Raw genomic sequence first — 112750 nt, forward strand, 5'->3', positions numbered from 1 at the left:
GCCGGGCGGGCCGGTCTCCGTGATCAAGGCCTACGACGTCAACCCGGTGCCTCGCGAGCGGGTCGCGGACGGGGGCGTGCTCCGGTGGGGGATCAACGAGTATCCGTCCAACTGGAACCTCAACCACATCGACGGCAACCTGGCGACGGTCAAGAGGGTCATGGACGCCCTCATGCCCGCCCCCTTCCGCTCCGACGCCAAGGGGACGATCTCCCCGAACACCGACTACCTGTCCGAGGGCAGGGTCACCGCGCACGAGCCGGAGCAGGTCGTCACGCTGACCCTCAACCCGCGTGCCAGGTGGTCCGACGGCACCCCGATCACCTGGGAGGACTACCGTGCCCAGTGGCAGGCTTTGAGCGGCCGCGACGCCGGCTACCGGGTGGCGAGCACCACCGGTTACCGAAATATCGAGAAGGTCGACAGGGGCAGGGACGACCACCAGGTCGTGGTGACCTTCGCCAAACCCTTCGGCGACTGGCAGTCGCTGTTCGCGCCGCTGTATCCCCGGAGCACGAACGCCACCCCCGAGGCGTTCAACACCGCATGGCTGAACCGCGTCCCGGTGACCGCGGGCCCGTTCGAATTCGTGGCGTTCGACCCGACCGCCAAGACCGTCACGATCGCGCGGGACGAGCGCTGGTGGGGTGATCGGGCCAAGCTCGACCGGATCATCTACCGATCCCTGGAGAGCGACGCGCTGGTCGGGGCCTTCAGCAACGGCGAGCTCGACACCTTCGACGTCGGCCCGTCCGCGCCCGACTACGCGCGGGCCAGGAGCACCCCGGACGCGATCGTGCGGCAGGCGGCGGGCCCCGACTTCCGGCACATCACGATGAACGGCGAGAGCGCCCTGCTGTCCGACCAGAAGGTCCGCAGGGCCGTCGCGATGGGCATCGACCGTCAGGTCATCGCCCAGTCGGACCTCCAGGGCCTCGACTGGCCGATCGTGCTGCTCAACAACCACTTCTTCATGAACACCCAGGAGGGATACCAGGACAACGCCGGTGAGATCGGCACGTACGACCCGGTCAGGGCGGGGAGGGAGCTGGACGCCGCGGGCTGGAAACTGGAGGGCCGGACCCGCAGGAAGGCGGGGAGGGAGCTGAACCTGCGGTTCGTCCTGCCGTCGGGCCTGCAGCTCACCAAATCCGAGGCCGAGCTCGTCCAGGACATGCTCGGCCGCATCGGGGTCGGGGTCACCCTCCAGTCGGTACCGACGGACGACTACTTCACCAAATACATAATTCCCGGCAATTACGACATCACCGCGTTCGCGTACGTGGGCACGCCCTTTCCCGTCTCCAGCTCCTACGGCCAGTACGCCGACGCCGTCAGGCTCCCCGACGGCACCAGGCAGTGGAACGCCAACCTCGGCCGCATCGGATCCCGGCGGATCGACGCCGCCATGAACAAGGCGACCGCCGACCTCGACCACGCGAGGGCCGTCGCCGACACCAACACCGCGGACAAGCTCATCTGGCAGGCGGTCAACGTGGTGACGCTCTACCAGCGACCGCAGATCGTCGCGGTCAAGAGCGATCTCGCCAACTTCGGGGCCCGAGGCTTCTATGACCTGAAATATCAGGACATCGGCTTTGTTCGTTGACGCTCGTTCCACCCCGAAGGCCGGTCGACGCCCGTCTCGCCCCGCAGGACGGAGACGCCCGGGTACGGCGATCGGACGACGGAGTCACGAAGGCCGGAGCGTCGGCGCTCGTTCCCGTGACCACGGGCGGGTCGCGTTCTGTCGGGGAGGACGTGTAGAAGTCGGTCATGGCTATCTCGGTGACCTGGCCCCAGGTGCTCGCCTGGCGGCTGAAGCGGCAGTTCGTCGATCCGGCGGACGGACCCGACGCGGTGTCCGTCGTGCGCAGGCTCACCGGGGTGCAGGCGCAGGTGGCCTCCTCGGCCGAGCTGGCGGTGGCCGTGCGCAGCGCGCGGCCCGATCGCGGTGAGATCGACCGCGCCCTGTGGCGAGATCGCACCCTGGTCAAGACCTGGACGGCGCGCGGCACCCTCCACCTCGTCCCCGGCGACGAGCTCGCCTCCTACGCCGCGGTCCTCGGCTCGTTCCGCAACTGGGACAAAGGCTCCTGGCAGCGCGGTCACGGCGTCACCGCCGCCGAGGTCGCCGCCATCCTCGACGCCGTCCCCAAGGCGCTCGCGGGGCGCGTCCTCACCCGCGAGGAGCTGGTCGACGGCGTGATCGAGGTCACCGGCGACGCACATCTGAGGGAGGCTCTCACCTCCGGCTGGGGCGCCCTGCTCAAGCCGCTGAGCTTCCTCGGCGAGCTCTGCCACGGTCCGCCGCGCGGGGGCCGGGTGACCTTCGCCCGCCCTCGCGACCAGGTGCCCGGCTGGCCCGACGTGCTCCCCTCCGCGGAAGAGGCCGGGGTGCGCCTGCTCCGTTCCTTCCTCGGTGCCCACGGCCCCGGCGCCCCCGAGACGTTCGACGGCTGGCTCTACCGGGGAGCCGCCCGCAAGGCGACGCTGCGCGGCTGGTTCCGCGACCTCACGCCCGAGCTGGCCGAGATCGAGGTGGAGGGCCGGCCGATGGTCGTGCTCGCCGAGCACCTCGGCGACCTGGCCACGACCCGGCCCGCGACCGGGGTTCACCTCCTGCCCGGCTTCGACCAGTACATCTTGGGAGCGCCCCGCGACCTGGAGCCCCTCCTGCCCGCCGAGGCGAAGTCGAAGGTGAGCCGGGCCGCCGGCTGGATCTCCCCGGTCGTCGTCCACCAGGGCCGGGTGGCCGGGGTCTGGGAGGCGAAGGACGGGAAGATCACCGTCGACCTCCTGGAGGAGGTCCCCGCCGCCGCCCTCGCCGCCGAGATCGAACGGGTCTCCGCTCTCCTTCGCTGACCACGGGGAGGTGGACGAACTCCTCCCGGCGAGGTCAGGCTCATCGTCTGACCGCCCCGGGGTGAGCCCTACAGGGGTTTCGCGAACTCCCAGCCCCGCTCCGGTGACACGTACGCTCGCCGCGGCCTGTGACGGCCGGATCGCCGTGGGCGGGTCAGTCGCGGCGGAATCGTACCCGGTCGCCGGGGCGGAGCTGGGCGGCCCGGGCGAGGCTCGCCGAGGTCAGGACGGCGATGACCGGGTAGCCGCCGGTCGGCGGGTGGTCGGCGAGGAACACGATCGGCTGGCCGCTGGGCGGCACCTGGACGGCCCCCGCCACCATGCCCTCACTCGGCAGTTCCCCGCTCCTGGCCCGTTCCAGATGGGCGCCGCGCATTCGCACGCCCACCCGGTTGCTGTCCTGGCTGACCTCGTACGGCCCCGCGCACAGGGTGGCGAGGGCTCCGGGGACGAACCAGTCGTCGCGAGGACCGGGAAGAACCCGCAGGACGCCCCTCCCGAGCTCCGGCGAGGGCGCCGCGTCCACGGTGATCGGCGGCAGGTCTCCGGTCGGCCCCACGGGCAGTACCGTCCCGGTGCGCAGCGGGGGAGGCCCCAGCCCGGACAGGGAGTCGGCGGACCGGCTTCCCATCGTGATGGGAACGTCGACGCCGCCCCGGACGGCGACGTAGGTGCGCAGACCGGCCCTGGGCGTCCCCAGGCGCAGTTCGCCCCCCGGGGGAACCCAGAAGGGCGCGCACATCGCCTGCGGCACCGTCACTCGCCGGATCCTCCCTTGTGGAGAGGCCTCGCCGGCGGAGATCCCGCTCGCGGGCGTCCCCGCGGGGGAGGATCGGCTCGTGGACGCCGGAGCTCCGCCCGGAGAGACCGGGCCCGTCCCGCCGGGCGCCGTCTCGTACGGTCGCACGAGGTCCAGTGGGCAGGCGGCGCCGGCGACGGCGGTCCAGGCCCCGGTGGTGAAGCGAAGCCGGGCCCCGCCGAAGGTCAGCTCGATCCCCGCGGCGTTCTGCGGGTTGCCGACCAGACGGTTGGCCAGTCGCAGGCTCGGCTCGTCCGCCGCACCCGAGCGGGGCACCCCGAGGTGGGCGTACCCCGGCCGGCCGAGGTCCTGCACGGTGGCGTAAGGGCCGGGCGCGACCACCTCGATCATGACTCGCCGACCGCGAGGAAGCGCACCCGCGTCCCCGGCGTGAGCAGGGCGGGCGGGTCGGCGGCCACGTCCCACACCGCGGTCGCCGAGCGGCCGAGCAGCCGCCAGCCACCGGGTGAGGCCGAGGGATAGACCGCCGAGTAGGGGCCGGCGACGGCCACCGCCCCGGCGGGCACCGAGGTCCGCGGGGTGTCCAGCCGGGGGACGTGCAGAGCCGGGTCCAGCCCCGTGAGGTAGGCGAAACCGGGGGCGAAGCCCAGCCAGCCCACCACCAGTTCCCGCCCGGTGTGCCGCTCGACCACCTCCTGCGGGGAGAGGCCGCTCAGCGCGGCGACCTCGTGGAGGTCGGCGCCGTCGTACACGACGGGGAGGGTCACCTCCTGCGTGCCCGCGGTCACCGCGGCGTCCGCGGTGGCCACCGCGGCGAGCAGGCGGAGGAGCTCGTCCCGCAGACGAGCGGGATCGGCCCCCGGCGCGGTGACGAGGACCGTGACGGGGCCGGGCACGATCTCGACCACCCCTCGGGGCCGGTCGGCCCGCAGCAGCGCGTCCAGCCGGTGGGAGATCTCCAGCGAGCCGGTCTCCACCAGCAGCGCGTGCTCCCCGGCCCGCCGGACGCTCACGCGAAGGACCTCAGCGTCACTCCCGCCTCCACCAGGCCGTCGCGCACGGCACGGGCCATCAGCACGGCGCCGGGGGTGTCGCCGTGCACGCAGATCGAGCGCGCCTCGACGGGCACCCGCGAACCGTCCACCGCCTCGACCACCCACTCGGTCGCCATCCGCACGGCCCGGTCCGCGACCGTGCCCGGGTCGTGCAGCACCGCGCCGGGGGAGCGGCGGGAGACCAGCGCTCCCGTGCCGGTGTACGCGCGGTCGGCGAAGGCCTCGACGACGGTGGTGACCCCCTCCCCGGCGGCGATCTCGTGAACCACGGAGCCGGGCAGGGTGAGCAGGGGCAGATCCCGGTCGTAGTCGGCGACCGCCGCCACGACGGCCCCGGCCTGCTCGGGATCGCGGCAGATCCGGTTGTACAGCGCGCCGTGCGGTTTGACGTAGGAGACCCGGCCGCCCATCGCCCTCGCGATGCCGTCCACCGCTCCCAGCTGGTAGAGCACCTCGGCGCAGAGCTCCTCGGGATCGACGTCCATCTCGCGGCGGCCGAACCCGGCCAGGTCCCGGTAGGAGACCTGGGCACCGATCGTCACTCCGCGGTCGACCGCCGCCGCGCACGTGCGCCGGATGTTCAACGGGTCGCCCGCGTGAAACCCGCAGGCGATGTTGGCGCTGGTCACGACGTCGAGGAGGGCCTCGTCGTCGCCCAGCCTCCAGATCCCGAAGCTCTCACCCAGATCGGCGTTGAGATCGATCACCATGGCTCACCTACACCGGAGGTTCGTCGGGAATGTCCGCGATGTCATCGAGGGCGATGGCCAGTTCCTCGGGGTCGTCCCCGATGCGCTCGGCGATCTCGATCAGCACGTGCAGCACGTCGTGCCGGTCGTGACCCAGGTCGAGCAGCCGCTGCGCCGCCTCCCACAGCTGCGGAGGATCGCCCTCCCAGAGCCTGGCGGCGATCTCCTCGTGCCAGGCGAGGTGCTCGTCGTAGTCGCGCCGGTCGAGCTCTCCCGCGTGGTCGATGCCCAGCAGGATCCGCCGGTCGGTGTCGTCGGCGGGGTTGAGCAGGCTGAGCTTGATCTCACCGTGCGTACCCTGCAGGAAGGGGAACGCGAACACCCGCCTGGCCAGCGCCGACAGGTCGCCGTCCGGCAACAGCCGGTCGAGCAGGTCGCGGTCGAGCCCGAAGGTCGTCGGGTCGCGGTAGGACTCCGCGAACTTGCCCGTCGCCTCCCAGATCGCGTCGAGCGTGGCCCGCAGCCCCTCGTCGGGCAGTCCGGTCCTGCCCGCGGCGAACCGCGCCCACGCGCCCAGCACGTGCGGCACCGCCTCCTGCTCGGCGGTGCTGAGCATCACCTTGCGCGGCAGCCAGTCGAGGAGGAACGTCTCGCACTTGGTCGGGCTCACCCGGAGCGGGCGGCCGAAATCCTGGTCGCAGCCGTAGTCGATGATGTGGTCGGCGCACCGGGAGGCCGCCGAGGGGTCGGACAGGTGCTCGGCCGCGTCCGAGGAGAGGAACTCGGCCGCCAGCATCGCCCGGCGGTCGCGGCTGTAGGGGGCCTCGCTGTGCAGCGGGGCCGGCCGCTTCCTGCCTGGCGGCAGAGCCTTGATCCGGGACCTGGCGAAGGCGTGGTAGGCGCTGTAGCTGTCGCTGACCGGCACGGTCGTCCTGCGCTGGCCGTACTCGGCGGTGGCCTTCATGGCCGATTCGAGCAGCGCCCTGGCCTGCTGAGGTTCGATCTCCCCGAACCTGAGCATCGGGTTGCCCTCGGCCTCGGCCCTGGCCTGCTCCAGCAGTTTGTCGACGTGCGAGGAGACCCAGGCGTCACGGGCGATGCCGCGCATGTTGTAGTCGACGATCACCACCAGCGCGTGCCGCTCCTCGACGCTGTCGGCGCCCCGGTAGCCGAAGGTGCACACCACGGTGTCCTGGTCGCCGTACGCGTCGCGGGAGACGAAGCAGCCGGTCGTCTTGACCACGCCCAGCCGGTCGGCCCAGCGCGGCCTGGCCACGTCGCGCTCCATGAGCGCCAGCGCGGCGCCCTCGGCCTTGGCGGCCTGGCGGGCCGTGCCGAGGTAGGCGAGCGCGATCAGCAGGGTGAGCGCGGCGGGCGAGCCCGCCTTGGCCGCGTAGTCGACCAGGCCCTCGCCGAGGACCTGCTCGGCGTCTCCTCGGCGCAGCCGGCGCCCCCACCAGGCTCCGATCATGTCGGAGACCATGAGCTCGGCGTCCAGCGGGCTGCGTACGGCCAGTAGCTCGCGAGCGGCGAGCAACATCTCGGCGAAGACCGCCTCGGGGGACTGGCTCTCCCTGAGGTCTCGACGATGTCGCCGGCTCAAGCAGCCTCCCCCGTCGGGCGATTCAGCCCATCACAGGCGCCGCCGCCGCGTCGATCGGCCCGCTCGCTTCCCTCGCTCACGTCCCAACCTTCTCGCATTCCCGGGCCAAACGGTGCGTAGAAGACGGCCGGGTGCTCCCGATGTTACCGGGGACCGCGGGATGGCGGCGCGGAGTTGACAAGGGCGAGCAGATGCTCGCGGGCGACGCGCTCGACGATCTCGGCCGTCGGCTCGATGCCGAGATGCTCGGCGCAGGCGCGGACCTCGGCCACGCACCTGTCGACGGTGTCGAGGGAGATCGTCGGGAACTCGGCGGCCAGGTGAGAGGTGACCGGCTCGTGGAGGGTCGCCTCGGGCACAGAGGACGCCGGGGACGCCGAGGGCGCCGAGGGCGCGGCGAGGGTCGTCACGGAAGGCCCGCCGAGGCGGGTGGCAAGAACGGGCATGGAAGTCGCATTCCTCCGGAGTTTCCCGGGGGCATCCCCCGGATGTGTCGGCGAGGACGTGCGTTTTCATTTCACAACTTATCTCGGGACTGTCAACCCTTGGCGCCGTGATATGGGAAGCTGACCCCGTGTCTTGACTGAATCCTGCAACAGTCGAGTAAGCGAGTGTTACCGAACAGGGAGCCGAATTGACGGCGAGTCAGTAGCCTGATCTCGCCTGCAAGCCCTACGGAGATGAGGTGGGCAGTTGCCGGGACGGTCCGGCCCGATCCTGCTATGGTCCTGGCCGCAAACGTTCGGAGACGCGGTGCCGCCCGGTCGGCGCCCGTGTGGAAGCCCCCTCGCATCGGCGCGAGGGTTCCGGTCGTCGGAGCGGCGGCGTTCCCAGGGTGCGCTGACCGCATCCTGGGCGGGGCTTCCGTCCACACCTGCCCATCGCCGATGATGTACTCCAGGATCCGGTCCCCCGGAGCCGCGCTACGCCAATTCGCAAGTTTGGAGATGTGCCTCGTGGGAGACCCTGGCACGCGACGGAGGTGCCGACCATGAGCGCCGAAACCTCCGTGCCCCGTCCCCGGGAGTCGGGTGTGGACATCTCAGACTCCGGCCTGCTGCAGGGCCTGCTGTCGCAGTCGCCGTTCGCCTTCGCGTTCTTCGACCCCGACGGCCGTTTCGAGCGCGTCGACGAGGTCTTCGCCGACGTGGTCGGCCTGCCCGCCGAGCGCCTGGTCGGCCGCCTCCCCGGTGATCTGCTCTCCGCCGACCTGACCGCCCTGATCCAGGGCTCGGTCCGCGGCATCGTGGCGGGGGCCGAGGTCGAGGGCGACCAGCGGATCCGGGTGCGCACCGCCGACGGCGCGACCCACCACTGGTCGCTGACCTTCTCCCCGATCCACGACGACAAGGGCACGCTCCAGGCGATCTGCCTGGTCGGCGTCGACATCACCGACAGCAGGCAGGTCGAGGAGAAGCTCAGGCGCAGCGAGGAGCGCTATCGCTCGCTGGTCGAGGCCCAGTCCCAGCTCGTGTGGATCACCGCGCCCACCGGCGTCGTGGAGGAGGACGCGCCGCAGTGGCGGGCCATCACCGGTCAGAGGATCGATGAATACCTCGCCCACGGCTGGCTGGAGGCCGTCCACCCCGACGACCGCCCGCACACCGAGGAGGCGTGGCGTGAGGCGCTGCGCGGCCGGACCATGTTCGAGTGGAGTTACCGGGTCCGCACCCGGGCCAGCGGCTACCGGCACTTCGAGGTGCGCGCCGTGCCGATCATTCGGCACAATCGGGTCGTCGAGTGGGTGGGCGCCAACACCGACGTCACCCCGCAGCGCGAGGCCGAGGAGATGCGCGGCCGCCTGACCGACCAGCTCGGCGCCGCGGCTCTGCGGACCGCGCGCCTGCAGGGCGCCACGGCGATACTCGCCGAGGCGCTCACCGTCGAGCAGGTGGTCCAGGTGATCATCGACGTGGGTCGTACGGCCCTGGCGGCCGACCGCTCGGCCGTGGCGCTGCTCGATGTCGACCGGGCCGCGCTGAAGCTGGTCAACAGCGGAGGCATCCCCGACGTCCCCGGCGCGCCCGGCGAGGAGATCCCGCTTTCGCACTCCAGCGTGATGACGATGGCGGTCAACAGCCGGCGCCCGGTCTTCGCCGAGTCGCCGGAGAGCCTGAGGGCCCAGCTGGTCGACGCGGGTGGCGACAGCGAGGAGATCACCGGGTTCATCGACCACAGCGACGAGCGGGCCTGGGTGGGGCTGCCGCTGCTGGCCGCGGGGCGGGCGCTCGGCGCGCTGAGGTTCTCCTTCACCCGCCCGCAGAAGATCTCCCAGGAGGACGGGGTGTTCCTGGAGGCGCTCGCGGGTCAGTGCGCCCTCGCCGTCGAGCGAGCCACCCTGTTCGAGCGCGAGCACCGCACCGCCGAGACGCTCCAGCGCAGCCTGCTGCCCGACCGTCTGCCGGTGGTCCGGGGCCTGGTCCTCGCCCAGCGGTTCCGCTCGGGAAGCCGCCACGTGCAGGTCGGCGGCGACTGGTACGACGCGTTCGTCCTCCAGGACGGCCGGGTCGCGGCGGTGGTCGGCGACGTCATGGGCAAGGGCGTCAAGGCCGCGGCGGGAATGGGGCGCATCCGCAACGCCATGCGGGCCCTGGCGCTGACCAACCCGCCGCCCGCCGCGGTGCTCACAGGGCTCGACAGGGTCTTCGAGGCCACCGAGGAGGAGGAGCAGGTCACGACCCTCGCCTACATGGTCGTCGAGCCGGGCACCGGGGAGGGCACGCTCGCGCTCGCCGGTCACCCGCCTCCGCTGCTGGTCTCCCCGCAGGGCGTGCCGCTGCTGTGCGACGGCGAGCCAGGCACCCCGCTGGGCTGGCCCACGAGCCGCCGGCAGTTCAGGTTCTGTGTCCCGCCGGGCCACACCGCTGTCCTGTATTCGGATGGTCTGGTGGAGAATCGCAAGCGTGGCCTCGATGCCGGGCTTGCCGATCTTTGTTCTGTTGTGAACGAAGCGCCCGCCGAAGTGGTGGGAAGCCCGCACATGTTGCTAGATTTTCTTGTCGATCGCATGCTGTCCGGATATGAGCAGGATGACGACGTCACGGTGCTCGCGATCCACGTTCCCCTCGCCACGAAGAGTGACTGAATGAAACAGTCATAACGGTTGCTTTCGGGTATCGGTGCCTCGCTTCCGTACGCACTACTCTCTTGGTCGGCCTAGGGTGGAGGGCAACCGCCAGGAGGCGGCCGTATGGATCACGGTGTCATGCCACAATGCTGGACAGGTGCGTCGCGGTTAGCGCGGCCTCGCTAATCACAACTAGAGGCATAACTGCCCCTGGTTGGGCATCTGGGTCCATTCTCGTCACGCTTTCCTTCGAGAGGTGTTCGTGTCGCCTGCAAGTTCGACTCGCTCGAAGCCATCCGAGCTGAACGAGCCCGTCATTCAGCAGCTGATGGAGCGGGGGCGCTCGCAGGGGTTCCTCGAGTCCGAGGATGTCCGCAAGGCCGTCGAGGAAGCGGACATTCCGATGGCGCAGGTCGCTGGAATCCTGCGAAGCCTTAGCAAAGAGGGCATCACAGTACGGCTGACCGCCGAGGACTCCGCGGCTCCCAAGAAGCCCCGCACTCCCGCCAAACGCCGCACCGCCCCGGCCACGCCCGCCGCCGTCAAGAAGACCAAGACCGCGGCGGCGGCCAAGGAGCAGCCGGAGACCGTCACCGCGGTCGTCAGCGGCTCCGAGCCCGCCGCGGCCGCGGCCAAGAAGCCGGCGGCCCCGGTGAAGGCGGCTTCGGCCAAGACGGCTCCGGGCAAGAAGGTCGCCCCGGCCGCCAAGAAGCCGGTTCCCGCCCCGCCGCCGAAGAAGGCCGGTCCCGCAGCCGCGGTCCCGGCTCCCGCGTCCGCGCCGAAGCCGGTCACCGGTGACGACGACGAGGTCATCGACCTCGAGGACGTCGAGATCGAGGACTTCGACCTGGAGGCCGTGGCCGAGGTCGAGGTCGAAGTCGAAGTCGAGGTGGAAGCCGAGGCCGAGACCGAGGAGGAGCCCAAGGTCGAGGTCGTCGAGGTGAACGAGGACGAGGTCCTCATCCTCACCGACGACGACGATGACGCCCCGGTGCCTCAGGTCGCCGCCGCCGGTGCCACCGCCGACCCGGTCAAGGACTATCTCAAGCAGATCGGTAAGGTCCCCCTGCTCAACGCCGAGCAGGAGGTCGAGCTCGCCAAGCGCATCGAGGCCGGTCTGTTCGCCGAGGAGCAGCTCGGCAGCGACGGCGAGAAGCTCCCGGTCGACGTCCGCGCCGAGCTGGAGTGGATCGCCGAGGACGGCCGCCGGGCCAAGAACCACCTGCTGGAGGCGAACCTCCGCCTCGTGGTCTCGCTGGCCAAGCGCTACACGGGACGCGGAATGCTCTTCCTGGACCTGATCCAGGAGGGCAACCTGGGCCTGATCCGCGCGGTCGAGAAGTTCGACTACACCAAGGGCTACAAGTTCTCCACCTACGCCACGTGGTGGATCCGGCAGGCGATCACCCGCGCCATGGCCGACCAGGCGCGGACCATCCGCATCCCGGTCCACATGGTCGAAGTGATCAACAAGCTGGCCCGTGTCCAGCGGCAGATGCTCCAGGACCTCGGGCGCGAGCCCACCCCGGAGGAGCTGGCCCGCGAGCTCGACATGACCCCCGAGAAGGTCGTCGAGGTCCAGAAGTACGGTCGCGAGCCGATCTCCCTGCACACCCCGCTGGGTGAGGAGGGAGACAGCGAGTTCGGTGACCTCATCGAGGACTCCGAGGCCATCGTTCCTGCGGACGCGGTCAGTTTCACGCTTCTGCAGGAGCAGCTCCACTCCGTTCTGGACACGCTGTCCGAGCGCGAGGCGGGCGTGGTCTCGATGCGCTTCGGCCTGACCGACGGTCAGCCGAAGACGCTGGACGAGATCGGCAAGGTCTACGGGGTGACGCGCGAGCGCATCCGGCAGATCGAGTCCAAGACGATGTCCAAGCTCCGCCACCCGTCCCGGTCCCAGGTCCTGCGCGACTACCTCGACTGAGACTTCCTGACAGGGGGGCCGTGCCATATGGTGCGGCCCCTCCTGTCGTTAACGAGGGCGTAACAGATCGGTAGCACGTCATGTGAAGCAGCCTCCTAGGCTGCCGCCTCATGGGTGTGGCCGAAGTCGACAGAGTTCGCGCACGAGGACTGCGGTTGATCGTCGATCGTCCGTGGGCGGACGCGATGCTCGATGAGGCGGTCGTCGCGGTGCGCCGGAAGATCTTCGAAGCCGGTACGGTCGCGATCGGCGCGGCCCGCGGCGATCCGGAGGGCCGTGCGCTGAGGATCGAGGCGCTGGCCAAGGCGGCCGTCGGTCACAGCCGTGCCATAGAGACGTTGGCGGCCCGTGACCGGGCCAACCCCGACCTCTGGCTCTGGCTCGGGCGCACCCGCATCGAGGAAGCCTGGACGATCAAGCCGGATGTCAAGGCGCGGGCCGTGCAGGCGCAGCGCACACAGGCGTTCCAGGGAGCGATGGAGTCGGCCAGGATGCCGCTTTTCGCCGCGGTCTCGCTCGCGCCGTCCGATCCGGTGCCCTGGGAATCGATCATGTGGCTCTATCTCGGTCTCGACCGGCCGCGTCAGGAGAAGGACGCGGTCTGGTACGAGGCCGTTCGGCGTTATCCGACGCTGTTCCCGGCCCACGTGGCCCGGCTCATGACGTTGTCCCCCGCCTGGGGCGGTAGTGCCCAGGAGATGCTGGAGTTCGCCAGGCAGGCCGTCTCGCGGGCACCCGACGGGGATCCGATGGCGTCCCTGGTGCCGCTGGCCCACTTCGAGCAGGTGGCCGCGGGGCGGTCGCCGATGTCGCGCGGCGGCTGGTTCTCCGACGGGGCGCTGCGGGAGGTCGTCTCGCATTCGGGGCGCTGGCTGGGAAATGACAGCCACCCCCGATCGATCGAGGCGCACAACCTGTTCGGGGCCGCCTTCTATCTGGCAGACCTTCGGCGGCCCGCGCGCGGGCACCTGATGCGGACGAAAGGCAGGGGGAGCACACTGCCCTGGTCCTATCTCGGAGATCCCGCCCAGCAGTTTCAGCGGGCCTGCGGGCGGCTGCACCTCGTCGCGGCGTGAACCCGGGGCCCCTCCCGCGCGGGGCTCCCGCCCGTCCACCGGCTCGATCACCGGCTGGTCGTCCCGGTGCCCTCCCGCGCGGGGCTCCCGCCCGCCACGTCCTCGTCACGGCCCGGGGAAAGGAGCCCACGGCGCGTCATGTCACGATGTCGAGTGTCCACGAACGGTTCCCCGTGGGCGGGGCGTGGAGGACGACGGAGTGGCCGAGGTGATCCAGAACCTTGACGAGCTCCTCGGGGCTCTCCGGATCGGCTCCGCTTTCCAGCAGGGAGCGGGCGATCAGGCCGCGGGTGGCCTTGGCCATGTGGCTGACCACCTTCCCGTCCCTGAGCACCCGTACCGCCACCGCCCGGCCGCCTGGCCGCCACGCGGCCGCGTACGTGCTGGAGCGCAGGTCCACGACGAGGCCGGGTTCGGCGTCGAGCAGGGGGGCGACCGATCGGCGCCAGAAGGCGCCCAGGCCGCCGAGCGGCGGCAGCCGCACCCCCATCGACAGCCGGTAGGGCGGTACGCGGTCGCCGACCCGCAGCAGGCCCCAGAGGCCGGAGAAGATCAGCAGGCTCTCCGAGGCCCGCGCCGCCGCCTGAGGGGAGAGCGAGGCCAGGCCGAGGTTGTCGTAGAGCACGCCGGTGTACAGGTCGGCCGCGGCCAGTGCCGGCGCGGTCCGCAGAATCAGATTTCCGCCGACCTCACCGGCCTGTCCCGGCGACAGGCCGAGCACATCCCGCGCGGCCGGTCCCCGGCACAGCGCGATGAGCGCTTCCAGGACGAGTTCCCTGGGCGGGCCGAGGGCGGGAAAACTCAACCGGGACAGGTCGAGGGCGGGGCCGTCGCCCCGCGCGGCCTTTCCCTCGGATGGAGGCAGCAGAATCAGCACAGTCGCCGAGCGTAGTGGGGCGATCGGGGAGTTAGGATCCTTCAGCATGATCGATGAGGCCTTTGACCGGCTGGTCGACCAGGCATGGCCGGCGCTCCAACGGGTGGAGGCCGGGTGCTGGACGCTGCGCGCCGCGAACGGGGTGACCAAGCGGGCCAACTCCGTGCTGCCGCTGGGCGAGCCCGAGGACCTGGAGGCGGCCATCGAGGGGGCCGAGAAGTTCTATGCCGACCGAGGGCTGCCCTGCGTCTTCTCCGTGGGAGGCGGGGCCACGCCGGGTCTGGACGCGTCGCTGGAGGCGCGCGGCTACGGGGTGGTGGATCCCACACTGGTCATGACGGCGCGCCTCGGGCCCGGGGGAGGGTCCGAAGAGGGGGTCGAGCTCGCTGAGATGCCCTCACAGGCGTGGTTGGACGCCTGGTGGAGCGTGGACGGGAGGTTCGGTGGCGACGGTCTGCCGACGGCCGCGCGAATCCTCACCGGCGTGCCCGCGGTATACGCCTCGCTCGGCGGAGATGCCGTCGGGCGGGGTGTGGTCCAGGGGGAGTGGTTCGGGATCTACTCCATGGCTGTGATGCCGCACGCGCGGCGCAGGGGCCATGGACGGAAGGTGTTGCGTGCCCTGCTCTCGCATGCGCGGGCGCAGGGCACACAGCGGGCATATTTAGTCGTCGTGGAGTCGAACACCGCTGCCAGGACGCTCTACGAGCGGCAGGGCTTCACGGTGGCGGCCCGATATCACTATCGGGTCCGATGATGGCTCCATTCGTCTGGTTATCGTTCGTCGTTGCCTGCCGTTGCCGGGGTGTCGCTGAGACGAGCGGACTCGTCCTGGATGATGGCGCCCTTGTCTCTCAGCACGGCCACGTGCTGCCGCCCGTGGTGGGCGCAGAACAGCAGCTCCCCGCCCACGGGCAGGGTCGCGCGGATGTAAGCCTGGGCGCCGCACCGGTCACAGCGGTCAGCAGCTGTGAGCTGCTTGGCGGGGGCGAGGGTTCCAGTCACGTATCGCCTTTCAGGTCATCCCCTGAGGTGGAGGATCTGGCGTCAGTCACTTGAGAGAACATCTAACCCGATACGAACGTTCCCAACCGACCCCCTGCTACGCCCAGAGCGGAAAGTGTCCGAAAGTAACGATGATCACACCGGATGTAACGTACGAACCCACCGGATGGCAAGCTTGTACCCGTCGCGGTGGGAAGAACGGTAAGCTGCGCACACGTGTTCGACAGAGTGGGAGTGGGCGTGACCGCAGTTAGCGCGGAGACGGGCTATACGGCCCGCCACCTGTCGGTGCTGGAGGGTCTCGAAGCCGTCCGCAAGCGTCCAGGCATGTATATCGGGTCGACCGACAGCCGCGGTCTCATGCACTGCCTCTGGGAGATCGTGGACAACGGGGTCGACGAGGCCCTGGCCGGTTACTGCGATCGCATCGAGGTCGAGCTTCACCCCGACGGCTCCATCGAGGTCCGCGACAACGGCCGGGGCATCCCGGTCGACGTCGAGCCCAAGAGCGGCCTGGCGGGCGTGGAGCTCGTCTACACCAAGCTCCACGCGGGCGGGAAGTTCGGCGGCGGCTCCTACGGCGCCTCGGGCGGTCTGCACGGCGTCGGCGCCTCCGTCGTCAACGCCCTGTCCTCGCGGCTGGACGTGGAGGTCGACCGTGAGGGCCGGATCCACGAGATCAGCTTCCGCAGGGGCGTCCCTGGTGTCTTCGACGGCGACGGCCCCAAGGCCAAGTTCAAGAAGAAGTCCGGGCTGCGCGACGGCGGCAGCGTGGCGAAGAAGGTCACCGGCACCCGCGTGCGCTTCTGGGTCGACCACCAGATCTTCCTCCCCGAGGCCGAGGTCTCCCTCGACGAGATCCACGTCCGCCTCCGCCAGACCGCGTTCCTGGTCCCCGGCCTGACCCTGGCCGTGCGCGACAGCCGCGGAGAGGAGGTCGCCGAGGAGGAGTTCCACTTCGACGGCGGCATCTCGGAGTTCACCGAGTTCCTCGCCCGCGACGAGGCCGTCTGCGACGTGCTGCGCCTGCAGGGCGCCGGTCACTTCCGCGAGACCGTCCCGGTCCTCGACGACCTGGGGCACATGACCCCGACCGAGGTCCAGCGGGAGCTCACCGTCGACGTGGCGGTGCGCTGGGGCAAGGGCTACGACAGCACCGTCCGTTCCTTCGTCAACGTGATCGCCACCCCCAAGGGCGGCACCCACGTCAACGGCTTCGAGCGCGCTCTCGTCCGCACCCTGAACGAGCAGCTGCGCGAGACCCGCCTGCTCAAGAACGGCGACGCCCCCGTGACCCGCGAGGACATCATGGAGGGGCTCACCGCCGTGGTGACCGTCCGGGTGCCCGAGCCGCAGTTCGAGGGGCAGACCAAGGAGGTCCTGGGCACCTCGGCGGCCTCCAGGATCGTCGCCCACGTCGTCTCACGAGACCTCAAGGAGCTGCTCGCCAACCCGCCGCGCAACGCCAAGGCGCAGCTCCGCGCGGTCCTGGAGAAGATCGTCGCGGCGGCCAAGGCCCGCATCGCCGCTCGGGAGCACCGCGACAACCAGCGCCGCAAGACCGCTCTGGAGAACTCGGCGCTCCCCGCCAAGCTGGTCGACTGCCGCAGTGACGAGGTCGACCGCAGCGAGCTGTTCATCGTCGAGGGCGACTCGGCGCTGGGTACCGCCCGCGCGGCCAGAAACTCGGAGTTCCAGGCGCTGCTGCCGATCCGGGGCAAGATCTTGAACGTGCAGAAGGCGTCCGTCGCCGACATGCTCAAGAACGCCGAGTGCGCAGCGATCATCCAGGTCATCGGCGCGGGTTCCGGCCGATCCTTCGACATCGAGGCCGCCCGCTACGGCAAGGTCATCCTGATGGCCGACGCCGACGTCGACGGGGCGCACATCCGCTGCCTCCTGCTGACGCTGTTCCACCGCTACATGAAGCCGATGGTCGAGGCCGGGCGCGTCTTCGCCGCCGTGCCGCCGTTGCATCGCATCGAGGTCATCAACCCCACACGCGGTCACGGCAAGTACGTCTACTGCTACTCCGACGCCGAGTTGCACCGGGTGCTGCGCGACCTGGAGCGCCGGGGCAAGCGCTGGAAGGACCCGGTCCAGCGCTACAAGGGCCTGGGCGAGATGGACGCCGACCAGCTGGCCGAGACGACGATGGAGCCCCGCCACCGCACCCTGCGCCGGGTCCGCATCGAGGACATCGAGGAGGCCGAGCGCATCTTCGCCCTCCTGATGGGCAGCGACGTGGCACCGCGCCGGGAGTTCATCGTGAGCAGCGCGGCCGAGATCGACCGCGACCACATCGACGCGTGATCATCGCCGAGGGGTGATTCCCGGGGTGAACGTCCGGGCGGGGGCCCGGATCCACACCGGTCGGGTGATCGGTCCCCCCGTCGGCAGGACGCGCCGGCGGTAGGCCGATCGTGCCCCGGGTCTTCGAGCGGCCGCGGACGGGGCGGAATCGCGAAACCGGCATCAGGCCCCGGCACGGGAACCGGCCGGGGCCTGATGTCGACGTGTCGATCCGGGCCGGCGACGGCTTCCCGCGCCGGGGCCGGATCAGGAGGGCCTGACCCCGGCCCTCAGATGTCGACCGGCATCAGCTTGCCGGTGCGCACGTCGTAGACGGCTCCGCCGACCGGCATCCCCACGGGCAGGAACGGGCTCGTCCTGATCCGTACGAGATCATGGCGGAGCGCCGCGTCCTGGTCGGGGACGGTGTGGAAGTCCAGGCTGCGGGTGTCGACGCCGCGCCGGGCGGCGATCGCGTGCACCTCGTCGTCGGTGACCTTGGTCATGCCGCAGTCGGTATGCGGCATGACCAGCACCCGCTCCACCCCCAGCAGGTTGACCGCCAGGACGAGCGTGCGCAGGACGTCGTCGGTCACTCTCGCCCCGGCGTTGCGGAGGATCTTGGCGTCCCCCGGCTTCAGGCCGAAGAGCCCCAGCGGATCGATCCGCGAGTCCATGCAGGTGACCACGGCGAGACCGCGGGCGGCCCTACCGGTCAGCTCGGTGTCGGTGAAGGCGGCGGAGAACTCCTCGTTGGCGGTCAGCAGGTCGTCAAAAGCACTCACGTACGCACCCCTCGGTTGGCGCAGTCAACGGACTAATGATGCTTCATGCCCGTTTCCTGAGCGTTGCCGGGGCCGCACCGGGTGAGGACTTCACCAAGATCCCACCACTGTCGCTCACACTCGGTCATGATGTCGTCACCCGAAGTCCGGATGTGTGGGGAGGGCGAATGAGCAGGATCGAATCCCTGGCCGACTATCTTCGTGACCAGGGCAGGCGAAAGCTGGACCGGGTCGAGGTGAGGGACGGGGGGCGCAACGCGCGCTCGGCGTTGTCCCTGCTCGACGCGGCGGTTTACACCCGATCACTGAAGGACGACGACCCGTTCGTGGCCGTCCTCGTGGAGGCGGGGTGTTTCGGCCCGGAGGGGACCGGTGAGTTCGAGCCGACGGATCGGGTGGCCAAGGTCGTCCGCTTCTGGGAATCGGGTGAACCCTGGCAGTTGCTGATGGCGATCCGGTTCGCGCTCCAGGGAGCGCTCATCTGAGGTGCCGGGTTTCGGTCCGCCTGTGGAGGAAAGACGGAGCGGGCCCGAGGTGCGGGACACCGGGCCGGTGTCCCGCACCTCGGGCCAGGTCGGCACGAAACGCACTTGAAGCCTCCGATGAGACCGCCATAAGGTCTTCGCCGGTGTCAAGATCGGGAGGAATCATGGGAATCGCGCAGCTGAGGTCGATCGTTCTCGACTGTCCAGATCCCAGGCGGCTGGCCGACTTCTACAGTGCCCTTCTGGGCTGGAAGGTCACCGGAGTCGAGGACGACTGGGTGGTGGTCACCGGGGACGGGCCGGGACGGCTCTGCTTCCAGCGGGTCCCCGACTATCGGCCACCGGAGTGGCCCACCGCCGAACGGCCCCAGCAGTTTCACATCGATGTGACGGTCGAGGACTTCGACGAGGCGGAAAAGGGGGTGCTGGCGCTCGGCGCGTCCAAACACCCCTACCAGCCGGGCGAGGACGAGGGTTTCCGGGTCTTTCTCGACCCCGCCGGGCACCCGTTCTGCCTGTGCGTCGACTGACCGTCCTGAGCGATCTCAGGGCCTCCGCGCCGATCGTGTCTCCTGCGGAAGGCCCCCGCGCCACTGCTCTCGCGTGACGCGGGGGCTTTTCGCGGGGGGAGACCTCGTCGGCCGCCTCGTGGGATCACGCGGAATCCCCGGAGCCCTCCGCCAGGCGGGGGCTCCGGGGCCTTTTCGCGGGCGGGGGTCACTCCTGCGGGGGAGTCGCCCCGGAGCCCTCCTCGCCGCCTTCGGAGCCGAGAGCGCCGCCCACGGCCGACACGGTGTGGGTGAGCCGTACGCCGGAGCCGTCACGGCGGCCCAGCTCCTCGGGGAGCGGCACGGGCTTGCCGACGGCCGAGACCGCGCGGGCCGGGCCGGGACCGGCCCAGGCGAGCAGCAGGATGTCTTCGCCCTTGAGGAAACGCTGGACGCGGACCCCGCCGGTGCCCCTGCCCTTCGGCGGGTATTCGGCGAAGTCGGAGATCTTGGCGCCGCCGATCTGGGTGCCCGGAAGCGCCGTGGAGGAACCGGCGATCGTCACGACCTGTGACTCGCGGGCGGGATCGACCGCGCCGAACCAGATCACCACGGCGTCACCGTCCAGCCGTACACCGGCCATGCCGCCCGCGGGGCGGCCCTGCGGGCGGACGACGGAGGCGGAGTAGCGCAACAGCTGGGCCTCGGAGGTGATGAAGACGAGATCGTGGTTCTCGCTCTCCAGCTCCACCGCGCCCACCACGGTGTCACCCTCCTTGAGGGTGATCACCTCGAAGTCGTCGCGATTGGCCGGGTAGTCGGGGACGACCCGCTTGACCACCCCCTGCGCCGTGCCCAGCGCCAGGCCGGGCCCCTCGGGATCGAGCGAGCCGATGCCGACGACCGTCTCGCCCGGATTGAAGGTGACGTACTCCGCGACCGGGTGGCCGCCCGACAGCGACGGCGGGTTGTTCGAACGGGGCAGCGTGGGCAGGTCGACCACCTGGACCCGGATCATCCGCCCCTGGTTGGTGACCACGCCCACCTCGCCTCTGACCGTGCTCCGCACGACGGAGACCAGCACGTCGTGGGCCGAGCGGTCGCCGTCACCGGCCAGCGGCGAGGCGTCGGACGTGCGGGCCAGCAGGCCGGTGGAGGAGAACAGCACCAGGCAGGGGTCGTCGGCCACCTCCAGGGGGGCCGAGACGTTTCTCGCGATCCCCGAGGACTCCAGCAGCACCGTGCGGCGCGGGGTGCCGAAGGTCTTGGAGACCTGGGCGAGCTCGTCGGAGACGACCTTGCGGAGCCTGTCGTCGGAGGACAGGATCGCGGTCAGCTCGGCGATCTCGTCGCGCAGGGTCTGGCTCTCGCGGTCGAGCTCCAGCTTGTCGTAGCGGGTCAGGCGGCGCAGCGGGGTGTCGAGGATGTAGTTGGCCTGGATCTCCGACAGCTCGAAGATCTCCGTCAGGCGCTCGCGGGCCTGGGCGGAGTTGTCGGAGGAGCGGATGACCTGGATGACCTCGTCGATGTTGAGCAGGGCGACGATGAGGCCCTCGACGAGGTGCAGGCGCTCCTCGCGCTTGCGCCGGCGGTGCAGCGAGCGTCGGCGGACCACGTCGATGCGGTGGTCGACGTAGACCTGGAGCAGCTCGCGTAGGCCCAGCGTGCGCGGCTCGCCGTCGACGAGGGCGACGTTGTTGATGCCGAAGGTCTCCTCCATCGGCGTGAGCCGGTAGAGCTCCTCCAGCACGGCCTCGGGAATGAAGCCGTTCTTGATCTCGATGACCAGGCTGAGGCCCTTGTGCCGGTCGCTGAGGTCCTTGAGGTCGGAGATGCCCTGGAGCTTCTTGGCGGTGACCAGCTCCCTGATCTTGGTGACCACCCGCTCGGGACCGACGTTGAAGGGCAACTCGGTGACGACGATGCCCTTGCGGCGGGGGCTGACCTGCTCGATGGCGCACTTGGCGCGCATCCGGAAGGTGCCCCTGCCCTTGGCGTACGCGTCGCGGATGCCGTCGAGACCGATGATCGTGCCGCCGGTGGGCAGGTCGGGGCCGGGGACGAACCGCATCAGGTCGTCGAGCGTCGCGTCCGGCTTCTTGATCAGGTGGCGGGCGGCGGCGACGACCTCCACGAGGTTGTGCGGAGCCATGTTGGTGGCCATGCCGACCGCGATGCCGGTGGCACCGTTGACCAGCAGGTTGGGGAAGGCCGACGGCATGACCGTGGGCTCGGTCTCCTGGCCGTCGTAGTTGGGCTTGAAATCGACCGTGTCCTCGTCGATCGACTGGACCACGGCCATCGCCGCCGAGGCGAGCCGGGCCTCGGTGTAGCGCATCGCGGCGGGCAGGTCGTCGGGGGAGCCGAAGTTGCCGTGCCCGTCGATGAGGGGCAGGCGCATCGAGAACGGCTGGGCCATGCGGACCAGCGCGTCGTAGATGGCGGTGTCGCCGTGCGGGTGCAGCTTGCCCATCACGTCGCCGACGACGCGCGAGGACTTGACGTGGCCCCGGTCGGGCCGCAGGCCCATCTCGCTCATCGAGTAGAGGATGCGGCGCTGGACCGGCTTGAGGCCGTCTCTGGCGTCCGGCAGCGCACGCTGGTAGATGACCGAGTATGCGTATTCGAGGAAGCTGGTGCGCATCTCGGTGGAAACGTCGATGTCGACGATCCGCTCCTCGAAGCCCTCGTCTGTCGGGGGTGTGGTCGTCCGTCGAGCCATCTGATTTCCTGCGCGCGCGCCCCGGCCGTCAGGCGGGGGGAGGCGCATCCTCCTTCTGTCTTCGTGGTCCAACCGTTGGCGCCGGCTCCCCGGGGAGCCTTGACCGGGATGTCCGGCGGGAGACCGGTGACGGGGGCGACCGGGTATCGTACCGGGACTCGATACGATACCCAGCCCATCCGACACTTCCGGGCCTTGCGGCCTGCCCGCGGGTGTCAGAGTTGTTCCGGCCGGTCCGCCCGTAGGTGCTGGGGCCGTCCCGGCGGGTTGCCGAGGGCGGCGGGAAGAGCGCGGGTCCGAGGACCGGCTCCCGGCCAGGGACCGGGGGTCTCGCCCTCGTGTTCGTCGCCGGGCACGTTCACCCTGGTGTCGTAGACCCTGAAACCGCGCGCCCGATAGTTCGCGAGAGCCACCGGGCTGTCAAGTGAGCAGGTGTGCAGCCACACCCGCCGGGTCGGCTCCCGCTCCGGCTGCCGGTCGGCCAGGTCCCAGGCCCTGGCCGTGCCGACCTCCAGCAGGTGACCGCCGATGCCCTGGCCGATCGCCCACGCCAGGAGGCCGAAGGAGGTGATCTCGACCGCCGCGTCGTCCTGGGGGGCGAGTTCGACGAAGCCCGCGGGGGTGCCGCGATGGTAGGCCACCCAGGTCTCCACGCCCCCGGCGAGCCAGTCGGCCCACTCGTCCCAGGTCCACGGAAGCTTGTTGGTCCAGTGCCAGTCTCCGCCGACGGCCGTGGTGAGGAACCGGCTGAACTCGGGCGAGGGCAGCTCGGCGCGGACGATGTCGACCTCGACCGACGGAGGTTTGGCGGGCAGCAGGTCCGAGCGGGAGGTCTGTTCGAGATACCAGGTGGTGACGTCCATAGTGGATGCATCAAATCACGGCGCGGAGCCCCTCAGGTCCCCAGCTCCCGACCTCGCGCGACGGCACGCGTGTGCCGTACCGGGGGAAAACAGTCGGCGAGACCTGGTACGAATGACCGGGTGAGCGAAGAGCTGATGCTGCGCGAAGAGGCCGAGGAGCGGCTGCGGGCGCTCGCCGGGGAGCACGCCCGGCTGCGCGAGGACCAGTGGGCGGCGATCAAGGCGCTGGTGATGGACCGGCGCCGGGTGCTCGTGGTGCAGCGCACCGGCTGGGGCAAGTCGGCGGTCTACTTCATCGCCACCGCGCTCCTGCGCGAGCTGGGCGAGGGGCCGACCGTCATCGTCTCACCGCTGCTGGCCCTGATGCGCAACCAGATCGCCGCCGCCGAGCGTGCCGGGATCACCGCGGTCACGGTCAACTCCGCCAACCCCGAGGAGTGGGAGCAGGTCTACAACCAGGTCGCCGAGGGGGCGGTCGACGTGCTGCTCGTCAGCCCCGAGCGGCTCAACAACCCCGACTTCCGCGACCACGTGCTGCCCGAGCTGGCCGAGAGCGCGGGCCTGATCGTGGTCGACGAGGCCCACTGCATCTCCGACTGGGGTCACGACTTCCGTCCCGACTACCGGCGGTTGCGCACGCTGTTCGAGGAGCTCACCGAGGGCGTGCCGATCCTCGCGACCACCGCCACGGCCAACGCCAGGGTCACCCGCGACGTCGCGGAGCAGATGGGCGAGGAGACGCTCGTGCTGCGCGGCGCGCTGGAGCGCGACAGCCTCCACCTGGGGGTCGTGCGCCTGCGCGGCGCCGAGCAGCGTCTGGCCTGGCTCGCCCAGACGCTGCACGAGCTCCCGGGCTCCGGCATCGTCTACACGCTCACCGTGGCCGCCGCCCAGGAGATCGCCGCCTACCTGCGTGAGCAGGGCCATGAGGTGATCGCCTATTCGGGGCAGACCGAGCAGGCCGAGCGGCTCGCCGCCGAGCAGGCGCTGCTGGACAACAAGATCAAGGCGCTGGTCGCGACCTCCGCGCTCGGCATGGGCTACGACAAGCCCGACCTCGGCTTCGTCGTGCACGTCGGCGCACCGCAGTCCCCGGTGGCCTACTACCAGCAGGTCGGCCGTGCGGGCCGAGGGGTCGAGCGCGCCGAGGTGATCCTGCTGCCCGGCGCGGAGGACCGCGACATCTGGGCGTATTTCGCCTCGCTGGCCTTTCCCCCCGAGCCCGTGGTGCGCGCCGTGCTGGCCGCGCTCGAGGAGGGCGGCGTGATGTCCACGGCCGCCCTGGAGAACCGGGTGGACCTCAGCAGGAGCCGCCTGGAGACGATGCTGAAGGTCCTCGACGTCGACGGCGCGGTGCGCCGGGTCAAGGGCGGCTGGGAGTCCACCGGCGAGCCCTGGGCGTACGACGCCCCCCGCTACGCCAGGGTCGCCGCCGAGCGGGAGGCCGAGCAGCGGGCCATGCTCGAATACCTCGACACCACCGGCTGCCGGGAGGAGTTCCTGCGCCGCCGTCTCGACGACGACACCGCCTCCCCCTGCGGACGCTGCGACAACTGCACCGGCGGCCACCGCTCGCCAGAGGTGGACGAGCGGGCCGTACGGTCGGCCGCCGACCGGCTCCAGCGGCCCGGAGTGGACATCGAGGCCCGCAGGCAGTGGCCGACCGGGCTGGCCGACCTCAAGGGCAGGATCAAGCCGGAGCTGGGTGCCGAGCCGGGCAGGGGGCTGGGCAGGCTCACCGACATCGGCTGGGGCAACCGCCTGCGCGGTCTCCTCGCCGACGGCGCCCCCGACGGGCCGATCCCCGACGACGTCTTCGCCGCCGTGATCAAGGTGCTCTCGTCCTGGGAGTGGGCACAGCGACCGGTCGGCGTCGTCGCGGTGCCCTCGGGAAGCCGTCCCCAGCTCGTCCGCAGCCTGGCCGAGCGGCTCGCCCAGGTGGGGCGCCTGTCCTACCTGGGCGACCTCGGTTATCGGTCGGGCTCGCCTGGACGGCAGTTCAACAGCGCGCAGCGCGTCCAGGCGATCCGGGGCACCCTCGCCATGCCCGCCGCCCTGGGAGCGGCCGTCGCCGGGGCCGGAGGCCCGATCCTGCTCGTCGACGACCTGGTCGACACCGGATGGACGATGACGCTGGGAGCCGCGATGCTCCGTCACGCCGGAGCCCCCGCCGTGCTGCCCCTCGCCCTCGCGGTCACCAGCTAGACGAGTGAGTCCGGTCCGGTGGACGGCCGTGTCGCGCTGTCAGCCGTGGTGGCCGCGTTCCTCGGCGAGGCGGTGCGGCACCCGCGCCAGCCGCAGGAAGGTCACCAGCCCGACACCGCCGACGAGGTTGCCCATGACGGCCCAGCCCAACGCCGCCAGCCAGTCCAGGTAACCGAACGGAGCCTGGCCGGTGATCAGGGCGGTGAACATCAGGATCGAGTCCAGCACGCTGTGGAACAGCTGACCGCCGGCCAGCAGAGCGCCGAACAACACGGCGGGCACCAACCGGACCCCGAGATCGTCGGTGGCGTGCTGCATCCGGGTCATCAACGTGATCACCATGCCGGCCAGCACCGCGAGAGAGAACGAACGCAGGTTCGTCCCCAGATCCGCGAAGTGGGTGCCGGCCTCCACGGCGGTCGGATGCAGCCCGGGAAAGGCCTGCATGATCAACCAGGCGATTCCCCACCCACCGGCCAGGTTGGCCACCAGTGACACCGCCCACAACCTGGCCAGTGCCCCCACAGATCCGTGGCGGGCCGCGACCGCAGCCACCGGTACCAGGAAGTTTTCGGTGAACAACTCGCTACGGGCCAGCAACAGCGCGACGAAACCGATGCTGAACGCCAGCCCGGCCAGAATCGCCGACCCGGTCGCCTCCTTGACCAGCAGGTACGCCAGCACCCCGGTACCGACGTCGATCCCGCCCAGCAGGCCGGTCACCACCAGTGTCGGCCACGGCCGGGCCAGCCGCGCGGAACCCTCGTTGACCAGACGGTCGAAGGCGTCCTCAAGCTCGGGCTCCGGCTCCACCGGAGGCTGCGTCAGCCCGTCGTCATGGCGATGACCGGACTCCGAAGGCTCGCTCATCGAGACGGCATGCCCCGTGCGCCAGTCGCCACTCCGACCTCGGAGAACAATGGAACAGCCAATAACGGCGGGTGGTCGTGAGCCCGGTCAAGGATCCTTCGAATCCGACGTTCCGATCCGTGATGGTGAGCGCCTGCCGCGTCGTCGCGCTTCGGCGGCGCTGTCCGATCGGTGCGGCTGACGGGCGCCTCGGGGTGGGCCGGGGCATATGCGGAACGCGGGACCGGGGCCGCCGCACGTCCGAGATCGGTGAACCCGCGCGGGACGGGTCAGAGGCGAGGGCGGGCGCCGAGGTGCGAGATGGCCCGGGAGGCGAGGTGGCAGCCGGAGGCGAGGGCCTCGGCCGGGGGCTTGCCGCCCAGCCATGCCGGGAGGAAGCCCGCGGTGAAGGCGTCACCGGCACCGGTGCCGTCGACCACGCGCTCGATGGCCTCGGCGGGGACCTGGATCGGTTCGGGGCGGTTGTTGGCGTACCAGAGCGCGCCCTCGTCGCGGAGCTTGACGACGACCTGCGGGAACCAGGCGGTGAGGACCTTGGCGGCCGCGGAGGGGTCGTCGCGGCCGGTCAGGACCTTCGCCTGGTCGGCGTTGGCGAACAGCAGCTTGGCGCTCTGCGTCCACTCCAGGAAGGGCTCGGCGCCGGTGCGCTCCAGGGGAGCGGAGGAGGAGCAGTCGACCGAGACGGACATCCCCGCACGGCGGGCCATCTCCAGGGCGGCCCTGCCCGCGTCGCGGGAGCCCTCGTTGATCAGGGTGTATCCGGACAGGTGCAGGTGCCCGCCCTGGGAGAACAGGTCGCGGGGCAGGTCCTCGGGCGACAGCGCCGCGTTCGCGCCGGGGTCGGACAGCATGGTGCGCTCGCCCTTGTGGGTGACGAGCACCACGCAGGTGCCGGTCGGGCGCTCGGGATCCATGACGAGACGGGCGTCGACGCCGTACCCCATCAGCTCCATGTCGCGGTTACGGCCCGTGATGTCGGCGCCGCGCCGCCCGATGAAGGCGACCTCGGTGCCCTCGACGGCGAGCCAGGAGGCGATGTTGGCACCCGAACCACCGCCGTGCATGGTGACGATCGCCGGTGTGTCACTGGCCCGGGCCAGCGGGTAGCGAGCCCGCGCGACCGCGTCGGTCATGAGATCGCCCACCACGACCACCCGCGTCATGATGTCACCACCTTGCTGCCTTCGATGCCGACCTGCCTCTAGACATGCTTCAAGCCATACCTCTGGCTGTGCCTGTAACCGCGAAAAACTTAACAGCTTCCGGCCAGCGTATGGGGCCTTGACCGGACACCGCACCACAGTCGATGCACAAGCGTTGCGCGAATTCGCCCGAGTGGTCTGTTATGTGAGATTCACGTCTACTCTCGGGACTGTGGAGGCTGCTCAGTATCCCGCTCACTGGGAGGCGGACGTCGTTCTGTCGGACGGTGGAACCGCCCACGTACGCCCGATTCGGCCCGCCGACGCCGACCGGTTGCGTTCCTTCTACGGTCGGTTGTCCGACGAGTCGATCTACTTCCGCTTCTTCGGCCCCCGGCCGCGGCTGTCGGAGCGGGAGATCACCTGGTTCACCAACGTCGACTACGACAGCCGGGTGGCGTTGATCGCCACGATCGGCACCGAGATGGTGGCGGTCATCCGCTACGACCGGATCGAGCCCGGTGAGGCGGAGGTCGCCTTCCTCGTCGAGGACGCCCACCAGGGCCGAGGAGTCGCCTCCGTGCTCCTGGAACACCTGGCCGCCACCGCGAGGGAGAAGGGGATCGCCCGCTTCGTCGCCGACGTGCTGCCCGCCAACCAGAAGATGATGGCCGTGCTCAAACAGGTCGGCTACACCGCGCAGAGCCGCTTCGCAGACGGCGTGGTGAGGATGACCCTCGACCTCACCCCGACCGAGACCGCCCAGGAGGTGACCGCCTCCCGCGAGCACCGTGCCGAGTCCCGTTCCATCGAGCGGTTGCTCTCACCCGGTTCGGTGGCGGTCGTGGGAGCGGGCCGGGAACCGGGCGGCGTCGGCCAGACCGTGCTGCGCAACCTGCTCGGCGCCGACTTCACCGGCCCGGTCTACCCCGTGCACCGCGAGGCGCGGGCCGTCGCGGGGGTGCGGGCCTATCCGAGCGTGACGGCCATCGACGGCGAGGTGGACCTCGCCGTGCTCGCGGTGCCCGCCGACGGGGTGATCGACGTGGTCAAGGAGTGCGCGGAGAAGAGCGTACGCGGGCTGATCGTGGTCTCCTCCGGATTCGGGGAGACCGGTCGGGAAGGCCGGGCGAGGCAGGACGAGCTGGCGCGCATCGCCCGCGCGTACGGCCTGCGGGTCGTCGGTCCCAACTGCCTCGGCATCGCCAACACCGACCCCGCGATACGGCTGAACGCCACGCTCGCCGCCACCCTCCCCGGCCTCGGGCGGGTCGGGTTCTTCAGCCAGTCGGGCGCCCTGGGCACCGCGCTGCTGCAGCGGGTGGCCCAGCGCGGCATGGGCATCTCCTCGTTCGTCTCGGCGGGCAACCGCGCCGACGTGTCGGGCAACGACCTGCTGCAGTACTGGGAGGAGGACCCGCGGACCGACGTGATCCTGCTCTACCTGGAGTCGCTGGGAAATCCTCGCAAGTTCGCCCGCCTCGCGCGGCGCATCTCGCGCCGCAAGCCGATCGTGGTCGTCAAAAGCGGTGGTACCACCCAGAACGTGCCCACCGGCCACGCGGCACCCGTGCTCGGCCTGCCGGACACCGCGCTCAGCGCGCTGTTCGAGCAGGCGGGGGTGATCAGGGTCGACGACCTGATCCAGCAGTTCGACGTGGCGCAGCTGCTCGCCTACCAGCCGCTGCCCGCCGGGCCCAGGGTGGGACTGGTCAGCAACTCCGACGCGATGGCGCTCCTCGCGGCCGACGCCTGCGTGCGGGTGGGCCTGGAGCCCCGCCCGCCGGTCAACCTCGGCGCGCGGGCCTGCGCGGAGGAGTTCGGCACGGCGCTCACCTCGGTGATCCCGGACGTGGACGCCGTGGTCGCGATCTACATGCCGCCCATCCCCGGCGACGGGGCGGAGGTCGCCGCCGAGTTGCTGCGCGCCTCCCGCGACTGCGGCAAACCGGTGCTCGCCACCTTCGAGGGCAGGATCGGCATGCTCGACGAGCTGCGGGTCGGCACCGCACCCGGCAGGGGCTCCATCCCCTCGTACGCCGCACCGGAGGAGGCGGTCCGAGCGCTCGCCCACGTCGTGCGGCACGCGCGCTGGCTGGAGCAGCCCGCGGGACTGCCCGAGGAGATCGAGGGCATCGACTCCGGCGCCGCGCGGGACCTCGTGCTCGCGACGCTCGCGGACGCCCGTGCCGAGATCGACGCGTCGGAACTGCTCGCCTGCTACGGGGTGGAGGTCTGGCCGTCGCAGACAGTGAGGTCGCCGCGGGAGGCGGTCAAGGTGGCGTCGAAGCTCGGCTGGCCGGTCGTGCTGAAGGCCGCGGGTCCCGAGGCGGCCAAGCGTGCCGGGACCGTACGCCTCGGGCTGTCCGGTCCCGACGGGGTGCGTGACGCCTACGCCGACCTGAAGCGCCAGCTCGAACCCGGTGCCGTGCTCGCGGTGCAGCGTATGGCCCCGCAGCCCGCGGTGCCGACCGTGGCCGGCGTGATGGACGACCCCGCCTTCGGCGCGGTGGTCTCCTTCGGGCTCGGCGAGATCACCGCGCGGCTGCTGCGCGACGAGGCCTACCGTCTGGCCCCGCTGACCAGGGAGGACGCCGCGGCGCTGGTGAGGTCGCCACGCGCCGCGCCCCTTCTTCTGGGCGAGTACGGCTACCCGCCGGTCGCCGTCGAGGCACTGGAGGGCCTGCTGGTCCGGCTCGGACGGCTGGCGGACGATCTTCCCGAGGTGGCGCGGCTCACCCTGGACCCGGTGCTGGTGGGAGAGTCGGAGGTGATCGTGCTGGGTGCCCGTGCCGTGCTCCGCAGTCACGAGGGCCCGCGCCCGGACGGCGGTCCCCGGCGCCTCGGCTAGCGCACCTGCCGCTTCGTCGCCGCTCGGCGGTCACATCCGATCCGGCGCGAGGGCCGGGGCACGTACGGAACGCGGGGCTAACCCGTCCGCCGGGTCGCGGGGATGATCTGGACCGTGCTGGCGACGGTGGCGGGCGCGGGACCGGTCTCCATGAGGTTGCCCGTGCCGGGATCGACCATGTCCATGCCGTCCTGGGCGGCATTGGCGGCATTGGCGGTATGGGCGGCTCTGCCGGACGCGGTGAGCGTTCCCGAGGCGTTCCGCGACACGGCCACGCCGACCGTGATCCGGGGGAGCTGGAATCCGGGTGCCACCAGGTCGCGCGTGTCGCAGTCGACGATTCCCGCCGTGATCCGGCATCTCCAGCCCGCACCCGAGGCGCGCACCGGGGTCAGGCCCGTGGGGAAGTAGTAGGTGACCCTGGTCGGCCGGGTGATCCCGGCGGAGTCGGGTCTCGCGGTGACGTCGATGGAGAAGGTGCCGCTGTCACCCGCCTCGAACGGGCCGTCGTGGACCGTGGTGAGGATCAGGTCGCCGGGGAAGCCCGCCCCGGAGAGGGACGGGCCGACGGTGGTCGCCGCCGCGGTCGTCATGACGGCCGTCACGACGGTCACCGGGACGGCCGCGACGAGGCGCGAGAGGCCGCTACGCCATGCCGGTCGGGTCAGACCCCGCGAGGTCGGCCGGCACGGCCGGGTCCGGCTCGGCGGGTCGGGCGGCGCCGGGACGGACCGTCCTGCTGAGTCCTGACCTTCTCCGGCCATGTTCTCTCGCCCCCTGTTCCGGTAGGGATTCACCGTTTCCCATTCCGGAGTGATGAAAAAATCCCAGATATATGAACAAAGTGGGAAATGTGCAGAATCGCCCATTGTTGCTGCTCAGGACGCCGCGCACCCCCGCCCGCTACCGCTCCCGGTAACCCGGAAAGGGTCGCGTCAAACCGGGCGGAGGGGAAAGTCGCGGCCGGCAACGGAGACCCGGCGGCTCCGGGATCACCCCCCGATGACGCTTTCACGGCCGGAAAAAGGTGAGGGCGAATCGCATCACGATTTGCACCGCGGGCCGAAGCTCACGTACTCCCGGTGAAAGCGCCGCCCCGGACAGGGCAGGATGGACCCATGAGGGAAACCCGACTCTCGTCCGCCGGCCTGCGCGACGCCATCGACCGCAGTGGCTACTATCCCGACCTGGTCGCCGACGCGGTCGAGTCCGCGCTCGGCAAGGAGCAGGTGGGCGCCTACGTCGTGCACCACGAGGCCACCTTCGACCCGGCCATGGAGGTGCGCAGGCACGTCACCGTGCTGGTGCTCTCGCCCACCCGGCTGCTCGTCTGCCACACCGACGAGCATCCCGCGGTGGAGGGGGTCTCGGCCTCCCACGCCTCCACGACCACCGAGGCCGTGCGCCTCAGCCGAATCCAGTCGGTCGCGGTCACCCGGGTCGTCCCCGACCCCGCCTCCTACGTGCCGGGGGTGCCGCCCACGGAGGTCACGCTCACCATCGGCTGGGGAGCCATCTCCCACGTCGATCTGGAGCCGGCCACCTGCGGCGACGAGAACTGCGAGTCCGACCACGGATACACCGGCGCCATCACGGCCGACGATCTCTCCCTGCGGGTGAGCGAGGCGGCGGACGGGCCGGAGGCCGTCTCCCACGTGCTGGCCTTCGCCAAGGCACTGTCGGAGGCCACCGCTCGCACCGCCTCGTGAACCCCCTGGTCCCCGCGTACGGGACGGCCTCGCTCGCGGACCTGTCCGCCTCGCTGCTCGCCGCGGTCGGGGTGGGCGGCGACAACCCGCTGGACCTCGCCCCCGCCGAGCGGGTCCTGCTGTTCCTCGTCGACGGGATGGGCGCCGAGCTGCTCCGCGCCCATCCCGGCGTCGCGCCGTTCCTGTCGTCCATGTCCGGCGGGGTGCTCACCGCGGGCTTCCCCGCCACCACCGTGACCAGCCTGAGCACCCTCGGCACCGGCCTGCCGCCGGGCGGGCACGGCATGCTCGGCTACCAGCTCGCCGTCCCCGGCGCCGGTTACCTGCTCAACTGCCTGCGCTGGACCGCCCCCGGCCCTCTCGTCGAGCCCGGCGCATGGCAGCCGACCCCCACCGTCTACGAGCGCGCGGCGGCGGCCGGCGTCCGGGTCAGCTATGTCGGGCCTGCCAGGTTCGAGACCACCGGTTTCAACAGGGCCATCTATCGGGGCGTACGCTTCGTCGGGGCCGACGAGGTCGACGACCGGATCGCCGGGGTTCGCCACGCTCTGGCCGAGCCCCGGGCCCACGTCTCGGTCTACTACGGCGATCTCGACTCCACCGGCCACGTCGCCGGCTGGGGCTCCCCGGCCTGGCTCGACCAGCTCGCCCGGGTCGACCGGATGGCCGAGCGGCTGGCGGAAACGCTCCCACCGGGCTCGGCGATGTACGTCACCGCCGACCACGGCATGATCAACGTCGCCGATCGCGTCGACGTCGACACCCTTCCCGCGCTGCGCGAGGGCGTCGCCATGCTCGGCGGGGAGAGCAGGGCCCGCCATCTCTACACCGACCCCGGCGCCTCGGCGGCGGTCCTCGACACCTGGCGCGAGGTCCTCGCGGGAAAGGCATGGGTGGCCTCCCGGCAGGAGGCGGTCGAGTCCGGCTGGTTCGGGCCCGACGTCCGCCGCGAATGGCTGCCCAGGATCGGTGACGTCCTCGCCGTTCCCTACACCGACTGCGCCATCGTCGCCTCGGTCGCGGAGCCGCACGAGGCGAAATTCCTCGGCTGTCACGGCTCGCTGACCCCCGCCGAGCAGTACGTTCCCCTTCTGGAGACGAGCACCCGCTGAATCCGCCCCGCGGCTGAATTCGGGGTCCGCACGCTGGAGGCATTTTCGATGAATCCGTTGATCACCACCGCCGAGCTGGCGGACCTGGCCGAGGTGAGCGTCCTCGACGTGCGCTGGAAGCTCGCCGTCTCGCCCACCGGGCCGGCCGGGATCGACTCCTACCGCGAGGGGCACATCCCCGGCGCCGTCTTCTGCGACCTGGAGACCGACCTGACGGCCCATCCCGGGCAGGAGGGTCCGGCATGGGGGGGTGGCCGTCATCCGCTGCCCTCCGCCGAGGCCTTCCAGGAGGCGATGCGCCGACTCGGCGTGTCCGGCTCCCGGACCGTCGTCGTCTACGACGGAGCCGACTCCACCGCGGCCGCCGCCCGCGCCTGGTGGCTCCTGCGCTACTTCGGCCACCCCGACGTGCGGGTCCTCGACGGCGGCCTGCGCGCCTGGATCTCCGAGGGCCTGCCGGTCTCCACCGAGGAGAGCGGTCCCGAAACCGGCGACTTCGAGGCGCGGCCGGGCGGGATGCCGCTGCTCGACGCCACGGAGGCCGGCGCACTCGCCGCCGACGGGGTGCTGCTCGACGCCCGTGCCGCCGAGCGCTACCGGGGCGAGGTCGAGCCGATCGACCCGGTCGCCGGGCACATCCCGGGCGCGGTCAGCGCCCCCACCGGTGAGAACGTCGACGCCTCCGGCCGCTTCCACCTGCCGGAATTCCTGCGCGAACGTTTCAACACCCTGGGCGCGGTCCCCGGGGTCGCGGTCGGCGCCTACTGCGGGTCCGGCGTGACGGCGGCGCACGAGGTGCTGGCCCTGGAGGTGGCCGGCGTCCCGGCCGCGCTCTACGTCGGGTCGTGGTCGGACTGGGTGACCGACCCCTCCCGGCCGGTCGCCACCGGCTGACCGTCACCGGCCTTGCGGGGCCTGTCATCACCGGGTGACCACTGCGGGCACCTTGAGGCTCTGGCATAAAGATCGTGACGTGGTCACGCTGAGCGAGATCCGGTTTCTGATCGGAGACCCAGGTGTCAACGATCAACGTCAGTTGCACACATCTCGGTCGTGTTCGCCCTCGTCGCGAACAGGTGGTCCACGCCGGTTGTCTCCACCCAGGCGCAGTGAGACGAGGGCGATGTCACTCACGCGCGGAGTCGTCGATCTGCACCGGGTATCCGGCGTTCAACGCGGCGACGGTCGAGGGCGGGGTGATGACGTCGGCCGGTCCCCGTACGGGCCGTGGGTGGCGGGTCCGGTAGCCCTCGAACGTCCATTCGACCAACCGGGGGCCGACGACAACGGCGGGGGTGGTGCCGAACCGGACGAAGGTGCCGTCGGGCAGGTAGGCCCAGGGCACCTCGTGGACACGCCTCTGGCGCGTGCCCCGGACGAGCCGCTCGTCGTGCAACCGCCGATTCATCGCCCGGCCGGACGGCACGTCGACCCCCGCACCCTCGGCCCAGGCGAAGCGGTAGGCGTTGTAGCTGTCCCTGCGGCATTCCGCGCACGGGCGATGCCCGGCCGCCAACGAGACGGCCTCGTCATGGAAATACAGAAAGGTGTAGTGATCGGGGCGCCACTGCTCCTGCCGCCGCCCCTTGAAGCTGAGCGCACAGGTGATCCACAGGTCACCCGCGTGGAAGCGGACGATGCGCTCGCCCGAATGGACGATGCCGCGGTTACCCGTCCAGGCGCCGCGCAGCGAGATCGCCACGATGTCCCCCATGGGGGTGACCCGGTTACAGGAAGGCGCCACGTGGTGTCCTTTCACCAGAGCCCGTGAGAGTCCGGCATACCGGTCGGGCCTCACCATCATGGCCGTGGTCGAGGCCGCGTGTCCTGATCGATCACGACACCGCACAACGTTTGGAGGGCTGCTGAAGATCTTGTTCCTGTGGTGGTGCTCTCGGCCGGTCGGGGAAGCGGGTCCGCGCTGCTCAGAGCGGATCTGCTCCGGGCAGATCGTGTCGACGCCGATCCTGGCGGCCCCACATGATGGGCGCATGAGTGAACAATCGAAACCCCCGCTGTTCGACGCGCGGGTGAGAGGCCAGCTTTACGAGCGGCGTGTTCTCGTTCTCGACGGGCCTCTCGACGACGACAACGGCACGTTGCTCGCCACGCAGTTGATAGCACTCGCCACGCAGGACGCGTCGACCGATATCGCACTGTGGATCCACTCCCCGGGCGGTTCGGTTCCGTCGATGCTCGCGATCCGTGACGTCATCCGGCTCATCCCCTGTGACGTGTCGACCCTCGTGCTGGGCATCGCCTACAGCGCCGGGCAGTTCCTGCTGTCCTCGGGCGCCCGAGGGAAACGCCGCGCCCTGCCGCACTCACGTGTCCTGATGCACCAGGGTTCGGCCGGGATCGGCGGCACCGCGGTCGACATCGAGCTGCAGGCAGGCGACCTGCGGCACACCCGCGACACGGTGCTCGGTCTCATCGCCGAGGACACGGGCCAGCCTGTGGAGCGCGTATTCGAGGACTCACTGCATGATCGCTGGTACACGGCGCAAGAAGCGCTGGACTACGGCTTCATAGACACGATCGTCCAGAGCTTCGAGGAAATCGCGCCGCACGATCGCCCGCGGCTCGGATTCGGCGTCACCGAAGGAGCCGCCCGGTGACCACGTACACGATCCCCAACGTCATCGCCCGGGATTCTCGCGGCGAGCGGATCATGGATGTCTACTCGCACCTGCTCACCGAGCGAATCGTCTATCTGGGAACCGCGATCGACGCGGGTGTCGCGAACGCGCTCATCGCGCAGCTCATTTTCCTGGAGTCGGACAACCCTGACGCCCCCATACAGTTCTATATCAACTGTGAGGGCGGGGATCCGAGCGCGATGCTCGCGATATACGACACCATGCGCTATATCCGCCCGCGGGTCGAGACGACATGCATTGGGCAGGCCATCGCGGTGGGCGCCGTCCTTCTCGCTGCGGGCGCCGAAGGAAAACGTGCCGCCCTCCCGCACGCACGGGTGATCTTGCATCAACCGGCAGCTCAGGGGCGCGGAACGATCCCCGATCTCATCCTGCAGGCCGACGAGGTCGTACGTGTGCGGGCGGACATCGAGCGCATACTGTCGCGGCACACGGGCCAGACCATCGAGACCCTGCGTGCCGACACCGATCATGACCGGGTGTTCACCGCGACGGCGGCCCTGGAATACGGGCTCCTCGATCAGATCATCGAGGAGAATTCACCGGGTCGTGCGTGATTCCGGAGGCCACGTCAGGCGGCCAGGGCGTACGCCGCCGAGCAGGTGGCACCTCTCGGTGTGCTGCTCTGAGCGGGCCGCAGGCTCTCGGCGACGGCAAGGGTCAGATCGAACAGGGTGACGTCCAGCGCGCCGGCGACCGCGGCGATCATTTCGCTCGACGGCTCCTTGACGCCCCGTTCCATCTCGGAGAGATACTGCGGTGAGACGCCGGCGCGATGCGCCGTCTCGCTCAACTTCTCGCGCCGCTCGTGACGAAGATCTCTGAGACGCTCGCCGAGCGCGTGCCGCCACAGCGGTTCGCGAGCCGGAGACGGCTTGGGATCGGTCCGATCGATCGCCGGAGACGGCGGCGGGACAGAGGAGGCCATGTCTCACCATAAATAGACGACGCGTTCGAGTTCTGCCGGCTTCGCGCAGAGCGGAACGGGTGAAAACCGTGACCCGTCTGGTTTTGCCGTCCTCTGCCTGCCGCTCCCCACGGGAAGACCTACAGCTCTTCGCCGGTCGCCGCGGACGGGCGATCCCTCCCGACCGGCCAAGGCGGCTCATCCCCGCGGCCGAAGCAGACGAAGCCCGCCACACCGGTCTTCCCTCCCGCGACGGCCAGCGCCCGCGCGGGCGGGTCGCCGGCGGCGAGCGCCTCGTGGAAGGCGGTCATCAGCGCGAGCGTCTCCTCGTCGCGCACCGGCACCAGGCTCGCCACCACGCACCGCGTCCCCAGCGACAGGAACGTACCCGCGAGCCCCAGGGGCGCCCCGTCCGCGGGGGCGTGCGCCATTCCCGCGTCACACGCCGACAGCACCACCAGAGCGGGCGGGGTGCGCAGCCGCAGCAGGTCGTACGCCATCAGCGGGCCGTCGTCGAGGTCGATGCTCGACAGCAGCGGGCTGCGCGGGGAGAACATCCCGTGCGCTGCCAGGTGGGCCACGTCGGCCCGCTCCAGCGCCGCCATCACCTCCGCCCGCCGCGCCGCCACCCGCTCCGTGCCTCGATGGCACTCGCCGACCATGCGGGCCTCGGCCTCCGCGTACCGCAGTCCCGGTCCGGCCACCGCCATCGGCACCGCCTCCTCCCTCCCGTCCCGTACGGACGGCACACGCCGCCCTGCCAGCCAGGCGGCGGCGCTGGCCGCCACGGTCACCGGCCGATCGGCGTTCATCGGCAGCAGCGGCCAGGGCAGGGTGTGCAGCGTCCCCGTCGGCACGACCACCAGTGGCCGGTCGGCCAGCCGATCACGCAGCGGGCCGAAGAGGAGCCGCTCCAGCTCCGTGGCCTCCGCGCCGGGCTCGGGGGCCCTCCCGTCGAGCAGGTGTGTCCTGCGCAGCCCGTACCGGAGGCGGACGGTGGCCTCGGCGACGGCGGAGAACGGGCCGAGACGGCGCAGCGTCATCCGGTCCCGGGTGACCACGACGGCGGCCAGGTCGCTCTCGTGGCGGACGAACTCCACCAGGACCGACTCCCCGAGCGCGGCCCGCAGCGCGGCCGGTCGGGGCGCGAGCGGCCGGCCGGCGCCCCCGGTGACCGCCCGCCACCGTTCGGCCCAGGCCAGGACCGTGTGGCCCCGCCCGGTCCGCATGGCGAGGGCGAGCCCGAAGCGGGCCAGCGGCTCACCCGCCCTGGCGGCGTGCGCGCGTACCACCGGATCCTCGAACGTCCTCGTCTCGGCGCCCACCTCCGCCAGACCGGCCAGCACCGCGGCGAACGCTCCCCGCCGGTCTCCCGCCAGGGCACGTAGCAGCGCCGTCGCGTGCAGGGCGACCATCCCGCGGCCCGGGCGGGAGAGCAGGGCGAGCTGGTGCTCGGCGGAGGGCCGGTCGCCCAGTCCGAGGGAGACCTCGGCGACGGTGAGCCTGAGCGCCTCCGAGGTGTCTCGGTGCCCGGCGGCGTCGAGGGCGTCGGCACACGAGAGCATCGTCGCCGCCAGTTCCGCCGTGGGCGACTCCAGCGCGAGCCGGGCCCGCAGGAGGATCTCCTCGGCGACCGGCACCAGGATCGTCCGCCCCTGCGCGGTCAGCTCGCGGGCGGCCAGGTCCGCACTCTCCCTCGCACGATGCGGATCACCGGTGCGCAACTCGACCCTGGCGAGCAGCAGGAGGGCCTCGGCCAGCGCCGTCCCGGCGCCCGCCGCGGCCAGCTCTGGAACCGCCGCCTCCAGCAGGACCCGTGCCTCGCCGGGCAGATGGGCGGAGATCAGGGCCTCGGCCAGGTCACAGCGCACCGTCGCCAGCCGCTCCGGGTAGCCGACCAGGACGCTCTCCGCGCGCCGGTAGGCGCCGAACGCGGCGGGCAGGTCGCCGCGCCGTGCGGCCAGGAACGGCAGGTTGCCCTCGGCGAGCGCGAGAACGTGTTCCAGACCCGCGCCCCTCGCCAGCTCCGCGCACCGGCTCAGGTCGGCCTCCGCCGCCCCCAGCTCTCCGAGGAACACCCGGGCGAGCCCGCGGTTCAGCATCGCCCCGGCCAGGAACCTGACATCGCCGCCGAGGACCCGCACGGCCCGGTCGCAGTGGTCGACGGCCTCGCGGTAGCGGCCGAGCCGCGCCAGGGCCACGGCCCGGTGCACGTCGAGCTTGCCCACCTCCGCCGGGGTGAGCCCGGGCTCGGCGTCGGAGGCGAGGGCGAGCGCCTGCTCCGGATGACCCAGCTCGGTACGGACGTGGACCAGTGACAGCCGCGCCTGGGCCGCCCGGTGCGGCAGCCCCGCCGAGAGCGCGATCCGCACCGCCCGGCGCAGGTGCTCCTCGGCGAACGGCAGGTCGCCCAGCTCGCGCGCCGCGACCGCCGCCGCCCTGTGCGCCACCGCCTCCGTCTCGCAGTGCCCGCACCCCGCGAGGCGCTTCGCGGGCCCGCCCTCCGGCCCCTCGTCCTGTGACGCGCCGATCTCCGGCTCTCCGCTCCTCGTCGCGCCGCCCTCCGCCGCGTCGCCGGCCGGGGTGTCCGCCCGGCAGGACGCGGCAAGCGAGGTGAGCACGCTGCGGGCGAGAGCGAGGGCGCGGGCCGGGTCGCTGCCCGAGAGGTCGAGCGCGTGCTCGGCGTCGGTGAGCGCTTCCTGGAAGGTCACCTACGGGCGGATCCGGGTCCAGGTGGTGACCACGGGGGAGCACTCGGGCCGGTGGCACACCACGCTGAACCAGCCCGGCGGCAGACCGGTGACGGCGAACTGGCCCGTCGGGGACAGCACACGCGACTCCGTGAGGTGCAGGGTACGGATCTCGACCAGCGTGCCCGCCTCGGGGCAGGGAGAGATCTGGCCCGCGAGGTCGACCAGGCCGTCCAGGGAGGTGACCTCCAGCTCCACCGTGAGTTCGGCCGCGGTGAACCTCAGCAGCCGTGTTTCCTCGGTGGACCGGACGCCTCGCGGCACGGGCGTGACCACGGGACGGGCCTGGACGGCGCCGGGCAGCCGCAGGCCGAAGGCCGCGTGGGCCGCGGCCGTCACCCGCGCGGGCACCGGGTCACTTCCCGACGCCAGGCGCAGCGCGGCTATCAGGGACTCGTCGTCGATCGCCGCCGGATGTCGCGTCACGATGTCGCCTCCCGGGCGATGAGCATGGTGCGGAGTCGGTTCAGGCAGCGGCCCCTGGTGGGGCCGTAGCTGCCGCTGGGCATGCCCAGACGCCCGGCCAGCTGGTGGACACCCGCGTCGGGGGCCGTCGCCATCAGCCGGAACAGCGACCGGCACGGCTCGTGCATCTCGTCGACGGCCTGCCACAGACGGCGGCCCTCGTCGGCGCTCAGCACGGCGAGCGCGGGATCGGCGTGGGTGGCGCCCGCCGGGGCGGACCACGCGTGTTCGCCGTCGGAGAGGTCGGCGACCAGCCGCTCGCCCCGGCGCCGGCGGCTCAGGAGGGACGCCTCACGCTTGGCCGTGGTGAACAGCCAGGAGCCGATCCTGTCGGGGTCGCGGATGGTGTGCAGGCTCTCCAGCAGCCGCAGCCAGGTGCCCTGCACCGCGTCGGCGGCGTCCGCCGGGCTGAGGTCGTAGGCGCGCACGGCCGACCACAGCAGGCCCGTGAAACGGGTGACCAGCGCGTCCCAGGCCGCCTGGTCGTCCACCGGCACGGCGTCGATCGCGCGCTGGTCGCTCACCGGCACCTCCGGAATCACGGAGAACACTTTACGTGTCCGAGCGAATGCTCTGGGTGAGACTTTAGCCGGGCGTGGGCACCGCGACTCCCAAATCGGGGATCCGCCTGGTCTTCGCCGGGTCGAGGACGTGCTTCACGGCCTCCTGCGCGGACCGGTCCGCGCACGCGGCGGCGATCGCCCCGCTCACCAGGGCGGTGGCGAAGGAGGTCCCGCTCCAGCGCGCGTAGCCGTTGAACGCCCCGTGTTCGAGGAAGGTGCTGGACAGCCACTCACCGCGGGCACACGCGTCCACCCACGCTCCGTACGCCGAGAACGGGGCCCTCGCCCCGCCGTCCGGATCCAGTGCCCCGACGGCGATCACCCCGGGTGACGCGGCGGGCCAGAAAGGGCGGTCGGAGGCGGTGTTGCCCGCGCAGGCCACCGTGACCGTACCGGTGAGTGCTTCCAGGGCGGCCTCCACGAGCGGGGAGGGGCGGTCGTCGAAGGTGTGCCCGCCGAAGGACAGGTTGAGCACCTGCGGCGGGTCGGCCCGCAGCCGCTCCAAAAGGTGCAGCAGCCCGGCCTCGTCCCCGACGCCGTGGCCGTCCAGCACCCGGATCGGCCGCAGCCGCGCCGACGGGGCCGACCGCAGGATCAGCCCGGCGATGAACGTGCCGTGCCCCGCCTGGAGGTCCAGTTCGCCGTCGCCGTCGGAGTCGGGCACCTCGTCGGCCTCCCGGCCCCGCTCCAGGAACCACGGGCTCCCCTGCCACCACGGGTGCTCGGCCAGGCCGGTGTCGGCGAGCACCACCGTCACGGCGCCCGCCGCGCGCCCGGTAGGGGCGGGGTCGGGCGCCGGGAGGGCGGCGCTGGGGAAGGGGCGGGAGGCGGGGCCCCCGAAGTAGAGCGGCTGGCCCGTCAGGATGTGGTTGGGAGAGGCGCGCACGCCCCGCGCCCGTACCGACGCCACCAGGTCGCAGACGTCCACGCCCGGAGACAGGCGCACCCGGTGGATTCCCCCGATCTCGGTGACGGCGTCGGCCCAGCGGGCGGTGGCCGCGAGGCCCGCGGCGTCGGTCAGCAGTTGACCTTTTCTGATCAGGGCGGGCGAACCGGGGATGGGTTCGACCCGTTCTATGCCGGTATTCATCTGGTCCTCCGGGGGGCGATCACCAGGTGATGGGGTTTTCTTCATTCCCGAGGATGCCCTGGCCAAGTGCCCACGGCACAACATCTCGGTATGACCCCCCTCTGGTGCGACGTCACGACCGACGGTAGTCTCTCCTTCAGTCACTTGTGATCATCCTGGTATGAGGCCGTTGGGGAAGGCGCACCTCGTACGAAACGGGAGGTCCGGTGTCTGCTCGTGGCGTGCTTTACGTCCACTCAGCTCAGCCTGCGCTGTGCCCTCATATTGAATGGGCGGTCGCAGGTGTCCTTGGCGTGCCCGTAGACCTGACCTGGACTCCGCAGCCCGCCGCGCCCGGTCACGTGCGCGCGCAGGCCGAGTGGGAGGCCCGTGTCGGTACCGCGGCGGCCATCACCTCGTCGCTGATGGGCTGGCAGCGGATCCGCTTCGAGATCACCGAGGACGCCTCACCGGGTGCCGACGGGACCCGGCACGCCTACACCCCCTCCCTCGGCGCCTTCACGGCCGTGGTCGGGGCCAACGGCGACATCCTGATCCCGGAGGACCGGCTGCGCTCCGCCATGCTGATGGCCCGTCAGGGCCGCGTGGTGCTGGAGGAGGAGCTCGATCGCCTGCTGGGCAAGCAGTGGGACGCCGAGCTCGAGTCGTTCCGCTACGCGGGTGAGGGCGCTCCGGTCCGCTGGCTGCACGCCGCCGTCTGAGCGGGCACGCCCCCACGGGGGCACGTTCACTCTCGCGCGGCGGACGACCGTCCCGGACACGGGTTTGGAACGTGCCCTGCGCCTCCTCCCTGCGCGGGGAAGGGCGCAGGGAAGACGGGCGAGCCCCCACCGGCGGGACCGGCGGGGGCTCGTCGAACGACCGTCAGAGGGGGATGTTGCCGTGGGCGCCCCTGGCGGGGGTCGCCTGGGCCAGGACCCTGGCGATGGCGCCCCTGGTCTCCTCGGGCTTGATCACCTCGTCGATCACGCCGAGCTCGATGGCCCGGTCCAGGCCGCCCGCGAGGATCTCGTGCTCCTCGGCGAGCCTGGCCTCCAGGGCGGCGCGCTCCTCCTCGGGGGCGGCGGCGAGCTCGCGGCGTTTGAGGACGCGGACCGCGGCGATCGCGCCCATGACCGCGATCTGGGTCGTCGGCCAGCCGAACACCTTGGTCGCGCCCAGCGAGCGGGAGTTCATCGCGATGTAGGCGCCGCCGTAGGCCTTCCTGGTCACCAGGGTGATCCGCGGCACGGATGCCTCGGCGAAGGCGTGCAGGAGCTTGGCGCCACGGCGGACCACGCCGTCGTGCTCCTGCCCGACGCCGGGCAGATAGCCCGGAACGTCCACCAGGACGATCAGCGGCACCCCGAAGGCATCACACATCCGGACGAACCGGGCCGCCTTCTCCGCGGAGGCGGAGTCGAGGCAGCCGCCCAGACGCATCGGGTTGTTGGCCACCACGCCCACGGTCCGGCCCCCGAGGCGGCCCAGGGTGGTGACGATGTTGGGTGCCCACTTGGCGTGCAGCTCCACGCCGGGCTCATCCAGCAGGCCCGTGACGAGCGGCTTCACGTCGTAGGCGCGGCGCACGTTGTCGGGCAGCAGGCCGGAGAAGTCGATCTCCTCGACCCCGGTGCGCACCCGGCCCTGGTGGCCGAGCAGCACCGCCAGGCGGCGGGCCCGCAGGTAGGCGTCGGTCTCGGTCTTGGTGACCACGTGGACGACACCGCTGCGCTTGCTGTGCGGCTCGGGGCCGCCCAGGGCGGCCATGTCGATCTGCTCGCCGGTGACGCTGCGGACCACGTCGGGACCGGTGACGAAGATGCGGCCCTCGTCGGCCAGGATCACGATGTCGGTCAGCGCCGGGCCGTACGCGGCGCCGCCCGCCGCGGGACCGACGACCACGGACAGCTGCGGGACCACGCCGGAGGCGCGGGTCATCGCGGCGAAGACGCGGCCGACCGCGTGCAGCGACTCCACGCCCTCGGCCAGGCGGGCGCCGCCGGAATGCCAGACGCCGATGACGGGAACCCGCTCGCGGACCGCGACGTCGTAGGCGTGCACGATGTGCTCGCACCCCTCGCTGCCCATCGCGCCGCCCTGGACGCGGGCGTCACTGACGAACACGACGACCGGCACACCCTCCACGCGGCCCGTCGCGGCGAGCACGCCGCTGCGGTCGACCGGTGAGATCAGCCGGATCGAGCCCTCGTCGAGCAGAGCGGAGAGACGCACCTGAGGGTCACGGGGATCGAGAGGCTCCAGTGTCGTGTCCTCGCTGCTCTCGCCGTCCTTGCTGTCCTCGCTCACCAGCCCTTTGTCGAGCACAGTCATCACGAGCCCCTGTCAGACGCTGGTGAAGGCCACGGCGACGTCGTGCCCGCCGAACCCGAAGGAGTTGTTGATCGCGGCGATCTGACCGTCCGGCAGGGCGCGCGGCTCTCCGCGCACGATGTCGACCTCGATGCCGTCGTCGAGGTCGTCCACGTTGATGGTTCCGGGCGCGCGCCGCTCGTGCAGCGCGAGGACGGTGAAAACGGACTCGATACCGCCGGCGCCGCCGAGCAGGTGACCGGTCATCGACTTGGTGCCGCTGACCAGCGGGTGACCGCCGATGACCTCCTTGATGGCCATCGTCTCCACCACGTCACCCGCGGGGGTGGAGGTGGCGTGCGCGTTCACGTGCTTGATGTCGGCGCCGGTGAGACCGGCGTCCTCCAGGACGCGGCGCATGGCCAGCATGACCCCGGCGCCGGTCGGCTCCGGCTGCGCGATGTGGTGGGCGTCGGCCGAGTAGCCGACCCCGGCGGCCACGGCGTAGATCGTGGCGCCGCGGGCGAGGGCGTGCTCCTCGGACTCCAGGACGAGAATGCCGGCGCCCTCGCCGAGGACGAAGCCGTCACGGCCCTTGTCCCACGGCCTGGAGGCGCGCTGCGGCTCGTCGTTGCGGGTGGACATGGCGCGCATGGCCGCGAAGGACCCGATGTTCAGCGGGTGGATGGCCGCCTCGGTGCCGCCGGCCACGACCACGTCGGCCCGGCCGGAGCGGATCATCTCGATGGCGTACCCGATCGACTCGGCGCCGGTGGCGCAGGCACTCACCGTGGCGTGGACGCCGGCGCGCGCGCCGACCTCGATGCCGATCCAGCCCGCCGAGCCGTTCGGCATCAGCATGGGAACGGTGAACGGCGAGAGCCGCGTCCAGCCCCTCTCCTTGAAGGTGTCGTAGGCGGCGAGGATCGTGGTGATGCCCCCGATGCCGCTACCCACGACGACGCCGAGCCGCTCGGGGTCGACCTTGTCGATCGCGGCGTGCGCCCACGCCTCGCGGGCCGCGACGAGTGCGAACTGCTCGGCACGGTCCAGCCGCCTCGACTCCGGCCGGGGCAGAACCTCGGTCGGGTCGACGGCGGAGAAGGCGGCGAACTTCACCGGGACGGAGTCCACCCAGTCGGCGGTGATACCGCTCACGCCCGACTGACCGGCGAGGAGCGCCGACCAGGTCGAGGCGACGTCTCCACCGAGGGGCGTGGTCGCGCCGAGCCCGGTGACGACGACACGTACCTGGTCTGTACTCACTGCTGCGCTCCTTGTGAATCGCTGGTCAATCTGGGCTGGGGGATAAGCGGGAACGTCTCAGTTCTGGATGAAGTTGATGACGTCCTTGACGGTCTTGAGGTGCTTGAGCTGGTCGTCCGGGATCTCGACGCCGAACTCGTCCTGAGCGGCGACGGCGATCTCGACCATGGACAGCGAGTCGATGTCGAGGTCGTCGACGAAGCTCTTCTCCGGGGTGACCTCGGTGGCCGGGATCCCGGTGATCTCGTTGATGATCTTGCCGATGCCGGCGAGGATCTCCTGCTCGGTCAGAGCCATGTCGCGTGTTCTCCTTGGAATCGTGGTTCTTCTGGTTTCCCGTGCGGCGGGGCCGCGCGGAAGCTCTAGGGGATCTCGATGATCTGGCCCGCGTAGGTCAGGCCCGCGCCGAAGCCGAGCAGCAGGGCGAGCCCGCCCGCCTGGACCTCGCCGCGCTCGATCATCCGGGACAGGGCGAGCGGGATCGAGGCGGCGGAGGTGTTGCCCGCCAGGACGATGTCCTTGGCGATGACGGCGTTGTCCGCGCCGAGCTTGCGGGCGATCGCCTCGATGATGCGGAGGTTGGCCTGATGGGGTACGAAGGCCGCGAGGTCGGCCGGATCCACCCCGGAACGCTCGCAGATCTCCTTGGCGACGGGGTGAAGCGCGGTGGTCGCCCAGCGGAACACGGTCTGGCCCTCCTGGTGCAGGAAGGAGTCGCGGTCCTTGATGATGATCGCGTCGAACTTGTCGCCGGCGCTGCCCCACACCACGGGGCCGATGCCCGGGGTGTCGGAGGGGCCGACGACCGCGGCGCCCGCGCCGTCGGCGAAGATCACCGCAGTGGCCCGGTCGGTCCAGTCGATCCACTGGGAGAGCTTCTCGGTGCCGACGACGAGCACGTGGGTCGCCGATCCCGCGCGGATCGCGTCGTTGGCGACCGCGAGCGCGTAACAGAAGCCCGAGCAGGCGGTGTTGACGTCAAAGGCGCCGGGGGCGTCGATGCCCAGCCGGGTGGCCACCCGGCCGGCGGCGTTGGGGATCTGCGTCTCCAGCGTGCAGGTGGCGACGATCACCAGGTCGATGTCGGAGGCCGCCAGGCCGCTCGCGGCGAGGGCCTTGCCGCCCGCCTGCACGGCCAGGTCGATCTCGGACTCGTTGTCCGGGGCGATCCGGCGCTCCTTGATGCCGACGCGGCTCTGGATCCAGGCGTCGTTGGTCTCCATGGTCGCCGACAGGTCGTCGTTGGTCACCACGTTGGAAGGCTGGTAGTGGCCGAAGGCGAGGATCTTCGCGCCGGGCGCGCCCTGTGAGGTCTTCATTCCTCGGTCACCGCTCCTTGTTCGACTCAAGGGCGGCTCGCGCGGCCTCCAGGTCGTCGGGGGTCTTCAGGGCGACGGTCGTCACCCCGTGCAGAGCACGCTTGGCCAGGCCGGTGAGCGTGCCGCCGGGGACGAGCTCGATCATCGTGGTGACGCCGAGCTCTGTCATCGTGGCCATGCAGGCGTCCCAGCGCACCGGGTTGGCGACCTGGGTGACCAGGCGCTCCATGAACTCGGCGCCGCTCGTGACCGCCGACCCGTCGCTGTTGGACAGCAGCGTGACGGCGGGATCGGCCGGTGTGACGTCCGCGGCGGCCTCGCGCAGACGGCCGACCGCGGAGGCCATGTGGACGGTGTGGAACGCGCCGGCGACCGAGAGTTCCCTCACCCTCGCCCGCGCGGGCGGCTCGGCCTTGAAGGCCGCCAGCTGCTCCAGCGTGCCGCCGACCACGATCTGCCCGGCGCCGTTGATGTTGGCGGGGGTGAGTCCCTTGTCGGCGATGGCGGCGAGGACCTCCTCCTCGACGCCGCCGAGGACGGCGGACATGCCGGTCTCGGTGATCGTCGCGGCCTTCGCCATGGCCTGGCCGCGCTCGCGGACGAGGCCGACGGCCTGCTCGGGGGTGATCACCCCGGCCAGCGCGGCGGCGGTGAACTCGCCCACGCTGTGCCCGGCGACGATGTCGGGGGAGGCCCCCAGCACCTCGGCGACGGCGAGCCCGGCGGCTACGAGGAGTGGTTGCGCGACGGCCGTGTCACGGATCTCGTCCGCGTCCGCGGTGGTCCCGTAGGCGATCAAATCGAGGCCGGCCAGCTCCGACCAAGCGGTCAGCCGATCGGCCACGCCCGGTAGTTCGAGCCATGGACCGAGAAAGCCTGGAGTCTGGGCACCCTGGCCCGGAGCGACGATGACGAGCACAAAATCCAGCCTGCCCTGTAGAAGTTCAATACATGGATGGAGATCCAGACGAACTTTGTCCCCACTTCTTTGTAGGGAACCTACAGCGGGAGTTTCGCGGAGATTAAGTAAAGGATTCTAGGTTACCGGCGTCTCCGACAGGCGCCCGAGAATCAGTCCCACCTGGAGGGTGAAGGCGGATCGCCCCTCGGTCGGCTGATAGCCGGTCAGTTCCGTGATCTTACGCAGACGGTAGCGCACCGTGTTCGGATGGACGAAAAGCAGGCGGGCCGTCGCTTCCAGGGACGTGCCCTGTTCCAGGTAGGTCGCGAGGGTGTCGAGGAGCGGTGTGCCGATCAGCGGCAGATAGACGTTCTCGATCAGCTGTGCCCTGGCGTCGCCGTCGCCGTCGATGGCCCGTTCGGCCAGCAGGTCCTCAGCGTGAACCGGCCTGGGCGCGTCCGGCCATCCCGCGGCGGCTCGCAGCCCGGCCATCGCCGCCCGCGCCGAACTCGCGGCCGAGTGCAGGTCGGCGACCTCGGGCCCGATCACGATCGGACCGGCGCCGAAACGCGGCACCACGTGCCTGGCCGCCGCGGCGACGCTGTCCGCCCCACCCACGATCACGATCAACCGGTCGCCCTGCACCCCGGCCAGCATGTCCAGGCCCGACCTGCGGCCCCGGTCGCGCAGCGCGTCGATGACCGCCTGCGGGTCGTCGTCGGGGGTCTGCCCGGCCAGCACCACGACGGGGGCGGAGGTCCAGCCGAGCGCGGCGGCCCACGAGTGCAGGCCGTCGTCGACCTCGCCCCTGACCAGGGCGTCCACGATCAGCGCCTCCAGCCGTGCGTCCCAGGCCCCGCGAGCCTCGGCCTCACGCGCGTACACCTGCGCGGCGGCGAAGGCGACGTCGCGGGTGTAGCGGAGCATCGCCTGCTGGAGCTGGTGCTCCCCGCCGGGCGCCGCCAGCTCTCCGGTCTGCGCCTCGACCACCTCGACCACGACCCGCACGATGTCGACGGTCTGCTGCAGCGAGATGGACCGCTTCAGCTCCCTGGGCGCGGTGCCGAAGAACTCGATGCTGGGCGTCGGGCGGCCCTCACCGGCGTGCTGGAACCACTCCACGAACGCGGCGATCCCGGCCTGGGCGACCAGCCCGACCCAGGACCTGTCCTCCGCCGACAGGGCGCGAAACCACATCAGCCGGTCGTCCATGCGGGACATGGCGGCCGTGCCCAGCGTGCCCATGGCCCGCTCCAGCCGGCGCGTGGTGTCCTCCCGGATCCGGTCGGAGTCGGGATCCCTCCCGTCCTCCCCGGTCACGACGTCGCTGTGCCTGAACGTTCGCTCGTTCCGCTCCCTCACGCCACTAAGAGTGCCAGGTCGCGGGAGATGCGCCAGCCGCGGCTCCGGACAGCGTACGCTCCCCGATCTTGTACGTCCCGCACGACCAGGGCGCGAGCGTACGCCACGATCCCGTTCCGCGCGCCCGTGGTCACCCTCTCGGAGCCGGGCGTCGTCATCGTCTCCTGTTCCGCGCGCCCGTGTCCCGTACGCCCACCGGGATGTGAACGTACGGAGGGTGGGCGGGTCGGACGAGGGCTCAGACGACCGCGACGGCGGTGATCAGGCCGATGGCGAGGTGGGTGACCGCGAGCAGCCGGGCGCCCGGCTGAAGCTCCGGCTCGGTGACCAGCTCGCGCACCGAGATGCCCGCCACCTTGTCGAACGCGACCATCGCCACGGTCTGCACGGCGATGCCGACCAGGCCGAAGACCAGCGTCGCGAGCAGGCCCTCCTGCAGGGCGCCGCCCGAGGACCAGATGGAGGCCGCCACGATCAGCCCGACGGCCGCCAGCCCTGAGCCGGCGAGCAGGGTGGCGTTGGGATTGCGCCCCTCCTTGATGAGCTTGCCGAGCCTGCCGGGGGTGACCATGTCGATCACGTAGAAACCGACGATGAGCAGGATCACGCCGAGCGCGGCGTACGAGACGATCGCGAGCGCGCCGCGCCCGAGGACCTCGGCGAGCGAGAGCGCCTCGGCACCGGGCACGACGGGGACGGGTGGCACGGGGGTGGGACTCATGTGTGGTTTCTCTTTCCGGGACTCAGAGTTCGATGCGGTGCGGGACGAATGACGACGTGTCGTCGGTGATGAACCCCGAGGTCTCGCGGATGCCGGCACCCGCCGCCTCGTCGTGGACGACCCAGGCGCCGAGGACGGGACGCCAGCCCTCGAAGACGGGCAGCGCCTGGAACTCCTGGTAGACGTACCCCTCGGCGCCGTAGCCGCCGAGGGTCTCGACGTGCTCGCCGGGGGTGACGATCCGCATGTTGGCGCCCTCGCGGCCGAGCAGCGGCTTGACGATGTAGGAGGACATGTCGCGGGGGCCGTCGAGGTAGGCGGGCAGCAGGTTCGGGTGTCCCGGGTACAGCTCCCAGAGCACCGCGAGCAGCGCCTTGTTGGACAGCAGCATCTTCCACAGCGGTTCGATCCAGGTCGTCGAGACCTGCTGGCGCACCGCCCGCGTCCCGAACGGGTCGGCGACCGCCCACTCCCACGGGTACAGCTTGCAGAGCGAGCGGATCACCCTGCGCTCCATGTCGACGAAGCGGAGGTTGAGGTCGTCCCAGCCGATGTCCTCCATCGCGACCGCGACGGTCTTGAGCCCGGCCTGGTCGGCGGTCTCCTGCAGATAGGCGAGGGTCATCACCTCCTCGCCCGAGGTGTCCATGTTGGTCCAGGCGAAGTGCGTGGGCCCGGTGGGCAGGCCGGTCGAGATCTGCTGCCACCTGGCGATCAGCCGCTCGTGGATGGAGTTCCACTGGTCGTCGTCCGGGTAGCGGTCGCGCAGCCAGAACCACTGCACCACCGAACTCTCCAGGAGGCTGGTGGGGGTGTCGGCGTTGTACTCCAGCAGCTTGGCGGGGCCGGTCCCGTCGTAGCGCAGGTCGAAGCGGCCGAACAGGTGCGGGTCGTTACGCTCCCAGGAGGCGGCGATCTCGGGGGCCACCCACGGCGGGATCGCGAACTCGGCGTAGCGGCCCTTGGCGATGACGTGCTCCACGGCGTTCAGGCACATCCGGTGCAGGTCCTCGACCTGGTTCTCCAGGTCGAGGACCTCGTCCATGGAGAAGACGTACTGGACGGTCTCGTCCCAGTACGGACGGTCAAGGCCCTCGGGATGGGCCGAGCGGTGGTAGGCCAGGCCGTGGCCCTCGATGACGCTCTCCCAGTCGTCGCGAGGGAGGGAGGTCTCGCGTCTCATCTCCTGCTCACCTGTCGCTCACCTGTGGTTCGTCGGCTTGCTCATCGGCGCCGGATCAGCTCCCGCCACCCGATCCGCTTCGGCCACCGAAACCACCCCGCTGGATCACCGTGCCCTTGCGGCTGGTGATCTGGACGTCCGAGGGACGCACGGTGGTGCCCTGCCGGATGTGGGAGCCGGACCTGACGCCTCCGTAGTACCAGCCGTAGGCGCCCCGCGATCCGTGGTAGCGCCTGTCGTCGTCGCAGAGGTCCTCGTCCACGATCGCGTAGCTGCCGTCCGGCTGGCGGTTGTTGAGGTCGACGCACTCGGCGCCCACCTCCTCGTAGTCCGACGTGGAGCAGGAGGAGACGAGAAGCATCGAGACGACACCGATTCCGGTGATGGCGATCGCTCTGGAGGCCTTGAAGCCCGAGGGCTTGGAAGGCGTCTTGCCATGGGGACCTGGTGGTGTGGCCCGTGGGGGTTGTGGTCGCGCGGCCATCGAGCTCCAATGAGATGCGTCGCCACAGGGTATCGATGTGCTTTTGTCTGTTCAACCGATCTCTGGTTCTTTCGGGGGAATCGCCGCCCCCCGCGCGGGGGGCGAGGTGAGCCGCACCGGCCCTGACGAGACAGCCGATCATCGCCCGTCCGGGTGTGTAATGTTCTGGCAAAGCGCGGTGGACGAGGGGTGCGCGGTGCCGGAGATCAGACCGTTGCGGCCGGGGGATCCGCCGCGACTGGGCAGGTACGAGCTCAAGGGCAGACTGGGGGAGGGCGGGCAGGGGGTCGTCTATCTCGGCGAGTCCGAGGACGGTGAGCGGGTGGCCGTCAAGCTGTTGCACGTGCGCTTCACCGAGGAGGCCCACGCGCGCTCCCGTTTCGCCCGCGAGCTGGCGGCGGCCGGCCGGGTGGCCGCCTTCTGCACCGCCCGGGTGCTCGCCGCCGACCTCGACGGTGAGACGCCCTACATCGCGAGCGAGCTGATCGAGGGGCCCTCGCTGCGCCAGGTGGTCGAACGCGAGGGACCGCTGACCGGGGAGGCTCTCGAACGCCTCGCGATCGGCACCGCCACCGCGCTGACCGCGATCCACCACGCGGGCATCGCGCACCGCGACTTCAAGCCCGACAACGTCATGCTCGCCACCGACGGCCCCAGGGTCGTCGACTTCGGCATCGCGAAGATCATCGATGAGAGCGGGACGATCACCACCCGCGCGGTCGGCACCCCCGCCTACATGGCCCCCGAGCAGATCGCCGGTGAGCGGGTGGGTTTTCCCGCCGACGTGTTCGCCTGGGGCTCGACCATCGTCTTCACCGCCACCGGGAAGGCTCCCTTCGGGAGCGACACGATCGTGGCGACGCTCAACCGGGTGATCAACCACGAGGCCGACCTGAACGGCCTGCCCGACGGGCTACGCGACGTCGTCGCGGCCTGCCTGAACAAGGATCAGCGGCTCAGGCCCACCTCGGACGTGCTGCTGAAGCGCCTGCTCGGCCACCCGGTGGACGAGGCGGAGACCCCGGAGGCCTCGGAGGAGGAGCTGGCCGAGGGCGCGCAGGCCGCCACCGGGGACCTGACCCGGCCCGAAGAGCCCGCCGCGCCCACGCGGCGCCGCCCGGTGGTCCTCGGCGCGATCGCCGTCGGGGTCGCCGTCCTCGGCGTGGCGGGTGCCCTGCTGGGCCTCCCGTTCGGGAGCACGCCGCCCGGCCAGGCCGAACCCTCCCGCCCACCGGCGGCCGGCCCTGCGACGGCGACCCCGCGGGTCTCCACCGGCTCGCCCCTGCTCGACCGCATCGGGGAGACCCGCAGGCTCCGCGTGGGGTTCAGGGAGGGCCTGCCGGGCATCTCGCTGGGCAGGCCGCCCCGGGGATTCGAGGCCGACCTGGCCGCCCACATCGCGAAAGAGCTGAAGGTGCCCGACGACGGGCTCAGGTTCGTGTCGGTGGTGGGGTACGACGGTCGTGAGGAGGCGGTGGAGAAGGGCAGGGCCGACCTCGTGATCGCCAACTTCTCGATCGACAACGCCGATCGCCGCCGCGTCGCCTTCGCGGGCCCGTACTATCTCGCCCACCGCGACGCGCTGGTGCGTACCGGCGCGAGGATCGACGGTCTCAAGGACCTGCGCGGCAGGAGGATCTGCCTGTCACCTGGTCAGACCACGGGCACGATGATCCGCGACAGGGGCGTCGACTTCGTCGCGGTACGGGCGGATGACCCCGCGCAGTGCGCGTCCCAGGTGGCCGACGGCCGAGCCGACGCCATGGTCGGGGACGACCTGCTGATCGCCGGCTTCGGTGCCCGCCTGCGTGACGTCAAGGTCGAGATCGCCGGGATCAGGCTCACCTCGGAGAGGTACGGCGTCGCGCTCAGGCGTGGCGACCCGGTGGCCTGCCGGAAGATCAACGAAGTGATCGCGTCGATGTACGAGGACGGGACGATGAAGCGTCTGCTCGAAAAGCACCTGGGCCGGGTCGGTTTCCGCTTCGAGACCGCCCGGCCCCGTCCGGAGACCTGCTGAACCGTCCGCCTTCGACCGCAGTCCTCTCCCCGAGCCCCGCCGAGCCCGTTCGCCTCCGACCGCGCTCCTCACCGCCGCCCTGTCTCCCGCGAGGGCGAGCGACGTCTCCGCGAGGGCGGGCGATGTCTCCGCGAGGGCGGGCGATGTCTCCCGCGAGGGCGGGCGACGCGCGGGAAGGCGTGACCGCGCGGCCCGCCCGCGGGCCCGCCGCGTCACGAACCGTCGCAGACGGTCCCCCTGGCAGGGACCTTCCCGTCGATGAGGTAGGCGTCGGTCAGCTTCTTGACGCAGGTGTCACCGGACAGGTAGGCGCCGTGCCCCTCGCCCCTGTAGGTCACCAGCACCCCCGTCCGAAGCTCCCCCGTCAGCTTCGGAGCCCACTCGTACGGCGTGGCGGGGTCGCCGGTGCCGCCGATGACCAGGATCGGCGCCGAGCCCGTGGCGTTGATCCGCCTCGCCTCGTCGTTGCCGGGAACCGGCCACATCGAGCAGATCAGGCCCATCCCCGCGCCGCCGAACAGCGGGGAGACCTTCATCGTCTCGTCCTCCAGCGCGTTCAGCTGCTCGGGGGTGGGGCGTTCTGCGGTGTCCACGCAGCTGATCGCGGGGAAGCTGCTCATGAGCGTCGTGTAGCTCCCGTCGGGCTGACGGCCGTTGTAGCTGTCGGCCAGGGCCAGCAGGATCCGACCGTCACCCTTCATCGCCTGGCCCAGCGCCTGGTCCAGCAGCGGCCAGGTCAGCTTCGAGTACAGCGCGGCGGCGATGCCGACGCCCGCCAGCCCCTGGGTCAGGAGACGCTTGCCGACCTTGAGCGGTTTGTCGTTCAGCTCGTCCATGAGCTTCGTCACGTTCTTGTTCGCGATGGTCGCGTCGCTGCCGATCTCACACTCGCGGGGCTGCTTCACACAGTCCTTCAGGAAGGCGTCATAGGCGTGCTGGAACCCCTTCGTCTGGACCATCGTGCGCGTCGCCATGGAGACGCTCGGATCCAGCGGGGCGTCCAGCACGAACCGTCCCACGTTCTGCGGGAATTTCGTCGCGTAGACCGCGCCGAGCTGCGTCCCGTACGAGATGCCGAAGTAGTCCAGTTGCTTCTCGCCCAGGGCCGCGCGGAGACGGTCCATGTCCGCGGCGGCGTTCACCGTGCCGATGTAGGGCAGCAGCCTGCCCGAGGTCTGCTGACAGGCCGTCACGAACTCCTTGGTGATCTCCCGGCTCCTGGCGCGCTCCTCCTCGTTGGCGGGCAGGGTGTCCATCGAGGTGAACCTGTCCATCACCGCGCTGTCGCCGCACCGGACACCTGAGCTTTCGCCGACGCCTCGCGGGTCGAAGCTGACCAGGTCGAAGCGGCTGTTCAGGGTGGTGAACGCCTTGGCGGCCTGGGCCATGGTCTCGACACCCGAGGCGCCGGGGCCGCCGAAGTTGAAGACCAGCGAGCCGATCCGCCTGCCGGGGTCGGTGGCCCTGACACGGATGACGGCCATCTCGATGGAGTCGCCGTCCGGGTTGGCGTAGTCGAGCGGGACCCTGAGTTTCCCGCACTGCTGCGCGGAGTTGGGCTGGGGGGTCTCACCGCCAGGCCGCCTGAGCCCGGTGCACGGACCCCAGGTGATCGCCTCCGCGGGGGCGGAGGTGGCGGTCGGGTCGGACGTGCCCGAGACGACCTCGCCTCCGACGAGCCCGCCCGGGAGGGAACCGTCCCCGCCGGGTCCGCCACCGCAGGCGGAGAGCACGGTTGACAGGGCCGTGACCGTCGCGGCCGCCCTAAGGATTGTTGCCATGAAACGCTCTCCCCTGGAATCGTTCGCCGGGGGGAGCGTTCAACACTAACCGGGCGGGCCCTCCATGGAAAAGGAGAACCCGCCCGGGAACGATCAAACTCCCATGGACTGGGTGTCGTTGCTCTCGGCGCCCGCGGCCTCGGTCACGCCGTTCTTCAGGTGATACATGGAGATGGCGTCGCCCAGCACCTCCTGGTCGAGCTCACCCCTGTTGACCAGCTGGGTGAGCACGGCCAGGGTGATCGAGGCCGCGTCCACGTGGAAGTGGCGGCGCAGCGCCGACCGGGTGTCCGACAGGCCGAAGCCGTCGGTGCCGAGCGAGCTCCAGTCGCCGGGAACCCACTGGGCGATCTGGTCCTGGACCGCCCGCATGTAGTCGCTCACGCCCACGAACGGCCCCTGCGCCGACGACAGCGCCTGCGTGACGTACGGCACGCGCTTGTCGGAGTCGGGGTTGAGCAGGTTGTGCTCCTCGGCGGCGAGCGCGTCGCGGCGCAGCTCCGCCCAGGAGGTGGCCGACCAGACCTCGGCCGCCACGCCCCAGTCCTCGGCCAGCATCCGCTGGGCCTCCATCGCCCACGGCCCGGCCACGCCGGACGCGAGGATGTTGGCCTTCGGCCCGGACACGGCCGGAGCCGGGGCGAACCTGTACAGACCCTTGAGCAGACCCGCCACGTCCAGGTCCGAGGGCTCGGCGGGCTGGGGGTAGGGCTCGTTGTAGACGGTGAGGTAGTAGAAGACGTTCTCCGGCTCCTCGCCGTACATCCTCCGCAGGCCGTCCTTGACGATGTGGGCCACCTCGAACCCCCACGAGGGGTCGTACGAGACCGCGGCCGGGTTCGTCGAGGCGATCAGCGGGGTGTGGCCGTCCTCGTGCTGCAGGCCCTCGCCGTTCAGCGTGGTGCGGCCGGCGGTGGCGCCGAGCAGGAAGCCCCGGCCCATCTGGTCGGCGAGCTGCCACATCTGGTCGGCGGTGCGCTGCCAGCCGAACATCGAGTAGAAGATGTAGATCGGGATCATGTGCTCGCCGTGCGTGGCGTACGACGAGCCGACCGCGATCGTGGAGGCCATCGAGCCCGACTCGCTGATGCCCTCGTGCAGGATCTGACCCTCGGTCGACTCCTTGTACGACAGCAGCAGCTCGCGGTCGACCGCCTCGTACATCTGGCCGTGCGGTGAGTAGATCTTCGCTGTCGGGAAGATCGCGTCAAGACCGAAGGTGCGCGCCTCGTCCGGGATGATCGGCACGAACCTGTTGCCGATCTCCTTGTCGCGCATCAGGTCCTTGAGCAGGCGGACGAACGCCATGGTGGTGGCGACGTTCTGCTTGCCGGAACCCTTCTTCAGCTGCGCGTACGCGGCGTCGCCGGGAAGCGTGACCGGCTTGGCGCGCATCACGCGCTTGGGCAGGAAACCGCCCAGGGCCGCGCGGCGCTCCTTCATGTACTGGATCTCCGGGTCGTTCTCGCCCGGGTGGAAGTAGGGCGGGAGGTCGCCCTCGAGAGCGGAGTCGGGGATCGGCAGGTAGAGCCGGTCGCGGAACTCCTTCAGGTCGCTCTTGGACATCTTCTTCATCTGGTGCGTCGCGTTGCGCGCCTCGAAGTCCTTGCCGAGAGTCCAGCCCTTGATGGTCTGGGCGAGGATGACCGTCGGCTGGCCGACGTGCTCACGAGCCGCCTTGTAGGCCGCGTACACCTTGCGGTAGTCGTGGCCGCCGCGCGACAGCTTGCGGATGTCCTCGTCCGACAGGTGCTCGACCATCTTGCGCAGGCGCGGGTCGTCGCCGAAGAAGTTTTCCCTGATGTATCCGCCGGTCTCGACGGAGTATGTCTGGAACTGGCCGTCGGGGACGGTGTTCATCTTGTTGACCAGCACACCGTCGACGTCCGCCGCGAGCAGCGGGTCCCAGTCGCGACCCCAGACGACCTTGATGACGTTCCAGCCGGCGCCCCTGAAGTAGGACTCCAGCTCCTGGATGATCTTTCCGTTGCCGCGTACCGGGCCGTCGAGGCGCTGCAGGTTGCAGTTGATGACGAAGGTGAGGTTGTCGAGCTCCTCACGGGCCGCCACGCCGATCGCGCCGAGCGACTCGGGCTCGTCCATCTCGCCGTCGCCGAGGTAACACCAGACGTGACTCCGGCTGGTGTCCTTGATCTTCCGGTTCAGCAGGTAGCGGTTGAACCGGGCCTGGTAGATCGCCCCGATCGGGCCGAGACCCATGGAGACCGTGGGGAACTCCCAGAAGTCGGGCATCAGGCGGGGGTGAGGATAGGAGGGCAGCCCCCTGAACCCGTGCGAGAGCTCCTGGCGGAAGGCGTCGAGCTGTGCCTCGTTGAGGCGGCCCTCCAGGAAGGCGCGGGCGTAGATGCCCGGCGCGGCGTGGCCCTGGAAGAAGACCTGGTCTCCGGACTCGCCGTGGTCCTTGCCGCGGAAGAAGTGGTTGAAGCCCACCTCGTAGAGCGACGCGGCGGAGGCGTAGGTGGCGATGTGCCCGCCGACGTTGGTGCGGGCGTTGGCCCGGGTCACCATCACGGCCGCGTTCCAGCGTGTGTAGGCGCGGATCCGGCGCTCGACGTACTCGTCGCCGGGGAACCAGGGCTCGCGCTCCGGCGGGATGGTGTTGATGTAGTCGGTGCTGCGCAGGCCGGGCACCCCGACCTGGTGTTCACGGGCGCGCTCCAAGAGCCGGAGCATCAGATAGCGGGCCCGAGTGCGACCTTCCGTCTTGATGACGTTGTCGAGCGACTCGAGCCACTCCTGGGTCTCGCTGGGGTCGACATCAGGAAGCTGGCTGGGTAGGCCGTCGCTGATGATCGAGAAACGCTGGCGTCCGGAAGCCACTGGGTCTCGCCTTCCGAGGATGGACTTTTGTCTGGAGTAGGTCGTCTTCCATCCTGGTCGCTTACCCCGGAAAGTGCATCTCTACTTCCCGGTAACCAGGAGATCCCTGCTGGCAGTGATACGAAAGTGGCCTAGACCACCGATGGTAGGACGAATTGCCACCAAAGGTTACATCGGGGTTGCCCCTTTTTTACAGGTTCCCTCCCTGGGAATCTGGGACCCGCTGTCTGGCCTGCCTTCGTGCCCCTCGCCGGAGCCTTCCGAGCCCCTCCGCGGGGGCCCTTCGACGGTCTTCGGGGGATCGTCGAAGATCCCCCGAGGGTCTTGGAGGGACCCCGGAAGGGGAGGGTGCCCTCCTCGCCGCCGCGCGATGTGCCCGGGCGTCGTGATCGGGACCCTCACCGTATACAACGCATGATCCCCCCTGAAGGTGCCCTAACGGACGCCTCGCGTATCGTCTTTCGCTCTTTTTCCCACCATCTTTCGCATCGCCTCCTTCATAGAGCCCTGTCATGCGCCTCTCTCGCGGGGGAGACGGGCCGCGGCCCGTGAGGCTCCGTGCCGAAGTGGTAACGATTCGCGCGCCAACCGTGAGCGGTGCCGCGGCCGCCGTCGCTGTCCGGAAACGCCGCATCCGGCAGGCGTATCCCGAGCCGCCGCTCTCGTCCCGGCCCCCGCCCTGCCCGGCTCCTCCCGGTAGGGAACGGTCCATACGGGGACATTCCAGAAACCGGACACACCGCCCCCGTCCCCGTACCGACGAAGATCGGGCGGCGGCGAGGGCCGCACCTGGTCTTCCGGAGCGGGTGCGGTCGTCATCGCAGCTCACGATGGATCGTAGGATCGGTATGTGAGATCTCAGACGATCGAGGTGATAACGGGTTCCCGAGAGCGGGTGCACGACATCACCTCCGAGTGCGAGAGCTTCGTCCGGTCAAGTGGGGGCGACGGTCTGTTACACGTCTTCGTGCCCCACGCGACCGCGGGGGTCGCGCTGCTGGAGCTGGGCTCGGGCAGCGACGACGATCTGCTCGCGGCTCTGGAGAATCTGCTTCCGGCCGACGACAGATGGAGGCATGCGCACGGATCACGGGGGCATGGACGGTCGCATGTCATGCCTGCCCTCATTCCGCCGTACGCCACCGTCCCGGTTCTCGCCGGACGGCTCGCGCTGGGAACCTGGCAGTCCATCGCCATCGTGGATCTCAACGTCGACAATCTGGAACGCCAGGTCCGTTTGTCATTTTTGTCGGACTAATTCATACGTAGCCCAGTCGTTGCCGTGGCGACCGTTGACGACTGAGGGTCACAGCGTGTGGACTGTGCCGAAGCACTCTGAGCACCGTGTGATTGCGGGGCCATTCAAGCAGGAGGGACAAACGTGAGCGCGACCGCGGGTCAGGCGCAGGGCGAACGCGGCCTGGCCGAACGACTCGGCCTCAAGCCGGGTCAGGTGGTGCAGGAGGTCGGATGGGATGAGGACACCGACGACGATCTGCGCGACTCCATCGAGGAGCTGACCGGTAACGAGCTGGTCGATGAAGACTTCGAGGACGTCGTCGACGTCGTGCTGCTGTGGTGGCGTGACGGCGACGGTGATCTGTTCGACGCCCTGAGCAGCGTGGTGACCAACCTCACCGACGGTGGCCAGATCTGGCTGCTCACTCCCAAAGCCGGCCGGGACGGGCACGTGGAGCCGAGCGACATCGGGGAAGACGCCACCACTGCGGGTCTCTCGCAGACCAGCAGCATCAGTGCCGCCCCCGACTGGTCGGGGACGCGTCTGGCGACGCCCAAGGCGCGCCGCTAAGGGTCCGCCCTGCCGTACGGCTCGCGCGGGCCGTACGGCAGGATGATGACGCCTGCCGTCAGCCGAGGAAAGGAACCCCGATCATGGCGATCGAGGTGGGTGACCAGGCTCCCGACTTCGAGTTGAGGGACCAGCACGGCACCCCGGTCAAGCTTTCCGGACACCGGGGCAAAAAGATCGTGCTGATCTTCTACCCTCTGGCGTTCAGCGGCGTCTGCGGCAACGAGCTCGACGTCATCCGCGACGAGCTCATCGCCGACATGCCCGAGGACGTTAAAATTCTCACCGTCTCGGTTGACTCGACCTTCGCCCACCGCGCGTGGGCGGATCAGAAGGGCTACACCTTCTCGCTGCTCTCCGACTTTTGGCCACATGGGCAGGTCGCGCGGGCGTACGGTGTATTCGACAACGAGAAGGGCTGCGCGGAGCGCGGGACCTTCATCATCGACGGCGAGGGCGTGGTTCGCTGGCGCGTCGTGAACCCGATCTCACGGGCCCGCGACATCGCCGAGTACCGCAAGGCGCTCGCCGACCTTCCCTAAGCGGTGATCCGGCGGACGCCCGCTCACGAGTGCCCCGCCGGTCCGACCTCTCGGAGGCGATCATGCCCTGCTTCTCCTGCGGGGCCAGGCAGACCGACCCGATCCGTGGCTCCAGCCCGTGGACGCGCGGAGTGCGCCACGAGACGCAGGTGCTGATCTGCCCGGACTGCCGGCGCACCCACCAAGTCGACCTCGACACATGCCTCTCGTGCGGCTCCGTCGCGCTCATCTGCCGGTTGGGCGAGGTGGAGTGCCGATCCTGCGGCGCGGTACGCCTCGCGCGGGGCGACGACCGGCCGGCCGCCTCCCACGCCTGCGCGCCCGGCCTGGCCGATGAGGTAGAGGCCGCCCTGGCCAGGGTCCTGCGCCGGGTCCCCTGAGAACGCCCTGGCCGTTCCAGGGGCCATGGGACCGGGCGTTTCCCGGCCATATCGGGAGGTTCCTCCGAGCAACGCGCTTGGCCGTATGGGGGAGATCCCGCCATTCCGGCGCGCCCGGCGTGCGCTAAGGTCGGGCTCGGTCCCGCCCCTTCGACCCGCTGGATGGGTGCATGAGCTCCTTCGTTGTTGCCCTTGACGTCGGTGGAACGTCGATGAAGGGCGGCCTCGTCACCCGTTCCGGCGAGATCATCCGCACCGACCGCCGTGCCACCCCGCGCGACAGGGGCCCGGCGGCGGTCATCGCGACGATCCGGTCCTTCATCGACGACCTTGCCGCCGCGGAGGGCGGCACCCTCGAGGGGGTCGGACTCGCCGTACCGGGCCTGGTCACCGCCGAGGCGGCCCTGTACTCCGCCAACATCGGCTGGCGCGACGTCCCGGCCGGGGACCTCGTCCCGCTGGACGTCCCCGTCATGCTCGGGCACGACGTCCGCACGGGCGGTCTGGCCGAGAGCGTCCTCGGAGCCGGCCGTGAGCTCTCCGACTTCCTGTTCCTGCCCATCGGCACCGGCATCGCGGGCGCCACGATCCTGGGTGGCGAGCCGTACGGCGGGAGCGGCGGCTGGGCCGGCGAGATCGGCCACACCCCGGTCCACCCCGAGGGGGAACCGTGCGCCTGCGGCCAGATCGGCTGCCTGGAGACCTACGCCTCCGCCTCCGCCGTGGCCCGCCGCTACTCCACCCGCGCCGCCGCATCCCCGCCTTCCGCCCCCGCTTCCTCCTCTTTCGCTCCGGAGCCCTCCTCCACCCCTGCCTCGCCCCTCCTTGCCTCCTCTCCGCCGTCCACCTCATCCGCCACCGTCGTCCCACCCGCCTCGGTCAGCGCCGAGCGGGTCGCCGCCCTGACCGCCTCCGGTGATCCTCTCGCCGTGGAGATCTGGGACGACGCGATCGAGGCGCTCTCTCTCGCCCTGGCCACCTACACGCTTCTTCTCGACCCCTCCGCCATCGTCCTCGGCGGAGGCCTCGCGGAAGCGGGCCCCCTCCTGTCCGACCCCCTGGCCGAACGGCTCGGCAAACGCCTCGCCTTCCGCGACGCCCCGCCCCTGCGTCATGCCGCCCTGGGCATGTCCGCCGGCATGCTCGGCGCGGCCCTCCTCGGCTGGCGCGCCGCCGGCTTCACCGACGCGGGAACCACGTGGTCTCTCGATGTGCTGAAGTCCCCCCACGTGGCGTAAAGTGTTGTCCCGTCTGTCCGACGGGATTTCCCGGGCGCTTAGCTCAGCGGTAGAGCGCTCGCCTTACAAGCGAGATGTCACTGGTTCGAACCCAGTAGTGCCCACCAGCCAAAACGCCCCGTATCCGATCTTCGGAACGGGGCGTGAGTGACTAACCGGGTGACCAACTCCTGAAGATGTCGTCCATCGCCTCCGCTCCCTGCATGAGAGCGCCGGCCGGATCTGCTTCCGATAGACCGTCTCCGTGACCACCGTGTTCCGATGGCCGACGAGCCGGGAGATGTCCTCGATCGGGATGCCGGAGTCCGACAGCAGCGACACGGAGCTGTGCCGCATCTCGCAGGTGCCCACACGTTGCGGCTCTCGTCGAAGGCGACCACATGTGACCAGAGAAGCGCACACAACTCCTCAGTACGGGCACCGATCAGCAGCGAGAGCACCACGTACGCCCGCATGCGGAGCGCGGCCTGCTCCGCCAGGGCGACGATGAAACCAGCCTGCGCGAGCGTAAGCGTCTTACTCGGCTCGCAACGAGAGCGTCTCCGCCGGGTACACCAACTACTTCCTGTGGCTGGAACACCCAACCTCGCCAAGGTCCTCAAGTGCAAGGCCGAGCAGGGGTGCAAGATCCGCTTTCTCATTGGGGACTCGGACAGCGAGGTCACCCGCCGTCGTGAGGAGGTGGAGAACGTCCCGCTGACCGTCTCCACCCGCATCCGGATCACCCTCTCGGAGATCGAGCAGGTTCGGGACGTACCCGGCATCGAGGCGAGGTTCGGAGACGAGCACATCGCGATGAGCGTCTTCCGTTTCGATTCGGAGATGCTCGTGACCCCGCACCTGGCCAAGCTCGTCGGCCACGGCTCGCCGATGATGCACCTGCACCGCTATCAGGACGACGGCCTGTTCGACCGGTTCGGCTACCACGCCTCCGGGCTGTGGAACAACGGCCGGGACGTCTGGGCGGACGACCCGCGGGAGCGCACAGAGAACACGAATTCTCCAGCTCGGTAACCCTCTATGCGAATCAAGCGATCAAAGGGAGAGCATGTTCGTACGAGAGGAACAACGTGCGTGTCGAGGACCTGTCTGACGCCGAGCGTCGGGTGTGGGAGGCATTCCCACATGGGGAAGAGGTCGATTTTACAACCGGGAAACCGGATGAGGACAATCCGGCGGTGGGTGCGGTTTGGGGGACGGAACGGACGATTCGCGCTCGGGTGATCGCCACGCTGTTGATGAGCGAGGAGGTGCCACAGTCGCACCGAATCCCGGCTCTCCGAATCAAGGGAGCCCGAATCACCGAACGGATGAATCTAGCCTATTCCACCATCTGCCACTCGGCGCGCTTCCTCTCCTGCTTCTTTGAGCAGGAGCCGGGCCTTTATTGGGCGCGATGCCAGCAGATGAGTTTCAAAGGCTCTCACCTGCCGGGCCTGTCTGCCTCCAACGTGCACATGGACGGGCACTTGCGACTGGACGGTTGCGTAGCCACCGGCCTGCTGGAACTTCGCGGAGCCCAGCTTGCGGGAAGCCTCACGATGAACCGTGCGCGGATCTCCGCCCCCGACATGGCGATCGACTGTGATCGGCTCCAGACCGGCCGAGGCCTGTCCGCGAAAGGTCTCCAGGCTACAGGCCAGGTCCGGCTGTCCAGCGCGCGGGTAATCGGCGCGATGATTCTGGATGGGGCCCGCCTTACCGATGCAAGGGGGTTGCCGCTAGACATGGACGGGCTGGTCGCCGATGGGAGCGTCCTGTGCCGGGGAATGGCCGTCGCTGGGATGGTGAGCCTGCGCAACGCCCGCGTGACTGGACCGTTCAGCTTCACCGGAACCACAATTGACTATCCCGGCAAGATGGCTTTTCGCGGTTCCCGGATTACCGCCGAGGGTGGCCTGTACCTGAGTGACGGGTTCACCGCGACCGGCACGGTGCGGTTGGCCGACTCGCGGATCGACCGGGAGCTTAGCCTGAAAGATGCCCATCTGGCCTATTCGGGTGGTCGCGCGCTCCAGGCAGCGGAGCTCCAGGTCGAGGGAAGTATCGACGCGCGCGGGCTCATCGCCGAAGGGCGGGTGAACCTCACCCAAGCCCGCATCGCGGGATCACTGAACCTGGCCGGTGCGAGCCTGTCTGTCACGAATCCCGACGCGTCCACTAAAACCGCCCTCGACGCCGACGGGGTGAACATCGGCGGCAGGCTGTCATGCACCGAAGGTTTCCGCGCCGACGGTGCGCTTCGTCTCGCTGACGCGAGGATCGGTACGTTCGCTGATTTCAATGGCGCCCGCCTCAGCAATTCCGATGGGCGGGCACTCGACCTTTCTAGGACGAGCGTCGGCGGTGGGCTGGAATGCGGGCGCGGCTTCACCGCCGAAGGTGAGCTCACCTTGGTCGGAGCCCGTCTCGGTCGGCATCTGGACCTCACCGACGCGACCCTGTCCGCGCCCGGCGCTCAGGCATTGGTCGCCCGGCAACTGGAGGCCCGCGAGCTGTACCTGCGCCCGAAGCAGACGCTCGAAGGTGTTGTCGATCTGCGACACGCCCGAATCGGCGTCATCTACGACGACCCCGCCACCTGGTCGCCACGCCACCAGAACGGCCTCGTCTACGACGCCCTGGAACCGATGTTGTCCGTCACCCAACGCTTGACATGGCTGAAGGACGACCTCGACGGATACGTGCCGCAGCCGTATGAACAGCTCGCCACCACCTATCGGCGACTGGGTCACGACGTCGACGCCCGTACCGTCCTGCTGGTCAAGCAGCAGCGGCAGCGGCGACAGCACCCCAGGCTCCCGTGGCACGCCCGCGCCTGGGGATGGCTGCAGGACGTCACAGTCGGGTATGGCTACCGCCCCATCCGCGCCGCCCTGTGGTTCCTGATACTGCTCATTGCCGGCGCCGTCGTTTTCACTCTGAACAACCCGCCTCGTGCTGAACCTGGCAAGGGCCCTGCGTTCAACGCCTTTGTCTACGTTTTGGATCTTCTGTTCCCGCTGATCGACTTCGGGCAGGAAAAGGCATACCAACCCACTGGCGGTGGTCAGTGGGTCGCCTACGGCCTCGTCATCGCGGGCTGGGTGCTGGCCACCACCATCGCCACCGGCATCACTCGCGCTCTCTCACGTCAGTGACCCTAAGACGACCCGCCTGGTATCAGGACGACGGGCTGTTCGACCGGTTCGGCTACCACGCCTCAGAGCTGTGGAGCAACGGCCGGGATGTCTGGGCGGACGCCACGCGGGAGAGCACGAGTTCTAGGTGACGAATTAGACGGCAGTCACCCTGAGTGGCACTCGAGGTTTCCGGCGCTCTGTGCTTATCGGGGTCCATGGATAGGATTCGAGTGGATCATGAGATGCCTTGATCGATCCTGGTTGGAGTTGTAGTGACTCTGCAAGAGCAGTTCCCGAGAAGTTCGATCGGCGCACCGGGGCTGCCTCTGATCGGCTCGCTGACGGTCCTGGGCCTCTTACTCCTGTACGCGGGGAGTTTTCCTGGTACCGGCCCTCTGTGGATACTGCCCGTTCTTCTTGCGTTTTTCGTGCTTGGCGTGGTCTGGTTCGTGCGCCTCGCTGTGGAACTCTCCGCTCCGGAGCGGCGATCGGGAGTCAGGCGAAACCTGCTGCGCTGGATGGCGCCACTGATCATCGTGATCCCGCTGTTGGCGCTGGGTAGCCAGGGAGAGCCGGAGAGATCCAGGTTCGCGTTGTCCGAGGGGAGTTTCGAGAAGGTCGCACGGTCGGTGTTGGCGGGAGGCGCAGACTGGAAGATGGGGCCTGGAAGGCTAGGGCTGTTCGATGTCTCCTGGGCCGAACGGCATGGGAACACCGTGCGCTTCGCACTGGCCGGTGGGTGGGACGGCATCTATGAGCGTGGCGTCATATGGAGCCCGCAGGGGGAGCCCCGGTTACCCGAGGAGGAAGAATACGAGGCCGACGTCGAGCACTACCGAGGTTCCTGGTATCTGTGGAACGAGAACTTCTGAATCGATGAGTGACCAACTGGGTGATGACGGCCACGGATCGGCAGACCCTTTTGCTGATCGCTGCGGCCTTGGATCGGGTTGCTGAGGAAGGTCCCAGTCTGGGACGTCCCTTGGTGGACACACTTCAAGGGTCGACGATCCGTAACCTCAAGGAGCTGAGACCTGGATCCAGCGGGCGGAGCGAGGTGCGAATGCTCTTCGTCTTCGCCCCTTGGCGTCAAGCTGTGTTCCTGGTCGCCGGAGACAAGTCCGGCGACTGGAGCGGTTGGTATGACGTGGCGATCAAAGCGGCAGAGCTGCGTTTTGCCCGATACCTTGAGAAGAGGGAGTAGTGAGCGATCAGGCGGTGACATGGGAGGAACTGCGCGCTGAGCTCGTCCAGCCCGGTGATGAGCAGGAGGTTGCCCGACTCCGCGATGGGCTCGTGGCTCGTCAGCGCGCCTACCAACTCGCTGAAGCCAGACGCAAGCTTGGCCTGCGGCAGGAGGATGTCGCTCAGGCGATGGGCGTGTCACAGGCCCGCATCTCGCAGATCGAAAGTGGAGTGATCAGCGAAGTTGCCACCCTGGCCGCTCACGTAACGGCGCTCGGAGGTCAGCTCAAGATCGTGGCCGACTTTGGCGACTCAGCCATGGTGCTCGACACGCCTCGCGGTCGTCGTACCGGGTGATCGTGTCCACGATGGACGTCGTGGTTCTCGTGTTCTTCGCCCTGTGTGGACTTTCGCGTTACTGCCGCATCGTCTGGCCGCAGGTCGTACTTGAGTGACCGACTGGGTGACAACGATGTGGGGCGGAGTTGGGTCGCTTCAATGTCTCAAATCCGCTGTTATGTGCGGGTCAGCCGGTAGCCGTCCCGGTGGAACTCGTGGAGGGCGGCGAGGTTCTCCACCGATTCGGGCGAGACCAGCTGATTACCGCTCAGGTCGAGGACGGTGAGGGCGGTTAGGTCGCCCAGCCACTCGGGCAGGGCGGTCAGCGCGTTGTTGCTCAGATAGAGCGTGTTCAGGTGAGTGAGGCCGCCCAGCCACTCAGGGAGCGCGGTCAGCCGGTTGCTGTCCAGGAGGAGTTCTCGGAGGACGGTGAGGTTGCGGAGCGACTCAGGCAGCGCGGTCAGCTGGTTGTGGCTCAGGTTGAGCCAGACGAGGGCGGTGAGGTCGCCCAGCCACTCGGGCAGGACGGTCAGTCCGTTGCTGCTCAGATAGAGCTCGTTCAGGCGGGTGAGGTTGCCCAGCCACTCGGGAAGCGTCCCCAGGCGGAGATCGCTCAGGTCGAGGTAGGTGAGGTTGGTGAGATCGCCCAGGGTCTCGGGCAGAGCGGTCAGCTCGTTGCAGCGCAGCTCCAGGTAGGTGAGGTTGGTGAGGCCGCCCAGCCAGTCGGGCAGAGTGGTCAGTTCGTTGCACCCCAGGTCGAGCCAGGTGAGGGTAGTGAGGTCGCCCAGCCATTCGGGCAGGACGGTCAGCTCGATACCGCCCAGCTGGAGTGTGGTGAGGTTGGTGAGACCGCCCAGCCATTCGGGGAGGGCGGTCAGCTCGTTGCAGTTCAGGTCGAGGTCGGTCAGGTGAGTGAGGTCGCCCAGCCATTCGGGTAGCGAGGTCAGCTCGTTGCCGCTCAGATTGAGCTTGCTCAGGTGAGTGAGGTCGCCGAGCGACTCGGGAACCGTCTCCAGGTGGAGATCGCTCAGGTCGAGTCTGGGCCATCCGAACCGTAGGCAGTTGCTGATCCGCTCGGCGGCTATCGACTGGCCGTCTTCGGGCCTGACCATGTCTCTCCTCGTCGTTGCCGATGTCTTCGAGCTCGGCTCTGTCGTGCCAGATGCGAGAGCCGGTGACGAGGCTAGGGACCGGTACTGGGAAACGGCTTGTAGATCACTTCAACACGTTGAGGAGGAGGCCGGATCGGGCTGGGCCCCGGCCTTGAGTGGATATCGCGACGGTGGATGACGGCAACCCTGCCCGTGCCGGCTTGTTGACGCGTTGTCGCTCAGAGGGCGGAGCGATTGGCTGTGACCAGCGCTGTCGCACCAGACCTTGCTGCTGACGGGCAGAAGACAGATGGAAGGCCTCAAGTTCGGACGGATCTGGGCTGTCGGCCCTCCGCGCTCTCAGCCGGTGTGGAGGATCCGAAAGTGATCGGGTTCCGCCGGATCTCGATCAACGACTTGGACCGGCGGCCAGGCCCACTGCCAAACGCCGATGCCCGGCGTGCGGGAGAACCGGATCTGCCCGCGGGTGCCTTCGACCGCAACGCGCGGCCAGGATCCGGCGGTGCGCGCCCGGTCCGCGCCGTGAGAACGCAGTACCTGGGCGAGGACGGTGACCGTGTCGTAGCCCTCGAAAGCCACGAAAGACGGCGCTTCGCCCAGTCGCCGGCGGAGGGCCGTCTCGACTCGTGCGCCCAGTGGGCTGAGACGCTCGGGCAGGTAGCGCAGGAAGGGGATCTCGGCGCCGTCGCCGCCCAGCGACGCCGCCCATTCGGCGAACTCCGGTTGCCCGGCGGGAGCACCGATCATGATCCCGGCGAGACGCCGGTCGTGGCGGACAGCCTTGACGATCGACACCGCCGGTTCCGGGTGGCCGACCAGGAGAAGGAGGGCTGTCGCGCGACTGTCGAGGAGTTCGTCGCACACGGCCGTAGGGGTGAGCGTGCGCAGGTCGAGTTCGATGACGGTTCCGCCGCGGGAAGCGAGGTGGTCCCGCAGAATACGGGTGCCGGATGCCCAGTAGACACTCGACTCGGCCGCTACGGCGATCCGACTGTGGCCCGCGCCGAGGAGGAAGTCCGTATAGATCCGCCAGCCGTGGGACTGTGCCGGAGCGAGGCGTGCGACCCATTCCGTCGGCTGTTCGGTGAGTGCGTCGAGAACCGCCGACGAGCAGAGGAACGGCAGGCCGAGGGCGTCGGCCCTGGCGGCGGCGGCGCGAGCGACGACGCTGTGATATTCCCCCGCCAAGGCGGCCACGCCCAGGCGAGCCAATTCGTCCACGGCCGCCGCGGCCTTCCGCGGATCAGCCGCGGTGTCTCGGACCACCAGTTCGAGGGTTCTTCCGGTGACCCCTCCGGCCTCGTTGACCTCGTGAACGGCCAATTCGAGCCCGGCGAGCAGGTGTTGGCCCGCCTTCACCCAACCAGGCCGGGTGAGCGGAACGAGAGCACCGATCTGGACGGCTGGTCCTTCAGCTCGTTCCGCTCCGGGTGGCGATGGTGGCGTACTCATGCGTCGGCATCCCCTATGCGATGATTTGGCGCAGTTTGTGTGGATCGCAGAGTATTGCCCGCCGGTAGCGACGCTTCCGCTCGCTCCCGCTGGTCGTTCGTCAGATCACCACGCCCCCGAGGCCGCGATCATCTATCACCTTGATCCACTTTCGCACCAGACTCTAGTCGCGGTATGCGGTGGCGAGGTCCTTTCTCCGCGACCATCGTGACGCGGGCGGGGCTCCTGTCATGAAGAGATGGATCGACGACGCCGGGGGGAAGGGACGGCGGCATCTGGCCGTGATGCTCACAGCGCGCCGAACGGGTGTCAGGGGCGACTGCTGCAGGCGAGGGAGGGGGACGACGGCGTACCACCGGCCAGGAAGCCGAAGGTGGTCGTGCCGGAGGCCGGGATCGAGCCGTTGTAGGAGGCGTTCGTCACCGTTATCGCGGAGCCGTTGGCGGCCAGGGTGCCGTTCCATACCTGGCTGACCGACTGGCCGCTGCCCAGGGTCCATCTGACGGTCCAACCGCTGACCGCCGAGCCGCCCGCCGTCACCGTGACCTCGCCCTGGTAGCCGCCCGGCCACGAGTTCGTGGTGCGGTAGCTCGCGGTGCAGGCGCCCGAGGAGGGGGAGGGCGACGGGGTGGCCGAAGGTGAGGGTGACGGGGTGACCGAAGGCGAAGGGGTGACCGAGGGCGAGGGCGAGGGTGACGAGCCGCCCGGCGGCACGTACGGGCACTTGCTGCGGTACATCGAGATGCCGGTGGAGTCCATCAACGGACACAGGAACTGGGTGTACCGGGTGTCGTTGTCAACGAAGATCTTCAGCCACGGGATCAGCGTCCGCATCTCGGTCGTGTTCGCCCTCGTCGCGAACAGGTGGTCCACGCCGGTTATCTCCACCCAGGCGCTCTGTGCCGAGGCCGGGAGAGTGCTGTACAACCCGTTGAGGTAGGACTGCGTGACCACCGTGTCCCTCTGCCCGGAGATGAACATCAAGGGCACCCGGTTGTCGGCCAGGCTCAGGTTTCCCGTGGGGGAGCCGGGTGCGAGCCCGACCACGGCCTTCAGTGAGGGCCGCCGGAGCGCCGCGGTGAGGGCGCCGGCGCCACCCGCGGAGTGGCCGACGACCGACAACCGGCTGGGGTCGACGCGGTCACGCACCGAACTCCGCTGGGTGAGGTAGTCCAGCGCGGCGAGCAGTTGGGTCGCTCGGGCGTCGGCGCCGTCGGTACGGCTGTTGGTCTCGATTCCGATGACGACGAAGCCGAAGGACGCGAGCCAGGGACCCATCCAGGCCTCTTCGTCGGCGAACCGGGCGGAGTAGCCGGGCACGATCGCGACCGCGCCGAAAGTCCCCTGGCCGGTGTCCGTCGGATAGTAGATCACCCCACCGCCGAAGCCGTTCCCGGCCGGCAGACTGACCTGCGCGGTGGCGAAGGTGCCCCTGGTGGCGGCCACGCCGGCCAGGGTGGGATCGGGGCCTCGCTGATAGGGGTTGTCGGCGGCCGATGCCGGCCGAGTCACGACGATCATCGCGAGCAGCCCGAGGACGACGACCGCCGCGGCCATCGCACGCTTCCGCCACCCGCTCTGTGGCCCGGGCTCCGATCGGACACTCGGGGCGGCACAAGGCTCCGGAGTCTCACTCACACGTCGTCGCACTGTGGTGTTCCTTCTCTTCGGGTGAGCCCCTCATCGGGATCAGTACGTGACGGCCATCGCCGAGTGGCCTTCGGTGCGGCGGCTCCGCACCGTATCGGTCGCCTCCTCGTCCCGGCGCCGAAGCGCGTACGACAGGGGCATCGTGATCGGCGGCCTCTTCATCGCCGACCGGCAGCGGAGACCGCTCCGGGGACTCAGTGTGGAAACATCTGTGAAACGTGTCAAGATCCGTGTAAAGCCGTCGATGATCCGCTTTGGGGGTACACGCGCCTTATGGTGTGTCGGCATAAGACGTCGGCGAATGAAAGCACCTGAAACTTTCATCGCGATCTTGGGGTGGTCGGGGTGTGGGCCGTTGTCCGCAGAAGGCGTGCGGGGCGAGCGGAGTGCCGCGAACCAGCGGATCGTAAGGAATCCGTCTCGGGTGAAGGTCGTCGTCTGGTCGCGCACTCCTCGGCGTCGCCTCGATTGTGCAACATAAGGTTGCGGGTTGGTGGTGAGGCCGTTAGAGTTATGTGCAACCGATGGTTGCCTACTGGGGGTCTGCAATGGAGTTCGGAAAGCTGGAGCGCGAGATCCGTATCGACGCGGCACCGGAGATCGTCTTCGATGTGGTGAGCCGTCCCGAGCACATCAAGATGTGGTGGTCCGAAGACGCGTCGTTCGAGCCTGAGCCGGGCGCGGTCGGCGAACTGGTGTGGGACGAGCGCGCCGTGGTCGAACCGATCACGGTGGTCACCGTGGATCCGCCCCGTACGTTCGCGTTCCACTGGATCGCTCCCGGTGGTCGGCTGCCCGACGCGGACAACTCTCTCCTGGTCACCTTCGAGCTCGAACCCTCCGGCGACGGCACGATTCTGCGCGTGACCGAGAGCGGTTGGCGGGAGAAGGGCTGGGAGGCCGCCGTGCTTGAGGCGGCCTTCCACGACCACGAGCGCGGCTGGGACTTGTTCCTGCCCAGGCTGCGGGACTACGCCCCTTCCGTGGTGGCGCGATGACCGTCGCCGTCGACGACGAACTCTGGTCGGCGATCGGCGATCCGATCAGGCGCCGCCTGATCGACCTGCTGCTCGCGGAAGGAGTCGGTACGCCGACCAGCCTGAGCGATCGTCTCCCGATCTCACGCCAGGCGGTCACCAAGCATCTGGCCGTCCTCGATCGCGCGGGACTCGTGCACGCGACACCGATGGGCCGCGAGCGGCGCTACGAAGTCGACGAGGCGCAGCTCGCCCGCGCCGTCCGGCAGTTGAACGAGGTCGGCAGGACCTGGGATACGCGACTGAACCGCATCAAGCGCATCGCGGAACAGATCCAGCGTCAGAAAAACGACTGACCGGCAGGCCGCTGGGCGAGATCTCCGGCGACCTCCTCGACGCGGTCGAGCTCGGCCCGGCCTGAGTGGACGGCTGTCGTCCTCGCCGCAGGTCTTCGCGGCCGATGTGGGCCTCGAGGTGAGTTCCCATGCCGGTGGCATGGCGATCGGCGCCTTCACCGCCTCGTCTGCGGCGATCTCCATGTCGGACGCCTGGGCCGCAGGCTTCCTGAAGCCTGCGGTAACCGCGGCCGCGACAGAACTCGCGGCGGCGGTGTGACCATCGAGCCCGCGTAATCGTTCGAAAGAATCGATCACCCCAGGGGGACGCATATGAATGCATTGCTACTCGAAGGCAAGAACGCTGTGATCTATGGGGGCGGCGGCGCGATCGGCGGCGCGGTCGCACGGGTGTTCGCCAGGGAAGGCGCGAGGGTCTTCATCGCCGGGCGGACGCGGGCGAAGCTCGACGCCGTGGCCCGTGACATCGCCGTCACGGGCGGAAAAGTCGAGACCGCGCACGTCGACGTTCTCGATCAACAGGCGGTCGAAAAGCACGCCGACGCGGTCGCGGAGACGGCCGGTGGCATCGACATCGCCCTCAACGCCGTGAGCGTCATGCACGACCAGGGGACTTCGCTGGTGGACCTCTCGCTGGAGGAGTTCATGCGGCCGATCGACGGTTTTCTGCGGACACTGTTCATCACCAGTAAGGCCGTGGCACGGCACATGGGTCGCGAGCGCCCCGGCGTCATCCTGACCTTGTCCGAGCCGGGTTCCAAAATGGCGGTGGGCGGCATCTTGGGGCACAGCGTGAGCGCGGCCGGCAAGGAGGCGTTCTCGCGGGTCCTGGCCGCGGAGCTGGCACCCGGCAACATCCGGGTGATCGGCATCCGTCCCCACGCGGTCGCCGACGCGCCGGCGGCGGGTTCCTATACCAAGGACCTCTTCGAGCAGACCGCGGCGGCGGCCGGACAGTCGGTCCAGGAAATGCTCGAAGGTGGGGGAATGGTGCAGGGAACGCTTCTGAAAAGGCTGCCCATGCTCTCCGATGTGGCGGAGACGGCGGCGTTCCTCGCCTCGGACCGAAGTGGAGCCATGACCGGAGCGATCGTCAATCTGTCCGCCGGCGCACTTGTCGACTGAGACCGCTGTGCCCGATCAGGCCGACGAGACCAAGCTGCCTCGTTTTCTGCACATCCCGGGCCCCGCTGGTGTCGTCGAACGCCTGGGATGTGGAGCACCGAGTCGGAGGGGAAGGGCGCAATATGTTTTCGGAACCGATCTTTTCTCGCACACGTCTGATGACGTGTGCGAATCCTATATAGATTTACATGGTTGAGTGCGGCCCTGGCACTTGCCCTTCAGGTCGCGGTGACGGCTTGTTCGGCTCCAGAGTCGCCCGCGCGGCCTGAACATCTCCCGGCGTTGCCGGTTCTGGATTCTGTCAAGGATATCTGGCCGGAGGCTGTGGGTTCCGCTCCAAGAAAGCTGAAGGGCGGAGGCACCTTACTGCCGGTGGCGATGCTCGGCAAGCATGAAATGCTCATGAGGGATTGGGCGAAGCGCCCTACCTTCTTCAACGTCAACACTCGGAACGGCCGTCATCGCCAGCTGTCCACAGCGCCGAAGTGGGCGGAGTGTGGAGGGTGCTTTGAAATCGAGCACACGGCTTTGAGTGCTACACAGGTGGCGTGGCTTGTCAGCGGCTATGCGCCGGGGGCGACCTATGGCGGCCAGCGTCATGTCGAGCTGTGGGCCATGCCCTTGGTCGGTGGTTCCATGCGCATGGTGACACGCCTGCCAATAAACAAAGATCAACAAATCTTCGGTTTCCAGATCACGGAAGACACTGCGGCGTGGTGGGGCTATGAGGGTGACGTCTGGAAGGTCTCGATGTCCGGAGGCCGTCCGGAGCCGGTTCGGCCTGACAGAAAACTCAGGGTCACCAACTGGCCGTGGGCTTGGGATGTGAGCGAACGTACTGTGATCAATCTCGCCACCGGCGAGGAAAGACGTGTCACCGCTGGAAGGGATCTTCGTGAATTGACCTGCGGGCCTGTCTGGTGCGTCGGTCAAGCCGAGAGCGTGCCCTATGAAGTGCGTAAGGCTGTCATCATGCGATTGGGCGGCGCCGAGCGGACGGAGCTTCCGGGAGACGCCAACCTCAGGACGGCGCCGTTTCGTGAGAGGGTCTTTCTTCTCGGCCTCCCGACAATTCGCGGTGATGATTCCCGTGAGATCACTTGGGGTGCGGCCCAACTCGGACCTCTTGTCCAGCTCTATGATCGCTGCACGAAGCGGACCGCTGTGATTGGTTCATCTGCTCTGCGGAAACGTGGAATGCCATGGCATGAGATCAAGGTGGGGGCGACCTCGCCCGAGGGGTCAACCTTGTTCTGGGTAGGCAATCGTGAGCGCTACACCGTCCTGGACCTGGCTCGTATCGCCGAGCCGTCTTGCGTGCGATGAGTTCGACGAACCGGAACCTCGCTCAGGGCCGGCAGTCGATAGGTCGGTGAATCAACGATCTCTCGTCGGAAGTATTCGACTGCCCCGCTTGCCCCGCCGAGAGCGGCGGGGCAAGGACTTCTCCCGAGATATCGGACAGGCGGCGCGTTTCCTTGTCGTCGACGGCCCCGTGCTCCACGACAAGTCACCACACCACCGATATCCTCATCCAGAGATTTTCCGCACAAGCTCTATTTGCTGCTCACGACTCCAGGAAAGAGCATGTGCGGAGACACATTCGGGTAGCGAGCTGTTTGTCGGGCCCGGCCGGTATTGATGTCGATCGCATAGCTGCTGCGCGATCCTCCGTTGTGCAGGTAAAAAAGGGTGACCTCGGCCCTGTTCCGCCAGAGGGAGGTGTCGAGGACGCCGCCGGCCTTCGGCAGGCCGCGGATGACCACCTTCCGGATGGTCCGCCCGGTCTTGGCGTCGAGAAGGGTGAGCGAGTGCCTCTCCAGGCCTCGCTTCCCGAACTCGAAGGCGGCCACCGTCCGGCCGTCCGGGGAGAGCTCACTGAACATGATGAACACGCCGTCGAAGCGCACCGGTGCGCCTCCACCGGTGACGGGCATCAGCCACAGGTCGGTCTTGCGGTAACGGACCAGTTGGGCGACGCCGTCCTTGATGCCGATCGCCTCGTACTCGCCGGGTATCGACACCGTTTTGCCGGTGCGCATGTCGATCAACAGTCCGGGGTCCTTGCTCCCCTCACGCGGGTCGAAGACCACGTGGCGGCCGTCGTCGGAGACCACGAGCATGGAGCCCACGCCGATCCGCTCCTCCTTCACCGTGACAGAGGAGGTCACCGTGGAGCCGCTCACCAGGTCACGGACCACATGCGCCTGGGCCTGACGGCTGTAGTAGGCGAGCATGCGCCCGTCCCGGCTGATCGAGACGGGGACGCGAAACGCCTTGGCCGTTTCGGTGAGTGCCTGCGGCACCCGGTAGGTCGTGCCGGTGCGGGTGACCACCCGCCACTCGACGGCGCCGCAGTCGACGTGCCGCCTCTTCTTGTCGACCTTGCAGGGTGTCTGGTACGCGTAGCCGAGCGGTTCCACCTTGCCGTCGGGTAGCTCTGGCAGCGTGTCCGCACGCTGCGGCGTGACCGTGTAGTCGCCGTAGTCGCCGTAGTCGCCACGCGACCCCACCAGCGTCATGCCCGCGGTTCCCACGCCCAGTGCCACGACCGCTGCGACAGCGGCCAGCGTCAGGGTGGCGCGCCGCCTGCGCCGGTGACTCGCGACGGCCCGGTCGGCCAGGTCGGACAGACTCACCGGTGGAGCCTCGTCGGCGATGTCGCCCAGCGTCTTACGCAGGCTCGTCATCGGACCACCTCCGTGAGCTCGGAATCGGAGAGCAGATGGGCCAGTTCGGGGGCGACCGTGCGCAGGCGGGTCAGCGCGTGATGGGCCTGGCTCTTGACGGTGCCGACCGAGCAGCCGAGCACCTCGGCCGTCTGCGTCTCGGTGAGGTCCTCCCAGAAGCGCAGCACGATCACGGCGCGCTGCTTGGGCGTCAACTTGGCCAGCGCCTGCCGGAGCACGATCCGGTCGAGCGCGGCCCCGTCGTAGGAGGCACCGCGTTCAGGCGGGTCGGCGCTCGGTAACTCAAGATGTGGCCGACGACGCCAGGAGATGTACTGGTTGACCAGCGCCTTGCGCGTATACGCCTCGGGATTACCGCTCCTGGACAGCTTGGGCCAGTGCCCCACGATCTTGATCAGGACGCTCTGCAGCAGGTCTTCGGCGAGATGGGCGTCTCCCGTCAGCAGGTACGCGGTCCGCATCAGCGTCTGCTGGCGGGCGAGCACGAACTCGCGGAAGCCGTCATAACGATCCACTGTGATCTCCTCTCGCCCGTTCCCAACGCGACTCATCGGGCGAAAGGTTGCACTTTTCTCTACGCCTTTCTCTATGGCGAAAGCGACCCGCCACGGCGGATCGTGGCACAGGCACTGTTCACAGCCGGATGTGTTTCTCCGGTAAGGCGTGGCGAGATCGGGACGGACCTGTGTACGGGCGGGGGAGCCGAGCTCTGGGGCGGTCGACCGGGTGACGACCCCCACGCCTTCGGTGACGTGTACAGCCTGTCGTACGACCTGAGGTGGGGGCCGACCCGTGAGAGCGGCCCCCCGTCCCATGGTTACGGCAGGGCGCAGATGACCGCGTCGCGCCAGTCGTAGTTCATCCAGTCGTAGTCCGGACGGTGACCGCCGGTGACGCCGGCGAGCTCGTTCTCGTCGAGCTCACGGGCGGTGGCTGTGAAGTCGTTCATCTTCAACACTCCTTTTGGATGGCGAACCTTGTGAGGGAATGCTCCCAAGGCGGTCTTGCCTTCCACTTGGGGATGACTTTGCTGATCTTCGCTCCCCGCTCCGCGGCAGGCCCGCCTACCGACCGCCGCCTGTGGTTCACCTTTCGGCCGTCGCCGGTATGTGTCGGTGTCATTTGATCCATGGACCTTGATCAAGCGCCGGTTCCGTGGTGCCGTAAAAGCGCGAGGCGTGCTCACATCGGCGTGGAGAACACCGCCGACGCCCTGGCACGCCGAAGCGCCGTCAGGTCATGAAGTCAGTTCTTCGAGAAGGCGGAAGAATGCGAAAGCTGTCGTCATTCACGTCCACCGCGAGGGCATCGAAGTCAACGACCACGTCAGAGAGGAGCACATCCTCCCCCACCTTCTTCACGCGCAGGCGTTCGCGGCTCGGGATCGTGTTCGGCGTCGCCGTGCTGGGGGTCGTGATCCCCGCGTCGGCGGCCCATGCCGCTCCGCCCGGCAATCTGCCTCAGTCGGCAGGAGGGTACGAATCCTCGTTCTCGCCGGCCTACGACTACGACGGCGACGGCTGCTACGCCACCCCCGCCATCGGGCCGGACGGAACCCTCGCCGGGGGGCTGAACCCGACCGGCGCGGTGAACGGCAACTGCCGTGACCAGTCGGACCTGGACAACTCGCAGACCTACGCCCGTTCCAAGTGCAACAGCGGGTGGTGCGCCATCGTGTACGCCAGCTACTTCGAGAAGGACCAGGCGCTGCCCGGCATCAGCCTCGGCGGCCACCGGCACGACTGGGAACACGTCATCTCCTGGGTCAACCAGGCGTCCAACCAGGTGGAGTATCTCTCGACCACGCAACACAGCAGCGTGGTGACCTATCCGCGCTCGCAGGTGCGCTTCGACGGGTCGCATCCCAAGGTCGTCTATCACAAGGACGGGTTGTCCACGCACTTCTTCCGGCTCGCCAACGGCAACGACGAGCCCCCGGAGAACCACTACCACAACTGGCGCTACCCCCCGCTCGTGGACTGGAACGGCTGGCCCAGCACCTCGCTGCGCGACAGGCTGATGAACGCGGACTTCGGGGCCGCGACGATCAAGATCAATGACGGCAGGTTCGGGGACCTCCTCTCGCGGGCCAAGCCGAGCGGCATCCCCTTCGACCCCTGGGCCTGACGAGTCCGTCTGCCGAGCCACCGGCGGCTCGACCTGACCGGTGAAACGGGGGTGATGACCGGTCGTCACCCCCGTCGGCCGCGGCCGACGTCAGGCGGCCACGGTACGTACGCGCCGGATGGCTGTTCACGTGCCCTGGACGCGGGACGAAGGCCGTGGCCGGTGGATCCGGCCGCGGGGGCATGAGCTTCACTGAGTCTCATCCGTGCAGGTCGGCAGGGGTGAGACCGGAGCGGATACCCTCGTCCCATGGACCAGTCACACCTTGCCAACCTCGCGCACCTGCGCAGGGCGCGGGATCTGATCGACCGGGAGTACGCACGTCCGCTTGACGTCCCGACGATGGCCCGCCACGCGCTGATGTCGCCGGGGCACTTCTCCCGGGCGTTTCGAGCGGCCTACGGTGAGACGCCGTACAGCTACCTCATGACCCGGCGGGTCGAGCGGGCGATGGCGCTGCTGAGAGGGGGTATGAGCGTGACCGACGCGTGCATGGCGGTCGGCTGTACCTCCCTCGGCTCGTTCAGCTCGCGCTTCACCGAGCTCGTGAAGATGACGCCGAGCGCGTACCGGGCCCAGGAGCACCGTGCGGTGCGGGCGATGCCCGCCTGCGTGGCCAAGGTGCAGACCCGGCCGACGAGGAACCAACAGGTCAGGATCGGAGAAGTGGTCCGCGCCACCGCCATCTAGCGTTGACCACATGACCGTTTCTCTTCAGTACTGCCACGTCACCGTCAACGACCTGGACGGATCGCTCGCCTTCTACCGCGACGCGCTCGGTCTTGAGGTGCGCAACGATGTCGCCTCGGGCGGGTTCCGCTGGGTCACCCTCGGCAGCGCCTCCCAGCCGGATCTTGAGATCGTGCTCTCCGAGCCGCACGCCGGCCGGTCCCAGGCCGACGGCGACGCCCTGCAGGAGCTGCTGACCAAAGGGGTCCTGCCCATGACCGTGTTCCGCACCGACGATGTCGACGCGACCTTCGAGAGGGTGCGCGACTTCGGCGCCGAGGTGCTGCAGGAGCCCATCGACCAGCCCTGGGGCCCGCGCGACTGCGCCTTCCGCGACCCCTCCGGCAACATGGTGCGCATCTCGCAGGCGCCCAAGGCGTAACCACCGCGAGCGCTCGGCGATTCCCGAGCGGGAATCCGCACCGTATCCTCACGCCCTCCGCATCCTCACACCCTCCGCGCGAACAACGGCCTTCCCGACGGCGCCGGTTCCGATTCACGGACGGAGCGGCTGCCAGGACGCCAGCGCCGCCGCCACCGTGTCCGGGGAGGCGGCCAGCAGCGGCAGCCGTACGGCGGGAGTGGGGATGTCGCCCCGCGCGTGCAGCACGGCTTTGATCACCGTGGGGTTCGGCTCCGCGAACAGCCGGAGCGAGAGCGGCGCCAGACGGTGTCCGAGGGCGCGCGCCTCGGACACGTCGCCGGCCCGCCACGCGGTGACGAGCCGCGCGAAGTCGGCGGTGGCGACCAGCGCCGAGGCCAGAATGCCGCCGTGCGCGCCGAGTGCCAGCATCGGCGAGATGTGCGGATCGTCGCCGCCGAGGATCGCGAACCCGGGAGGCGGGTCGGCCAGCAGTTCGATGCTGTCGTCGGTGATCGCACCGGGCGCGGACTTCAACCCCGCGACGCCGGGGAGCGCGGCGAGCCTCCGCAGTGTCCCGGCCGACAGGTGCTGGCCCGTGCGACGTGGCACGTCGTAGACGATGAGCGGCACCGGGCTCAGCTCGGCGAGGTGCGCGAAATGCGCGAGAACGCCCTCCTCGCCGGGGCGTACGAACGGGGGAACCACCGTGAGCGCGGCGACGACCTCCGGGTGGTCGCCCAGCCGCCGCAACGCCTCGGCCGTGGCGGCGCCCACCACGAGCGGTGCCGACCGCTCCCGGCAGACCCGGGCCGTCACCTCGACCACGGCGCGCTTCTCCGCGTCCGTGAGCGCGCCGGATTCCCCCGTGGTGCCGAGCGCGACCAGACCCGTCGCGCCGTCGTCGAGCAGCCGCCGCGCGAGCAGCTCCAGTGCGCCGAGGGCCACCTCGCCGGAGGTCTCGAACGGAGTGATCAATGGGACGTAGAGACCGTTGAGCGTCATGGGGCCATCGTCGCGCGATCAAATATGAAGAACCAGTTCCGATTCATAAAGGCATACGTAAGCTGATCTTATGCTTGACGTTCGCAGACTGCGGCTGCTCCGCGACCTGGCCAGACTCGGCACCATCGCCGCGGTGGCCCAGGTTCACACCTATACGCCGTCGGCCGTCTCCCAGCAGCTCGCGGCGTTGCAACGGGAGGCGGGGGTGGCACTGCTGGAACGGACCGGTCGCCGGGTCACCCTCACCCCGGCGGGCGTCGCGCTGGTCGAGCACACCGAGACCGTGCTCGCCGAACTGGAGGCGGCCTCGGCGACCCTCGCCGCCGCCCGGTCCGGCCTGATCGGGACCATGCGCATCGGAGCCTTCCCCACCGCCGTGCACACCCTGCTACCGGCGGCCCTCGTCGCGCTGGGCCGCGACCATCCGGGGCTCGCCCTCATGGTCACCGAACTCGACCCGGCCGCCGCCCCCGACGCGCTGCGGGAACGGCACCTCGACGTGGCCCTGCTGCACGACTACGACCTGGCACCCGTCGAGCCCGACCCAACGCTCGACTCGACACCCCTGCTGGAGGAGACGGTCTTCCTCGCGGTTCCCTGTGGCGCGGCGCTCGAGACGACGTCGCGGCCGGATGAGACGATCCTGCCCGGGCTTCCCGGCGCAGCGGAGACCACGGCACTCACCGATCCGGTCGGCGCCTGGAGATCCGCGTGTTCGGCCGGCGCGACGGCAGGCGCGTGTTCAGCCGATACGGAGGGCGCCGTGGCGGCCGCGGATCCGGTCGGCGGCTTCCGTGACGCCGACTGGGTCGTGGCCTCACCGGGCACCCTCTGCCACACCGTGGCCGTACGCGCCTGCCAGGCGGCGGGATTCGCGCCGAGGGTACGCCACCACGTGGACGATTTCGCCGCCGTGCTCATCCTGGTCGCCGCAGGCCAGGGGGTCGCCCTGGTGCCGCGACTCGGCGTCGGCCGCCTTCCGGACGGCGTGCGCCTCCTGCCGCTGCGAGTACGGCGCAGGACCCGGATCGCCTACCGCCGGGGAGCCGCCGAGCACCCCGCGGTCGCCGCGTGCGTCCACGCCATCCGTGCCGCGACCGAGGACCACCTGGGAAAGGCCCGGGCCGGCGGGCGGCCGGAGGCGCCGGAAGCTGTTTGAACGGGTATCCGGCGCGGGGCACAGCTGTCCGCGGCCGGTGAGGGAACAGACGCCGGCGTCAGCGGGTCGCAACGGCCATGCGCAGCCAGGGACGATGAGAACGGTGCCGCCGACGGCCTCCAAGCGGCGGCGGATCGTGGGCCGACAGCTTCTTCCCCGGCTGCCGGGGTCGGCGTCCGGGGGGCCGGACCGGGGGTCAGGCAGGCGGCGCCCCGGACGAACCCGGATGCGGTCAGGTCAGTCCTCCACGAGCTGGGGTACGGCGGGTTGGCGGCCGCACGGGGTGCTCCTGATCTCCTGCGACCAGGCGAGGGTGACGCCGAGGGTGTCGGTGAGCGTCCGCTGGAAGTCGGCGAGCCGGGCCGGGTCGGCGCGGATCTTGCGCGGCGGCAGGTCGGTGGTGAGGGCCTGGACGGCGAGCGCGCCCACGGCCTCGCCGATGCTCCACTCGACGGGGTGGAGCCGGTAGCAGCCATTGGTGACGTGGGTGGTGCCGATGTTCTTGTTGGCGGGCAGCAGGTTGTCGACGCGCTGGGGCAGCAGCGCGCCGAGCGGGATCTGGAAGGGGTAGCAGTCGACGTCCACGTAGGTGCGGCCGGACGTGCTGGGGTGCAGGTCGATCCGGTAGGAGCCGAGCCCGACCGAGTCGGCGAACACCTCGGACCCGCCGCGTGGGCCGCGCGCCTCCACCCCGACGTGCTGTTCCAGCACGGTGAACTCGGCCTTGATCCGCCGCGACTCCCGGACGTACACCGCCTTGGCCAGGCCGTCCTCGGTTCCGACGAGATCGGGACGCAGCCGCAGGCCCGGGTATCCGGCCTCGGTCTGCATCCAGTACAGGAACGACAGCGACAGGTCGCGGGCGCCCGCGAGTGTGCCCTCCCGGTCCGCGCCGGGACCGATCAGCGGCTGGTCCCAGTAGTCGATCTGCGGCCAGTTGACCAGGGTGACGTCGTTCGAGATGGTGCCGGGCTCGTACTGCTCCGCGGCCACGATCCGGCGGAAGTGCCACAGGTCATGCTTTCCGGGGATGTGCCCGTTGTCGTGGAACAGGCCGCGCGAGCGTACGGACAGGTCGATGGGCTCCACATCCGTCCACGACAGCTGGGACCCCGGCCAGAACGGGGCCCGCCGGGTGCTCCAGTAGTCGTAGCCCGCTGGGCGGTCGATCGTGTGGTCCTCGCCCGGCCGGTACTCCAGCGGGAAGCACCAGCTGACGGCCTGCTGGTCGAGGGGGGCCGCCACGGGGGCCGCGTGAAGCTCTCCGGTGTCGGCGACGCCCTCCGCGCCCACCACGTGCTCGACCCCGGCCAACGGGAGCAGGTCGCCGAGCTCGGTGGCGTCCACGATGTAGTCGGCCGCCACGACCAGCTCCGTCCCGTCGGGCCGGATGAAGGTGACCGCCTCGACCCGGTCGCCCGTCACCTCGACCGCCACGGGCGTGTGCCGCAGCAGGACGGTGACCAGCCCGGCGGTCCGGTACGGCGCGAGCATCTCCTCGATGACGGCCAGCGCCGCCCGAGGTTCGTGGCACAGCCCGCTCACCACGCCGAGCCCCGGATTGAGCAGGCGCTGCGCGGCCACCGAGGCGCGGAGCGGGTAGTTGCGGCGGTAGTACTCGCGGACGCCCTGACGCAGCCTGCGGTAGCTCGGCGAGGCGTACCGTGACTCGATCCACGGGTTCTCGTCTGGCGGTACCGCCTGGCTGGTCAGCTGGCCGCCCAGCCAGTCGGTCTCCTCGGTGAGCACCACCCGCCGGCCGAGCCTCGCGGCGGTCAGCGTCGCGGCGACACCGCCGAGACCCCCTCCGACCACCAGCACGGGCGTGTGCGTCTCCTGCATGATCATCCCTTCACGCCGCCCTCGGACAGGCCGGCGACGAAACTGCGTTGGTTGAAGACGAAGACGGCCAGGATCGGCAGCAGCACCAGTACCGAGCCGGCCATGGCGGGACCGTAGGCGACGTTTCCGCCGGTCAGGAACTTGCTCAGCGCCAGCTGGACGGTCTGCGTCTCGGGGGAGCTCGTCACGACGAGCGGCCAGAGGAAGTCGTCCCAGACGGCGGTGAAGGCGAACACCGCGACGGTCGCGACCAGCGGCCTCGCCAGCGGCAGGTAGATCTTCCAGAAGAGCCTGAACTCGCTCGCGCCGTCGACCCGGGCGGCCTCGCCCAGCTCGTCGGGGAGCCCGAGGAAGTACTGCCGGGCGAGGAAGACGTTGAGCGGCCCGATCAGGTGCGGCAGGGTCAGCCCTCCCAGCGAGTCGAGCAACCCGGAACCGCCCTGCCCGGTGATGTCGTTCCCACCCGTCAGCGGGATCCCCTTCGCGATCAGGAACAGCGGGATGAGGGTCACCGCCACCGGCACCATCGTGGTCGCGACGATCGTCAGGAAGATCGCGTTGCTTCCCCGGTAGGGGAGCTTGGCGAAGGCGTATCCGGCCAGCAGCGCGAAAACGCAGTTGGCGACGACGACCAGCAGGGCGACGATCAGCGAGTTCGTCATCGCCGTGCCGAGGTTGCCCGCGTCCAGGGCGGTCGAGAAGTTGTCGAACACCGGGTTCTGCGGCAGCAGCCGCGGCTCGGCGGAGAACACCTCGGACTCGGGCTTGAAGGCGATCGAGACCATCCACCAGAACGGCACGAGCACCAGCAGCGTGGCGATGACCAGCGCGAGGATCGATCCTGGTCTGCGCATCACTTCCGCCCGTTCCCGCGCATCGCGACGAGCGCGAAGGCGAAGATCACCGCGAACAGGACGAAGGCCATGGCGCTGGCGGAGCCGAACCGGTTGTTCTGGAACGCCTCCTGGTAGATCAGGTAGTTGGTGGTCGTCGTCGAGCCGAGCGGCCCGCCGCCGGTGAGGATGAAGATCTCGGCGAACGACTGCGACAGGTAGACGATGTTGATCGTGATCACGTAGACCATGACCGGCCGCAGACCGGGCAGCGTCACGTGCCGGAACCTGGCCCAGGCGCCCGCGCCGTCCATCTTCGCGGCCTCGTACAGGGTGACCGGGATGGCCTGGAGCCCGGCCAGGAACAGCACCATGTTGCCTCCGAGGGCCTTCCACACCCGCATGATCGCGACCGAGTGCAGGGCGGTGTCCTCGTCGAGGAGCCAGTCGCGCGGATCGAGGCCGAGGGAGCCCGCGAGGTCGTTGAACCAGCCGTCGGGGGAGTACATCCACAGCCACACCAGGCTGACGGCCGTCAGCGGGACGATACGGGGCAGGAACAATCCTGCACGGAACAGCCCGATGCCGGGCATCTTCCGGTTGGCCAGCAGCGCGAGCCCGAGCGCGATGCCGACCGCGAACGGCAGCACCTCCGCGACGAACTGGGCGGTCACCCGCAGGGACTTCAGGAAGTCGGCCGAGCCGAGCAGCGCCACGTAGTTGTCGGCGCCGACCAGCCGGGGCGCGCCACGGTCGAGCGGGCTGTAGCCGGTGAAGCTCAGGTAGAACCCGTACAGCACCGGGAACAGCTGGAAGATCGCCAGGTAGGCCAGGACCGGGGCGGTGAAGGCGAGCCCGACGAGCTTGCGGCGACCGGTCGGGCCCCTGCCGCTCCCGCGGGTCCCGGGCCGGGGCGCTGCCGCGGACCGGTTCCCGCCGTGCCTGGTGAGAAGGGGCATCACTGGGCCGCGAGCAGCGGCCCGGCCTCGGCCGCCGCGTCGTCCAGCGCCTGCTTCGCGGTCGCCTTCCCGGCGAGCGCCTCCTCCAGGTGCTTGTCGAGCACGTCGCGGACCTGCACCCAGGCCGGGACGTTCGGGCTGCCCACGTAGGCGGGGGCGGCGTCGATGAACGGCTTCAGCAGCGGCTGCCCGGTGACGTAGGAGCCCTGGACGGCCGAGGCGCGCACCGGCAGCCCGCCGACGGTCTCGGCGTACCGCTCGTTCACGCCCTTGGAGACCATGAACTCGACGAACTTCCAGGCGAGGTCCTTCTTCGCCGAGTCGGCGTTGACGAACAGGCCGGTGGTCGCACCGCCGAAGGTCTTGGCGTCGACGGCCTTCAGCGGGGGCAGTACCCCGATCTTCGAGGAGAGGTCGGGCACGGCCTTGACCATCTGCAGTATCTGCCCGGTGGTCGCGGTGACCATCGCCGCCTTGCCGGTGGCGAGCGGGTTCTGCCCGGCGGGCTGGTTGGCGAAGTCGAGGCCGAGCTGGTCGCTGACCTTGCCGTCGCCGCTGTAGAGCCCGGCGAAGTACTCCAGCGCCTTCACGCCCTCGGGCGAGTTCCAGGTGACCTCCTTGCCGTCGGCAGACAGCAGCTCGCCGCCCTCGGAGCCGATCAGCCCCTGGAAGCTCTGCACCCGCTGGATCTTGGCGGACTGGAGCATCAGGCCCGCCTGTTGGATCGCTCCACCGTCGCGGACGGTCAGCTTCCTCGCCGCCTCGGCGGCCTCCTTCCAGGTGGTCGGCTCGGTGACACCGGCCTTGTCGAGCAGGTCCTTGCGGTAGGCGACGAGGACGCCGCTGCCGCCCAGCGGGATCAGGTACTGCCCGCCGGCCACCTGGCCGCTCGCCAGGTAGGGTGCGAGGTCGGTCCTGTCGGCCTCGGGCAGGGCGGCGATCCGGGCGTCGAGCGGCTCGATCCGCTTGGCCGCGGCGAAGCCGGCGGCGGCGGCCGGACCGTGACCGAACACGTCGGGGGCGTTGTTGCCGGCGAAACCGGCGTTGAGCTTGGGTGACATCTGGGCCCAGTCGACGAAGGTCACCTGGACCTTCGTCTTGTTGGCGGACTCGAACTCCGGCACCAGCTTCTTGGTGACGAGCTCGATCTCCGGGGCGGAGTTGCCGGGGAACCAGACGGTCAGCGTGTCGGCCGTGCCGCCGCTCCCGCTGCCTCCGCCGCCCGTTCCGCAGGCCGTCGCGGCGAGAAGAAGGCCCGCGCCGACGGCGGCGGCGAGGAATCCGCGCCTGCTGACGGCTGTCCGCCTGTTAGTGATCATGGTTTTCTCCTGTTTCGGAGTGCGGGGGGCTCGGAGTGTGAGAGGTCTGCTCCCGGCGCTGGACCGCCGGGAGCTGGGACCGTTCAACTGTGGGCAGGTTCCGGGGCCGGTTGTGTGATCGTCGGAGAGGCTCCGGAGGGGCCGATCGGGTGATGTGCGGTCAGGCCCTGGGAGGGCCGATCATGTGGTCCTCGGGGAGGCCACAGGGCAGTAACTGCTGGTGGTCGCCGGGATCGTCCGAACCGGCCAGGATCCGGGTGAGCATTTTCACCGCGCCCCGGCCCATCTCGTTGCGGGGGATCCGCAGGCTGCTCCAGCCGCTCTCGGCCATCGTCACCAGGACGACCACCGACATGTCCGCGGGAGCGGTCAGACCGCGTTCGCCCAACGCGGCGACGAGCTGCCTGGCCAGGGGCTCGTTCTCGGCCAGGACGGCGGTGACGCCACCGGCGTGCGCGGCGTCGACCCAAGCCGGGTCGAGCTGCGAGGTGACGTACATCAGCTCGGGCAGCCCCACGTCGGCGCAGCCGGCCCGGTAGCCGGCCTCCTTGTCGAGGAAGACCTCCATCCGGTCCGGTCCGGTGACGTAGGCGATGCGCCGGTGGCCCAGCGCGGCGAGCCTGCCGACGGTGTCCCTGGTGGCGCTGGCGTAGTCGGCGCCGACCCAGGCCACCTCGGTGCCGGGCACGGTCCTACGCCCTATGTGGACGAAGGGGTATCCCTCGGCGGCGAGCCTGGCCAGCTCGGTGGAGCCGGGCTCGACGCCGAGCAGCACGCTGCCGTCCGCGAGCGCGAGCCGGTTCACCCCGTCGCTGTAGACCCGGCGGCGGCCGTCGAGATCCTCGGTGGAGGCGAACAGCACCAGGTCGTAGCCGTCGGCGACGGCCTGCTGCTCGATGCCGACCAGGAACTCGTGGTAGAAGTCCAGCTGGTCGAGCGGGAAGATCGACTCGAAGGTGTAGACGCCGAGCAGCCGGTTGCGCTTCCCGCGCAGGCTGCGGGCCGCCGGGTTGGCGACGTAGCCGAGCTGGCGCACCGCCTCCAGGACGCGCTGGACGGTCTGCTCCGGGATCCCGGCCTCCGGGCCCCGGCCGTTGATGACCGCGGAGACCGTCGCCTGGGAGACACCCGCGAGTTTGGCCACGTCGGCCTGGCGGGCCCGGCGCCGAACTCCGTCCATCGCGATCTCCTGATTCGTATCAGTGGTGGGGGAACAGCCAAGAGAGAGCGACTGGCTGATTCGTATTGGCGAAACCGTTGCAAGCCGAGCGGGGAGCTGTCAACACTCTCGGCGAAAGAATCTTGAAACATGCCGGAAATCCGCTCTTGACGGCTCCGAAGATCGCGGATTATCTTCCCGTTACGAATCGGGGGCGCGGATATTTCCGCAGGTCAGATATTACTAATACGAATCAGAGGTATCAGTGTGGGGCTTCCCAATGCCTCGGCCGTCCTGGCGCTCGCCGCCGTCCTGCTCCTGCCCCAGCCCGCCCACGCGACCGTGACCGTCCACAGCGCCTCCGCCGCCGTCGGGACCGTCCACGGCGCCGATGTCAACGTCGCCGGGACCGTTCGCGCCGCCGGGACCACCTACTACGTCGACGCGACCGGCGGCTCCGACAGCGCGGCCGGGACCTCGCCCTCGGCCGCCTGGAAGACGCTCGGCAAGGTCAACGCCCAGACCTTCGGCCCGGGCGACAGCATCCTGCTCAAGTCCGGCGAGGTCTGGAGCGGCCAGTACCTCGACCTGCACGGTTCGGGTGCGGCAGGTGCGCCGATCGTCCTCGGCCGGTACGGCACCGGCGCGAAGCCCCGCATCGACTTCGCCGACACGGCCGTCGGCGGCGAGGGCTTCGGGGTGCGGCTGAAGAACGTCTCGTACTGGGAGATCGGCGAGCTTGAGATCACCAGCGGGCAGCAGCCCACCGACCGGCGGCGCAGCGGCGTCCTCGTCGTCGGCGAGGGCTCCGGCGCGGGGGACTTCACCCACATCCACGTCAAGAACACCTACGTCCACGACGTGTTCGGCACCGACCGCCGGACCGGCGGGATCAACTTCCACGCCCGCGGGACCTCCACCGGGCCCGAGAGCACCTGGACGGACGTGCTCATCGAGGGCAACACCGTCGACAACGTCGCCGACACCGGCATCCAGACCATGACCGACGCGCTGCTCAACACCACGTGGGCGCATGACTTCGACGCCTTCAAGAACCTGGTGATCCGCGGCAACACCGTCACCCGGATCCACCGCGACGGGATCCTCGTCCGGTCCGGCCGGGCCCCGCTCGTCGAGCACAACACCACCGACAGGATCGGTGAGTCCACCACCTCGACCCTGCCCTACCTGGACGACATCGCGGTCGTCGCCGCGCAGTGGATGTACGCCACGACCGACGCGGTCTTCCAGTTCAACCAGGCCTTCCGCACCCGCAGGCTCGACGGCGACGGCCAGCCCTGGGACTTCGACCAGATGGTCTACCGCAGCGTCTACCAGTACAACTACAGCCAGGACAACGAGGGCGGCACGCTGCTCGTCATGGACCAGACCGACGACAACGTGTTCCGCTACAACATCTCCCAGAACGACCTGGACCGCAGTGTCGGGGTGTTCCACCTGGTCAGCGGGTCGGGTGACCTGAAGGTCCACAACAACGTCTTCTACCGCTCGGCCGGGCAGACCGGCCAGATGACCGGGACGTCGACCGGCCAGGTGGCCTACGCGAACAACATCTTCGTGAACCAGGGGAGCGGCGCCTACAGCATCAGCGGCAGCGTCACCTACGACCACAACCTCTACTCGGGCGCCAACGCCAACCAGCCGAACGACCCGAACAAGATCATCGCCAATCCGCGGTTCGTCGCGGCGGGCGGCGCGTCGGGGCTCGCCTCCGCGGGCGCCTACAGACTCCAGCCGGGATCGCCCGGGATCGACAGCGGCGTCGCGGTCCCCTCGCCCGGCGCCCAGGACTTCTTCGGGACCGCGCTCTACCAGGGCTCTCCCGACCGGGGCGCGCACGAGTCGGCCGCGGCCCCCGTCACCACCCTGCTGTCGGACGACTTCGGCGACGGCGACGCGACGGGCTGGACGAGCAGCGGCGGTTCGTGGTCGGTCGCGAACGGCGCGTACTCCCAGACCTCCACCGCCGCCGCGGAGAGCATCGCCGTCACCGGCTCCGCGACCTGGACCGACTACACCGTCCAGGGGCGGGTCCGGCTGGACAACGCGAGCGCCAACGCGGGCCTGGTCTTCCGGTACGCCGACGCCGCCGACTTCTACCTGTTCCGCCTCAACGACGGAACCGACACCGCCGACCTGTACAGGAAGGTCGGCGGCACGCTGACCCGGGTCGCCGGCGCCTCCGTCCCGATCACTCCCGGGGTGTTCCGCACGCTCAAGGCGACCGTGTCCGGCTCGACCGTCACCGGCTTCGTCGACGGGAACCAGGTGCTCACCTGGACCGCCCCCGCCGCCGAGCTGACGGCCGGCAAGGTCGGCCTCCGCATGCACTCGAGCACCGCGACCTTCGACGACCTGCGGGTCACGGCGCCGTAGCCGTACTGACCACAAAGGTTGAGTACACCTGGTGACGCCTTCGTGAGCGGTCCGTTACGCCGGTGCCCGGGCGATCAGGGCCCGGATGAACCAGCCGAGCACCGGCGTGAGGCTCTCCGGCGCGGGCCAGCCGTTGATCACCGCGAGCAGCCGGAGGTATGTCTCCCTGCGGGGGGCGTTCGCGCTCTCCAGCCGGACCAGCAACCGGCGCCGGAGGTCGGCGTCGTCGGGACGGCCGACGACGAAGGCGGGCAGGGACGCGACGAGATCCATGAGCCGATCCTGCTCGCGTCCCTCGCTCCCGCTCACCCCTTTTCCCGGCGTGGGAATCCTCTGTGCCCGGATCGGTTTCGGGCCGCGGGGACCCGTCGGCCTCGGGGTGTCCGGATCCACCGGCTCGGGCTCTCTGCCCGGCCGGACCCTCCGAACCGCCGCACCGGACCGGAGGCCGGTCCGCAGCCGTCCGGAATGATCTGGATCGCGAGCTAGGTTGTATATCTAACTAGCTTGCTTTACCTTCTAGATAGCGAAGCATCTAAGGAGGTTCCGATGTCGTTCACCCCCCTGGCGCTCGTCCTGTCGGCCGTCCTCGTCGGCTATCTGGCCGTCGTCAGTCCCCTGCTCGGCAAGCGCGCGTACGACAGGCTGGCCCGCACGCGGGACCTGGACCCGACGGCCTATCGCCGGATGTTCGCGTTCTGGTGCGCGGAGCTGTGGGTGCTGGCCGCGGTGGCGCTGCTTATCGTCGCGGTGGAGCCGGGGCTCGACGCCGCGGGCATCGGCCTGGTGGTCAAGGAGCCGCCGAGCGAGATCATCGGGATGATCATCGGCTTCCTGGTCGCCGCCACGTTCAGCGTGCTCGTGTTCAGACGGTCGGCGGCCAGAGGCGGGGCCGCCCCCGGACTGGAGGCCGTCGTCCACCTGCTGCCGCGTACCACGGCCGAGCGCTGGTACGCGGCGGGCCTGTCGGTGACCGCCGGTGTCACCGAGGAGATCGTCTACCGAGGGCTGCTCATCGCGGTCGGCACGGGCGCGCTCGGCCTGAGCGAGGAGGTCGCCGCCCTCGCCGCTCTGACGGTGTTCGTCGCGGGACACTTCTACCAGGGGTGGCGCGGCATGTTCACGGTCACCTTGATCGGATTCGCCCTGACCGCGCTCTACCTGAGGACCGGCAGCCTGCTCCTGCCGATCCTGCTGCACGCCCTGATCGACCTTCGCGGCCTGCTGCTGTCCCCGAACCCACGGCGTGAACCGGCCGGAGAGCCCGTCGTGAACCCGGCAGGAACCAGGTGAGGCCAGTTGGGAGCGCCGTCTAAGTAGGATCACCACCATGACGAGCGACCGACGCGCGAGCTGGCTCAAGGGCGTGCTCGACCTGCTGGTCCTCGCGGGCCTGACGGGCGGCGAGAACTACGGCTACGAGATCGTCAAGGACCTCGCCGAGTCGGGCCTCGGCCAGATCAAGGGCGGCACCCTCTACCCGGTGCTCAACCGGCTGGAGGAGGCGGGGCTGGTCACCGCGGAGTTCCGGGTGACCGAGCGCGGGCCCGGCCGCCGCTACTACCAGCTCACCGACCAGGGCAGGCAGACACTCGCCGAGCAGGGCGGGCTCTGGCTGAGCTTCGACGAGTCGGTGCGCGCCGCGCTGGTCAGGGGCGGTGTCGTGGCGCCCGTCCCCACGACCTCGCGCGAACGCGAACGCGACGCCCAGGACAGCCAGGACGCCCGGGACCACGATCAGAAGCAGGAACGAGAACGTGAAGGGGAGCTCCGATGAACCCCGCCTCCGATTCCGGCCCCGCCCCCGGGTCCAGCCCTGCCCCCGGCTCCGGCCCCGCTCCTGGTTCCGCCCCCGGCCCCGACAGCGGCATCGGCCCTGACGCCGCCCCTGACGCCAGACCTGACTCCGGCATCGGCCCTGGCCCCGGTATCGGCATCGACGAGACGGCCCGCGCCTACTTCGACGACCTCGCCGTACTCCTCGCCGAGGCGGGTATGCCGGCCGACCGGGTCGGCGCCATGGTCGCCGAGCTCGCCGGTTACCTCGCCGAGAGCGGCGGCGACCCCGAGGAGGAGTTCGGGCTGGCGGCCGAGCTCGCCGGGGAGCTGACCGGCACCTCCGCCCCGCCCGCCGAGCCCGCCGTGGACGCACGCACCTGGAGCTGGACCGCCGACCTGTTCCACGACGTCACGATGCTCAACGAGTACGGCGCGCAGGGCTGGGAGGTCGACAGGGTCGACGCGAGGGGCCTGTTCGTCTGTGCCCGCGACCCCGAGCACCCGCAGCAGTGGGAGTACCGCAGGGAACTGGTCGCGGGCGGTCGCCGCCGGAGCGTGCTCGACCGGCTCGCCCCGGACGGCTGGGAACCGTGCGGCACCTGGGTGGGCCTCGGATACTTCAAGCGCCCCCGGGCCGCCAGCCTGGGACCCGCCGCGGAACTGACCGCTCCTCCCGGGGCTCCCGACCGGGGCATCTTCCTCAGCCCCAGGTTCTACGCCTTCGTCGCCGGACTCCTCGTCGTGCTCGCGCTGGCGGTGGCGGCCCTGCTCCGGTTCGGCGAGCTGGACGGAGACCTGAGCACCGTCCTGGGCCTGCTCACCGGCGCGGCCGTGGGCGCGCTCGTCCCGATGACGCTGTTGTGGATCGCCCAGCGGCGCGGCAGAAGGTCCTGAACCTCATCCCGGACCTCCCCTCCGGCGTGGCCGGGGCGATCCGGCGGGACCGGCCGCGGCGCACCAAACCCCCGACCGGCCGCGGGCCTGGTGCGCCGCGGCCGGTCGGGGGCGTGTCATGATGTCCGGCCATCGTCCGGCATGTCCGGCTCGTCCGGGGTGTGTCCGGCAATGCTCGGGCGAATAAGCCCCTCAGAGGTCCTTCAGTCGCTCATCAGCGGCCCCTCGGTGCCCCAGCGGTCCCTCAGCCCGTCACCACGAACCGGCCGGTGAGCGGGCCCAGCTCCACGGTGTACGTACCCGCGTCGCTCCGGCGCGCGTCGAACGAGAGCCGCACCGCCTTGTCGGCGCGGACCTGGACGGCCTGCCGCTGTTCGACCTCGCCGTTGATCCGCAGGACGGCGTCGTACCCGCCCGTCTTCTCGCCCACGTTCTTCACCTGCGCGGTGATCCGCACCGGGAGGCCCGGACGGACGGTGGACGGGCTGACGTCGAGATCGGTCAGGGCGAAGCGGGGCTCGGGGCCCGGGGTCCGGTCGTGGACGAAGATGTCGGACTTCCGGTTGGTGTCGTCACCGACGAGGTTGGCGGAGGTGCTCTCGAAGGCGACGTACCGCCCGTCCCCGCTGATCGACGGTATGCCGGACGAGCCGTCACCCTCGACGTCCTTGGGAGCGCCGGAGACCCGCGTGGTGGTGCCCGCCTTGAAGTCGCGCACGTACACGTCCGTCCGCCCGTTGGTGTCACCGTCGGCGAGGTTGGTGGCGTAGGTGTAGAACGCCACGGTCTGCCCGTCGGCGCTCAGTGACGGCGCGAAGGACCAGTCGTTGGCCATGCTCCCGTCGGACGCCGCCGACGCGAGCCTCCTCGTGCCGGTCTGCCGGTCGTGGACGTAGATCTGGTACCCCTCAAGCCCGCCGCTCGCGGTGAAGACCACCATCCGCCCGTCGGCACTGATCGACGGGCTGCTCGCCTCCCTCGCCTCCGGCGCGGGGATCAGCTCGGTCTGCCGGTCTGCCGGTCGCGGACGAACACGTCGGCGTGCCCGTTGGTGTCTCCCGGTACGAGGTCGGTGGCTCCGCTCTCGAAGGCGACGAAGCGGCCGTCGGCGCTGATGGACTGCTCACGCGAGTTCCCGTCGCCCACGGCGCCGCCGACACCGACCGAGACGGCCTCGGTCTTGCCGGTGGTCCGGTCGCGGACGAAGACGTCGGTCTTCTCGTTGACGTCCCCGGGCACGAGGTTGGTGGCGTCGCTGTTGAAGACGGCGAAGCGTCCGTCGGCGCTGAACGAGGGGGACGAGGAGAGCCCGTCGCTCCGGGTGCCGTCGGAGGCCACCGAGATCAGCTCGGTCCTCCCCGTCTGCCGGTCGTGCGCGAAGGCGTCGGTCTGGCCGTTGACGTCCCCGGGCACGAGGTTGGTGGCCCCGCTGCCGAACCCGACGAGACGCCCGTCCGCGCTGACGGTCGGGCTCAGCGAGAAGCCGTCGCTCTGCGTGCCGTCGGAGGCCACCGAGACCCGCTCGACCGCCAGGGTACGCAGGTCGGTCACGAAGATGTCGAGGTCGTTGTTGGTGTCGTCCGCGACGAAGTTGGACCCCGGGCTGGCGAACGTCACCACCGCGCCGTCCGCGCTCATCTTCGGCCACCACGCCTCGCCGTTGCCCTGACGGCCGTCCGAGGTCAACGAGACGCGCTCGGTGGCGGAGGACCGAGGGAGGGCGAAGTCGGCACGGGCGGTCTTCGTCCCGAGTACGGTGACCTTGCCGGGCTCCGACCTGGACACGCCGGGAGCCACCACGGCGACCTGGTAGTCGCCCTCGGGCACGTCTTCGATCATGTACTTGCCGTTGACGTCCGTCGTCGTCACGAGACTGTCGGGTACGTCGAGCACCGTGACCGTCGCGCCCGGCACCCTCGAACCGGTCGGGCCGTAGGTCACCCGCCCCGAGATCCTCCCCCAGCGGGTTCGGTCCAGCGCGATCTGGACATCGGAGAAGTGGTTCGCCGTGACGCGGACCCGGGAGGGCTCCTGCCGGTAGCCGAACCTGGACAGCCCCAGGTCGTACGACCCGGCGCCCAGCCGCATCTCGAACCGCCCTCGCTCGTCGGTCTCGACGGTCCGGCCGGTGTCCGTCCGGGTGACCGCCACCCCGGCGAGCGGCTTGCGGGTCTTCTCGTCGGTGACGACGCCCCGGACACCGCTCGCCAGAGCCGCCTCCGCGACGGCGGCGTACGCGTCGATCCGGCCCGCGCCGAAGCGCGCGTTCGGGCGCTCGCCGTAGCGCTTGTCGAAGAAGGACGTACCGGCCAGGATGTCCAGCGTCTCGTCGACGCCGAGGTCGCGGCGGGCCTCGACCATCAGCGCGACCGTGCCGGAGACGTGCGGGGTCGCCATCGAGGTGCCGCTCAGCATTCCGTACTCGCCGCCCGGCAGGGCCGAGAGCACGTCCACTCCGGGCGCCGAGATGTCGGGGACGACGTACGACTCGGGCCACTCGGCGGGGGCGTCGATCCAGTCGGTCCTGCGGACCACTCCGCCGCAGGAGAACTCCGGCACGTCGTCGCCGGCGTCGGTGGCGCCGACGGACACGGCCTCGTAGACGTTGCCGGGGCTGCCCGACCCTCCTTCGAGGCATTCGTTGCCGATGGCGAAGGAGGGGAAGGCACCGGCCAGGTAGATGTTCCTGGCCGGTTCGATCATCTCGTCGGCGTAGCCCTCCGCGCCCAGCGACATGCTGACGACATCGGCGGGCTTCCCCGCGGGAGTGCCGTCGGTCGCGTACGGCGCGATCGCCCACTGCATGCCGGCGATCACCTGGGCGAGCGTTCCGTTGCCGCCGGGGATGACCAGGCCCGCCATCAGCTCGGCGCCGGGCGCGACGCCGATCCGCGTGCCCGACGCGTTCCCGCCGGCGATCGTGCCCGCCACGTGCGTGCCGTGGTAACTGCTGTCGTGGGGCGAGGAGGGCACCGGCCTGCCGTCCGGGCCGAACTCGATCCAGCCACCCGGGTAGGACGGGTCGGACGCGTCGTCGGTGACGAGCTTTCCGGTGAGGTCGGGGTGGGCGATGTCGACACCGGTGTCGAGGACCGCCACGCGCACGCCGTCACCGGTGAGCCCTCGCTCCTCGCGCACTCGGTCGGCACCGATCTTCTCGATGCCCCAGGTCGACTCCCCGGCCTTCGCGGCGCGGCTCGGCGGCCCGGCGGGTGGCTCGGGCGGGGCCTTGAGCGCGAAGTTGGGAATGATCCGGTCGACCAGGGCGAGGGCGGCCAGCGCCTCCAGGGTGGCGGGCCTGGCCCGCACGAGGACCATGTTCTTGATCCAGAATGTGTTGAGCACCTGGTCGCCCTGGGACTCGACCAGCCGGACGACGGGGGCCTGCACGGCATCGGCCGTCTCGGCCAGGGCCTTTCGCGCCTCGCTCGGCGAGGGGACCGCCGACCGGAGGCCGGGGCTTGCGCCGAGCACGACGACGGCCTCGACGCGGTCGTCGGCCCGGGCTCCGGAGGCCCTCGTCCGGTCGATCAGCTCAGGGGCGATCTTTCCTCGCCGGTCTTGCTCCGCGGGAGGCCTCCCCGCCGAGGGCTTCTCGGCCGAGGCCGGATTCGCGGCCATGGCCGGGCTCGACGGCAGGACCGCGGCGAGTGATCCCAGGACGAGGAGTGCGGCGAGTGACAGGCGTTGCCCGCGAGATCGTAGGGCGGACAGCGACATGGGGGGCTCCTTCGTTCAGGTGCGCGCTGTGATGCTCCTGAACGCTGACATCAGCGGTCATCTCCTGACAAGCTGAGTCAGAGGCGAGTTCCCGTCAGGTGGCGTGAACACGACAGGCGAAGCTGTCGGGCATTCGCGCCGCCGGATGCTCACCGTGCAGGTAAGGAGAGTGTGATGCTTGAGGCGATCGGGCTGAGTCAACAGGACGAGGCGCTGTACGACGCACTCGTGCGCAGGACGCAGGCGACGGTCTCCGAACTCGTTCACGACTGTCATCTGCCGGTGTCAGCCGCGAGACGGACGCTGCGGTCGCTCGTGGACCTCGGCCTCGCCACCCGTTCCACGGGACGTCCCGTCCGCTACGTCGCCGTCTCACCGGACAGCGGGCTGGAGGCCGTGCTGCGCGAGCGCGAGGCCGGGCTGCGCGACGTCCGCCTGCACATCGGGACGCTGGTCAAGATGTACCGCGCGGGCACCCGGTTCGCCCATCCGGGCGACCTGATCGAGATGGTCTCGGGGCGCGACGAGGTCAACCACCACTGGGTGCAGATGCAGCAGAACACCCGGACCCAGATGCGGGGGTTCGACCGCCCGCCCTACGCCGCCCCGCAGGCGCACACCGAGCCGAACCACGTGGAACTCGCCCTGCTGAAGCGGGGGGTGAAGTATCGGGTCATCTACGACAGGACCGCGCTCGCGCTTCCCGGCTGGTTGGACGACGTCACAGCCGGGATGCGACACGGGGAACAGGCCAGGATCGCCGCGGACCTGCCGATGAAACTCGCCGTCTCCGACGACCGCCTCGCCATCATCCCGCTGCTCCACCCGGTGGACGACATGGTCGCGGCGTCCTACGTGATCCACCCCTCCCCGCTCCTGGACGCGCTGGTAGCCCTCTTCGAGATGACGTGGACGCGCAGCGTCCCGGTCCAGCTGAACTCACCCGATTCCGAGGTGCTCTCCGAGGAGGAGGCGAGGCTGCTCACGCTGCTGGCGTCGGGAGCGACCGACAAGGCCGCCAGCCGGGCCCTGGGCTGGAGCGAGCGCACCGTGCAGCGGCACGTCACCAAGCTGATGAACCGCGTCGGGGCACAGACCCGCTTTCAGGTCGCGATGGAGGCCACCCGGCGAGGCTGGATCTAGCCGTTCGGTACGCCCCTCGCCGCCCGTGTCTCGCACGTGATGAGCCCGGTGAGCACTTGGGAAAGGCCCGGTTCGGTGGGCGGACAGAAGCTCCGGGGCTGCTTGAACGGGTATTCGCCGCGGATGGGACAGCCGGTTTCGGCCGGTTTCGGTCGGTGAGGGAACAGCCGTCGGCGTCAGCGGGTCGCGGCGGCCACGCGCAGGCCGAGGACGATGAGAACGGTGCCGCTGACGGCCTCCAGGCGGCGACGGATCACGGGCCTGCGGAACCACGCGCCCGCGCGTCCCACCACCGCGGCCAGGGCGAGGTACAGCACGATCTCGACGGCCACCTGCAGGAGCGCGAGGAGTGCGGTGGTGGAGAACAGCGGCTGGTCGGCCGGTACGAACTGGGGATAGAAAGCGATCATGAAGGCCGCGATCTTCGGATTGGCGAGCATCACGAGGGCGCCCTCACCGAAGGCCCTCCACCAGCTCTGCCTCAGGCTGGGCGAGGTGTCCTCTGGCGTCTCCTGCACCGGTCCGGCCTTCCCGATCCGCCACGCGGTGCGCCACGCTTTCAGCCCGAGATAGAGCAGGAAACCCGCGCCGATCACACGGAGAACGACGAAGGCCACCTCGGAAGCGGCCACCAGGGCGGTGAGGCCGGCCGCGGCGAACAACGCCCAGGCGTACAGACCGGCCTCCAGCCCCAGCACCGTCGGCACCGCCCCCCGGAAACCGTGCAGCGCGGCACGACGCAGGATCAGCGCCATCGCGGGACCAGGTGACGCCGAGATCAGCACGACGGCGACAACGAAGGCGGGCAGGGAGGCGACGAGGTCCATGAGTCGAGCATGCTCGCTTCCGTCTCTTCGGCTCAACTCTTTTCCGGCCGAGGCTCTGGTCTCGGAGCCCGGTGCCGAGGGCTCGGCAAGCACGACGTGAAGCCCGGCAACGTGGGCGCGTTGCCGGGCTTGGCTGGGAGGGGTGTCCGTCGCGACGAAGGGGTAAAAGCTTAGGTCAGAGAGTCGAACTTGCCAGCCTTGAGGCCGCCGACGAACGTTTTCCACTGGGTCGGGGTGAAGAGCAGCTTGGGGCCGTTGGGGTTCTTGCTGTCGCGAACGGCGATCACTTCGGGCAGGTTGGCGGCCACCTCAACGCACTGGCCGCCGTTGTCCGAGGAGCGCGATGATTTTCGCCATACTGCGCCACTTAGGTCCATTCCTGCCTCACTTCCTCGATCATTTTGAGAGGTGCGTGCTGGTGGTCCCCGACTGTGGCAGAGCTAGTGGTCGAAGTCGCCGCTCTTGATACGGCGGACGAAGGTGTCCCATGCGGCGGGGGTGAAGAGCAGTTTGGGGCCACGGGGGTTCTTGCTGTCGCGAACGGCGATCACTCCGGGCAGGTTGGCGGCCACCTCAACACACTGGCCACCGTTTCCTGAAGATCGTGATGATTTCCGCCAGATGGCAGCGCTCAGGTCCATGCGCGTCTCGCTTCTTCGATCATCTTGAGGGATACGCGCTCAGGATAAGCCCACAGACGTATCGCCTCATATCTTTCTTGGATAGAGGTCACAAGTTCGTGGTCGTTCGTAATGTATCCCTTGGCCGGTGAGTCCGTGTGAATGGTGATGGGTTGTCTGTCGGGAAGTTCGGCGATCATGAAAGCGCCTGCCAGGCCGGGGAGGCATTCTGGGTCGACGATCTGGACAGAGACAGAGGGGCGCTTGGCGGTCTCCAGTAAGTGATCGAATTGCTCGCGCATAACCTCGGCTCCACCGACCTTACGGCGTAGCACGTCAGCATCGAAGAGCATGATGATACGTGGAGGATTCCCCCTGTCGAGGATCCTCTGCCGCCGTGTCCGCGCTTCGACCCGCTCCTCTACCTCCTCGGGAGTAGCTCGAGGCTCCAGATTGAAGATCTGCCGGGCGTAAGCTTCCGTCTGGAGCAGGCCGGGCACCAGAAGAGGATCCCAGGAGCGGATGGCGAGAGCTCTGGGTTCGATCTCTTCGGCCCAGTTCCAGAACCAGGTTGGTCCACCGGGCTGGGCGATGATGTGCTCGCGTATCCTCGTGAAAGAGATGCCGTTAGCCTTTCCGTAGAGCAGATCCAGTCTTTCGGCGTCGGACTTGGACGGCGTTCGGCTGGCGCTCTCCAGGCGGCTGATCTGAGTTTGGGTGCAGCCAAGGCGTCTGGCCACGGCGGACTGCGAGAGCTGCGCGGCCTCCCGCAGGCGGCGCATTTCGGCGCCGAACCGCACGCGGGGGGATCCAGGGTCGAGGGGCGGCACGCCTTCCATCGCATTTCCTCTCGATTTAGAAAAAACGGACTTAATGGTCGGCTGGTGATATCAAATCCAGTCCAGGTAAACCAACGACTGTCATAGTCCGCTCTATCCTGGGTTGCCTATCCAGTAGTCGATCGACTACTGATAAGGCATTCTAGGCATAGTAATCCTCGTCGCGAAAGTGCTGACAAGAAAGAAGTAAACTACTCTCTTGGTCGGAGGCAAATAGGGTCGGATGTGAATGAGATGTCCCTATTTCTGTCTCTCGGTGTGAGAGTCGGAAAGAATTTGAAAGGCGAAACCATGACGATGAGCGAGTCGCCGGCCGAGGGGATCGCGGCTTCAACCCGCGAGTACATGCCCCTACCCTGGCTGACGACAGTGGTCGGCGTGACCTGGCATCTTCCCTTGACCAACGAACGAGTATGGAAAGGGTGTGGCGAACGTGGTCCAGGTGGGTAAAGATTGATACGTCCCGGCGCCCACCACTCCCGGAGGTCCTAAATGCGCTCCACTCGGTTACTCGCCGTCGGTCTGGCGCTGGTGATAGTGGCCTCAGGGTGTGCTTCCGATCCTTCTCTGAAGGGCGCGGCAGCGGAGTTGCAGAAGGACATGCAGCGACTGGAAGCCGACGACGTCTTCAAGAGTCCAAGCAAGAAACTTCGTATCCTGCAACGTCCTGACAAGGACATCCCTTGTGATAAGGAAAAATTCAAAAGGGTGCTTCGAGCCACGGCAGACTACGAGCGTAAAGGTTCTGATGTGGACGGCCATCTTGATTTGGCTCAAGGGTTGATGGAGAACACGCTTGTGCAGGTGCTCGGATACAAACTTGATTTTGATTTCAGTCAGACGGACGCAGAGGATGGAAGATTCATTTACGGCACGAAGGGGGATTCAGAGCTCAGGGTTACTGTATATGTTGCTCCTGACTCTCCTACTTGGCGGCTACACGCGATGACCGCTTGCCTGTCGCGATAGGGAATATTTTCTTACTTCCAGATCCTTATCTGCTCCTTGGCATGCTCGCTTGTTTGGAATCGCGTTGCGTCCTCAATTTTGTCATCAAGATCACCATTGCTATCCATCCAACGTTCGTAAGGCACTAGTTTATCTCGCAGTGCTTTTTCCCACTCTTTACTGCCTCCCTTGGCTTCCAGCTTTGCCTCTGAAAGAAATTCGTCGTAGGTCTTGAGGTTACCGGTGCTCTTGCTAATGAGCTCGGCAGGAGGTTCGCTCGCCGGATAACCGGCTTGGTGAAGGAGATATGCTATGTCGTATTTTTGGCGCAAGACAAAGTCTGACCGCGCCCCAGTGGCTTCCTCGACTTGTGTGCCGAGACTTTCCACCTGTTCGTCGAGCAGAACACTGACAACGTACGCCTTGGTCAGTTCCCATCCCGTCTCAACAGCATAATGTGCGAGTGGGCCCGCCAATGGAACGCTGTCGATTCCGAGAGAGACGGTGTTCTTGGCGATGTCGCGGACCAGATCATAGGTGGCATCTATCTCACCGCGTACGTCCAGCGTGGCCTTAAATTCTAGAGCGGCGAGGTCGCCGAACATCTTTGCAATTTTTTGGAAGTGGCCATCCTCTGTCCGTGCATCAAGCTGAGCGGCAGCCGTCAGCATGTCGTATCGAAATCTGCCGGCGGTCGTGTCGAAATCGTCGGTCAGGTGCTTTTCTCCTACAAAGGTCTTCATGAATCGGTAGGTGTCGCCGGGGCTGAGATAGAAGGATGGGGTCACGTTGGGAAGGGAGGTCCAGTTTGCTGGGACGCCCATCCCGGAGGTTCGGTCCATGGCTTTATCGAAACGAGCGCCCGAGGCCAATTCATGGATATACGACTTTGCTATCACGTTCATGGAGTCCATCGCCGGTCTCGGAAGGTCTGCGCCGAAGGAGGCCGCTGCACGGATGGCGTCGAAGGCGAAGGCGGCGGCCTCCGGGCTGTGCTGGCCGGCCTTCTCGGTCTTGGCCTCGGTGCCCGCTTCCATTGCCCGGCCGAAGGCGTCGGCCACCTCATCGCCGGTGCCCACGCCCTTGGCGTAGTTGAGGAACAGCTTCATCTTGTCGACCTGGGTGAGCTTGACGTCGGTCCCGCCCATCTTGGAGAAGGCGTCCCGCACCGCTGCGCCGCCTCCGTCGAGAACCTCCAAGCCCATGGCGACCAGGTCGTCAGGCAGGTCGTATTTCTTGCCTCCCAGAGACCCGGCACGCCACTCCTGCGCGGGCCTCTTCGCGAACTCGTCCAGGACCAGTGCGCGGGCCGCCGCGCTCCGGATGGACGAAGGGGCGTTCGCGCCCTTGAGCAGCGCGAGCCGGTTCCACGCGACGATATTGCCATCGACCGGTTTGACCAGGTCGTTTCTGACCTTGGCGAACGCAGGGACGAGGGCGGGGGCGTTCAGGGCCGCGCCGAGGGCCTTACTGAAGGCGGCCAGATCTTGTTTAGCGGTCTTACTGCCGGTAGCCGCGATGACGTTGGGCAGCGCGTCGCGGACCTTGGGGGAGAGCAGGGCGAAGAAGGCGGCGGCGGCCTGGGGGTTTTCTGCGAGTTTGGCAACGTCGTCGATGTGCTCGTGGATGAGCTTGGCCTGCGACTCGCCGTGGAAGTTCACGAGGATGTCCTCGCCGTACATCCTGGCCAGCCCTTGGGCGAGCTCGAAGTCCTTCAGCTCGTCGGGGAGCCGGATGAGCCCTTGGCCGCCCGCCGTCATCGAGGCTGCGCCACCCGTGCCACCCGCGCCGCCCAGCTCAGGGGCGCCGTTGCCCAGGGTTTTGATCAGGTCGATCCGGCCGTGGAGCATGGAGACCTGCCTCCCGGCCCAGTCGGCGATGTCGGCGATCTCCCGCAGCGCGGGGGTGCTGATCCCGTACCGGCCGAGTTTTTGCTCGAACTCCCTGGTGAACGTGGTCAGCCAGTCGGCCTCGCCGCGCAGGGAGGTGGCGAGCTGCCCCATCTGGTCGGGGTCGATGCCGCAGAACTCGGCGGTCGGTGCCATGGAACGTTCCCCCTCGTGGTCGTGACGGTCACGTACGTCCGGCTCATGGTCGTGACGGTCACATGCGTCCGGCCATCTCCCGGCGCATGGCATCCGCCTCGGCCTCGGTCACCAGCGGGGGAGAGCGGCGCAGTTCCTCCTCGACCGCGTCCACCACGCGCTGGGCGAGCCGCCCGAGGGATCGGCGCCGCTCTTCCAGTTCGTTGGTCCAGGTGGTGGCCGTCGGCCCCGTCCACACCTGTCCCGACCGCATCGCCGAGGAGGCGCGCTGATATGTCTGCCGCACCTCGTGAGCCCTGTCTTCGGCCTCGATGAGCAGTTGTCTCAGCCGTTCGTATCGAGGACTGGGCACCATCCGCTCGGCCACGCCACCCCCGCCCTTTTCGTGACCCCGTGATGAAGGAAAAAGTCGCATACCAGAGTAGGTATTGATCGTCTAAGTCGGCAAGTCCCGTACCCGGTCGGCATCGCGCTTTCGCCGATGGGGCCGAGGCCGCCCGCGCGGACGGAAATGATATTTCGGTCATTCCTCTCAGACTTGAACGACTACTCCATCAAACACCATCGGAGTAACGGATGACGCTGTTCGAAAAGCACATCGACGCCATAGAAATCGCCGTCAAGGCCGCGTACTGGATGTGTTTCTTCGCCGGTTTCGTGCTGCTCCTCGCCGGTCACGTGACCATGCTCATGGCGATCGCGATCGGCGTCATGTGGCTGTCTCGCGTCACTCTGCGCCATATCCGGGCGATTCGGACGCGCTGGGACGAGCAGGCCGCCGAGGAGTCGGAGATACGCCGTGAACAGCGGCACCTGAACCGCGAACGAGAGCTGCGTCTCCAGATCCAGCGGCTACAGCAGCCGGACCGTTGATCTCATGCTGTCGTTCCGACGGTCGCCCTCTCCGTTCACACCGCGTTCCCGCCGCCGCACCGGTCGCATCCCGAAGGTGGGTTAGGTTGAGGCTTGCCTGAAATGCCGTTAAAGGGATGCGTCAATGTCGGCACCGTCCGCACTTCCCCCCTCTCTCGTGCGCCTGCTGGCGCGGCCCGCCCCTCCCGGAGGGCTCTCCGACCTCAAGCACGTCGTCTTCGTCATGCAGGAGAACCGGTCGTTCGACCACTACTTCGGCCGGATGCGCGGGGTACGCGGCTACGGGGACCGCAACGCGGTGTCCACCCGGGCGCTCCGCCCGATCTTCGAGCAGGACGGGATCCTGCCCTTCTCCCTACGGGAGGCGGCCGAGCGCGCGGGAGCCGACCCGATGCTGCTCGACACCCACGACCACACCTGGCTCGGTACGCAGAACGCCTGGGCGATGGGCTGGAACGACGCCTGGGTGCCCAACAAGGGGCCGTCCACCATGGCGTACTACGACCGCGGGGATCTTCCGTTCCACTACGAGCTGGCGGACGCGTTCACGATCTGCGACGCCTACCACTGCTCGGTGCTGAGTTCCACGACGCCGAACCGCAACTACCACGTCTCCGGCCACACGGGTGACGAGCCGGGCACCGAGCAGCGGGCCGTCGACAACGGCGCCTGTGAGGAGGACGGGCACCCGGGCTACACCTGGACCACGGTGCCCGAACTGCTGACCGAAGCCGGGCACTCCTGGCAGGTTTACCAGGAGTGGGACAACTACCAGTGCAACAACTTTGAGTTCTTCGCCACGTTCAAGGCGGTCATGGCGAAACTCGGGCAGAGCAGCATGCACTCGTTCTACGAGAAGGTGCGCGCGTCCGAGGATCCCGCGCGGATGCTCGCCGAGCTTGAGGAGAAGGTGGCACGCCTGGATCCGGCCGACCGGGCGCTCTACGACCGGGCGTTGCGGCGCACCCGGACGGGCGGGCTGGGGGACTGGTTCGCCGCCGACGTGGCGGCGGGACGCCTTCCGGCGGTCTCGTACGTCGTGACCTCGCTCGCCGACTCCGAACACCCCGAGGGCTCCTCGGCGGTGGAGAGCGGGAAGGTCGTCTACCGGATTCTCGACGCGCTGGCATCGAGCCCGGAGGTGTGGGCGAGTACCGCGGTCTTCGTCACCTATGACGAGAACGACGGTTTCTTCGACCACGTTCCCCCGCCCGTCCCGCCGGATGGAACCCCGGGGGAGTTCGTCGGAGGGCGGCCCATCGGGCTGGGCATGCGCGTCCCGATGATCGTCGTATCGCCGTGGAGCGTGGGCGGCCATGTCTGTTCGCAGACGTTCGACCACAGCTCGACGGTCCGGTTCCTGGAGACCTGGCTCGGCATCGAGGCCCCCGATATCGGTGCCTGGCGGCGGACCGTCGCCGGAGACCTCACCTCCGCCTTCGACTTCGCCCGTCCGGAGGCATGGCCCACGCCCATGACGCCGGAAATCAATGTCCCGGAGGGTGCCGCGTCCGCCCAGGGTGCTCTGACCGATCAGGATATCTCGGCCGACCGGGACGCTCAGGTCGTCCAGGACATCTCGACCGGTCGGGACGCTCAGGTCGTCCAGGGTGTCGCGGCCGGCCGGGACGCTCAGGTCGTCCAGGGTGTCGCGGCCGGCCGCTGGTATCCCGACGCCCCCGCCGAGCAGCGCATGCCGTGCGCGGAACCGGGCGTCAGGGCCGCCCGCGCGCTGCCGTACCGGCCCGACGCCTCGGCACGCACCGGCGGTCGCGCCGTCGAGATCACGATGAGCAACACCGGTACGGAGAGCGCGCACCTGGCGCTGTACGGCTACATGGGGGAGCTCGTCCGGCCCATGCACTTCGACGTGCTGGGCCAGGTCCGCGAGGTGGTCTACTTCCCCTGTCCCACGTACGCCCTCGTTCTCACCGGCCCGAACGGTTTCCGCAGGGAGTTTCGGGGTGGGACCGACGACAGGGTGGAGATGTCCAGCGTGATCGACGCGGCCACCCGGACGATCGAGATCACCGTCGTCAACACCGGTAACAGACCCGCCGACGTGACGATCCTGCCCCTCGCCTACGGGGGGACGGCGCGGACGCTGCGGGTCGCGTCCCAGGGCACCGCGCGGGTGCCGTGGCGGGCCGCGACCGGGTGGTACGACCTGTGGATCACCGTCGCCGGGGACACCGGCTTCGCCCGACGCCTGATGGGACACATCGAGAACGGCGAACCGAGTGTCACGGGCTGACGGCCGCCGGGGACGGCAGGGGAGAAATGTCGGTGTGCTCTGGTAGACCGTGGGCCATGGGTGTGAGCGTGGATGAATTCCTGGAGATGGTGAAGCGGCTGCCGGAGACCGAGCAGGGCGACGGCGGTGAGTGGGTCTCGCTGAAGGTGCGGGGCAAGGGCTTCGGCTACCTGTGGGAGAAGACGGAGACCGTGGGGCTCAAGTCGACGATCGCCGAGCAGCTCGCGCTGGTGGCGGAGCGGCCGGAGGTGTTCGAGATCCAGTTCACCGCGGGCCAGTTCGGCTGGGTCGTGGTCCACCTCGCGAAGATCGACGCGGACGAGCTGTTCGAGCTGGTCACCGAGGCGTGGTGCCTGACGGCTCCCAAGAAGCTCGTCGACGCCCACGAGGCCGCACACTAGCCCCGGTTGGCCCCATTTTCCGCATGTGTCGCATCGTTGCTGGTCAAATGCCATATTCGATCAGGTTGGCTGGGTAATCGTGCTGGTTCGGGGGTGGCACATGCGGAACGCGGGGCCGACAGGAGGTTGGCTCACGGGAAGGTGAGCGTGCGGCTCGTGGTCACGGTGACGCTTCTTCGGTCTCCTGACCGCCGGTGGCCGGCTCTGTTGTTCGGTCGCTGCCGGGCCGGCCGGCCGTCGTCAGGCGTCCGCAGGTCGTCTGTCAGTTGTTGATCCCACGGCCGGTGCCGCTACCGCCGATGCTGTCGCTGATGCCGCCGCCGATACCGACGCCCTCGCCGATGCCGACACGCTCGCGTCCGTGTTCGCTTCCTCCGTACTTACGTCCGTAGTCCTGCTTGTGCCCGCGTCTGTTCTCATGTCGGTGCTTGTGCCGGTAGTTACGTCCGTACTCGTACCGGTGCTCGCGCCGGGCGCGGCACCTTTCGGGGTTCTTGTGCTCGCGGCAGGGCTTCAGGGCGGAGGTGGCGGTGGTCGGGGTGGTCACGGCCACGGTGTCCGCGACGGCGGACGGGGTCGGCATCGCCACGGGGGCGACGAGGGCGGAGGCCGTCATGGCTCCGGCCGCCAGGGCATTTCTGATCATGGTCATGGCAGATCACTCCACATCGAATCGATGTCGAATCGGTCGAGCCCGGGGCGGTGCCCGGGCCGGCGGAGCGCCGCGCCGCGTCGATGGCGACGCCGACACGATGCGTAACCTGTCTTCACGGTAAGTGGTTGAGGTAGAGGGAGTCTGCTAGCGGATCCCAAAGGCTTGGGGCGGCCGGATTACCTGGCGGTAGCGGAAAGGAACCGATACGGGGGGATCGGTGACGCTCGGCTATCGGTCTCGGCGGAAGGCTCGCGTCCCGGCAGGGTGTCATTCGCGGCGGAACCGCCAGGGTTCGGTAGATCGTCCTCGCCCGAGCTCCTGTTCTCGTGGGAGAACCCCCCGTCGGCCGGACCGCCATGGCGCTCGGGCACCGGTTTCCCGTATCCGTCATCGAAGACCGTCGGCTTCGAGAGGGCATCCACCAGGGGAAATGCCGAGTCCGAAAGAGCGTCCGGGGCAGGCAGGGTTCGAAGGAGCGTCCGCCGTGGGGAACGCCAGGTCTGAGGAAACGCCGGATACGAAGGAACGCTGTCAGCGGGGAACACCGGATCCGAAAGAGGTGTGCAGGGTGGAGGAGGCGACGACCCGGCCCGCGACGACGACGTGGCGGGGTGGCGCGTGCCTGGTGAGGACCTCGCGGAGGGTTCGTCCTTCGAGGACGACGAGATCGGCGGGGGCGCCGACCTCCAGACGGTGGACGGGCAGGCCGACGACCCGCGCGGCGTCGACGGTCACCATGTCGTACAACCGCTCCAGGGCGTCGTCGGTGCGCGCGTCGAGCAGGTGGGCGGCGAGGAAGGCCACCTCCAGGAGGTTGTGCCGCCCGAACGGGTAGTAGGCGTCCTCGATGTCGTCCTGGCCGAGGGCGACCGGGACACCGGCGTCGGCGAGCCGGAAGACCGGCAGGTGGAGCGGCCCGGTATGCGGATCGCTCACGAATCCGAGCCCCGCGGCGCGGCACAGCCCGGCCAGGCGGCGCAGGTACGGCTCGGGGTAGAGCGCCATCGCCCTGGCGTGCTGGGCGCTGCCGCGTCCGGCCATGTCCCGCGCCAGCAGTTCCCGCGCCAGCATCTCGGTCGTGCGCAGCCCCGGATCCCCCGCGTCGTCGACGAGCATGGCGACACGCAGGCCGTGCCGCTGGGCGAGGTCGACCATGCGCCGCACGTGCTCGGCGGCGTCGGCATCGGTCCACTCGATCCAGGGGATGCCGCCCACCACGTCGGCGCCGAGCCGTACGGCCTCGACGACGAGTTCCTCGGTTCCGGGTTCGCGGAGCAGGCCGTCCTGCGGGAACGCCACCACCCGCACGTCGACCACGCCGCGAAACTCCTCGCGCAGCGCCAGCAGCGCCTCCAGGCCGGTGAGTCCCGCCTTCGGATCGATGTCGGCGAAGGCCTGCACCGCCCGGACGCCGTGTCGTACGGACTCCAGGAGCACCGGCCTCGCGCGTTCGAGGACGGATCGCACGGTCTGGCCGGTCTTGACGGCGGCGGCCGTCTCGATGGCGCCCATCGCGGCCCCCATCGCGCCCGCGGTGTACTCCGAGAGCGCGGCGGACCCGGCCCGGTCGAGGGTGTGGGCCTTGCACAGGTGCAGGTGTGCGTCCACGAACGGCTCGGTGACCAGGGCGCCGTCCGCGTCGAGGGTCACGCCGGTCGCCGGGGGCAGGTCGGGATCGTCCTGGGCGACGTGGCTGATGAGCCCGCCCGTGGCGGCCAGCGACCACCTGCCGGGACGGCCGCGCAGGGTGGCGTTGCGGATGAGCAGGTCTGGAGCGTCCATGGCAGCACGGTAGAAGCACACCGACAGGAGCGTGACGGCCAGATCTGCCAAGCCGCGGCCCTACGGCTGTGGTGGTTCGAGGGGGGAAGGGCCGGGGCTCGGCGTCCTCAACCGGGGCCTGAAGGTCGTCCATCGCGAACTCGGGGGAGAGCCATCCGGGCCGATGGCGCGCGAAAAGCGCTTTCCGTGATGCTCACATCAGCCGGTACGGAGTGATCGGTCTTCGTGAGAAACGCGTCAGCCGACCGTGCGGAAGCTCTGGCCGTCGAAGCGGATGAAGCTGTGGATGTCGTTGGCGGGGAAGGTGAGTGCCTGACCTGTGCAGTTCGTCGTGTTGTAGATCAGGATCGACTTGTCGCTGTTGTTGAACTCGGAGTGCACCGTGAACGGCAGCGTCGTGCAGTCGCTGCTCGGGTTCGGGTAGTTCACGGACTGGCCGGTGAAGGCGCCGGACCAGAAGGTGACGCCAGGCGGCGTGTCGGCGGAGGCGGGGGCGACGGCGCCGAGCATGGCGCAGAGCGAGGCGGCGCTCACGACGCCCAGTGCGATCTTGACCTTGGTTGTAGACATGGTTTTCCCCTTGTCTGCAAGGGTGCGCGAAGTGCCGCACCCACGGTGTCCGCCGCTACAGAGGACTGCGAGAGCGGCTTGATCTATGTTGAATATTCAACCATTGATGATCCTTTCCGTCGAGGGGAACGAAAAATCGGCACCGTTGCGACCGGCGGCCGACCGCGGGAGGGGGGGGCCTTTGTGCTTGGAAGATCACCCATGGTGGATCCCCGCGGAAAGCGGGCTCAGCGGAGCCGTAGTCCCGCGATGACGAGCCCGACCATGAGGCGCGCGTCGTAGCGGGGGTTGTCGGCGCCGATGCAGAGATTGCCGATGCCGTGCATCAGAACGAGGGCGTCCATGTCGGGGACGATCTCGCCCGCCGTGGCGGCGGCGTCAAGCAGGTCGGCGCAGACGGGGACGAGGCGGTCGAGGAAGTAGGCGTGCAGCGTCTGGAAGGCGGCGTCGTTGGACCGCAACGCCTCGGCCAGGCCGTGCTTGGTGACCAGGAAGTCGACGAAGAGGTTGATCCAGCTCGCGAGCGCGGCGTGCGGTGTGCCGCTCTTCGCCAGCAGTGCGGGACCGGCCTCGGCGCACGCCTCCACCTGGTGGCGGTAGACCGCGACGATGAGGTCGGCCCGCGTCGGGAAGTGGCGGTAGATCGTGCCGACGCCGACGCCGGCCTTGGCGGCGATGTCCCGCACGGGCACGTCGACGCCGGAGGAGACGAACATCGCGGCGGCGGCTTCCAGCAGGGTCTTCTCGTTGCGCCGGGCATCGGCCCGTTTGCGTGGGGCCCCCGGTTCGCCACTCGTGCCGGTCATCGTTACCTCCGTTGCTCCTCTTGCAAAGCGGAACCGTGTTCCGTATATTCAAATCGGAACCGGGTTCCGTATTTCCAGGATGTCAGCCCGGCAGGCCGATGCCAAGTCACGGTCATCGCCGAACCACGGCCGCTGACACGTCGCGGCCGTCACCACGTCACCACGTCGAGAAGGAACAACCATGCACGCACTGCCAGAGCCCACGCCGGTCGTCTCGGTGCACCCCGTCACGCTGCCGGCCCCGGATCGAGGAGAGGATCTGCGGGTACGGATCTCCGCCCCCACGACCGGCCGCGAACTGCCCGTCATCGTCTTCTCCCACGGTTTCGGCCAGTCGGCGACCGGCTATGATCCGCTGGCAGGCTTCTGGGCCTCCCACGGCTTCGTCGTCGTCCAGCCCACCCACCTCGACTCGCGGACGCTGAACCTCCCGCCCGACGACCCGCGCACACCGTTGATCTGGAGGATCCGGGTCGACGACCTGAAGCTCGCCCTCGACCGGCTCGACCTCCTGGAGTCGTCCGTCCCCGGCCTCGCCGGACGCCTCGACGGCACACGCGTCGCCGTGGCCGGTCACTCCTGGGGCGCCCAGACGGCGAGCACGCTGCTAGGAGCGCGCGTCCTCGACGCCGACGGTGTACCCGGAGAGGACATGTCCGACCCGCGGATCAAGGCGGGCGTACTGCTGGCCGTGACGGGTACCGGCGGAGCCGACCTTTCCCCGTTCGCGGCCGAGCACTTCCCCTTCATGAGCCCGAGTTTCGCGGACATGACCACTCCGACACTGGTCGTCGCGGGCGACCGGGACGACTCCCCGCTGTCGGTCCGGGGGCCGGACTGGTTCACCGACGCCTACCACCTGAGTCCGGGCGGCAAGAGCCTGCTCACCCTGGCCGGGGCGGAGCACTCGCTCGGCGGTGTCGCCGGTTACGAAGCCAAGGAGACGACGGACGAGAGCCCCGAGCGGGTCGCCCTGATCCAGCGGCTCACGTGGGCCTACCTTCGCGACGCCCTCGGCCTCAAGGACTCCACCTGGCCGGCGCCGGTGGAGAGCGCCCTGGGCAGTCTCGACTCCAAGTAGGGATTTCCCCCCATGCCGGAAACCCGGTCACGCCGGGGAGCGTCCGTCGGCCGGTTCCGCCGGCCGGGCTTGGGCGGGCGGTGTTCGGTCTGTTCTGGCGGCGCGGGATTCGGCCGTGTCCTGTCGGGGCGAAAGCCGCACATTCCAGAGTCGGGCTGCAGGCGTGGACGCCACCGCCGGGCACGCCTTGGACGCGTCGAGGTGTCGGGCAGGGAGTTCTTGCCCGTGGGTGTTCATCATGGGTGCATGCATCAAGCCTTGGCCCAGGACGCGAAAGGGAACGCGCTGACGGCGTTCCTGCCGGCCGCACGGGTCGCCGGCGCGCCGGACGACGCGCCGATGCCCGCGGCCTTGGTCGCGGTCTGGTGCGGCCGGCACCTGCTACTGGTCTTCGACCGCTTCCGCGGGGAGTGGGAACTACCCGGCGGCAGGATCGACCCCGGCGAGACACCTCTCCAGGCCGCCGTACGGGAACTCCATGAGGAGAGCGGTCTGCAGCTGCCCACCCTCACCCTCGCCGGGTACGCACGTTTCCGGCTCGTCGGCCCACCACGCGACGAGTACGCCGCGATCTACACCGCCCACGTTCCCGTCCTCCACCACGCCTTCACTCCCAACGGGGAGATCAGCGCCATCCGCTGGTGGGACACCGCCGACACTCCGCCCAGTGGCACCCAGATCATCGACGCGACCCTGGCGCGACACACCCGCCTTCAACGGCACTCGAACGACTGACTCACCTCGGCATTTCTGCTTCATACGCGAGAGGGGATCGACGGATTATCGGGATTGGTTGTCGCGTCGACGGCTGGATGATCGAGTACGCAGGAAAAAGCGAGATGGGCCGGAAAATGCCGATGATCGGATCCATGACACCACCCTCAGCTGTTTCGAGCGTGGCTGTCGCGGATAATTCCTCGCGATCACACCTTGTCAGGAAATTACACGATTCGTGTCAATCTATAGCGCTCTGGCGGGGAAGTCACAACCATATTACCTGTAGTCGTCATAAACCATTCCATGTCTTACCTTTCAGATATGTTCAACCGACCGGTAGAGGTCCGGTAGGAGGGGTGATATGGGAAAGAAAAAGAAGAACTCCCTGGCTCACGACGCCATCGACGCCGTGGCCACGGTCGCCGGTTCAACGGTCGCGGTGAAAGTCACGCTCCTCGGCACCGCCGTTGGACAACCTGTGGCCGGAGCGCTCGGGGGTGCCTACGCGGGCAAGAAGGTCCGGGACGAGATCAACAGCCTGAAAACCCCGAAAGGCCGCGAGAAGTGGGGCGAACGTCTGGACAACCTCGGTGAGAACACCCGAAACAATCCATGCCCCGGAGCCTGACGATCGGCACGCACGTGATCTCGGCCCAGGCACACACAAGATCCACCCCTGTTGCCGAGTAGCGCGAACAGACCCTCGACGGCCGGAGACCTCAACCCGTGAATCCGAGGTCTCCGGCCTCCCGCTCCCGCCCAAGCCGGCGTGGCGCCAGAGGGCGGGCACGCTGCCGAGAGCTCCGCCGGACGAGACCGGAGGCCGCGTACCATTGCCCGTCCGGCCGTTCCCGTACGAGATCACCCGTGGAAAAACCGCTCGCCGGCGACGATTTCGCCCCGTGGTGAAAGTCCTACGCGTAACCGTTCTTACCGACCGCCGCGAGGACTGCCATGACCCACGACAGGACATCGTCCGACATGACCGCTCCGGAACCGAGGCCGCGCCTTCGCCGTCTTCGCCGCCCCTCCGGCATCTGGCCACTGGTCCACGCCGAGCGAGCGGCCCTCGCGGCAGACCTGGCGGATCTGACCGACGAGCAGTGGGCGACACCGTCGCTGTGCTCCGGACTGACCGTGCGTGAGGTGCTGGCGCACCTCACCTCGGCGGCGACCCTCACTCCGTCGCGGTGGATGGCGGGCGTGATCCGCTGCCGGTTCGACTTCAACAGGCAGAACGCCATGCGGCTCGCCGAACAGTTGGGTGCGACCGCGACCGAGACACACGACAGGTTTCGTCGTGTCGTCGCGAGCACGACCAAGCCGCCCGTCCCGGTCGTGGCGATGCTGGGTGAGACGATCCTGCACGCGGAGGACATCCGGCGGCCACTGGGCATTCGCCGTGACTACCCGATCGGGACCATCACCCGGCTGGCCGAGTACTACCAGGGCACCGACTTCGTCGTCGTCGCCAAGGGACGGATCGCCGGTCTGCGGCTCGTCGCCGACGACGGCCCCTTCGCGACCGGCTCCGGTCCGCTCGTTTCCGGCACCACCCTGGCACTCACGATGGCGATGACCGGGCGCATGACGTACTGCGACGAACTCGACGGCGACGGCGTCGCGATCCTGCGAGGACGCGGTGAGATGACATGACCGGGAACCTGCCGTCCGGACGCCTCTCGCCGCTCGGCAGGCGAGGCATACATTCGATCACTCTTAGTATCCATACGCTCACAGAATTTGGTCGAAGACCTGCGAGGCGCCGCATCGTACAGTGAAGATATGGCCATGCTGTCTGTCGACCTTGATGCCAGAGCGGAGAAGGCTTTGAGCGAGCTGACCGCTGATGGCCGTTCCGTGACCGAAGCGGTT

Annotated in this window: 105 protein-coding genes, 1 tRNA gene and 1 pseudogene (2 of these 107 only partly in view); 52 read left to right on the plus strand and 55 right to left on the minus strand. The window is 69.3% G+C overall.

Annotation, left to right across the window (positions count from 1 at the left end):
- Positions 1-1609, plus strand: the 3' portion of a protein-coding gene (locus tag ACFY3V_RS25515) for an ABC transporter family substrate-binding protein (RefSeq protein ID WP_362902389.1). The gene continues 95 nt to the left of window position 1, outside the view; 1609 of the gene's 1704 nt are visible here — the last part of the coding sequence; its start codon lies beyond the left edge, outside the window; its stop codon occupies positions 1607-1609.
- Positions 1610-1776: 167 nt separating this feature from the next.
- On the plus strand, positions 1777-2865 hold the full coding sequence (locus tag ACFY3V_RS25520; RefSeq protein WP_350945943.1) for a winged helix DNA-binding domain-containing protein: 1089 nt from the start codon (positions 1777-1779) through the stop codon (positions 2863-2865).
- Between the two features lie 154 nt (positions 2866-3019).
- Here the strand turns inward: ACFY3V_RS25520 and ACFY3V_RS25525 are convergent, their stop codons facing one another.
- From ACFY3V_RS25525 to ACFY3V_RS25545, 5 genes are all read right to left on the minus strand, one after another.
- Entirely contained in the window at positions 3020-4015 is a 996-nt protein-coding gene (locus ACFY3V_RS25525) for a biotin-dependent carboxyltransferase family protein (RefSeq protein WP_389776809.1), read from the minus strand.
- On the minus strand, positions 4012-4638 hold the full coding sequence (locus ACFY3V_RS25530; protein ID WP_389776812.1) for an allophanate hydrolase subunit 1: 627 nt from the start codon (positions 4636-4638) through the stop codon (positions 4012-4014). Before ACFY3V_RS25530 ends, ACFY3V_RS25525 begins: the two co-directional genes overlap by 4 nt.
- A complete protein-coding gene (locus ACFY3V_RS25535; protein WP_350945948.1) occupies positions 4635-5390 on the minus strand; it encodes a 5-oxoprolinase subunit PxpA in 756 nt (251 codons plus the stop codon). The genes ACFY3V_RS25530 and ACFY3V_RS25535 overlap by 4 nt, the downstream gene beginning before the upstream one ends.
- A 7-nt stretch (positions 5391-5397) precedes the next feature.
- Complete coding sequence (locus ACFY3V_RS25540) at positions 5398-6909, minus strand: hypothetical protein (RefSeq protein WP_362902455.1); 1512 nt, start codon at positions 6907-6909, stop codon at positions 5398-5400.
- Between the two features lie 206 nt (positions 6910-7115).
- The gene (locus ACFY3V_RS25545; RefSeq protein ID WP_389776817.1) at positions 7116-7418 is read right to left on the minus strand and encodes a hypothetical protein; all 303 of its coding nucleotides are present in this window, start codon (positions 7416-7418) and stop codon (positions 7116-7118) included.
- 545 nt (positions 7419-7963) lie between these two features.
- On the opposite strand from ACFY3V_RS25545, the gene ACFY3V_RS25550 reads away from it, so the two are divergent.
- The 3 genes from ACFY3V_RS25550 (at position 7964) to ACFY3V_RS25560 (ending at position 13042) form a co-directional block, all read left to right on the plus strand.
- Complete coding sequence (locus tag ACFY3V_RS25550) at positions 7964-10057, plus strand: SpoIIE family protein phosphatase (RefSeq protein ID WP_362902381.1); 2094 nt, start codon at positions 7964-7966, stop codon at positions 10055-10057.
- A gap of 244 nt (positions 10058-10301) precedes the next feature.
- On the plus strand, positions 10302-11966 hold the full coding sequence (locus tag ACFY3V_RS25555) for an RNA polymerase sigma factor (protein ID WP_362902379.1): 1665 nt from the start codon (positions 10302-10304) through the stop codon (positions 11964-11966).
- A gap of 155 nt (positions 11967-12121) precedes the next feature.
- Complete coding sequence (locus ACFY3V_RS25560; RefSeq protein ID WP_389776821.1) at positions 12122-13042, plus strand: hypothetical protein; 921 nt, start codon at positions 12122-12124, stop codon at positions 13040-13042.
- A 136-nt stretch (positions 13043-13178) separates the two neighbouring features.
- On the opposite strand, the gene ACFY3V_RS25565 is transcribed toward ACFY3V_RS25560, so the two are convergent.
- Positions 13179-13919 carry a YaaA family protein gene (locus ACFY3V_RS25565; protein WP_389776824.1) on the minus strand — a complete coding sequence of 247 codons (741 nt, stop codon included), beginning with the start codon at positions 13917-13919 and terminating at the stop codon, positions 13179-13181.
- Positions 13920-13965: 46 nt separating this feature from the next.
- Between ACFY3V_RS25565 and ACFY3V_RS25570 the strand changes: the two genes are divergently transcribed.
- The gene (locus tag ACFY3V_RS25570) at positions 13966-14676 is read left to right on the plus strand and encodes a GNAT family N-acetyltransferase (protein ID WP_362902373.1); all 711 of its coding nucleotides are present in this window, start codon (positions 13966-13968) and stop codon (positions 14674-14676) included.
- Between the two features lie 17 nt (positions 14677-14693).
- On the opposite strand, the gene ACFY3V_RS25575 is transcribed toward ACFY3V_RS25570, so the two are convergent.
- The gene (locus ACFY3V_RS25575) at positions 14694-14924 is read right to left on the minus strand and encodes a hypothetical protein (RefSeq protein ID WP_350945954.1); all 231 of its coding nucleotides are present in this window, start codon (positions 14922-14924) and stop codon (positions 14694-14696) included.
- 240 nt (positions 14925-15164) lie between these two features.
- Here ACFY3V_RS25575 and ACFY3V_RS25580 point away from each other — a divergent pair, with 240 nt between their 5' ends.
- The gene (locus ACFY3V_RS25580; protein ID WP_389776828.1) at positions 15165-17237 is read left to right on the plus strand and encodes a type IIA DNA topoisomerase subunit B; all 2073 of its coding nucleotides are present in this window, start codon (positions 15165-15167) and stop codon (positions 17235-17237) included.
- A 269-nt stretch (positions 17238-17506) separates the two neighbouring features.
- On the opposite strand, the gene ACFY3V_RS25585 is transcribed toward ACFY3V_RS25580, so the two are convergent.
- Positions 17507-18001 (minus strand): carbonic anhydrase, encoded by a 495-nt coding sequence (locus ACFY3V_RS25585; protein WP_350945956.1) that lies wholly within the window; start codon positions 17999-18001, stop codon positions 17507-17509.
- A 167-nt stretch (positions 18002-18168) separates the two neighbouring features.
- On the opposite strand from ACFY3V_RS25585, the gene ACFY3V_RS25590 reads away from it, so the two are divergent.
- Positions 18169-18486: a hypothetical protein gene (locus ACFY3V_RS25590; protein ID WP_362902369.1), complete on the plus strand. Its 318-nt coding sequence runs from the start codon at positions 18169-18171 to the stop codon at positions 18484-18486.
- A 164-nt stretch (positions 18487-18650) separates the two neighbouring features.
- Positions 18651-19016 carry a VOC family protein gene (locus tag ACFY3V_RS25595; protein ID WP_362902367.1) on the plus strand — a complete coding sequence of 122 codons (366 nt, stop codon included), beginning with the start codon at positions 18651-18653 and terminating at the stop codon, positions 19014-19016.
- A 187-nt stretch (positions 19017-19203) separates the two neighbouring features.
- On the opposite strand, the gene ACFY3V_RS25600 is transcribed toward ACFY3V_RS25595, so the two are convergent.
- On the minus strand, positions 19204-21696 hold the full coding sequence (locus tag ACFY3V_RS25600) for a DNA topoisomerase (ATP-hydrolyzing) subunit A (protein ID WP_389776833.1): 2493 nt from the start codon (positions 21694-21696) through the stop codon (positions 19204-19206).
- Positions 21697-21911: 215 nt separating this feature from the next.
- Positions 21912-22559 (minus strand): GNAT family N-acetyltransferase, encoded by a 648-nt coding sequence (locus ACFY3V_RS25605; RefSeq protein WP_362902363.1) that lies wholly within the window; start codon positions 22557-22559, stop codon positions 21912-21914.
- A 135-nt stretch (positions 22560-22694) separates the two neighbouring features.
- On the opposite strand from ACFY3V_RS25605, the gene ACFY3V_RS25610 reads away from it, so the two are divergent.
- A complete protein-coding gene (locus ACFY3V_RS25610) occupies positions 22695-24764 on the plus strand; it encodes a RecQ family ATP-dependent DNA helicase (RefSeq protein ID WP_389777136.1) in 2070 nt (689 codons plus the stop codon).
- Between the two features lie 39 nt (positions 24765-24803).
- Here the strand turns inward: ACFY3V_RS25610 and ACFY3V_RS25615 are convergent, their stop codons facing one another.
- Positions 24804-25634 carry a formate/nitrite transporter family protein gene (locus ACFY3V_RS25615; protein WP_389776837.1) on the minus strand — a complete coding sequence of 277 codons (831 nt, stop codon included), beginning with the start codon at positions 25632-25634 and terminating at the stop codon, positions 24804-24806.
- A 269-nt stretch (positions 25635-25903) separates the two neighbouring features.
- Positions 25904-26797 carry a sugar kinase gene (locus ACFY3V_RS25620; RefSeq protein WP_350945962.1) on the minus strand — a complete coding sequence of 298 codons (894 nt, stop codon included), beginning with the start codon at positions 26795-26797 and terminating at the stop codon, positions 25904-25906.
- A 211-nt stretch (positions 26798-27008) separates the two neighbouring features.
- Here ACFY3V_RS25620 and ACFY3V_RS25625 point away from each other — a divergent pair, with 211 nt between their 5' ends.
- Positions 27009-29627 (plus strand): GNAT family N-acetyltransferase, encoded by a 2619-nt coding sequence (locus tag ACFY3V_RS25625; RefSeq protein WP_389776841.1) that lies wholly within the window; start codon positions 27009-27011, stop codon positions 29625-29627.
- Between the two features lie 77 nt (positions 29628-29704).
- Here ACFY3V_RS25625 and ACFY3V_RS25630 read toward each other — a convergent pair whose 3' ends face one another.
- A complete protein-coding gene (locus ACFY3V_RS25630; protein WP_389776844.1) occupies positions 29705-30232 on the minus strand; it encodes a hypothetical protein in 528 nt (175 codons plus the stop codon).
- A 513-nt stretch (positions 30233-30745) separates the two neighbouring features.
- On the opposite strand from ACFY3V_RS25630, the gene ACFY3V_RS25635 reads away from it, so the two are divergent.
- Genes ACFY3V_RS25635 through ACFY3V_RS25645 form a run of 3 tightly spaced genes read left to right on the plus strand, consistent with a single transcriptional unit; the run spans position 30746 to position 33342 of the window.
- A complete protein-coding gene (locus ACFY3V_RS25635) occupies positions 30746-31336 on the plus strand; it encodes a DUF5998 family protein (RefSeq protein ID WP_350945965.1) in 591 nt (196 codons plus the stop codon).
- Positions 31333-32448, plus strand: coding sequence for a nucleotide pyrophosphatase/phosphodiesterase family protein (locus ACFY3V_RS25640; protein ID WP_362902355.1), 1116 nt, complete (start codon positions 31333-31335; stop codon positions 32446-32448). Before ACFY3V_RS25635 ends, ACFY3V_RS25640 begins: the two co-directional genes overlap by 4 nt.
- A 48-nt stretch (positions 32449-32496) precedes the next feature.
- Entirely contained in the window at positions 32497-33342 is an 846-nt protein-coding gene (locus tag ACFY3V_RS25645; protein ID WP_389776849.1) for a sulfurtransferase, read from the plus strand.
- Positions 33343-33574: 232 nt separating this feature from the next.
- Here ACFY3V_RS25645 and ACFY3V_RS25650 read toward each other — a convergent pair whose 3' ends face one another.
- Entirely contained in the window at positions 33575-34192 is a 618-nt protein-coding gene (locus ACFY3V_RS25650; protein ID WP_362902351.1) for a hypothetical protein, read from the minus strand.
- A 64-nt stretch (positions 34193-34256) separates the two neighbouring features.
- Here ACFY3V_RS25650 and ACFY3V_RS25655 point away from each other — a divergent pair, with 64 nt between their 5' ends.
- Both ACFY3V_RS25655 and ACFY3V_RS25660 read left to right on the plus strand, forming a co-directional pair.
- Positions 34257-35066 carry a ClpP family protease gene (locus ACFY3V_RS25655; RefSeq protein ID WP_389776852.1) on the plus strand — a complete coding sequence of 270 codons (810 nt, stop codon included), beginning with the start codon at positions 34257-34259 and terminating at the stop codon, positions 35064-35066.
- Positions 35063-35665, plus strand: a complete 603-nt coding sequence (locus ACFY3V_RS25660) for a ClpP family protease (RefSeq protein WP_389776855.1) — start codon at positions 35063-35065, stop codon at positions 35663-35665. Before ACFY3V_RS25655 ends, ACFY3V_RS25660 begins: the two co-directional genes overlap by 4 nt.
- Positions 35666-35679: 14 nt before the next feature.
- On the opposite strand, the gene ACFY3V_RS25665 is transcribed toward ACFY3V_RS25660, so the two are convergent.
- The 5 genes from ACFY3V_RS25665 to ACFY3V_RS25685 form a co-directional block, all read right to left on the minus strand.
- Positions 35680-36036 (minus strand): helix-turn-helix transcriptional regulator, encoded by a 357-nt coding sequence (locus ACFY3V_RS25665; protein ID WP_362902346.1) that lies wholly within the window; start codon positions 36034-36036, stop codon positions 35680-35682.
- Positions 36037-36155: 119 nt separating this feature from the next.
- Entirely contained in the window at positions 36156-38726 is a 2571-nt protein-coding gene (locus ACFY3V_RS25670) for a CHAT domain-containing protein (RefSeq protein WP_389776859.1), read from the minus strand.
- Positions 38727-39191 (minus strand): hypothetical protein, encoded by a 465-nt coding sequence (locus tag ACFY3V_RS25675; RefSeq protein WP_362902342.1) that lies wholly within the window; start codon positions 39189-39191, stop codon positions 38727-38729.
- Positions 39188-39772 (minus strand): sigma-70 family RNA polymerase sigma factor, encoded by a 585-nt coding sequence (locus ACFY3V_RS25680; protein ID WP_362902340.1) that lies wholly within the window; start codon positions 39770-39772, stop codon positions 39188-39190. Before ACFY3V_RS25680 ends, ACFY3V_RS25675 begins: the two co-directional genes overlap by 4 nt.
- Before the next feature lie 43 nt (positions 39773-39815).
- Positions 39816-40883 (minus strand): S8/S53 family peptidase, encoded by a 1068-nt coding sequence (locus ACFY3V_RS25685; RefSeq protein ID WP_350945975.1) that lies wholly within the window; start codon positions 40881-40883, stop codon positions 39816-39818.
- 206 nt (positions 40884-41089) lie between these two features.
- On the opposite strand from ACFY3V_RS25685, the gene ACFY3V_RS25690 reads away from it, so the two are divergent.
- Entirely contained in the window at positions 41090-41584 is a 495-nt protein-coding gene (locus ACFY3V_RS25690) for a DUF3145 domain-containing protein (protein ID WP_344918407.1), read from the plus strand.
- Between the two features lie 163 nt (positions 41585-41747).
- Here the strand turns inward: ACFY3V_RS25690 and ACFY3V_RS25695 are convergent, their stop codons facing one another.
- The 9 genes from ACFY3V_RS25695 to ACFY3V_RS25735 form a co-directional block, all read right to left on the minus strand.
- Positions 41748-43196 (minus strand): carboxyl transferase domain-containing protein, encoded by a 1449-nt coding sequence (locus tag ACFY3V_RS25695; protein WP_362902336.1) that lies wholly within the window; start codon positions 43194-43196, stop codon positions 41748-41750.
- 12 nt (positions 43197-43208) lie between these two features.
- Positions 43209-44441 (minus strand): beta-ketoacyl-ACP synthase II, encoded by a 1233-nt coding sequence (fabF, locus tag ACFY3V_RS25700; RefSeq protein ID WP_362902334.1) that lies wholly within the window; start codon positions 44439-44441, stop codon positions 43209-43211.
- Between the two features lie 57 nt (positions 44442-44498).
- The gene (locus tag ACFY3V_RS25705; RefSeq protein ID WP_350945978.1) at positions 44499-44738 is read right to left on the minus strand and encodes an acyl carrier protein; all 240 of its coding nucleotides are present in this window, start codon (positions 44736-44738) and stop codon (positions 44499-44501) included.
- A gap of 65 nt (positions 44739-44803) precedes the next feature.
- Positions 44804-45760, minus strand: a complete 957-nt coding sequence (locus ACFY3V_RS25710; RefSeq protein WP_362516550.1) for a beta-ketoacyl-ACP synthase III — start codon at positions 45758-45760, stop codon at positions 44804-44806.
- A gap of 7 nt (positions 45761-45767) precedes the next feature.
- A complete protein-coding gene (locus ACFY3V_RS25715; RefSeq protein ID WP_362902330.1) occupies positions 45768-46679 on the minus strand; it encodes an ACP S-malonyltransferase in 912 nt (303 codons plus the stop codon).
- 117 nt (positions 46680-46796) lie between these two features.
- Positions 46797-47906 (minus strand): helix-turn-helix domain-containing protein, encoded by a 1110-nt coding sequence (locus ACFY3V_RS25720; protein WP_350946112.1) that lies wholly within the window; start codon positions 47904-47906, stop codon positions 46797-46799.
- 355 nt (positions 47907-48261) lie between these two features.
- Positions 48262-48744, minus strand: a complete 483-nt coding sequence (locus ACFY3V_RS25725; RefSeq protein ID WP_362902328.1) for a DUF350 domain-containing protein — start codon at positions 48742-48744, stop codon at positions 48262-48264.
- A 22-nt stretch (positions 48745-48766) separates the two neighbouring features.
- The gene (locus ACFY3V_RS25730) at positions 48767-49927 is read right to left on the minus strand and encodes a glutathionylspermidine synthase family protein (protein WP_362902326.1); all 1161 of its coding nucleotides are present in this window, start codon (positions 49925-49927) and stop codon (positions 48767-48769) included.
- A 55-nt stretch (positions 49928-49982) separates the two neighbouring features.
- Positions 49983-50411: a hypothetical protein gene (locus tag ACFY3V_RS25735; protein ID WP_389776870.1), complete on the minus strand. Its 429-nt coding sequence runs from the start codon at positions 50409-50411 to the stop codon at positions 49983-49985.
- A 160-nt stretch (positions 50412-50571) separates the two neighbouring features.
- On the opposite strand from ACFY3V_RS25735, the gene ACFY3V_RS25740 reads away from it, so the two are divergent.
- Positions 50572-52431, plus strand: a complete 1860-nt coding sequence (locus tag ACFY3V_RS25740) for a protein kinase (protein WP_389776873.1) — start codon at positions 50572-50574, stop codon at positions 52429-52431.
- A 212-nt stretch (positions 52432-52643) separates the two neighbouring features.
- Here the strand turns inward: ACFY3V_RS25740 and ACFY3V_RS25745 are convergent, their stop codons facing one another.
- On the minus strand, positions 52644-54212 hold the full coding sequence (locus ACFY3V_RS25745) for an alpha/beta hydrolase (protein WP_362902322.1): 1569 nt from the start codon (positions 54210-54212) through the stop codon (positions 52644-52646).
- 93 nt (positions 54213-54305) lie between these two features.
- On the minus strand, positions 54306-57053 hold the full coding sequence (gene aceE, locus ACFY3V_RS25750) for a pyruvate dehydrogenase (acetyl-transferring), homodimeric type (RefSeq protein ID WP_362902320.1): 2748 nt from the start codon (positions 57051-57053) through the stop codon (positions 54306-54308).
- Positions 57054-57903: 850 nt separating this feature from the next.
- On the opposite strand from aceE, the gene ACFY3V_RS25755 reads away from it, so the two are divergent.
- The 12 genes from ACFY3V_RS25755 (at position 57904) to ACFY3V_RS25810 (ending at position 65687) form a co-directional block, all read left to right on the plus strand.
- Entirely contained in the window at positions 57904-58311 is a 408-nt protein-coding gene (locus ACFY3V_RS25755; protein WP_362902318.1) for a secondary thiamine-phosphate synthase enzyme YjbQ, read from the plus strand.
- Positions 58312-58434: 123 nt separating this feature from the next.
- The gene (locus ACFY3V_RS25760; RefSeq protein ID WP_329084203.1) at positions 58435-58863 is read left to right on the plus strand and encodes a DUF3052 domain-containing protein; all 429 of its coding nucleotides are present in this window, start codon (positions 58435-58437) and stop codon (positions 58861-58863) included.
- 83 nt (positions 58864-58946) lie between these two features.
- On the plus strand, positions 58947-59405 hold the full coding sequence (locus ACFY3V_RS25765) for a peroxiredoxin (RefSeq protein WP_362902316.1): 459 nt from the start codon (positions 58947-58949) through the stop codon (positions 59403-59405).
- Positions 59406-59467: 62 nt separating this feature from the next.
- Positions 59468-59785 (plus strand): hypothetical protein, encoded by a 318-nt coding sequence (locus ACFY3V_RS25770; RefSeq protein WP_362902314.1) that lies wholly within the window; start codon positions 59468-59470, stop codon positions 59783-59785.
- A gap of 170 nt (positions 59786-59955) precedes the next feature.
- The gene (locus ACFY3V_RS25775) at positions 59956-61023 is read left to right on the plus strand and encodes an ROK family protein (protein ID WP_362902312.1); all 1068 of its coding nucleotides are present in this window, start codon (positions 59956-59958) and stop codon (positions 61021-61023) included.
- A gap of 32 nt (positions 61024-61055) precedes the next feature.
- Positions 61056-61130 (plus strand) — tRNA-Val (locus tag ACFY3V_RS25780).
- Positions 61131-61590: 460 nt separating this feature from the next.
- Entirely contained in the window at positions 61591-62037 is a 447-nt protein-coding gene (locus tag ACFY3V_RS25785; protein ID WP_362902310.1) for a hypothetical protein, read from the plus strand.
- A gap of 56 nt (positions 62038-62093) precedes the next feature.
- Positions 62094-64163 carry a hypothetical protein gene (locus ACFY3V_RS25790; RefSeq protein WP_362924963.1) on the plus strand — a complete coding sequence of 690 codons (2070 nt, stop codon included), beginning with the start codon at positions 62094-62096 and terminating at the stop codon, positions 64161-64163.
- A complete protein-coding gene (locus ACFY3V_RS25795) occupies positions 64160-64294 on the plus strand; it encodes a hypothetical protein (protein WP_362902306.1) in 135 nt (44 codons plus the stop codon). Before ACFY3V_RS25790 ends, ACFY3V_RS25795 begins: the two co-directional genes overlap by 4 nt.
- Positions 64295-64417: 123 nt before the next feature.
- Positions 64418-65017: a hypothetical protein gene (locus ACFY3V_RS25800; protein WP_362902304.1), complete on the plus strand. Its 600-nt coding sequence runs from the start codon at positions 64418-64420 to the stop codon at positions 65015-65017.
- Positions 65018-65025: 8 nt separating this feature from the next.
- Positions 65026-65349: a type II toxin-antitoxin system RelE/ParE family toxin gene (locus ACFY3V_RS25805; RefSeq protein WP_362902302.1), complete on the plus strand. Its 324-nt coding sequence runs from the start codon at positions 65026-65028 to the stop codon at positions 65347-65349.
- Positions 65349-65687 (plus strand): helix-turn-helix domain-containing protein, encoded by a 339-nt coding sequence (locus ACFY3V_RS25810; RefSeq protein ID WP_389776884.1) that lies wholly within the window; start codon positions 65349-65351, stop codon positions 65685-65687. Before ACFY3V_RS25805 ends, ACFY3V_RS25810 begins: the two co-directional genes overlap by 1 nt.
- Positions 65688-65845: 158 nt before the next feature.
- Here ACFY3V_RS25810 and ACFY3V_RS25815 read toward each other — a convergent pair whose 3' ends face one another.
- From ACFY3V_RS25815 to ACFY3V_RS25825, 3 genes are all read right to left on the minus strand, one after another.
- Positions 65846-66781 (minus strand): leucine-rich repeat domain-containing protein, encoded by a 936-nt coding sequence (locus ACFY3V_RS25815; protein WP_389776887.1) that lies wholly within the window; start codon positions 66779-66781, stop codon positions 65846-65848.
- Positions 66782-67120: 339 nt separating this feature from the next.
- Positions 67121-68233, minus strand: a complete 1113-nt coding sequence (locus ACFY3V_RS25820) for an ABC transporter substrate-binding protein (protein WP_362902298.1) — start codon at positions 68231-68233, stop codon at positions 67121-67123.
- 309 nt (positions 68234-68542) lie between these two features.
- Positions 68543-69790 carry a cellulose binding domain-containing protein gene (locus ACFY3V_RS25825; protein WP_389776891.1) on the minus strand — a complete coding sequence of 416 codons (1248 nt, stop codon included), beginning with the start codon at positions 69788-69790 and terminating at the stop codon, positions 68543-68545.
- Positions 69791-70431: 641 nt separating this feature from the next.
- Between ACFY3V_RS25825 and ACFY3V_RS25830 the strand changes: the two genes are divergently transcribed.
- The 4 genes from ACFY3V_RS25830 to ACFY3V_RS25845 all read left to right on the plus strand — a co-directional run bounded on the left by ACFY3V_RS25830 (position 70432) and on the right by ACFY3V_RS25845 (position 73667).
- Positions 70432-70881 carry an SRPBCC domain-containing protein gene (locus ACFY3V_RS25830; RefSeq protein ID WP_350945999.1) on the plus strand — a complete coding sequence of 150 codons (450 nt, stop codon included), beginning with the start codon at positions 70432-70434 and terminating at the stop codon, positions 70879-70881.
- Positions 70878-71216: a metalloregulator ArsR/SmtB family transcription factor gene (locus ACFY3V_RS25835; protein WP_350946000.1), complete on the plus strand. Its 339-nt coding sequence runs from the start codon at positions 70878-70880 to the stop codon at positions 71214-71216. The genes ACFY3V_RS25830 and ACFY3V_RS25835 overlap by 4 nt, the downstream gene beginning before the upstream one ends.
- A 312-nt stretch (positions 71217-71528) precedes the next feature.
- Positions 71529-72341: an SDR family NAD(P)-dependent oxidoreductase gene (locus ACFY3V_RS25840; RefSeq protein WP_389776896.1), complete on the plus strand. Its 813-nt coding sequence runs from the start codon at positions 71529-71531 to the stop codon at positions 72339-72341.
- Positions 72342-72533: 192 nt separating this feature from the next.
- Positions 72534-73667, plus strand: a complete 1134-nt coding sequence (locus ACFY3V_RS25845) for a hypothetical protein (RefSeq protein WP_389776899.1) — start codon at positions 72534-72536, stop codon at positions 73665-73667.
- A 230-nt stretch (positions 73668-73897) separates the two neighbouring features.
- On the opposite strand, the gene ACFY3V_RS25850 is transcribed toward ACFY3V_RS25845, so the two are convergent.
- The 3 genes from ACFY3V_RS25850 to ACFY3V_RS25860 form a co-directional block, all read right to left on the minus strand.
- A complete protein-coding gene (locus tag ACFY3V_RS25850) occupies positions 73898-75031 on the minus strand; it encodes a hypothetical protein (RefSeq protein WP_389776902.1) in 1134 nt (377 codons plus the stop codon).
- Complete coding sequence (locus ACFY3V_RS25855; protein WP_362902286.1) at positions 75028-75546, minus strand: SigE family RNA polymerase sigma factor; 519 nt, start codon at positions 75544-75546, stop codon at positions 75028-75030. Before ACFY3V_RS25855 ends, ACFY3V_RS25850 begins: the two co-directional genes overlap by 4 nt.
- A 302-nt stretch (positions 75547-75848) precedes the next feature.
- On the minus strand, positions 75849-75980 hold the full coding sequence (locus ACFY3V_RS25860; protein WP_350946004.1) for a hypothetical protein: 132 nt from the start codon (positions 75978-75980) through the stop codon (positions 75849-75851).
- A gap of 437 nt (positions 75981-76417) precedes the next feature.
- On the opposite strand from ACFY3V_RS25860, the gene ACFY3V_RS25865 reads away from it, so the two are divergent.
- From ACFY3V_RS25865 to ACFY3V_RS25875, 3 genes are all read left to right on the plus strand, one after another.
- On the plus strand, positions 76418-77158 hold the full coding sequence (locus ACFY3V_RS25865; RefSeq protein ID WP_362902284.1) for an NPP1 family protein: 741 nt from the start codon (positions 76418-76420) through the stop codon (positions 77156-77158).
- A gap of 249 nt (positions 77159-77407) precedes the next feature.
- Positions 77408-77848: a helix-turn-helix transcriptional regulator gene (locus ACFY3V_RS25870; RefSeq protein ID WP_350946006.1), complete on the plus strand. Its 441-nt coding sequence runs from the start codon at positions 77408-77410 to the stop codon at positions 77846-77848.
- Positions 77849-77858: 10 nt separating this feature from the next.
- Entirely contained in the window at positions 77859-78269 is a 411-nt protein-coding gene (locus ACFY3V_RS25875; RefSeq protein WP_362902282.1) for a VOC family protein, read from the plus strand.
- Positions 78270-78383: 114 nt separating this feature from the next.
- Here ACFY3V_RS25875 and ACFY3V_RS25880 read toward each other — a convergent pair whose 3' ends face one another.
- The gene (locus ACFY3V_RS25880; RefSeq protein WP_389776908.1) at positions 78384-79253 is read right to left on the minus strand and encodes a dihydrodipicolinate synthase family protein; all 870 of its coding nucleotides are present in this window, start codon (positions 79251-79253) and stop codon (positions 78384-78386) included.
- 70 nt (positions 79254-79323) lie between these two features.
- On the opposite strand from ACFY3V_RS25880, the gene ACFY3V_RS25885 reads away from it, so the two are divergent.
- Positions 79324-80412: a LysR family transcriptional regulator gene (locus ACFY3V_RS25885; protein ID WP_389776911.1), complete on the plus strand. Its 1089-nt coding sequence runs from the start codon at positions 79324-79326 to the stop codon at positions 80410-80412.
- Positions 80413-80649: 237 nt separating this feature from the next.
- Here the strand turns inward: ACFY3V_RS25885 and ACFY3V_RS25890 are convergent, their stop codons facing one another.
- The 5 genes from ACFY3V_RS25890 to ACFY3V_RS25910 form a co-directional block, all read right to left on the minus strand.
- The gene (locus tag ACFY3V_RS25890; RefSeq protein WP_389776914.1) at positions 80650-82254 is read right to left on the minus strand and encodes an FAD-dependent oxidoreductase; all 1605 of its coding nucleotides are present in this window, start codon (positions 82252-82254) and stop codon (positions 80650-80652) included.
- Positions 82255-82256: 2 nt separating this feature from the next.
- On the minus strand, positions 82257-83108 hold the full coding sequence (locus ACFY3V_RS25895) for a carbohydrate ABC transporter permease (RefSeq protein ID WP_389776917.1): 852 nt from the start codon (positions 83106-83108) through the stop codon (positions 82257-82259).
- Positions 83108-84046, minus strand: coding sequence for a carbohydrate ABC transporter permease (locus ACFY3V_RS25900; protein ID WP_389776920.1), 939 nt, complete (start codon positions 84044-84046; stop codon positions 83108-83110). Before ACFY3V_RS25900 ends, ACFY3V_RS25895 begins: the two co-directional genes overlap by 1 nt.
- The gene (locus ACFY3V_RS25905; RefSeq protein WP_389776923.1) at positions 84046-85365 is read right to left on the minus strand and encodes an ABC transporter substrate-binding protein; all 1320 of its coding nucleotides are present in this window, start codon (positions 85363-85365) and stop codon (positions 84046-84048) included. Before ACFY3V_RS25905 ends, ACFY3V_RS25900 begins: the two co-directional genes overlap by 1 nt.
- A gap of 160 nt (positions 85366-85525) precedes the next feature.
- The gene (locus ACFY3V_RS25910) at positions 85526-86545 is read right to left on the minus strand and encodes a LacI family DNA-binding transcriptional regulator (RefSeq protein ID WP_389776926.1); all 1020 of its coding nucleotides are present in this window, start codon (positions 86543-86545) and stop codon (positions 85526-85528) included.
- A gap of 246 nt (positions 86546-86791) precedes the next feature.
- On the opposite strand from ACFY3V_RS25910, the gene ACFY3V_RS25915 reads away from it, so the two are divergent.
- On the plus strand, positions 86792-88921 hold the full coding sequence (locus ACFY3V_RS25915) for a family 16 glycoside hydrolase (protein WP_389776929.1): 2130 nt from the start codon (positions 86792-86794) through the stop codon (positions 88919-88921).
- A gap of 54 nt (positions 88922-88975) precedes the next feature.
- Here ACFY3V_RS25915 and ACFY3V_RS25920 read toward each other — a convergent pair whose 3' ends face one another.
- Entirely contained in the window at positions 88976-89194 is a 219-nt protein-coding gene (locus ACFY3V_RS25920) for a hypothetical protein (protein ID WP_389776932.1), read from the minus strand.
- A gap of 276 nt (positions 89195-89470) precedes the next feature.
- On the opposite strand from ACFY3V_RS25920, the gene ACFY3V_RS25925 reads away from it, so the two are divergent.
- The 3 genes and pseudogenes from ACFY3V_RS25925 to ACFY3V_RS25935 all read left to right on the plus strand — a co-directional run bounded on the left by ACFY3V_RS25925 (position 89471) and on the right by ACFY3V_RS25935 (position 91594).
- On the plus strand, positions 89471-90214 hold the full coding sequence (locus ACFY3V_RS25925; protein WP_389776935.1) for a CPBP family intramembrane glutamic endopeptidase: 744 nt from the start codon (positions 89471-89473) through the stop codon (positions 90212-90214).
- Positions 90215-90251: 37 nt separating this feature from the next.
- Positions 90252-90584 (plus strand): annotated as a pseudogene (locus ACFY3V_RS25930) (PadR family transcriptional regulator); the annotation flags it as partial.
- Between the two features lie 110 nt (positions 90585-90694).
- Entirely contained in the window at positions 90695-91594 is a 900-nt protein-coding gene (locus tag ACFY3V_RS25935) for a hypothetical protein (RefSeq protein ID WP_389776938.1), read from the plus strand.
- Positions 91595-91838: 244 nt separating this feature from the next.
- Here ACFY3V_RS25935 and ACFY3V_RS25940 read toward each other — a convergent pair whose 3' ends face one another.
- Both ACFY3V_RS25940 and ACFY3V_RS25945 read right to left on the minus strand, forming a co-directional pair.
- The gene (locus tag ACFY3V_RS25940; protein WP_389776941.1) at positions 91839-92534 is read right to left on the minus strand and encodes a TolB family protein; all 696 of its coding nucleotides are present in this window, start codon (positions 92532-92534) and stop codon (positions 91839-91841) included.
- Between the two features lie 56 nt (positions 92535-92590).
- Positions 92591-95314, minus strand: coding sequence for a S8 family serine peptidase (locus ACFY3V_RS25945; protein WP_389776944.1), 2724 nt, complete (start codon positions 95312-95314; stop codon positions 92591-92593).
- Between the two features lie 174 nt (positions 95315-95488).
- Between ACFY3V_RS25945 and ACFY3V_RS25950 the strand changes: the two genes are divergently transcribed.
- A complete protein-coding gene (locus tag ACFY3V_RS25950; RefSeq protein ID WP_389776947.1) occupies positions 95489-96457 on the plus strand; it encodes a helix-turn-helix domain-containing protein in 969 nt (322 codons plus the stop codon).
- 176 nt (positions 96458-96633) lie between these two features.
- On the opposite strand, the gene ACFY3V_RS25955 is transcribed toward ACFY3V_RS25950, so the two are convergent.
- The 4 genes from ACFY3V_RS25955 to ACFY3V_RS25970 form a co-directional block, all read right to left on the minus strand.
- Positions 96634-97284 (minus strand): LysE family translocator, encoded by a 651-nt coding sequence (locus ACFY3V_RS25955; protein WP_389776950.1) that lies wholly within the window; start codon positions 97282-97284, stop codon positions 96634-96636.
- Positions 97285-97454: 170 nt separating this feature from the next.
- Positions 97455-97661: a DUF397 domain-containing protein gene (locus ACFY3V_RS25960; RefSeq protein ID WP_389776953.1), complete on the minus strand. Its 207-nt coding sequence runs from the start codon at positions 97659-97661 to the stop codon at positions 97455-97457.
- 63 nt (positions 97662-97724) lie between these two features.
- Positions 97725-97925, minus strand: coding sequence for a DUF397 domain-containing protein (locus tag ACFY3V_RS25965; RefSeq protein WP_389776956.1), 201 nt, complete (start codon positions 97923-97925; stop codon positions 97725-97727).
- Positions 97916-98743: a helix-turn-helix domain-containing protein gene (locus ACFY3V_RS25970; RefSeq protein ID WP_389776959.1), complete on the minus strand. Its 828-nt coding sequence runs from the start codon at positions 98741-98743 to the stop codon at positions 97916-97918. Before ACFY3V_RS25970 ends, ACFY3V_RS25965 begins: the two co-directional genes overlap by 10 nt.
- 492 nt (positions 98744-99235) lie before the next feature.
- On the opposite strand from ACFY3V_RS25970, the gene ACFY3V_RS25975 reads away from it, so the two are divergent.
- Positions 99236-99712, plus strand: coding sequence for a hypothetical protein (locus ACFY3V_RS25975; RefSeq protein ID WP_389776961.1), 477 nt, complete (start codon positions 99236-99238; stop codon positions 99710-99712).
- An 11-nt stretch (positions 99713-99723) separates the two neighbouring features.
- Here the strand turns inward: ACFY3V_RS25975 and ACFY3V_RS25980 are convergent, their stop codons facing one another.
- Positions 99724-101736: a hypothetical protein gene (locus ACFY3V_RS25980; RefSeq protein ID WP_389776966.1), complete on the minus strand. Its 2013-nt coding sequence runs from the start codon at positions 101734-101736 to the stop codon at positions 99724-99726.
- 58 nt (positions 101737-101794) lie between these two features.
- Positions 101795-102103, minus strand: a complete 309-nt coding sequence (locus tag ACFY3V_RS25985; protein ID WP_362902256.1) for a hypothetical protein — start codon at positions 102101-102103, stop codon at positions 101795-101797.
- 209 nt (positions 102104-102312) lie between these two features.
- Here ACFY3V_RS25985 and ACFY3V_RS25990 point away from each other — a divergent pair, with 209 nt between their 5' ends.
- The 3 genes from ACFY3V_RS25990 to ACFY3V_RS26000 all read left to right on the plus strand — a co-directional run bounded on the left by ACFY3V_RS25990 (position 102313) and on the right by ACFY3V_RS26000 (position 105264).
- Entirely contained in the window at positions 102313-102609 is a 297-nt protein-coding gene (locus tag ACFY3V_RS25990; protein ID WP_362902254.1) for a hypothetical protein, read from the plus strand.
- Positions 102610-102733: 124 nt separating this feature from the next.
- Positions 102734-104863 (plus strand): phosphocholine-specific phospholipase C, encoded by a 2130-nt coding sequence (locus ACFY3V_RS25995; protein ID WP_389776970.1) that lies wholly within the window; start codon positions 102734-102736, stop codon positions 104861-104863.
- Positions 104864-104919: 56 nt separating this feature from the next.
- Positions 104920-105264 (plus strand): MmcQ/YjbR family DNA-binding protein, encoded by a 345-nt coding sequence (locus ACFY3V_RS26000; protein ID WP_350946020.1) that lies wholly within the window; start codon positions 104920-104922, stop codon positions 105262-105264.
- A gap of 262 nt (positions 105265-105526) precedes the next feature.
- Here ACFY3V_RS26000 and ACFY3V_RS26005 read toward each other — a convergent pair whose 3' ends face one another.
- The 4 genes from ACFY3V_RS26005 to ACFY3V_RS26020 all read right to left on the minus strand — a co-directional run bounded on the left by ACFY3V_RS26005 (position 105527) and on the right by ACFY3V_RS26020 (position 109077).
- Complete coding sequence (locus ACFY3V_RS26005; RefSeq protein WP_389776974.1) at positions 105527-105916, minus strand: hypothetical protein; 390 nt, start codon at positions 105914-105916, stop codon at positions 105527-105529.
- 534 nt (positions 105917-106450) lie between these two features.
- A complete protein-coding gene (locus ACFY3V_RS26010) occupies positions 106451-107701 on the minus strand; it encodes an amidohydrolase family protein (RefSeq protein WP_389776978.1) in 1251 nt (416 codons plus the stop codon).
- A gap of 237 nt (positions 107702-107938) precedes the next feature.
- Positions 107939-108271 (minus strand): hypothetical protein, encoded by a 333-nt coding sequence (locus tag ACFY3V_RS26015; protein ID WP_389776981.1) that lies wholly within the window; start codon positions 108269-108271, stop codon positions 107939-107941.
- A gap of 227 nt (positions 108272-108498) precedes the next feature.
- Complete coding sequence (locus ACFY3V_RS26020) at positions 108499-109077, minus strand: TetR/AcrR family transcriptional regulator (RefSeq protein WP_389776984.1); 579 nt, start codon at positions 109075-109077, stop codon at positions 108499-108501.
- Between the two features lie 181 nt (positions 109078-109258).
- Here ACFY3V_RS26020 and ACFY3V_RS26025 point away from each other — a divergent pair, with 181 nt between their 5' ends.
- The 5 genes from ACFY3V_RS26025 to ACFY3V_RS26045 all read left to right on the plus strand — a co-directional run.
- Positions 109259-110158: an alpha/beta hydrolase family protein gene (locus ACFY3V_RS26025; protein ID WP_389776987.1), complete on the plus strand. Its 900-nt coding sequence runs from the start codon at positions 109259-109261 to the stop codon at positions 110156-110158.
- A 246-nt stretch (positions 110159-110404) separates the two neighbouring features.
- Positions 110405-110893 (plus strand): NUDIX hydrolase, encoded by a 489-nt coding sequence (locus ACFY3V_RS26030; RefSeq protein ID WP_389776990.1) that lies wholly within the window; start codon positions 110405-110407, stop codon positions 110891-110893.
- 343 nt (positions 110894-111236) lie between these two features.
- Positions 111237-111503, plus strand: a complete 267-nt coding sequence (locus tag ACFY3V_RS26035; RefSeq protein WP_389776994.1) for a hypothetical protein — start codon at positions 111237-111239, stop codon at positions 111501-111503.
- A 353-nt stretch (positions 111504-111856) separates the two neighbouring features.
- Positions 111857-112531: a maleylpyruvate isomerase family mycothiol-dependent enzyme gene (locus ACFY3V_RS26040; RefSeq protein ID WP_389776997.1), complete on the plus strand. Its 675-nt coding sequence runs from the start codon at positions 111857-111859 to the stop codon at positions 112529-112531.
- A 129-nt stretch (positions 112532-112660) separates the two neighbouring features.
- Positions 112661-112750: the 5' end (the start) of a hypothetical protein gene (locus ACFY3V_RS26045; protein WP_389777000.1), read on the plus strand. The gene runs 141 nt beyond the window's last position; only the first 90 of its 231 coding nucleotides appear in the window; it begins with the start codon at positions 112661-112663; its stop codon lies off the right edge, out of view.

It is taken from the genome of Streptosporangium sp. NPDC000095 (genome assembly GCF_042899335.1).
Classification (GTDB): Bacteria; Actinomycetota; Actinomycetes; order Streptosporangiales; family Streptosporangiaceae; genus Streptosporangium.

Bases quoted from the DNA above. Each gene is read 5' to 3' on its own strand.
- ACFY3V_RS25910 (WP_389776926.1), bottom strand. From the start codon at position 86,545: ATGGACGGAGTTCGGCGCCGGGCCCGCCAGGCCGACGTGGCCAAACTC.
- ACFY3V_RS25840 (WP_389776896.1), top strand. From the start codon at position 71,529: ATGAATGCATTGCTACTCGAAGGCAAGAACGCTGTGATCTATGGGGGC.
- ACFY3V_RS25550 (WP_362902381.1), top strand. From the start codon at position 7,964: ATGAGCGCCGAAACCTCCGTGCCCCGTCCCCGGGAGTCGGGTGTGGAC.
- ACFY3V_RS25765 (WP_362902316.1), top strand. From the start codon at position 58,947: ATGGCGATCGAGGTGGGTGACCAGGCTCCCGACTTCGAGTTGAGGGAC.
- ACFY3V_RS25830 (WP_350945999.1), top strand. From the start codon at position 70,432: ATGGAGTTCGGAAAGCTGGAGCGCGAGATCCGTATCGACGCGGCACCG.
- ACFY3V_RS25970 (WP_389776959.1), bottom strand. From the start codon at position 98,743: ATGGAAGGCGTGCCGCCCCTCGACCCTGGATCCCCCCGCGTGCGGTTC.
- ACFY3V_RS25635 (WP_350945965.1), top strand. From the start codon at position 30,746: ATGAGGGAAACCCGACTCTCGTCCGCCGGCCTGCGCGACGCCATCGAC.
- ACFY3V_RS25815 (WP_389776887.1), bottom strand. From the start codon at position 66,781: ATGGTCAGGCCCGAAGACGGCCAGTCGATAGCCGCCGAGCGGATCAGC.
- ACFY3V_RS25945 (WP_389776944.1), bottom strand. From the start codon at position 95,314: ATGTCGCTGTCCGCCCTACGATCTCGCGGGCAACGCCTGTCACTCGCC.
- ACFY3V_RS25620 (WP_350945962.1), bottom strand. From the start codon at position 26,797: ATGACGCGGGTGGTCGTGGTGGGCGATCTCATGACCGACGCGGTCGCG.
- ACFY3V_RS25535 (WP_350945948.1), bottom strand. From the start codon at position 5,390: ATGGTGATCGATCTCAACGCCGATCTGGGTGAGAGCTTCGGGATCTGG.
- ACFY3V_RS25825 (WP_389776891.1), bottom strand. From the start codon at position 69,790: ATGGCCGCGGCGGTCGTCGTCCTCGGGCTGCTCGCGATGATCGTCGTG.
- ACFY3V_RS25595 (WP_362902367.1), top strand. From the start codon at position 18,651: ATGGGAATCGCGCAGCTGAGGTCGATCGTTCTCGACTGTCCAGATCCC.
- ACFY3V_RS25710 (WP_362516550.1), bottom strand. From the start codon at position 45,760: ATGAAGACCTCACAGGGCGCGCCCGGCGCGAAGATCCTCGCCTTCGGC.
- ACFY3V_RS25835 (WP_350946000.1), top strand. From the start codon at position 70,878: ATGACCGTCGCCGTCGACGACGAACTCTGGTCGGCGATCGGCGATCCG.
- ACFY3V_RS25615 (WP_389776837.1), bottom strand. From the start codon at position 25,634: ATGAGCGAGCCTTCGGAGTCCGGTCATCGCCATGACGACGGGCTGACG.
- ACFY3V_RS25570 (WP_362902373.1), top strand. From the start codon at position 13,966: ATGATCGATGAGGCCTTTGACCGGCTGGTCGACCAGGCATGGCCGGCG.
- ACFY3V_RS25965 (WP_389776956.1), bottom strand. From the start codon at position 97,925: ATGGACCTGAGCGCTGCCATCTGGCGGAAATCATCACGATCTTCAGGA.
- ACFY3V_RS25955 (WP_389776950.1), bottom strand. From the start codon at position 97,284: ATGGACCTCGTCGCCTCCCTGCCCGCCTTCGTTGTCGCCGTCGTGCTG.
- ACFY3V_RS25730 (WP_362902326.1), bottom strand. From the start codon at position 49,927: ATGAGACGCGAGACCTCCCTCCCTCGCGACGACTGGGAGAGCGTCATC.
- ACFY3V_RS25905 (WP_389776923.1), bottom strand. From the start codon at position 85,365: ATGATCACTAACAGGCGGACAGCCGTCAGCAGGCGCGGATTCCTCGCC.
- ACFY3V_RS26015 (WP_389776981.1), bottom strand. From the start codon at position 108,271: ATGTCTACAACCAAGGTCAAGATCGCACTGGGCGTCGTGAGCGCCGCC.
- ACFY3V_RS26035 (WP_389776994.1), top strand. From the start codon at position 111,237: ATGGGAAAGAAAAAGAAGAACTCCCTGGCTCACGACGCCATCGACGCC.
- ACFY3V_RS25870 (WP_350946006.1), top strand. From the start codon at position 77,408: ATGGACCAGTCACACCTTGCCAACCTCGCGCACCTGCGCAGGGCGCGG.
- ACFY3V_RS25775 (WP_362902312.1), top strand. From the start codon at position 59,956: ATGAGCTCCTTCGTTGTTGCCCTTGACGTCGGTGGAACGTCGATGAAG.
- ACFY3V_RS25925 (WP_389776935.1), top strand. From the start codon at position 89,471: ATGTCGTTCACCCCCCTGGCGCTCGTCCTGTCGGCCGTCCTCGTCGGC.
- ACFY3V_RS25995 (WP_389776970.1), top strand. From the start codon at position 102,734: ATGTCGGCACCGTCCGCACTTCCCCCCTCTCTCGTGCGCCTGCTGGCG.
- ACFY3V_RS25860 (WP_350946004.1), bottom strand. From the start codon at position 75,980: ATGAACGACTTCACAGCCACCGCCCGTGAGCTCGACGAGAACGAGCTC.
- ACFY3V_RS26040 (WP_389776997.1), top strand. From the start codon at position 111,857: ATGACCGCTCCGGAACCGAGGCCGCGCCTTCGCCGTCTTCGCCGCCCC.
- ACFY3V_RS25990 (WP_362902254.1), top strand. From the start codon at position 102,313: ATGACGCTGTTCGAAAAGCACATCGACGCCATAGAAATCGCCGTCAAG.
- ACFY3V_RS25590 (WP_362902369.1), top strand. From the start codon at position 18,169: ATGAGCAGGATCGAATCCCTGGCCGACTATCTTCGTGACCAGGGCAGG.
- ACFY3V_RS25600 (WP_389776833.1), bottom strand. From the start codon at position 21,696: ATGGCTCGACGGACGACCACACCCCCGACAGACGAGGGCTTCGAGGAG.
- ACFY3V_RS25540 (WP_362902455.1), bottom strand. From the start codon at position 6,909: ATGTTGCTCGCCGCTCGCGAGCTACTGGCCGTACGCAGCCCGCTGGAC.
- ACFY3V_RS25885 (WP_389776911.1), top strand. From the start codon at position 79,324: ATGCTTGACGTTCGCAGACTGCGGCTGCTCCGCGACCTGGCCAGACTC.
- ACFY3V_RS26010 (WP_389776978.1), bottom strand. From the start codon at position 107,701: ATGGACGCTCCAGACCTGCTCATCCGCAACGCCACCCTGCGCGGCCGT.
- ACFY3V_RS25545 (WP_389776817.1), bottom strand. From the start codon at position 7,418: ATGCCCGTTCTTGCCACCCGCCTCGGCGGGCCTTCCGTGACGACCCTC.
- ACFY3V_RS25645 (WP_389776849.1), top strand. From the start codon at position 32,497: ATGAATCCGTTGATCACCACCGCCGAGCTGGCGGACCTGGCCGAGGTG.
- ACFY3V_RS25525 (WP_389776809.1), bottom strand. From the start codon at position 4,015: ATGATCGAGGTGGTCGCGCCCGGCCCTTACGCCACCGTGCAGGACCTC.
- ACFY3V_RS25695 (WP_362902336.1), bottom strand. From the start codon at position 43,196: ATGACTGTGCTCGACAAAGGGCTGGTGAGCGAGGACAGCAAGGACGGC.
- ACFY3V_RS25685 (WP_350945975.1), bottom strand. From the start codon at position 40,883: ATGAATACCGGCATAGAACGGGTCGAACCCATCCCCGGTTCGCCCGCC.
- ACFY3V_RS26000 (WP_350946020.1), top strand. From the start codon at position 104,920: ATGGGTGTGAGCGTGGATGAATTCCTGGAGATGGTGAAGCGGCTGCCG.
- ACFY3V_RS25850 (WP_389776902.1), bottom strand. From the start codon at position 75,031: ATGACGAGCCTGCGTAAGACGCTGGGCGACATCGCCGACGAGGCTCCA.
- ACFY3V_RS25720 (WP_350946112.1), bottom strand. From the start codon at position 47,906: ATGGGCACGCTGGGCACGGCCGCCATGTCCCGCATGGACGACCGGCTG.
- ACFY3V_RS25880 (WP_389776908.1), bottom strand. From the start codon at position 79,253: ATGACGCTCAACGGTCTCTACGTCCCATTGATCACTCCGTTCGAGACC.
- ACFY3V_RS25605 (WP_362902363.1), bottom strand. From the start codon at position 22,559: ATGGACGTCACCACCTGGTATCTCGAACAGACCTCCCGCTCGGACCTG.
- ACFY3V_RS25820 (WP_362902298.1), bottom strand. From the start codon at position 68,233: ATGAGTACGCCACCATCGCCACCCGGAGCGGAACGAGCTGAAGGACCA.
- ACFY3V_RS25950 (WP_389776947.1), top strand. From the start codon at position 95,489: ATGCTTGAGGCGATCGGGCTGAGTCAACAGGACGAGGCGCTGTACGAC.
- ACFY3V_RS25770 (WP_362902314.1), top strand. From the start codon at position 59,468: ATGCCCTGCTTCTCCTGCGGGGCCAGGCAGACCGACCCGATCCGTGGC.
- ACFY3V_RS25980 (WP_389776966.1), bottom strand. From the start codon at position 101,736: ATGGCACCGACCGCCGAGTTCTGCGGCATCGACCCCGACCAGATGGGG.
- ACFY3V_RS25890 (WP_389776914.1), bottom strand. From the start codon at position 82,254: ATGCAGGAGACGCACACGCCCGTGCTGGTGGTCGGAGGGGGTCTCGGC.
- ACFY3V_RS25960 (WP_389776953.1), bottom strand. From the start codon at position 97,661: ATGGACCTAAGTGGCGCAGTATGGCGAAAATCATCGCGCTCCTCGGAC.
- ACFY3V_RS25665 (WP_362902346.1), bottom strand. From the start codon at position 36,036: ATGGCCTCCTCTGTCCCGCCGCCGTCTCCGGCGATCGATCGGACCGAT.
- ACFY3V_RS26025 (WP_389776987.1), top strand. From the start codon at position 109,259: ATGCACGCACTGCCAGAGCCCACGCCGGTCGTCTCGGTGCACCCCGTC.
- ACFY3V_RS25735 (WP_389776870.1), bottom strand. From the start codon at position 50,411: ATGGCCGCGCGACCACAACCCCCACGGGCCACACCACCAGGTCCCCAT.
- ACFY3V_RS25520 (WP_350945943.1), top strand. From the start codon at position 1,777: ATGGCTATCTCGGTGACCTGGCCCCAGGTGCTCGCCTGGCGGCTGAAG.
- ACFY3V_RS25705 (WP_350945978.1), bottom strand. From the start codon at position 44,738: ATGGCTCTGACCGAGCAGGAGATCCTCGCCGGCATCGGCAAGATCATC.
- ACFY3V_RS26005 (WP_389776974.1), bottom strand. From the start codon at position 105,916: ATGACCATGATCAGAAATGCCCTGGCGGCCGGAGCCATGACGGCCTCC.
- ACFY3V_RS25900 (WP_389776920.1), bottom strand. From the start codon at position 84,046: ATGCCCCTTCTCACCAGGCACGGCGGGAACCGGTCCGCGGCAGCGCCC.
- ACFY3V_RS25975 (WP_389776961.1), top strand. From the start codon at position 99,236: ATGCGCTCCACTCGGTTACTCGCCGTCGGTCTGGCGCTGGTGATAGTG.
- ACFY3V_RS25740 (WP_389776873.1), top strand. From the start codon at position 50,572: ATGTTCTGGCAAAGCGCGGTGGACGAGGGGTGCGCGGTGCCGGAGATC.
- ACFY3V_RS25895 (WP_389776917.1), bottom strand. From the start codon at position 83,108: ATGCGCAGACCAGGATCGATCCTCGCGCTGGTCATCGCCACGCTGCTG.
- ACFY3V_RS25940 (WP_389776941.1), bottom strand. From the start codon at position 92,534: ATGGTGGTCTTCACCGCGAGCGGCGGGCTTGAGGGGTACCAGATCTAC.
- ACFY3V_RS25920 (WP_389776932.1), bottom strand. From the start codon at position 89,194: ATGGATCTCGTCGCGTCCCTGCCCGCCTTCGTCGTCGGCCGTCCCGAC.
- ACFY3V_RS25610 (WP_389777136.1), top strand. From the start codon at position 22,695: ATGCTGCGCGAAGAGGCCGAGGAGCGGCTGCGGGCGCTCGCCGGGGAG.
- ACFY3V_RS25935 (WP_389776938.1), top strand. From the start codon at position 90,695: ATGAACCCCGCCTCCGATTCCGGCCCCGCCCCCGGGTCCAGCCCTGCC.
- ACFY3V_RS25875 (WP_362902282.1), top strand. From the start codon at position 77,859: ATGACCGTTTCTCTTCAGTACTGCCACGTCACCGTCAACGACCTGGAC.
- ACFY3V_RS26030 (WP_389776990.1), top strand. From the start codon at position 110,405: ATGCATCAAGCCTTGGCCCAGGACGCGAAAGGGAACGCGCTGACGGCG.
- ACFY3V_RS25745 (WP_362902322.1), bottom strand. From the start codon at position 54,212: ATGGCAACAATCCTTAGGGCGGCCGCGACGGTCACGGCCCTGTCAACC.
- ACFY3V_RS25725 (WP_362902328.1), bottom strand. From the start codon at position 48,744: ATGAGTCCCACCCCCGTGCCACCCGTCCCCGTCGTGCCCGGTGCCGAG.
- ACFY3V_RS26020 (WP_389776984.1), bottom strand. From the start codon at position 109,077: ATGACCGGCACGAGTGGCGAACCGGGGGCCCCACGCAAACGGGCCGAT.